Raw genomic sequence first — 90,880 nt, 5'->3', positions numbered from 1 at the left:
GTGTTGGTGTTGGTGTTGGTGTTGGTGTTGGTGTTGGTGTTGGTGTTGGTGTTGGTGTTGGTGTTGGTGTTGGTCAGGATATAAAAAAACAGCGCCATGTTAAACACAAGCGCTGTTTGATGTAATAATTAAGATTTACAGTCTATTATTGACCGTAAATATTTACACGATCACGCAACTCTTTACCTGGCTTGAAGTGGGGAACATATTTACCTTCCAGTTCCACTTTGTCACCTGTTTTTGGGTTACGGCCAACTCGTGGTGCACGGTAGTGAAGAGAAAAACTGCCGAAACCACGGACTTCAATACGCTCACCGCTAGCTAACGTATCAGCCATATGCTCAAGAATTTCCTTTACAGCTTCCTCAACGGTTTTTGCTGAAAGATGAGATTGCTGGCTAGCCAGTCTTTCAATTAACTCAGACTTGGTCATAGTACCTCCCTAAACTACCGCTACAAAGGGGCAACATTACCGTTGCCCCCACTTAATTATTCGCCTTTAGCTGCTTTGAAAGCTTCAGCCATAGCGTTGTTGCCGAATGCTGTATCTTCTTGCTTGTTCACAGCTGCAACAGCGTCTTTCTCATCAGCTTCGTCTTTAGCGCGAACAGACAGGTTGATTACACGGTTTTTACGATCAACACCAGTGTATTTAGCTTCAACATCATCACCAACGTTCAGAACCAGAGTTGCATCTTCAACACGGTCACGTGAAGCTTCTGATGCACGCAGGTAACCTTCAACGCCCAGAGTCAGCTCAACAGTTGCACCTTTAGCATCAACCGCGATAACTTTACCAGTTACGATTGCACCTTTCTTAGTTGCTGCTAAGTAGTTATTGAATGGATCTTCAGCTAACTGTTTAACACCTAAAGAAATACGCTCACGCTCTGCGTCGACTTGCAGAACAACAGCTGCGATTTCGTCACCTTTTTTGTATTCACGAACTGCTTCTTCGCCTGCAACGTTCCAGGAGATGTCAGACAGGTGAACCAGGCCATCGATGCCGCCGTCCAGTCCGATGAAGATACCGAAGTCAGTAATAGACTTGATTTTACCTTCAACGCGGTCGCCTTTGTTGTGAGTTTCTGCAAATTGCTGCCATGGGTTAGATTTGCATTGTTTCAGGCCCAGTGAGATACGACGACGTTCTTCATCGATATCCAGAACCATAACTTCAACAACATCACCAACGTTAACAACTTTAGATGGGTGGATGTTTTTATTAGTCCAATCCATTTCTGAAACGTGAACCAGACCTTCAACGCCTTCTTCGATTTCAACGAAGCAACCGTAGTCAGTTAGGTTAGTAACGCGACCAGTCAGTTTAGTACCTTCTGGGTAACGTTTAGCGATTGCGACCCAAGGATCTTCGCCCAGTTGTTTCAGACCCAGAGAAACACGAGTGCGCTCACGGTCGAATTTCAGAACTTTAACATTGATTTCATCACCAACGTTGACGATTTCGCTTGGGTGTTTAACACGTTTCCAAGCCATGTCAGTGATATGCAGCAGGCCGTCAACACCGCCCAGATCAACGAATGCACCATAGTCAGTAAGGTTCTTAACGATACCTTTAACTTCCATGCCTTCTTGCAGGTTTTCCAACAGTTGATCGCGCTCAGCGCTGCTTTCAGATTCAATTACAGCACGACGAGAAACAACAACGTTGTTGCGTTTCTGATCCAGCTTGATTACTTTGAACTCAAGCTCTTTGCCTTCCAAGTGAGTAGTATCACGAACTGGGCGTACATCTACCAGTGAACCTGGTAAGAACGCACGAATGCCGTTCAGTTCAACAGTGAAACCACCTTTAACTTTACCGTTGATAACACCAGTTACAGTTTCAGCTTCTTCGTAAGCTTTTTCCAGCATCAGCCATGCTTCATGACGTTTCGCTTTCTCACGAGACAGGATAGTTTCACCGAAACCATCTTCTACTGCATCCAGAGCCACATCGATTTCGTCGCCAACTTGGATTTCTAGCTCACCCTGAGCATTTTTGAACTGTTCTACTGGGATAGCAGATTCTGATTTAAGACCTGCGTCAACCAGGACTACGTCTTTGTCGATGGCAACAACAGTACCACGGACGATAGAACCAGGACGAGTTTCAATATTCTGCAGGGATTCTTCAAAGAGTTGAGCAAAAGATTCAGTCATATTAATGATCTTCAAGAGTTTTTAATTAACGTCCACTTAGCTTCCCGCCAAATGGGGTTGTTTCACATACCCGACAACGTTCCATGTCGTAAGGTTAATGCTATGCTAATAAAATAACCAACATAGCGGTAAGTGCGTATATTATCTAATTATAAGCTAAAATAAAGCCTATTATCACGATAATTGTAGAATTTTTTTTGCGTAGGTGCGTGCTTTTTCAATAACTTCCTCAATAGACATACTTGTGGAATCCAGCACTAATGCGTCTTTCGCGGCAACAAGAGGCGCAACGGAACGGTTACGATCACGAAAATCACGCTCCTCTATTTCGCTTAAAAGACGTTCAAAATTAACATCAAAGCCCTTTTCTTGCAACTGCTTCATGCGCCGATGTGCGCGTTCTTCCGCTGAGGCGTCAAGGAAAATTTTCACTGGTGCGTCAGGAAACACAACAGTTCCCATGTCACGACCATCTGCAATTAAACCTGGCATCGTGCGAAATGCGCGCTGACGTCTTAATAATGCTTCTCTAACACGAGGAAATGTCGCGGTTTGTGAGGCTGTATTACCAACAGTTTCTGTTCTGATCTGATTAGAAACGTCTTCCCCTTCTAAGATCACTTTTAATACATTTTCTTCAGGAACAAAACGAACATCTAAATTTGCAGCCAAAGGCACTAATGCATCTTCTGATTGGATATCAACATGATGATGCAGTGCAGCCAATGCCAGTACACGGTAAATTGCACCTGAGTCTAAAAGTTGCCATCCAAAATCATTTGCCAATGCTTGGCAAAGGGTGCCTTTACCTGCTCCGCTAGGTCCATCAACCGTGATTACAGGGGCGATTGCCACCATAAAAAATCTCCTTTCCTGCAAATAGCCTCGGCTACCTACAATTGAATTCAGTGAAGGTATTATACCAATTCATCAATTTTGTGAAATAAGCAGGTTCTGATGATTGCAATAAATTAAGAGAAAGTTGATTTCTATGCGGAATGAAAAAGGTTGATATTTAGACTTTGCTATCAACCCTTTTCATCGGGTGATTAACTTAATCGAGCTAACTGTTCAAAATAGTCGGGGAAAGTTTTTGCTGTACAACCTGGATCTAAGATAGTTACTGCTGTATCTGAGAGTGCAACTAAAGAAAAGCACATCGCAATACGATGGTCATTATACGTTTCAATTTCAGCATGCTGTAATTTTTTCGGCGGTATCACTCGAATATAATCGTGCCCTTCTTCTACTTCTGCACCCACTTTACGTAGCTCAGTTGCCATCGCATATAACCGGTCAGTTTCTTTTACACGCCAATTATAAATATTGCGAATAACCGTTTCACCTTCGGCAAATAATGCAACAGTACCAATTGTCATTGCGGCATCAGGGATAGCATTCATGTCCATGTCAATCCCTGTTAATGTTCCACGTTCACATTCAACAAAATCATCCCCCCAGCGAATGGTTGCACCCATTTTTTCAAGCACGTTTGCAAATTTAGTGTCACCTTGCAAACTGTTACGGCCAATACCTGTGACCCGTACAGTGCCGCCTTTAATCGCCGCTGCCGCTAAGAAATAAGAAGCAGAAGATGCATCACCTTCGACCAAATATTCACCTGGTGATTGATATTGCTGCTGGCCTTTAATGATAAAGTTCTGGTATTGATTATTTTCGACTTCAACACCAAAGGTTTTCATCAACGCTAATGTTATATCAATATACGGCTTAGAGACTAATTCTCCAATAATTGAAATGGTCGTGTCTTGCTCAGATCGAGGGGCTGCCATTAATAACGCAGTTAAAAACTGGCTTGATACTGAGCCATCAACCGAAATTTTCCCACCGACAAAACCACCTTTCAGGCGAATTGGGGGATAATTTTCTTGCTCTAAATATTCAATGACAGCACCACCTTCTCTTAGCGAATCCACTAAGTGACCAATTGGACGCTCTTTCATACGAGGTTCGCCTGTGAGCACAATGTCATTGTGACTCAATGACAAAGCAGCGGTTAGTGGGCGCATTGCTGTTCCCGCATTTCCTAAAAATATTTCTAGCACATCAGGGTGAGATAAATTCCCCCCCAAACCTTCCACTCGACAACGTGTTTTATCTTCAGAAAGTTGATAATTCACACCTAGCAAGCTTAATGCATTCAGCATATGGCGAATATCATCACTGTCTAATAAGTTAGTGAGTGTGGTCGTTCCTTTGGCCATGGCAGCTAATAACAGTGCACGATTTGAGACACTTTTTGACCCTGGCAAGTTGATGGTGCCGTTAATTGAAGAGATAGGTTGTAATGTCAGGGATTGCATAAAAAGCAGTTTCTCCAGTGAAGTTGGCAAGTAAATAAAATTTGACCCTATTTTCTTTTTAATCGAATCGTGAGGGCACAAATAACCGACTGAACATCCTATTTCAGTCGGTAAATCTCATTATTGAGCGTGATGGCGTTCGAAATCAGCCATAAAATCAACCAATGCCTGCACACCATCTAATGGCATCGCATTATAGATAGACGCACGCATACCACCAGCCACTTTATGGCCTTTTAGTGAAAGTAGCCCCTGGTCTTTTGCCTCTTCGATAAATTTGGCATCTAACGCAGGGTTTTGCATTTGGAATGGTATGTTCATCCAAGAACGGTTTTCTACCGCAACGCGGTTGATATAAAACTGGCTATCATCAATCGCATTATAGAGTAACTGTGATTTTTCATAATTGCGTTTTGCCATTTCTTGCAAACCGCCTTGCGCTTTCAGCCATTTGAAAACCATACCCGCTAAATACCACGCAAATGTTGGTGGGGTATTAAACATCGAATCGTGCTTTGCTAATACTGTGTAATCAAATACTGACGGCGTTTGCGGTGATGCTTTACCTAATAAATCTTCACGAATAATGACAATAGTTAGCCCCGCAGGCCCAATATTTTTTTGAGCGCCTGCGTAAATCACGCCATATCGACTAACGTCGATAGGTTTAGAAAGGATGGAAGATGAGTAATCCGCAACGATAATTTTATCTTCGGGGAAATCAGGTTCTTCATGGATTGCTAAGCCACCAATCGTTTCATTAGGACAATAATGTACATAGGCCGCATCATCACTTAAAGGCCACTCGCTCATAGGTTTTAAGCTTGCAACGCCATCTTTTTCTTCTGTAATGTTGATGACGTTCGGCTTGCAGTATTTTTCAGCTTCTTTCGCTGCTGATTCTGACCAATAACCACTAACAATATAATCTGCAGTTGTTTTGCTCCCTAATAAATTCATTGGCAAAGTAGCAAAATGAGCGCGGGCTCCACCATGACAGAATAGTACTTTATAGTTATCTGGAATATTTAATAAGTCACGTAAGTTTTGTTCTGCTTCGGACGCCACTTCAATAAAGTCTTTTCCACGATGGCTGACTTCCATTACCGAAACACCTAAGCCTTTCCAATTACAAAATTCTTGTTCAGCACGACGCATCACTTCGACAGGTAGCATTGCTGGACCTGCACTGAAATTATAAACCTGACTCATTGACCTCACCCTATCTTCAATTATCGTTAGCAAAATTCACACAGATGCTTAAAGTTGTACCATTGTGAGCCTTTAGCTGCAACGGTTATTGTCGCGCGATAATGAAAAGTTATAGGGGAATTTGGGGCAGAATAAAGAAAAGAATTTTGTTAATCTCGTCACACTCTCAACAACCCTAATTTTATGAAGAGATTAACGATAAAAAACAGATAATATCCCGAACTGCTACCGAAAGTAACAATGCGGGATATTCAAACGAAGGGATTGATTAACTGATCACTTTACTCACAATTTCGATTGCTTCCTTTTCAATGAGGCGAAGGTGCTCTTCACCACGGAAACTTTCACAATAAATTTTGTAAGCTTCTTCTGTTCCTGAAGGCCTTGCGGCAAACCAGCCATAATCCGTCATAATTTTTAACCCACCAATGGATGCGCCATTACCTGGAGCCGTCGTTAAGCGCTGGGTAATTTTATCCCCTGCTAACATATCAGCTGCAACCATTTCTGGAGATAATTTACTCAGCTTAGCTTTTTCTTCGTGTGTGGCTTTGGCCTGAATGCGATTATAAATTGGGGCTCCGAATTTCTTGGCCAATTTATTATAACGCTGCTGCGGGTTTTCGCCTGTAACCGCTGTGATTTCAGCTGCTAACAAGCACAGGATAATACCGTCTTTATCTGTTGACCAAGGCGTACCATCGAATTTAAGGAATGATGCACCCGCGCTTTCTTCACCACCAAAACCCAGTTTCCCACTAAATAAGCCATCAACAAACCATTTAAACCCGACAGGCACTTCAACCAGTTCACGACCAATGTCGTTAACAACGCGGTCAATCATCGCACTGGAAACCAGTGTTTTGCCAACAGCGACCTCTTTCCCCCATTGCGGGCGATGTTGAAATAAATAGTCAATCGCAACGGCAAGATAATGATTAGGGTTCATTAGACCATCTGGTGTCACAATGCCGTGTCTGTCATAATCGGGATCATTAGCAAATGCTAAATCAAACTTCTCTTTCATCCCTAATAAGCCCGCCATTGCCCAACTAGATGAGCAATCCATACGGATAACACCATCATGGTCAAGAGGCATAAAACGAAAGGTTTGATCTAATTGGTCATTAACAATCTCGATATCTAGTTGATAATATTCTGCAATTTTTTTCCAATATTCAATGCCTGAGCCGCCTAATGGGTCAACACCTATTTTCAGCCCTGATTTCGCAATTGCCGCCATATCAACAACTTCACCAAGCGCAACCACATAAGGCATGATCAAATCTTGTGCTGTAACGTATTCACTTGCCATTGCAACATCAAAATTTAAACGTTTAACACCAACGAGGTTATCTACCAATAATTGGTTGGCATGTTTTTCAATGACTGATGTTAAATCAGTATCAGCTGGGCCACCATTAGCTGGATTGTATTTGATCCCACCATCTTCTGGTGGATTGTGAGATGGCGTGATGACAATGCCATCCGCTATATCAGTATGAGACTGGTTATAACTTAAAATTGCATGAGAGACCGCAGGTGTTGGCGTAAAGCCGTTATTCTCCTGAACAATCACATGAACTTGATTCGCTGCTAGTACCTCAACCACTGTAATGAACGCCGCTTCAGACAATGCATGTGTATCTTTACCAACATAACAAGGCCCCGTAACACCTTGTTGTTTACGTAAATCTGCAATAGCCTGCGCAATTGCTAATATGTGATTTTCATTGAAATTCTTGCGTAACGAACTACCGCGATGGCCAGAAGTACCAAATTTAACAGCGTGTGAAGCATTTCCTGGCTGAGGCTGCTGCGTATAATATTGAGCGGTTAATTGAGCGACATTGATCAAGTCACTTTGAAACGGAAGCTGCCCTGCACGTTCATGTATTGTCACTTGTTTTCTCCCAAAGCACTGATGCTTGGTTATCAACATCAGTGAAATTCAGTTATTAAATTGTATTACTCACTTTTTCAATCACATTGGCTGGAAATTGCATTTCCTGCATGATGGCATCAACCATACTGCGTTTGCGATTCGTGTTTGTATTCGTTATCACCCAGTAAGGCGTACCTGGGATATGACGAGGTTTAGATTGTTTACCTGCAGCAAGCAATGTTTGCTCATCACCCGCAAAATAAACACGAGTACGACCATGCATGAGCTCAGTTGCGCTGGCAAAACGTTTTGCATCTAAACTGTACAGTGTTGATAAAATCAACATAAAGCGGTCGATAGCTTTGCTTTTTTCAGCATAAGCATCAGACAATAATAATTCTCGAACGACTCTAACTGGATTTTGTGCCACCACAGGTGTACTCGCTGCGGGTTCGACCTTAACCACCGGTTGTGCCTGACTAATCTCTTTAACTGGTACTGGCTGCCCGGATTTGAAATTTAACATACGGCGCAAGATATCCGATGCACTTTCACCGATATGCTGTGTATGGCTCGCAATATAGCGGTAAAGCTCTTCATCAACTTCTATCGTTTTCATTTTTTCCCAGTACTTATTTAACTAAAATTTGCGGTGTGATTATAAGACAGTTTTAAAAAAAACAAAACAATTAAAATTTCAATAACTTAAAGTAAACATTCTGCTAAGTTTGATGATATTTCAGTGTGTTATCGTTCTATCGCTTTAGGTCTTTTTAATCCGTAGTCATATTCAATTTTCTGAATTTAACTTCTTACGCCTGCTATTCTATTGACCTAGCCAATGACCTTAATATTTAAGATGCTTATTCGAATATTTGGATTTTCTTTATAGCCATGACATGATAAGTGTCTCACTTCCCTAATTTTTGATAAGAAAAATATGACTCTGTTACTCAACCATACTATTCATAAACCCGAAAATCCACTGAGCAATAGCCCTGTCGTTCTTATTCATGGATTATTTGGCGACCTCAATAATTTGGGTGTACTTGGTCGCGACCTTCAACACTATTTCGATACTGTTCAAATTGATGTTCGCAACCATGGCGATTCTTTTCGTGCTGAGCAGATGTCTTACCAACAAATGGCACAAGATGTTATTACTCTTATCAAATCATTAGGTTATGAAAGTGCGATTTTAATCGGTCACTCTATGGGTGGTAAAATTGCTATGGCAGCAACTGAAATTGCCCCTGATTTTATTGAAAAAATTGTCGCCATTGATATTGCTCCAGTTGCATACAAAGTGCGCCGTCACGATAAAATTTTTGCAGCACTAGATGCAGTGACCACTGAGCAAGCAAAAAATCGCCAAGATGCCGCTGCTATTATGCGAGACGAAATAAACGAGGAAGGTGTTATCCAGTTTTTACTTAAATCCTTTAAACAAGGGGAATGGAAGTTTAATATTCCTGCACTTAAAGCGAATTATGAAAAAATTATTGGGTGGGAAACCGTGCCAACATGGGATAAACCAGTCTTATTGATCCCCGGCGGTAATTCACCTTATGTACAGGCAGAGTATAAAGATGAGATTGCAAAGCAATTCCCAAACGCAAAGGCATGGGTTGTTGCAGATACAGGGCACTGGGTGCACGCAGAAAAACCCGACCATGTATTAAGAGCTATCCACCGTTTTTTATCTATCCCTCATTAATTCCTTTCTTTATAAAGATATTGAAAAGTAGCACTATATTTCAATATCTTTATCTTAGTCATTCACCATAATAATTTAACTTTGAATAAAAGAATAAGACAAACTTCAATACACAGGTAATATTAAAGCCTGTATTATCTTATTAAATTAAATACAAACTATGGCCATAGTTTAGCTTTGTTTTATATATTCAAAGGAATGATCAATTCAAATAATGAAAAGTATTCATGAACAATCAACTCTATACTTTATTAATATCATTGCCAAATTATCAGGGCAAACCAACACCAATAAACTTGAGGAATTAATACATAAAACCATCAGCTACAGTGAAAAAGTTAAACTAATCAAAAAAAATCATTGTATTAATTGCAAAAAAAAACATCAAAAATCAAAAAATATTTCCAAGCTCACTTGCCCTGTTATTTTATATGATAAACAGGGTGAAGCATTTTTATTAGCTAATAAAAATAATGAACAAGTTCTTATTCAGAAGTTTGGTAACTCCCCACCTGAAATCTGGGACATAACACAACTACAACAACATTGGAGTGGAGACTGGCTGCATGTCAGTCTGAAACAAGGCCAATTTGATATAACATGGTTTCAAGTTGAGTTTATGAAATATAAAGCTATCATTCTTTGGGTTTTATTTTTCTCATTTATTCTCCAAATTTTAGCGTTAGTCTCACCTATTGTAATGCAAGTTATTATGGATAAAGTTTTAATTCATAATAGCTTAATGACTTTAGATGTTTTAATTTTTGGTTTAATCGTTGCGGCATTTATCGAGGTAATATTAAAGGGGCTGCGTGAATATATTTACCATCATACTGTAAATCGTATTGATATGACCCTTGGTCTTAAACTTGTCAATCATTTATTACGGCTCCCGATTCCCTTTTTCAAAAATCGACAAATCGGTGCTATTGTTACTCGAGTCAAAGAATTAGAAACAATACGAGAGTTTTTAACCAGTAGTTTTTTCACATTGTGCGTAGATGTCTTATTTTTATTTGTCTTTATTTATGTGATGAATTTAATCTCTACAACACTCACATTAATATTTTTATGTTCTATCCCTCTTTATCTGGTATTAGCTTGGTGGTTAACCCCTAAAATTGAATCCGCTGCCCAGCAACAATTTGCCAATATTGCCATTAATACCTCTTTCCTAACAGAAAGCATTAATGGTATTGAAACAGCAAAAAGCTTATCAGTTGAACCTAATTTTATCCGCCGTTGGGATCACCAAACCTCTGATATGAGCCAAACTAACTTTGTTTCTGGCCAAATTAGTTCTCGTTCTGAACATTTAGTCATGGTCATTGAGAAGGTCACGAGTGCCATTGTGTTATGGGTTGGCGCTTCTGAAGTATTAGCCTTGCAAATGACAATCGGTCAGTTTATCGCTTTTCATATGATGGTGAGTCACGCCAATCAGCCGCTGGTCAAACTGGTTAAATTATGGGGAGACTATATCCGTACCAATGTTGCCATAGAAAAATTATCACAAATCATAAACTTACCTATCGAACAAAATAATAAAGAAAACACCCCATCCATCAAAGGAAATATTGTTCTTAAAGATATCTCATTTCGTTACCAACCCAACATGCCTTATATCCTTAAAAACTTTAATTTAAATATTAAAGCAGGGGAAACCATCGGGATTGTCGGTACATCAGGCTCAGGGAAAAGTACCCTTGCTCGCCTACTATTACGGCTTTATACACCGGAAAGCGGCGCCGTATATGTTGATAATATGCCTTTATCCACTATCAATTTAAATTCACTCAGACAACAAATCGGCATTGTATTACAAGAAAATTATCTATTTAGCCAATCAGTTTTTCATAACATTGCTCAAACAGCCCCTAACGCGTCAATGGATGAGGTAATTTATGCCGCCAAAATGGCTGGCGCTCATGATTTTATTCTTAAATTACCAATGGGCTATGACACGGTGCTCGCAGAAGGTGGAACTTCGCTTTCTGGAGGGCAAAGACAGCGTATCGCAATTGCTCGCACCTTACTGGCAAACCCTAAAGTCATTATTTTTGATGAAGCAACTAGTGCTTTAGATGATGAGTCCCAAGCGGTTATTCAAGAAAATATGCATGTAATAGCCAAGGGGAGAACCGTGATTACCATCGCTCACCGTTTATCAACCATCCGCCACCACCAGCGGATCATTGTGATGCAAGATGGAAAAATTATTGAGCAAGGTAGCCACCAGCAGCTTATCGAGCAAGGTAATTTTTATAAGCACCTATGGACACTACAACAGTCTCTAAAATAAGGCATGGACGCAACATGAAACATCGATTAGAACGAAACCGTTATAACAGTTTTTTACCTTCGCACTTGGCTATTTTAAAAACACCACCTTCATATTTAGCCATGTATGTCGCGATAAGCATTAGCTTTGGTATTTTTATTGCCGTAGCTTGGTCATATTTTGGCAAGTTAGATATTCAAGCCACCGCACAGGGAAAATTGATTGTTTCTGGCCGTACACAATTAATTCAAGCATTTGAATTAAGTCGCCTACAGCATATTCATGTCGAGGATGGTCAGAGTGTCAAACAAGGCGATCCATTATTAACCGTTAATGTACTCGGTGTTGATCAAGATATTCTGAGCCTAAACTATCAACATAGTTTTCACGTGGCAGAGGCTTTAATTCATCAAGCTTTGTTGTCCCAACAACCCATTGCTAAATTACCGCCGTTTAATCAATTAACAGGCACCGAGCAAAAAAGTGCGTTGGCAAGTTATCAAACTCAACAAGCTGAATTTGAGTCACTCATTAATGAAATTAGCAATGAAATGCAGCTTAATGTTGTTAATCAACAAGCTAGAAGAAATGAGTTGAATTCAATTAATGCATTGATAAGTAATATTAAAAAACGCCTTGATGCACACCATTCATTGACTCAAAAACAGTTGATTAGCCAAAAAGAGTTTTTAGAACAAGAGCGGGAGCTCTTAATTGCAAAAAAAGAAAAAATCACTAAGCAATCTGAGCTGTCTACACTACTCGCTCAGCACCATGCATTAGTCGAAAGGCAAGACAGAATCAAGGCGCAAAAAAAACAAGGATGGGATGATAAATACAAACAAGCGGTGTTTAAACAAGTTTCACTCCAACAAGAGTTATTGAAAAACCAAGAAAGGAACCAATTAGAAGTTATTCGAGCGCCTGTTGATGGTACCGTTCAACAACTTGCCACTTATACCCTTGGCGCCGTACTTCAACCCGCTCAACAACTCATGGTGATCGTGCCAAATAGCCATGTCCAACTCGCCGAAATAAAAATCTTAAATAAAGATATTGGCTTTATTCACGAAGGTTTGAAAGCCGATGTCAAAATTGACGCCTTCCCTTACACCCGTTATGGCACCATTGAAGGTGAACTTATCTCTGTTTCACGCGATAGCACCCAAGACGAAAACCTTGGGTTAGTTTTTCTCGGCCAAATAGGGCTTAACAAAAAAGAACTATTCGTTGACGGTGAAAACATCGAACTCACGCCTGGGCTTTCCATCGTAGCTGAAATAAAAACGAATAAACGCCGAATTATTGATTACCTACTTAGCCCTATTAATGAATATACCTCTAACGCGATGAGAGAAAAATAATCAATGGAACAAATCAATAACCATGGCTTAGATGCTTTAGTTTGGATGGCAAATTATTACCATAAAAATGTCTCTGCTGATCAACTTAGGCATGCGATTGGAATGCAAAACACCTCCCCAACAGATTGGGAGATGCGGGAATGTGCCCATATGTTAGGGTATGAAACAGAACTGGTTGCTTTGCCGTATTCAAAACTCGAACATATTCCCCTCCCCGCACTTGCTTATATAAAGGGAACTTGGCAAGTGTTACATCGAGAAAAAGAGCTTATCCTAATTGACCCTGTAGGTAATCAGCAGCACGCAATTTTAGACGCTGGGGTTGAGCAGCATACTGAACTCGACATTTTGTTATTCAAAGAGCAATTGGAACCTGAACAAAAAAAAGCATTCGGCTTTAGCTGGTTCATTCCCTCTATCATGCGGCAGACGGCTAAATTACGGAATATTTTTATTCTTTCTGCAGTAATTCAACTCTTTGCATTAGTGAGTCCTTTATTATTTCAAAACTTGATTGATAAGGTTTTGGTGGGGCGAAGCCTCTCTAATCTGCATATCATTGCGTTAGCTATCTTTGCGATTGCCATTGCTGAACCTCTGTACGGCTTTATTCGCAATAAAATTTTCAGCCATACCAGTAGCCAGATTAGCGCTGAACTATCTGGGAAAATTTATCGCCATTTAATGGCACTGCCACTCAATTATTTTAAACTACGTCCAACGGGGAAAATTATTGCGCGGATCCGTGAACTCGCACATATCAGGCAGTTTTTAACTGGCTCTACGTTAATGCTGTTTATTGATTTTATCTTTGTGATCTTATTTATCGCCGTCTTATTTTCCTATAGCAGTGTGATGTCTTGGATTTTACTGGGTTCAATGGGGGTATTTTTTATTTTATGGATGGCTTTAGGCCCCATGATCCGCCAACAAACTGAAAAATCCTACCAAGCGGATGAAAATGGGCTGACATTTCTCACCGAAAGTATTACGGGGATTGAAACTATTAAAACCACTGCGACAGAGAAATATTTTAATAACCGTTGGGAAAAAATATTCAGTAAGCAATTACAACAAAACTTCAAAGTCTCTATGCGCAGTGAAATTGCAACACAACTGATGACCCTAGTGAGTAAAATCACCACCGCAATCCTATTGTGGGTCGGTGTTAAAGAGGTTTTAAACGGAGGAATAACCCCTGGTGAATTAGTGGCATTTAATATGCTAAGTGCACATGTGACTCAGCCTGTTCTTCGATTTGCACAAGTTTGGCAGGATTTTCAACATACTATAGTCTCCCTTCGTCGTGTCGGTGATATTCTTGATAAACCAGTAGAAAATGAACGAAAAGGTATTTCAAGTTCTTCCGCTATTCAGGGGCAAATCGAGTTTCAAAATATTCGATTTCGTTATCAGGCCGATACGCCTGAGGTTCTCAATAATCTCTCGTTGTCGGTTAAAGCAGGCGAGTTTATTGGTATTACTGGCCCTTCAGGCTCAGGGAAAAGTACGTTAACTAAGCTCTTACAGCGGCTTTATGTACCACAGCATGGTCAAGTTATTGTAGATGGAATGGATTTAGCTGTCGCAGATACAGTATCACTGCGCCGAAAAATGAGTGTGGTTTTACAAGAAAGTACACTATTTGTTGGAAGTATTGCTGATAACATTCGCTTAAGTGCCCCCCAAGCATCAGATGAAAAAGTGATCCAAGCGGCAAAACTCGCGGGTGCCTATGATTTCATTATGTCTTTACCAGATAACTTCAATTCAGCCTTAGCAGAAAAAGGGTTGAACCTTTCTGGGGGGCAGCGCCAACGAATTGCCTTGGCCCGCGCTTTGCTGACTGAACCAGATATTTTAATTCTTGATGAAGCCACTTCGGCTCTCGATTATGAGTCACGGGATGTGCAAATATTGATTAACGATTTATAGCTAGCAAAGCCGCACTACAAGCCAGCCAGCATTTTTGCGATTTGCTTATTTTTGCCTATTTTTATCGATTCATCTCATTTTTGTGTCACAATTTCGGCACAGCTCGTCACAGTGATTTCCTCTCCTCACAACCCCGCAGAAAATTTCCACAGGGTGTGAGCTCATCTAAAATTAATATTTAATTACATTGGTTGATTCAGTGGATTTAATATCAACATTACTCCCTGCTCTTGAAATTGCATATAATGTCGCTGTAGTCCCTGATTGCTGAGACTCTGCAAAATAACCACTATCAGTATCGCAAGTAAAATAATAAGCTTCTGTTTTATTAAATCCTTGTCCTGATATGCACGCAAGGGTTCCAGCGTAAGGTTTAGTTTTTGTCACTGTCGCTTTCCTACTTACTACATCCCAATGGTATACTTTTGCTCCGAAGGCTGGTGTAGAGTTGCCAGCACCATTGTATTTCAAATGAGAGCCAATGACATACCCGACGCAATTTTCATGATGTGAAATACCGTCATCAGAGTTATTCGAATAGTTACCTCCAATAATCCAACTAACTCCCGCATTATGAAATCCAGCGCCGTCATTGCCCACTGATTTTCCGTTGCAGTTATACAAGACACAATCGTAGTTATTCATACTAAATCCATTTCCAACAACTGCGACGCTTGCATTACAGTCGTACAATTTTGCAATAGGGCCACCGAATTCTGAACTACTATAAGTCGCAGATCTAAAATCAAAGTCATTCACTTTAGCGGCTTTTGCGTTTACTCCCCATATGTTGACGTTGAAAGAACCCTCACTATAAAGCACGGAGTCTGATTCACAGACATACACATAAGCATTCTGATTTGCTTTATTCCAACTGAAATATAACCTTCCACTTTCATGGTCGAAATAGTATGAAAAATCAGTACCCTTAACAGCATCAATACTTGATACGTTTTTCAACTCACGAGTAAAAGCACTTTCAATTGACCGTGGCTGCATCTCAACATAGACAAATGGCTGCTTAGTCCCATTTCTGATTGCGCTGTCTGGGTTTGTTGAAACATCATACAAACAGTAATACGTTGACCTGTTCGAATTTTCTACCTGTACCCATGACCCCGTTTTCATTTCAACGCCGCCAAGTATTGCAGCTCCGTTCGGAGCCCAAATGTCACAGTCGCCTCGGATTATCCACTGTCTTTGACGTAAAGGCTCATAGTAAGTCCCACCATCGACAAACATAAATCTATTAATGACCGCTTTAGCTGATGAGTAATACGCATAGGCTTTACTTAGCGACATTATCTCTGATAAGAAGCTATTACCGCCTCGCATCGATATAGTCAGTAACGAATCTCGTTCAACAGTACTACTTCCTGATACTTGATACTTAACAGAAAAATTACTATCAGAGTCGACGAACTCGCGATATGTTGCTGTCCCCATCCAAGATAACGCTGAATGCGCGACGACTTTCGACCCTAAGTACATATAGGCTTTATCAAAGCTCACATCAGCATCAACGCAGCGCAGAGAAAATCGGCAGTATCTACCCACAGGGACTGATGATTTAGCAAGAGTTACTGTTAGTTCACCATTAGATATTGATGTAGTCACCGAACTTTTTAAATAAGTTGGATTAGTTCCTGATTTATCATCTTGAGCAACAAATACAACACCAACACCAGAAGGATTTTCACTGATTTCTATCGCTTTGGATGATGAAAAACCTTTCAATACAACACTAATATCCTCCGCTACATCACCGACCCTGAATGCTAGCTCCATATATTTCATTTGACTGGATGCACGAAAATCAATGAAACAAACTTTTGGCTGAGGCATGTCTAGTTTAGTAACAACTGGCTTTCTAATTACAGGCGGTTTTGTTGCTATCCGCTGAAATGGGTGAGCTGGTGCATTCCCTAGCGCTCCAATCCCATCCCACACTTCTGGTGTGCCATCATTGTCGAATACAAACCAGTTATCAGAGCTGGAAGTTAGTCCGCTCTCCCATATCTTTCCTTTTTTATAGTTAAGATCTAATTGAGCTGCAATTGCTGGAATGTGAGATATAGATACACTCCTCAATTCCCCTCGCAAACTTGCATCGCCAACGCTAACCCACAGTCCATCAGGGTTATCAGTTGATTTTATACCACCTGTTGATTGCGGAGTTGAACCTGCTGGAACTTGCTTAGGTAAGTCGCCATCCCAACGATAATATTCCCCATCCCCATCTGGTAATTTCCATAACACTGTTTCATTGTATTTTCTAACTTCAGCCCCTTCTTGGAATGATCCAACAGGAGCATATCCAGCGGCTAAAATCGCCTGATTGACATCAATTTTAAATTGCTCAATCAGCTGGTCCACGACCCAATTCATCCCTTCCACTGTTCTGTGACACTTACCAAATCTATCAGTGTATGAATGCTGAAGTGATGTTACGAACTCATCCACTTTCCCAGAATTAAAAAATAAATCATTGATATCACTACTTGGTACATCTTTTAATGTTGGCTTAATTTCTCTCATGCTTATTTTTTTCCAATAAAAAAGCCCTCACTTAGAGGGCTTGTTAGTTAATGATTGCTGTTATGCGTTATAGTCGGATTTTGCGTCGAAATATTCAGTTGCGGTTATTGTGTAGCGTTCGCCACCGAGTGGGCGTTTATCAGTGATGACCCATTTGATGTTTTCGGTTTCTACTGAAGTTGCGATAACGTACCGCGATGGTGACTGCACTCGATATCCGTCATATAAGTTGAACTCGATATCTTCAGGCACATTTGCGATAAAGCCGAATTCGGTATCTTGCCTAGGTTCTGCTTTAAACTTCTGCGTTGTGTAACCCATCGAATCAGTGAGATATACCCACATTTCATCATCAAATTTAATTTTCTCGCTAGTAGTGAATACCTCCCCGCTTCGCTCCGTGATATAACCTGCTTGCTGATTTGAATCGTAAGTATCAGCTATCAGTACCATATCGCTAGGGTACACATTCCCACCGTCAGCAAGAGTCGTTAAGCTGATACTTGTGCGTTGATGAATGAGTCTATTAGCTTCTAGTAGCGCCCTGTCTAGTGCTTGATAGTGATTCCTACAGCCTTGTAAAACTATCTTATTCGGTGTGCGTGATAGTCCTTCAGTGATGCCATTCTCATCAACTTGAAAGCGGATATAGTCTTTCTTATTGCGAACTGGCTCGACATACTCCAACTCAATTCCGTCGTATCCGCTAGGCATCGACATGTCATACGATATCTTCATGTCGTTACCTGTGATGTTAGAACGATTGAAGGTGGTCATTGGGAATTCACTGGACTGCTCGCGGGAGAATGTGAGTACAGCATTATCGAAATAAGCAGTTACTCGCGCGGCATTACAGATAGTTTCGATACGTTGGCCAAGGGAAATATCTTCGTCGTCGAATGTATAATCGAAATATCCTAGGCGCTCATCAGGCAAGCTATCGAAAATTCGATATAGCCCGTCAATGTCGATATTCTTCTCACTTTCTCCAGCAGTAATTAACCAAGTGTGCAGCACTGCATCGGCAAAACTACGCGATGGTCGAGGCGTGTAATCAACTTGCTTTGATACTCGGTCATACGAAATAACCATGCGCGTGGCCAATAAGTTATATTTCCGCTCTCTTGCCCCCGTTGGCGCTTCCGTTGCTCTCACTGACACATTAACAATCGTGTCATTATCAAAAACGACATTCTCACGAACTCTGACAATGTGAGCGTTTTCTAGCTTAAGAATATTATGGTCATTACTGTTGTTTTTTCGTGTAACTTGTATCGCATACCGACCACGACCAGAGCTTAAGTTTACCTTATCTGTTTTGTAGTAAACTCTTGCGCCATTGTTTGCACTTAACACAGTGTTGTAGGCCTGCCTAGTGCCTGCTATTTCATTGTTTTCAGTATCAACCTTCCATATTTCGACATCTGCATTACATCTATCTTCAGCGCCAAACTGAGCCTGAAAATGCACCCACATCTGGTCGCCTTCGACAGGGGCAAAGAATGGACCAACTGTTAAAAACTGATTGTCATACAGAATGAATTTCGTTGTGTTCACTACGGCATTTGGTGGAAGCGTACTTAGGTCGTTACCTGATAGATTTGTAAAGAAGAATTCGTAATACTCGATAGGGTTAATCAACGAGCCGTCATCACTCTCTTTTGCATCAACTAACTGAGCATCGATTTTCACATCTTTGGTTACCGAACCTTGCGGAGTGTCGTAACTCACGTTAACAGTCATTGAGATAGACCGCGGCTTTGTCAGCTCGAAAAAGTATTCAAATTCATCTTGCTTAACGATTTTAATCGCAGCTTCACCACCTTTTATCTCGCCAGATACGACCTCGTTTGCAGTTGCTGTTTGCTGTGGAATATCTTTACTTTCATTAGGCCCCGGTAATTCTTGACCATCGATATCAGGAAACTCAAATCCCTCGTTAATCAGCGGGATAACTTCTTTCGGTTTGTATATCTTGTAGCTTGCCCCTGCCATCGCTGTAAAATCAGATTCGGCAAATCGGATACTTTCAGTTTTATACTCGCCAATACCGATGTTTAGCCATTCAGTTACTGTCTTGAGGTTGTTATTGTACTCAAACATTGACTGCTGAATCAGGTCAGGGAACGCCCTTACTTGCCCGTGTATTTCTGGCCTTGCTTGGTATGCTCGGGCAACGTTTGTTTGCCCTGTTAGCCTGTTATTCGGGCTATCTTTAACATTCGATTCAGCAGCAGAAAATGACGGAGTTTTCGGTGCAAGAAACGAAAAAACTTTTGTAACCAAGTTAAACACTGGATTCAGGATATCGCCGATAACGCCTTTAGGCTGGTCGAACAATTGAATAAAGTGAGTCGGTGTTATCTCAAAATCTAACTCGTCATCTTCTTGCAGCTCACGCCAGTTAACGACAATCACCACATCGGTATGCAACTGCTGATGCACTAGAAAATCGCTATAAAAAAAAGAGCCGACTTTTAAATCGACTCTTTCTTTAGGTGTTCCAGCTATTCGCTGAATTTCAACTGTCGGCATATTTCATAAACTCCAGTTTCGTGAATTTCTTCTCAAGCACAATGAGTCTATCCATTCTTACAGCCCCATTTTCGCCTCGGCTGTGAAATGCATTACCATCAATGATTAATCCGATGTGAGCTGGCTGAGAGCCGCGATAGCCAATGAATATCCCATCATCCACTGGGTGCTCTGTGCGCTGCCAAAATTCGACCTCATTCTCATAGCAAGTTACAAAATCATGGTCCGATTCGTAGCCAGCATCATGATGAATTTCCGTACCTAGTACGTACCTAAAATACAAGACCACCAAGCCCCAGCAGTCACACTCATTCAAAGTGCACGCTCGATTCTTCCACGGCTTGCCAATCATCCGATTAATAAACTCTAATTTCGTCATTAAACCGTCTCCAGCCCTGTGAATTCTTCCATTGTGTAAATGCGCCCAACGTTCTTATTTAGCGGGTTATTCATCGACAGTGTGACAGTGACCGATTCCGCATCGAGTGAGCAGTCTTTCACATACAGCGACCATTCGCTTATCGGATTATCTTTGTCGGCTGAATCAAATAGCCTGAACGTTGCTACTATTGGTGTCATTCTCACGTAAGAGCGCCAGAGTTTAAGTTGTTGCTTAAAATCCTGCGCCATTCGACTGAATTTAACTGAAGCATCAATGATGGGTGTTTTGCTTTGCTGACTTTCAGCGAGTTCGAAGTTACACGGAAGGAAAGTTATTCCACCTAGCACCTTTGGTGTTTCCTGCAAACTAACAAAAAAAACATCATCAAATGATGGGTGTGAAAATTGGATAGTCTCGTAAATAACGCGCATCGGTCGCTGCGCTCGGTACTCTCTTAACTTCATTCATCCACCCTTGCATCGTGGTAGGCGTTCAGTGACGACGATATCGAGCAAGCCCCATTCTTCAGGTAATAACTCGACAATCAGGTCTCCGAACTCATCATCCGTATTGTTCAGTTTTCGGCAAATAATGCTTCCCGTCCACGTCACTACGCCAGCAACTATCGAAGTTTGCACAGGCATTTGAACGAAGTGAACTATTTGTTCCTGTAGCCCACTCCCACCCAAATCAATCTCCATGCGAAACCAACGCTTACCATTATCAAGATAGTTAGGACTTCGCAGCCATTGAGCAAAGCGCCTTTCCTGCTCTCGCCTCAATACCCATCGCACACTCCAAACAGTTTTTAAATCATCCGTAAGAGGCTGGAAAATAGGAGCGCCAACCTGTGGCTGGTCAGTCCTAAATCCCGTGTCGATGGTCATGTTTTTGTCTGCCCTAATCGGCAATGGCATACCGCGAGGGTAATCAATAATTTCGTCCATCGTTACCTCATCCGAGTCTGGTTGTAGCTGTGGTATTTTGAATTATCGAACGATGCATAGGCCCCTTCTCATGCATGTCAGTTAGAAACGCTTGAACTGTCAATGTATCGCCATTTTGTGTTGCTTCGGCTTCAAAGCGGTGATTACCTGATGAATGGTCGTTAAATATAATGCTCACATTGATATTTTTGTTACCGCCCGCCTTATCCGCAGGAATAACTTTCCCTGACTTATTCGGAATGAAAGCCTGTTTACCGTCGTAAGTCTGGAATATCTCCGATTCGCCCGATTCATTAATACGATACGGATTGCCGCCTGATACGTTACCGCCGTAGCGACGACCGCCGAGTAATGACATCGATTGACCAGCTAACATTGACGATTGGAAAGAAGCTAATCCGCTACCTGCTGCCGCGCCGCCAGTTGCAATAGATGCCGCAATTGCCGCTGGCGTCCAAGCTGCCAACGCTGCCGCACCTCCTGCTACTGCTGCCGCTGCGTTCGCTGTCTGTGCTGCAACTCCCATCGTTTTACTGATGATAAAGTTTTTCAGCATTTCAACGCCTACCTGCACGATTGAGTTAACGACGCTGTTTAGAATCGTGTTACCCAATGAGCGCATGGCATCAGCTGCCGACATAGTGCCCGTCATTAACCCTGTCATTACATTGGAAGCATTGCCCGCGAACGAATCAACCGCAGACGCCAGCATTTCGTAGCTTAATGATTGATTCCTCATTAGCTCCCATTGTGCGGCTGTTTGCTGTTGTTGGTACTGATTATCCATCGCTGTAATAAGCGCTCTGTATTGCATATCAGTAGCTTGTTTTGCTGCTGTGAATTGCTCATGCGACATTTGCTGTTTAGCGTAGGAGTTTTCTAGTAACTGCTGCTCTTGATTGTAATACTCTCTCATCAAGGCTAATTTGCGGGTATTTTCATTCTGTAACGCTTGTACAGGGTCAAACTTAGCGCGGTTCTCTGCTACTGGTGTGATGATATTATTGGCTGTGGCCTCTGCGATTTTAGTGGCATATTCAGACGCGATTTCCAACCTACGGCGCTGTGACTCTTCAAAGGAAATATCACCTGCTTTCAGTTGTCTTTCTATCTGTGCCAGTTCATCAGTTCTTGCTTTCTCAGCTGCCGCAATTATATTCGCTTCTAAGGCTGCTCTTCTATCGGCTAATTGCTGCTCAATATTGAATAGCTTTTCTGCTAATTGCTCGGCTTTAGCTATTTGTTCAGGGCTTGCATCACTACCTAGCGCTTGGACTGCGTCAAATTGAGCAAGCTTTAGCGATCCATCTTCATACCCTTTGCTCAGTCTTTCTATGGCCTCGCGTTGTCTTTTGATTGCGTCTGTGGCTTGATCTGCGGCTTTGGCTGATTCTTTATCTGCGCTTACCCCTTCTTTTCTTGCTTGTTCATTATTGTATTTAGCTACTGCTAAGTCCTGTAATTGCTGTATGGCTTGCTTATCAGTAGTTCCAGCATCTTCAGCCATAAATTGTGTTTGCAATCTAACCTTAGCTTCACCATCAACTCTGGATAGGGCTAAATCTCTCTCTAATTGCTTTCTTAAGTTTTCTCCTTTTTCGCCACCGAAATCTAATTTAAGACTTTCTGCATTAAACTTTTGCTTGCTCTTAGTAGCTCTGTCAATACTAAGCCCATATGCTTCCATCGCAGCCTTTGCATTGGGTAGAGCGCTATTTGACTGCCTCGTTAAAAGCCTCTCTCCCGTCAATAACTCTCCATTAAGCTTAGCCATTATAAGAGTCACTGCATTTTGGGTCTTGCTTAACCGATCCTGAGCCGCTTCAAGTTCGATTGCTTTTTCTTTTTGCTGCTCTAGGTTAGCAGCTAGATCTTCTGCTGCTTTTCTTCCTTTTCTGGTTGTTTTTCCGTAATCATTTGCCACTTTATTATTATATTCAACAGATTGACTAACTCTGTCGTAAGCCTTTTGAGCCTCTTCTAAAGATTCCTTTAACTCAGGTATAGCTTCTCTGGCTTTTTTTAACTCATCAGCCATCTGAATCCTATTCATCTGGTCAAACTTAGATGTAAGATTTCCTATCCCATCAGCAAGGTTATTGGCTGATTCTCTAGCCTCCCTAGCCCTTTGACTCCATAAAAAAACAGCGCTTGCTGCGAGAACCGCAACACCAACAGGCCCACCTATTAAGCCTAAAGCTGATTTAGCAGCCATTGACGCGGCAGCCATTTTTCCTTGTGCTGCTGCGTTTGCATATGTTGCCGCGGTATTCTTAATGATATTTTGTGTGGCTAAATACATTGCTCCAGCAAATCTACCCCCCATAATTGCGGCTACAGAAATTAAGACACCAGAAACTACATTCATATTTTCACTAATGGTGATAATTGCTGAGTTAAATACTGAAATTCCAGTTTGAACAGTGGTTGATTCACCAAAGAATTTTGTAAGGTTGTTGCCCGCAGTTTGAATTGATTGAGACATCGTTGCTGTTGTATTGGCAAATTCTTTACCAATGGAGTTGCCTTGTGAAAGTAACCCATTAACAACAACATCGGTTGTTAACTTTCCTTGCGCAGCCATAGCCCTAAGCTCGCCAATCCCAACCCCAAGAGAATCAGCTAAAGCGACCATTAATCGGCTACCTTGCTCAGCAACAGAGTTAAATTCTTCGCCGCGAAGAACGCCAGATGCAATACCTTGTGATAGCTGGATTATAGCGTTTTCAGCCTCTTGTGCTGTGGCTCCAGAAACAACAAACCCTTGGTTTATAATTGTTGTTAGCTTGATTAAATCAGCCGCTGACGTGTTGTATTCTCTTGTACCCCTTTCTAACCTTGCATACAAAGTAGCGGTACCATTCAAACTAGATCTTGTTTTTTGCGATATACCAAAAACTCGCTCAGTTACATCTGCAAGCTTTTCATTTTGTCGTATAGAGTTAGCTAACTTATTACTTAAATCAGTCCAAGCGTCTGCGTAATTGGCAACCGTACTAGCCGATAGTACAGAGCTAACCGCAATTGCAGCCTTTGAGAATGATAGTATTGACTTTTCTGTCGTATTAACTGACTTTGTTGTTTTGTTAAATCCTCTATCTAGTTCATCTAAGCTCTTTTCCGCCTTCTTATTTGAGACCAATAAGGCATCAGTATCAGCCTTGATTATGATTTCAATGTTACCTGCATTAATTGTCATAGCGACCTCTTTAAAAAAAGAAAGCCCATACAAATGTATGAGCCTTTAGCTAAAATAAAAAACCCCGCCAGTTGGCAGGGTTACTTAACTCGATGTTCCATTATTTGTAATTAGTCTGGAGTATATCCATAACTTTTTTAGCCGAATTAAAACCTTCCATGTTAATTTTTCTATCCACCGGCTTTTGTATAGGCCATTTTGTATATCTAATATTAACTTCTTTCTCATCAGACAAATTATCAATAATCAACTTTGCCGTATCTCTTGAGTATATTCCGCTACTTTCCGATTCTATGGGTTTATTTTTATCAATTCTTATGTACGCTAATGTTTCAGGAAAGTGCTCATATCCCACTTGCATTCTATATCCATTGGCGTCCTTTTCTATCGTTAACCCTCTTTGGTGCATTCCACACACAACCTCATCAGTCATCGTATCTTTTTGGCATTTATAAGCCCAGTTATTGTAATAGTCATCAGAAACATCAACTGACCCATTACTGTTATTGTGATACACGTACACCTTTTTCCCATCTACGACTGACTTCTCAACAACTTCAATGATAAAAGCATCATTATCTTCATTTAGCTCGCAAACTAATGTACTTTCATCAAATAATTTATTCACTTTGAAAACAGATTCCGCTATTACCACTTCACCTTTTTTAGGCTTTGAATAAGAGCGATCATTATATTCATTGCATCCTATATCTCTTATTGATTTTTGACCATCAAGCCAAGCAATATCTTTCTTTGCCATAGGTTTTGCATACCCAATAGAAAAAAAAGACAATAACATCACACCAACCAATATTCTTTTCATCTCACTATCCCATCAATTAGTTTCAGTAATGTTAGCTTAGCGAGAGTGCAAATTGAAGCAAACAAAAAACCTGCCGAAGCAGGTCTAGTTACACCTCTCATCCCATATCTTCTGGAAATCGGGCTCTGGCACCATTTCACCTTCAAAGTCGAATAAAGGGATGGAGAATACGCACTCGCCTTCTTGATTCGCTGCAACCTCAACAATAAATCTTTTGTACTTATAAGGCAGGTCATCTTTGAATGTAAACACTTCTCCACAAACATCACCTACAGCCTTGCGGCTCATGCTTTTACCTGCTTGGTAAAAAGTAACATTTCTCATGTCGGCTGCTTTTGGCTGATGCATAAGGTCAATTACAGCTTGTTTAGCGCCGTCAATAATAGTTGGTTTTTTACTGGTGTTAATTGATACACCTATAACAAAAGTTAATAATACCAACAGAAAAATACACAGAACTCGCAAGATTTTAGCATGCACACTAAATTACCAACCGTTAAATCAGATGATTAAAATGTACCCTCAATGCAGAGTTCAGGCAATAAAAAACCCACCGAAGTGGGTGGGTTGTTATGATAGCTTGTATTTGGCAGACTAATTTGGAGCCTCTTCACTATCAGAGCTGTCTTGGTTCTTATTCCCCTTTCTACCTGCGGCAAACACAGCAGCTAATGCCACTAGGTTTCCTGTAATGAGAGTTCCTGCAAACCAATACGCACCATCTTTAGCAAAATAAGTTGCAATAATTAATACGCTTATTGAGAGAAAAAAACCCATCCATTGCCCGCGACTATCTTTTTTTATAGCTCCCTTAAGGGCCGTTTTATGCGTATCATGCCTAAAGCTTTGCTCTTTTTCTGTTAGGCAGAAAATTCTTTCCGCTCCTCCAGGAAGGATTTCTTCATACCTCTGCAAAAAGTCAGGCGGTGGCAAAGGCCCTCTAAAAGACTCTTTTTTCTGAACGATAGCCATGACTCTAGGATTATCCAATATTCTTTCAAGTATTATTGGATTATCAATCACTGTACTTTCTATTTTCGCTATCGCACCATCAACATCTGAGCCCTGATCGGGATTATCATCGTCAATGGTCACAATTTCATCTTTAGGCTTTAAATCCATGAGCTATTTCTTTTCTGTTACGCAATAAGACTCTAGACCAGCAGCAACCTTGGTCATGTCTTTCCCCACATATTCGATATCTTTTTTTAGGCGATCTTGGTCTCGCCCTTGCGCTGCCATTTTTCTGTAATTTGTAGCAGGAGCCAAGTCCATTATGCTCCCCATAGCTATGAGATATCTGCGCATTGTTGCTGTCATGTGACACCTCCGCTTAGTTAAAAACCACAATTCATAGTTTGTGGTTACATCAAATTGCTAAATATACCTTGGAGTATATTAGAATTAAGTTAACTTAACTGCAAGCTCTACTTGTATCTTGAATATCGAGGTGTATAATGCCGCGCCTCGATAATACCTACCATTTATAGTAGGTATTACCACCATAATATCCATCACGGCTGGTAATAAATAATTACCAATAAAAATACCCATAAACACTCAAAAACACTGTATACATATACAATGATACCTACTTGGTACGCATTGATACCTAAAAAACACCTATCTAGAATGAGAGTTTTTGAGGATAGGTGGCATGGAAAGAAAATATAAGCATCCGCAGGTTAACCTCAGATTACCGACTGATTTAAAAGATAGAATTCAAGAATTAGCTGAGTTTAATAATCGGTCAGCCAATCAGGAAATGGTCGCAGCTATCGAATATTGGATACTGCGTAATTCTCATGTTGAAGTTTTAACGATTTCTGATGCGGCTGAGCGCATATTCCAGCTTGAACGAGAGATGGAAGTCGTTAAGGAAAAATTAGGGATTAAGAAGTAGCGGTATCAGGCTCAAAAAATACGACCAGAACACTTAAATCTACATCTCTCTCATATAACCGCTCAAAAAGGTAATCATTCATTGATGATATCTCATCTAGATTTTTGCCTTTAGCGGTTGCTATGATAACTAGACCAACATCCACGTCTTTACTTACATGTATATTAACGTCATCAGTAAGTAATCCATAATGATCACATACTGAAATTAGCACGCTCATACTGTTAGCGACATGGTCAACAGGAATATTAACATGTTGAATATCTGGTGACGGAACAGGCTTCACAGTTGGATTAAAGCTCATTTTACCTTCTTCAAATGTCTTGAATGTCTCTTTCATGCCCTACCTCGCATTATCACGCATAATAATTTTATCAGCCCAATCCATAGCTTCTTCATACCGCTTATTAGATGGGATTTTATCTTTCTCGCTACGGGGAAATTTAGCTTCCATTGCAGCGCGGAAACCTGTCATTGTCATTCCCCATGCTTCCTGTTCGCTGATACCAAGATGAGCTACGGCAAGATAGACATAGACGCGCGGGTCGAACTCATTTGTGAATTTCCCTTGCGGCTCTTCGTCTTCATCGGGCTTTTGGTCTCCCATGATGCCGTGGCGCATTAGGTGACGAGATAGTTTAATAATATCCTCAAGCTCAATATATCCTGCCCGATAACTTAACCAGCCCTTTCTATTGATACTAAGTGAGCCGATTAGATTACTGATACTTTCGTTACAGCACACCTCCATCACCTCCTTGCATGCCATAGCCATTCTTGCAAAACAGACCGGTTCGACTTGCTTAGCGATATCAGGATTGTTTATTTTTGGGAATTTACCGCCATGAATTGTAACGAAAACATCAGTCAATCTTGTTAGTGAGTCCTTCGCTAGTCTTGCCATCGCAGAAAATGAAGGTGTAAAACAATACGCTTTACCATCTACTATTGCTGTAAATTGCCCTACATCCGTTAATACTTGCATGAGACCTCAATAGAGGGGCTTGCGCCCCTTAGATTAAGAAATAGTGACCGTTGCTTGACTTGAAGTAACGCTACCCGCAGAAGTTGAAGTAATGACGCAAGTATATTCCCCTGCATCACCTGCAACCGTTGCCTGTTTGGTAAATGTCGCAGCAGTACCGCCAGAAACATTACTGTTACCTTTCTTCCACTGGTAAGTTAGCGCTGAGCCATCGGTGGATTTAGCTTCCACAGATAAAGTTAGCGTTTGGCCTACAGTTAAAGTCTGGTCTACTGGCTGTTTAGTGATTACGATTTCTTCTGGAATATCACGGATATCGACACCACCTGCGCTATTGGCTTCAATAGACCAAGTCGCTACGTCATCGTGTGGATATTCATCGCTCCAGCTAGTTACTAAAAAACAGCCTTCTGTGATATCTGTAGGGCTAATAATCTTGAACCATACGTAAGGCTGGCCTGATGTAGTTTCAGGGTTGTTAACGTGGCGCTTAAGCTCTTTTTGACCGTACAAAGACTCTTTGCGAGATACGCCATCACCCGAGAACGTGACGTTTTTATACGAAACTAAGCTTTCCTGTGTATTTTGTGGCGACATATCGCCCGTTGCGTCTACCGTTTCCCATTCAGTAGCAGACGACTTTCCGCGCATCATACCAAGGCGACCGTAATCGATTGGTGATGGTTTGTTCTCAGGGCACGCAATTGCATAAAATACAACGACGTCGCGCCCTGTGAATGCACCTGATTCACATGCCATGTTTATTTACTCCGTTATCGTGAGATTATTGTGTTGAAATTGATTTCGAAAAAGGTGCGGTTTTCACTCATAAAGCTTGAGCCACCGCCTATAGGTCGCATCATGGTGATGCAGCCTGATTTGTAATCATCAATCATTGTGTTTCGGATCATCGATGCTAAATCATCAATATCGTCAACATTGGTTTCGTTTCTTGCAGAGATTAGAACTATCCTGTAACTATCATCAATAAACGCCTCTTCAGACCTGCCATCGCTCATATTCTGAATGAGCATAAATCTAACGAGTTGGCTATTCTCAGTTTCGTTCCAGAACCTCTTTTGCAACTTATACCCAGCATTAAAGCCATGTGATTCAAGCCAATCAGCAATAGCTTCGAATACATCGCTTGACTTCATATCTTGTAGCCTCGCTTAATGATTTCCTGTATTTCTGGCGCTGCGTTTTCAAAACCTTTGCGTAAGAAATCAGGCTCTGCGTTAGGGTCCCAATATCGTCCCTTACCAGTACCGCCACCAAATGAAACACCGCTTCGAGTTTTGCCAAAATCCTCTCTTGGTTGACCTTTAAGCTTGCCTTTCATCTGACTAACCGCTGCGGCATAGTTGGCTGAATAACCAACTCTAGCCTCATAACCGCTGGGTATTTTCTGCAATTGGCGATACTGACTGTTGATTAGATTAGATGTGTCGATAGGGGTAATTGCCGCAGCATAAGCCGCACCAGTGATAGATATCTCCTGCATAACTCGGGCGGTTCGTTGGGTAGCAATAAGCTCTAACTCGCTATTGATATTTCCTCTAACTCGCCTGATACCTTTGACCTTTACGCCCATATCACGTCCTTATCTCATAGTCTGGCTCTTCACCGAAAAAGCTCATATCATCTTCTTTTACCGTGATGATAATGTCAGCTCCTGCGACTCTCGGGTCAGATTGAGAAGTGGTATCACCTTTGGCAATGTAGAAACCGCGCTCTGGCCTTTGTACATCTACACCGTTCCGCTTTAACTCAGTGTAGAAAACGTTATTGGTAACAAACTCTTTCCCCATATCGTCTTTCACTACTTCATTGCTAGATTGCCACGTGCAGTCGATAAGATAAGGTATGCCATAGATAATCTCATCACCATATCTTCCACCGCCACGAATGACAGGGTAGATTGTTGCTAGTGCGGTATATGACCAGTTAGCGGTAGCGCTCATCGACCACCTCCGCACATACAGCCGCCTTTAGCAATCCACAGCCCAGCATGAGCTGTTTGAGTTGGGTCAGGTGGAATCAACCCATTAGCGCACCCGTACTTATCTAAGCCACGTAGAAGCGATGTGGCGGCTTTCCATCTATCACCAAAGGATTGATAGCGAAATGACCGTGACGCACCGTTTGGGGCTGATTGTGAGCTGATATACTTATCACCCTGACCAAGCGCCATGAGCGCAAGCAAATACATCTGAATCAATAGTGCGGTTGCCGATGAGTAATGCTTATCAAGGCATTCCTGAATACTACCGACCTGCTCAATCAATGCGTCGAGAATAAAATCAGGCAACTCTATTCCCTGCCCCGTCAGGTATTCTTTGGCTTGCTCTTTTGTGATCATGATTACCTCACAAAGCAAAGCCCCCTTTCGAGGGCATAAAAAAACCGCTTTCGCGGCTATTCTTCTTTGTCTTTCTTCGACTTGGCTTTCTGTGTGGCTGGGACTAATTCAGCAGCCTCAATTGATAACTTCCGAACATTTGGTTTCAGTGCGGGGTGAAGGTTTTCAATATCAACAACCCCACCTTTTTCGACACCATACCAAGGGATAATAACTTCATACTTAGCCATTTTTTCTCCTTAGCTCAGTTTCGCACCATAAACCACGCCAGACTTACCTTCACCATCACGAGTGATTTGCAGGCCTGCAGCGCTCATGATTTGGAAGTTGTAGTTATCCTGTGGCATAAAACGAGGCTTAGGAACAACCCCAGTCGCCATGCCGACTAATGGAGTTACTACATCTTTGCGGCGCTGATACGCGATGAACTCAGTTCCTTTAAGCGCATAAGTTGGGCGAATTTCTTTCACGCCAGCATATGGCAACAAGGTATCGATAATGCGACCATTTACCACACTGTTACCTGCACCAGCACCAACAGAAACAACCACAGGCTTGATTAAGTTACCCCATGCTTCATAACTTACCCACATAACATCGTAAGCGTCTACTTTGTTATTGTAAGCAGTCTGACCAAACGCACCATTGAAACCGAAGAACGCTAACAGTGCTGGCAAATCAGCTGTAGTTAAGTCGATATCTGCACCTGAAGTGCCTAAATCAATCTTCGCTGTGTTGCGGTGGTTCTTCATGCCTTGGCCTTTGTAACCATCAACGCTGATTTTGTCGTCACCATTCAGGAAGTAATTAACAATCTTCTTGTTGAATTGGCGCATCTTCGCGGTTTGAGAATCTAACACTAAGTCGATACCAACAGTGCTTAAGCCTGCTGCGTGACGCCAGTTAACACCATAACCTGCGGTGAATACTGGAATTGGGTCACCGTCTGAACCATATTCAGTGTGGTCATGTGAGTATGGCGCTTGACCATCGATACTGATTGACACATCGTCAGCAATATCACCAACCACATTATATAACTTAGCGGTTTTACCAATCGGCAACACAGTTTGCAGGCCCATTAAATCATTAACGATTTCCATGCCTGTTTCTTGGTCGCGGAGTTGGATAATGTTACGGTCAATCTCAGCCCAAAATTCACGAGTGAAGCCGCCAACTTGGTTTGCCGCTAACGTTTCACCGTCCATCACGTTCTGATACTGGTTAATCATCAGATTATGCTGCGTGTTGTAAATATTACGTGTCGCCCACAATCCTTCCCACTGACGTTGCAATCGGCTATTTGTTGCTAAAGTTTCAGCAGTATAAAACATAGTTTTTCCTTTTAATTATGCAGCGGCAACAGTGCCAACACGGAAGCGAACTCGAATGAAATCCGCGCTAGACAGAGTTACTTCATCTTGGCTGTAGCCAATAACCGAGTCGGTATCAGCAGTTGCCAAAGCACCTTGACCATTCACACCTAATTTAATCGGCGAGTCTTTTTTGTAAGTGCCAGCTGGAACCAATAAAGCAAGCTCTCGACCTTCTTCCACATACTCACCGACGGCAGAGTCACCAGCTGGAATAGCATCACGAATTGTCAGGCCTTGGTGATATGCAGGATTGGTGATGTAGATGCGACCTGTTAATGCTGTAGCTTGTGCAAACTCATCATTTGCATCAATAACCACGAAAGTACCGGGCAACACATTCGCCTTTGCTGCGCGAGTTTCTGTAATTGATTTGCCGTCAAGATTTACACGGCGGTAACGACTAGTAGCCATTATTGAGCTCCTTTAAAGTATTCCGCTGGGTTTGGTGCGCCAACTTGCTCTTGCTGTGTGCCTGAGTTGCCAGCTAATGACGCTGCTTCACCGAGTTGCTTGTGCATATCGATTAACGCCTGACCTTGCAGTGAATTTGCAACCACTTCGCCATATTTAGCCGCTACTTCTTTGCGCATTTCTGTTTCTTCAGCGCGTTGGTTAGCGGTTAGCGTATCTTTTAACTGGTCTTGGTTGGCCTGCAAGGTATCAATTTTCGATGTAATACCTTCCAATGCCTTTGTTACATTCGCAGCAATTTGATTGCCAATTTCTGAATAAAGCTCTGTTTTTTCTTCTTGAGTTAAAGGCATGTCGCCCTCCGTGCTATTGTTGATTGCAGGGCTTGCCTGCGGTTTACTGAATACCGATTTAAGTTTATTTGTTACCACTTTGACCCATGACTCTTGGCGCTCCACTTCTTCTCCTTGAGTATCAAATGTGATAACGCCATCTTCGTTAGTGTAGGAATGCAATTTAGCCGTGCCGTTATCTACCATGATGACTGCGTGTGTATCAGTGAAATCAGATACCCATACATATTCGTCACCAGTAGCAAACTGCTTGCGAGCCGCCATTGTTAACTTGTGTTCTTTCTCGCGATAGGTTTCGCCAGTAAGCGCGCCGTTGTTGATTTGCATTTCGGTTGCTTGGTCAGCGTTGACCATCATTCCAACGCCTTGAGTCGGTGTTGCTGCGCCAGATTCATGAAGTAATATTGCGTCATGATCCATGCTGTGGATTTTTGCAATCCAGTTATAGCCTTGTGCTTTCTGCTCCTCGTTAGCTTCAAGTTGCTCCAAGAAAACAGCCACACTGGTATGAATTGGCTCTGAGCTTTCTCCGCTTTCCAGCGCTTCTACCCTTGCCAATACTTCGCGACCACCTTCAGATTCTTTAGCTTTGTTTACATCAATCCATTTTTCGACATAGATTCGATTGCCGACTTTAGCAACATTACGATTCCATGCCCCTACATGCCCCTGATTGATACCCTCAGCCGACAAAGCTGATACAAACTCACCATTTACCGTTGGGTGACCAAGTGGCGCGAGAGTGCCTTCTAGGCCTCTGTAGTGGGCATCGATTTCTGTGCTTGGATATAAGCCACCATTCATGATGACGTTTGCTGGCAGCGTGTAACTCGGGATGATGATGTGCTCACGACCGTTATAAGTTTCACGCCTGATTGATGCGCTATTAACTTTGGTCGTGACGTTTACTTGAATCGGCATCGTTATTCCTCCGCCCATTGGTAACCACGTTCTCTCATGGCTTCTTTTTCCTCTTTCAGTTTATTGAGCAACGTATCGTTGTAGGGCCTACCTTCTTTGTCGGTCAGAATCGTCACCGTCGAGCACTTGCAGTTAATTGAGTTCCCATCTACAGCCCACCAATCGCGCTGCTCGTCAGTAGTGAATATTTTTCCGTGACGTGATGCATGATTAGGTCGTGTTGTTGGGCTTAGTGCAGATATGTGGACCTGCCGAGTTTCAAGGTTAAGAACTTCACTGGCCTCATCAGCTTCATCCATTCTCGCTCTGCGTAATGCCGTTGTGATTTCCGTTCTGGCCACTCGATTAGCACGACGAATTTCGATACCTGATTGCTCATTCAGATTTCTAGCTACCTCACGAGGATTTAGCCCTCTCGCTATGCCATCGGTAAGAATGCGCGCCATATCTGCTTTGACTTGCGCAGACAGCCCTTTCATTTCCTCAAACACACGAGCGCGAACTAATGCCATGCGAAGTTGATAAGGCTCACTAAGCAATATCGTTGCCACGCTTTGTTGCGTTGCTGCATATGCTGTCGATTGCTGCGCTAGGTTTGCATATTCCTGCGCCGTTCCTCTCTCATATGCTGTACTCACGTACTCATTGAAAAAGAAGTTATTGAATTCACCACCATGCAATAACACTTCATCGACCATGAGCTCACCGTCTCTCAATATGATTGACAGATAATTAGGGTCTAGGTCGAATTGGTATTTTTTATTAACTACAGGTTCGGATGGGATTCTATTGAGTAGCTGTATGTAGCCTTGTGATACTTTTTTGATGCGCTTTGCAAAGGCTTTCATTGCTCCGCGCTCTAATTTATCAACCGCTGTCGGATCGGCTTTCGTTCCTGCTCTTATTGCGGTTCGTATCTTCTGGATTTTCATCGAGTTCACCTAGGGGAGGCTTACCATCATTTTCATAATCAGGCCCTGCCGCTGTTCTAATTTCCTCAACAGTAAATACAGGCTCACCGATTGCTAGTGATGCCTGATTAATACGACTCATCTTCTCTGCACTATCGAGCTTCTCAGTGGCTGATTGCTCGTTCAGGTCATCCCAAATAACCGTTTTCTCTGGCACAGACTCTAGAACCTTGATTCGTGTTAAGTGGTCAATAAAATCCTCTATTTCGAATGAAAGCTCGCTCTCCCTTCGTGACTGACAGCGTGAATTAAAATACTTCTGGTCTTCGGTGCTGGCTCTTTCACCTGTTTGCATGCCGACGAGTATTTTTGATGGAATATCTAAAGCAGCTGCCGCTGTCTGTAAGTTAACGTTATATGTTGGTGTCGGGTCAGCAACTGGGCTAACCAACGGGGTAGCCGTAGCACCTTGTGTAACTAAAGTGACATCGTTACCCCTGTTAACTTCTCTTGTGGCCTCATTGAATTTCTCTTGAAGCTCTTTAACGCTTACCCCGTACATCGCGGCTAAATTGTTAAAGTCGATAGTTTCTGCAAAGTTAATATTTAACTGTCTGGCGGCATTCTTGAGGAATGACTCACCAGAACCGCCCTCGACTTTTTCAAGGCTTACAAATGCGTTGTAGGCTGGCTCAAGGAAACCAATGGCATCAATGGAGTAATCACCAAGAATGAAAACGCGATCAGGATGAATTTTCAGGTTTCTAGTTCCGCCGTTAGGTAGTGACTCTGTGTATTGCCACATCTTGGGCTGACCATAATTCGGTGAGTTAATATCAGTAACCCACTCGGCAGGCTTAATGGCATTTTCCCATGCTGGCGTTGCCTTCTTTAGAAGCTTTGAGCTTTTGACTGGCTCATGCCATTTCCCACCATCGTTGATGTGCAATATCAGTCCTGCATATCTACAAGCAAGGCGGCGCTTATCCGCCTCTTTAAATTCTTTCCATATTCGCTTGTTGATAGCTCTTTTAAATGATTTTTCCCATTTAGTCTCCTCCTTGGACTTGTCAGCCTTATCCCCCTCAATAGCTTGAGGTGCTGTTTTCCAACATGTACCTGTTAACTTTGTTACTGCTCCATGAGCAATTCCGCCACGACGAAATAACTTATATAAGTCATCAGATGTCAGAGTTTGTTTAAATCCGTACTCGCACCACGCTGATTCGCGCTTGGCGTCAATCCCCATAGTCGGATTAAGCAAGGCCATACGAGCACGAGATATCGCGTCATTCATCGCATGATTGACGGCTAATTGTAATTTGTCGGTCATGTATTACCTCAGTAACCGTTTGGGGATCATCATTCCGATTGATACTGGCTCACTCAGCTCAGTCAATGCATAAACTGTGGCATCCATTCTGTCGGGTGACTTCTTGGCTGTTTGCGGCACGTATTCCATCATCTGGTTTTCCAGTGTGAATAAGTTACCTCTGTGTCCAACCCTGCCCTGTGCATATAAGGCTGATATTGGCTCAGCTCTGGCAAACTTGCCCTTACTGGCATGGATGCGAATAATACGGCCTTTGAAACCTGCATTCTTCAGGGTATCTTCAGCCATATCACCGCCTTGGTTGGTTTCAATGACTATCGCGTCAGCCTTATGATGCTCATAAGCCCATATTGCTTTAGTTGCCCAACCATTCGGGGAGTATTTACCGCTGTAATCGCCATCGACTGTGAATTGTCGCTTTTCGCCGCCGCCGTATGCGCTAGCCACTGCAATTCCACTTTCATCACTCTCATCTGAGTTTGTCGCTTGCGGGTCAATAGCTACTACCGTTCGAGCTAATGGTTCTATGATATTCAGGTCACGAGCCGCATTAATCATTTGCTCATTCCACAGCGCCCCTTCCTCATTAAATCTGCGAGGTCGTTGCATATACTGCGCTTCAAATGTTCTACGGTGCGACTCTAAAGCCGTTCGGTGTGATTCATTGTGTTTGAATTCCCACAGCCAGCCATTATCAAGACCATGTTCAATAGGTATGGCGTGAGTGTTTTCAGGGAATAACTCTTGATACGATTGTGAATTATCAATGACTACGGGTAAGTAAAGGTGATGCCATTTCTCACCAGAGCCACCACGCAACAGGTAGCCGCTCAAATCGTGGTAATGAATGCGCTGCATTATCACAATCATCGGCGTGGTTTCGATAGCCAATCGTGATTTGATTGTTTCGTTAAAACGATTATTCACACCGTCACGAACAGTCTCACTGTAAGCATCATCTGGCTTAACTGGGTCATCGATAACCAATGCGCCCTGCCATCCTGATTCCATGTGACCTGCTCGAAATCCTGTTACCTGACCTGCGGCTGATGAAGCATACACACCACCGCCAAACTCATTCCACCACATAGCCTTACTATCAGCATCATCCCGTAAAGTCATTGGCCACATAGATTGAAACGCTTGTGACTTAACCATGCTGCGAGTTGTCGATGAGTTAAGTAATGCCAAGTTATGTGAGTATGAGAGGTGCATGAAACGGGCGCGGTTATTTATCGCCATCCCTCGTCCCATCATGTTAATGGTTGCGAGTTCTGTTTTTGTATAACCTGGGGGAACATTGATTATTAGCCGTGTGATTTCGCCGCTAATAACTCTATCAAGAGCATTCTGTATTGCATGGTGGTGAGGTGCGACAATCATTTTGCCGCCAGTACGTTGCTTGAAGAAGTATCGAGAGAAGTACAATCCGTCAGTCTCACACATCTTTGCTCTAATCAGGTCATCAGCAATCGTCATTTTCCATCACCCTTTTAATATCGTCAGGTGACATTGAAACAACCTGAACAGCGCCGCCATCCCTGCCTGTTAGTTCAACTATCTGCTTATCTAACCCAGTGAGTTTAGCCTTACCCATTGTAGCAGCAACGGCTGCGGACGATTGTGGGGTTTCGGCTGACAAAGCGGCCTTTCTAGCCTCTTCTAGCTCTTCTAACAAACTAGCCACCGTTACATCATGCTTATCCCTGTGCTCTTGCTGAAGCTCAGCAATCCTCACCGTAATCTCACCGTTGTTTAACAGTTCATAGGCTTTGGAGTTGATAGATGTAGCTTTCATCTTTCCAGTGGCATACGCAGTTCGGTATGCCTCCGAAGCATTACCTTTGTTCTCTATGTATGCCTGACAGAAAGCCTCTTGCTTTAGTGTCAGTGCCATATTCATATCCTCATAACAAATTAAAAAGCCCACCATGATGAGCTTTGTGATTGGTTATTCTGCTACTTCAACCACAGGCACATATTCAACGCTGCTAATCTCGTCGGGTGAGATGTATATCCATGCTCCGTTCGACTGAGCAATTGCGATTAGCCCATTCGTCACTCGAGGCTCTTTAGTTGTCATCATGCCTTCGTATGTAGTTCCGTCTTTCTTTGTTGCGATTACTGTGTATTTCTTCATATTTCACCCAATAAAAAACCCGCACTTGGCGGGTCGCTATCTAAACAGGAAATATAGAACTGGTATCAATAATGCAACAGAACATATCCTGTACCAGATTATCTTTGCTGTTATTTCTTTCTTTATCTTCTTTGCTTGCGCTCCATCACTAGACTCTTTAATTTCATTTTTGTGAGCTTCTAATGCTTCATTTTTTACTTGCTCACTTTTTTCTAACATCTTATGGCTCCCTATTGCCATCTTCACAACTACAATCAATATCACTATTGGTATGGCAAGTAGAGCCATAACATCGAACCATGAAATCATTAGTTACCTCCTATTGGAGGAATGCTAACACTAACTAAATGTAATAAATAACACATATTTGACTTATGCTTAAAAAAGGCCGCATTAGCGACCTATTGAATTTGATTTGAGAACTCCATTTCCGCGAAGTCTTCAAGCAAGCCAGATATTTTATGTATTGCATCATCGGTTAGCTCTTCATTCATACACCAAGAAACTAGCACTGTAGGATCTGGTAGGTATTCTCTTTTCAGCATATTGAAGAACAGCATGCTTAATTCGAGGTCACTTTTATAATCTTCCCGATAGTATGATTTTAAGAAGTTAGCCAGCGACTCAACACTAAACTTAATATCTCCTAGCGATGAACGAAAAACAGGCCGCTTATGCATGGCGACCTGTCTAATCAAAAATAACTCGCTGACGACCAGTGAAAAGATTTCTACTTGCTTATTGCAATCTTGCTGCATGCTGCTCTCCATGCGCTGAAGGATAAAGCAATTGCATTTGCCCTTTAACATCAAAAGCAGCCATACATCGAGCATCAAAGTCTTTGTAATCAACAGAACTATTAGCAATATTTGTTACTGCCACCATTTGCTGTTCTACCGCATGCAAGGCATCACCTTTCAGGTACTGATGGATTTTCTCTCTATTGCCCTTATTTTCTTTGACTGATTCATAAACATAATCAGGCAATGCAACGCCATAAATCCATTTAGCCGTGATACCAGCGAACAATAATGGACAACCGCCAACATGACCAAAATAAGGAGTCCCTGACATCTTTGATAGCGCTCTGTAATAGGGTTCTTGAAATCGCTTTTCCCATTCAGTAGCCTCTTTATATGTTAGTAACCCAATAACCTGATCTTCGGTCAATGTCATACTCTGTGACATCAACATGTTTTTAATGTGCCGGTCACAAGCGCGAGCAAATTTAGGGGATAACCATCTTGCGAACTCAATTACTAATTCAGGATGGATCCAAGTACCGCCATGTCGTCCTTTTTCTACTCGAACTAAAAGGGGAGAAATCTCCTCTTTAGAATTATACGCTTCAATATCAAGCTCTTTTCCTACCTCATAGATATACTCTTTAGTTGATGAGACCCTTAACCAGTCTTTGGTTAGTTTTCCAAAGTGCCTAGCTGCTGCTGTGGCATTAACCCAACAATCGCCATTAAACGGGATCAGAGTTTCGTCATACTTCATAGGTATGATTTTAATCATTGCATATTTCCTATAGAAAGGGAGCCTGTTAGCACAGAAAAGCCGCCCCAAGAGAGCTTGCCAGCTATAACGGCAGTTCTCAGGCTCACTTTCTGTAGACTCTTGGTGTTTTAGATGTGCGTGCTATGCACAGGGTGAAATGCGTACTACTGATTACAAAACTTGAATAAATGTAACTTTCTTTTAACTTTACTTTCGTAACGTAACATTGAGAGGGGTATGGTTATTACATCGCTAAGTTATTACCTTCATAAATATTCCTACCCTTTAAGCCCCAGCTTCGGGGCTATTTTTTTGCATTAAAAAGCCCCCTAATTGGAGGCTCGTTGTTCATTTAATCCGATATCAGTTGAAAATATTTAGAAATAACTTTGCATACTTTGAAATACCTACTATGTTTAAAGTGATATTCAATTGTATAAGCAACATCTTTAGCCTACCGCTGTGTAGGCTTTTTTTATTTCATCACCTGTCGTTGTTGTTCAATTTCCCGTATTGCTTTCTTGGCTATCTCTAAATAAGCACTTTTAATCAGTTCAGAGTAGGTCATCGTAAACACTCAGTTCTAATGTAATCTTGAATTATTTCTAGCCGCTTCAATCTCTCGAATGGCTTTCTTATCTAAATTGCACTTTGCAATTGAATTCATCGCATCTACTAGCAATTGCGGCATATCGCCCCAATCTACTTTTTCTGGGATATCAGGCTGAGGGCAATCAGCGGTTAGTTGCGCTGGTATCGGCACTGGCTGAACGGGAATCAATACCTCTTTTGTATTTCCGCAACTCACTAACAACATCATCGGGCACAGCAGTATTAGCGCACTCATTGTCTTTGAGCACTGTTTTGATAACAGTCTTAACTTTGACATGTTCTGAGTCCTCTAATTGCTTTGCTTTTATGTTATCGAGTGATACTTGATAGTGAAGAGTTATTGCTGATTGGGTTACTTTATTTAGTAGTTGGCTTGCAGATAACTGGCTAGTGAGTGATTCATTTTTACTCTCTAGTTTATCTATACGTGATAAAGCAAGAAAAATTATGATTGAAAAAACAATAACAATCACCACCATTACTTTATCTTTCCAATTCACAATAAGCTCCACGCTTTATCGAACGTAGCCTCACCATATGGCTGATAACCTAACTCAACGCTGACAATGGCTTTTGCTAATGCAATCCCTGTCTTTTTATCGCTGGTATCGATTTTATCCAGAACAGCTACGCCGATATCATCAGCAGCCCTTCGGATATAGCCAGTTGTATTATTCTCAACTGGCGGCGCGTACTTGTTAATAATTGCCGCTACAGAATTCAGTCCATATTTACGCTGGTAAGTCTGCAGTAATTTATAGATAGCTCGAATACCATACTCAGCAGATTGAAACCGACAGAAGCGAGATTCAATGCTTGGGTCGTGAGGTAATTGCCCCTGCCATTTGTTAGCGGGGTTATAATCAATATTGCCTGGGTTATTGTTCCGTTCACCGCGTGCTATTTTTCTAGTCATTATTCACCCCCGCCTTACCTTTAATCATTTTGCTCAGCGTTTCTACGCCCCAGTAACCAATCAGTACGCTAGTGAAATAAGCAAATTCAGGGTTCATACCCATAGCTGCTAGTAAGTCTTTAGCGAACCATCCGAAGAATGCACACAGCGCACCATCTAACAGGGTCTTTTTCCAGCCACCGCCGTTATACATGCCACGCAGTATTGCAACAGTTCCAGCCAGACCAGCCGCCGCCGCTTGCTCTTTTGCTGAAGATAACCAACTAAGTAGATGATCCAGCCAATCAGGAGTGTTATTCATACATTTCATACTCACCCCCTACGTTGGAGGAATTTAGTTAATAGATAGCCGCACACAGACGCTCAGTGAAAGTGAGTGATAGTAGTGATTCTGTGGCGGCGTATACGAAAAAAGCCGCACTAGGCGACTTATTGAATGTGAACTTGTAAGGATTACTTACAGGTTGAATTAGCTGTGGAGGCAGGAGCCAATCCCTGCAATCTCGGTATTCGATGCGCTCTACCGCATTCCCAAGTTTCCTATTCCCGAGCATCAGGCTATTACTGGTGCTAACTGGCTTTAGCATTCTCCACAATGGTTAAGATGCGGCCTCCATGCTAAGCAAGGGTGATGTTACTCACCAAGACGCACCTTACCATTATAGAGAAGCCCCACCGAAGTGAGGCTCTATAAGCTGCTGACGTTGTTGTCACTCTTATCACAATATCAGCTATTTTACGATCGTAAAGCAATTTAATGAATTATCTCTACATATTTATCCATTTCCAAAGTGACATCCAACCACATCAACATTCCATCAATTTGCCCCTCTGCTTTCTGTAATTTTTTACCGATGTGAGTGTCAGAGCATTTGTGCTTTTTAGCCAGCTGAATGAATGTCATACCAAACAGATAATAATCGAGTATCAGGTCATGCATTTCGCTATCTTTTTTATTTAGCTTAGCTATGCACTCAGAGATGATCATTGCATCATCTTCACAACACTGGTCTCGTGACTTCACCTTACTTGGAATTAAACTACTGAATCCAGCCGCCACAGAGTACCATTGCACTGACTCTGTATTATCCGCTGCCCAAGCCCCCCACCGCTCTAACACTTGTTGAATATCGCGCATTGTTCACCTCGTGTTAATTTGCGAGCTTTTGCAGTCAGCTTCGGGTTTAATGTATTCAGCATTTGAAACGGCACTATCTAATTCTTTGGCGAGACTGGAAGTGCCATTCACTCTTGTTTTATATATTGTCATTAGGCGACCATTGATAACTACATGACCTTCAGCGTTAACATCTTTCGAGTATTTTTTTACCGTCGCTCGATAGCATCCTAGATATCTAGAAACTTCTGCCATATTTCCATACGTTTTGATGAGTAATTCTGGAATGGTTGTTATCTCAGCCAGCATCTTTCAGCTCCTTTAGTTTCTTCCTAAAAACCTCTTTGATGGTTTTGCATTCATCAACAGTCCACTTGTGGCGCTCATGATCACACTCGATAGACTCAACGGCTTGATGCCCTATTCGATTAATAAGCTCTACGCGATACGGAACTAGATTCCCAGACTTGTGCTGATTACAAACAACACATTGCCGATGGATATTGCGCTCATCGAATCTCAGTTGTGGAGCCGCAGCGGTAGTCCGATAATGACCGGCATCCCACTGAGCAGATTGAAACGTTCCGCATGATATGCATGGCAAATCACGGTCTCTTTCTCTGATATATGCGTTGACGGCTTGTTGTGCTTGTTTAATCCAATAACTGCGGGGTTTTACTGCTAACTTGCGGGCTTTGAGTTTATCGCGGGCTTTTACTTCTTTTTGCTTCTGTTCTTTCTTGAGTTTGGCTTCTAGTTTTTCTCTCTCCTTACTTCGTCGCTTGATTGCTAATTCTGCTCCATGTTCTGGGCTACACCACTCTATATTTTCGTACTTGGGATGAAACCACTCTCTACATATTTTACAGCGCCGTCGCCTTTGGTTAGCCATACATAAACCCCATCGCTAAAGTAACAATCGAAAAGAATAGAATTACGTGTCGGGTTCTAATCTTAGATGGCTTATCTAGCCCTAAATATCGTTTTACCCATTCAGGGTTTTCTTTAAGTGCTTTGCGTAATGATTCCTTGCTCACTTTCTCGCCCTCCGCTTCTTGGCTGCTCGGTTTATCTTTGCGTGACCTGTGATGCGCTTAGTTGATGTGGGGTAACTGTACCAACTGCGACTATGGTTGATAGCCCATAAGGCGTTCTGTGATGCTAGTGACGCCATAGCGATTGCCATTTTTGATATGATGTTCATCTCTCTTGCTGCTCCTTGAGTTTCTGTTTGTCACCTATACGTTGCGCCCACTCCAGCTCTCTCTTTGCGTCATCAGTGAATTTCACGCCATTTTGTGAACCGAACCAGTGAGCACATTCGATAACATCAGCTATCTGCTTTACTCGCATTTTGCTAGTACGTTCACCGAAGTAGACAATACCGCCGCCTAACCCGACAGCCGACCGTTGAGTACCACCATTGACCTGTTTATTCAGTACGGTGATTAAGTCCTTCCAATCCTCTTTATCGTACCGCTGGCCATGCCACATAACCTGCTCAGACAAATCAGTAAGAGTTGCCCACATGCGGTCATTTTGTGCTTTGGTTCGTTTAGGTTCGGAGAGTTTGACTTCGTATGGCTTGGCTGAATCTATTGGTAGGTTTTGTATTACTTCGATGACGTTCTGTCTGATGTTTTTACTACTGAGATAGTATGTCTTTAGTGACATTTAACCTCCTGCTCATTTTCCCTGTGACACGTTGTTGAAGTTTCTGCAATTACAGTTAGGGCATACTAAAACAACACAGTCATTTTTCTGTATTTTCTTAAGCTCTTTTAGTTCTGATACTTTGCGACAACGGCGACACTTTAATTTATCACTCACTGTTAGCTCTCCTGTTCCATGCTGCTATGGCTGATTGACGGCTCGTGTCGGTCACTTCAATTAATCCTTTAACCTTGCAGTCATGAACAACTGTTACCAAATACGGCTTGGTTTTATCGACCTGAAACCTGATAAACTCTGGTATCTCTCCGCATTCAGGGCATTTCTTGAGTTCATTCATCATTCACCCTCTGGCATTGGTGGGAGAGGCATCCAGAATTCGAAATCGTCGTAAAATACTGAATTGCTTCCATCTGCATTACTTATATAAACAACCGGACTCTCGTCTAAGTCACCCGCTTCATACTCACCTACATACATAACGCCTTCACTTACGAACAAAATAAAATCGCCATTCTCTGGTTGCTTACTGCTATGTTTAACCCAATTAGTTACCTGCATTCTGACCTCCAGATTTTCTGAATATTAGGTTTTTCCTGATATATGACGTAGCGGCACTCCAAGCTCGATATCGCTTATCAATTTCTTCATGCTTGTAAACAGTGCCGCCAAGCATGTTTTTATTGCGTTGCATGACCATATACTCAACCGTGTGCCCCATTTCTTTCGCGCACCATTCTTCAAACTCTGTTGGATTAGTTCCCTGCATTAGATGCCTCCCCTTAACTTGTTAAGTTCCAGCCTAAACAACTTTTTAGCTACTCTCATGCAGCGATAAGGCTTGAAAAAGTGTCGGTTATAATCTTTCGTTTGCTTGATGTATTTGCGCTTTCTTCTGGTCGCTTCGTCAGTGTAAGCCCAGTTCAGCTCTGTTAACGTTGTTCCTTTCATCACTCAATCCTTTAATTTAATGCTCTACATTCAAACCCGACTGAAACATTGAAATGAGTCTCTGCCTCAAAAACAAAACCAATTGCATTTTTACCCCAGTTTAATTTTCGTGTTTTCCTTTCCATTTCATTCGCTTTGCGTCTTGCTGTTGCTAAATCAACTGAGACTTGGTTGAAATTTTCATCAAGAAATGGAGCGCTATTAACAAAAAGTGGCTTGCGTTCTTTCATCAAAGCCTCAGTTTCAGTTTCTAGCCTAGGAAAATCATCCAAATTCAAACTAACTTCCCATCCATGAAGCGCCTGTCTTTTGGTGACTTTTATTTTCTGCTCCAAGCGTGTTTTTTCGTTGTAGTGAAGAAGTTGATAGGTTTTGACTTTCTTGTCGTCATCCTTTTGGTATGCGACGAGCTCCATTTTTGTTTGCCGCGTTTTCATCTAGAAGTCCTCTTGTTGGTCGCACTTGCAACCTCTGTTATCAATGCCCCAAGGAAATAAAGTATCTAGCTCAGTAAACCAACTTTTGCATTTGTCACAATAAAACACTTCCCACGGCATTCCGTGCTCAGAAAGCCATTCAGTAACTTTTGGGGTGATTTGTATTGGTGGGATGCAAGAAACATCGAAGTTTTTAATTTCCAGTTCTCGCTGTAGTGATTCTATTTCTAATCGTTGGTTTGATATTTTAATTCTTGAGATAACCCTTTCGGTTTTTAGCTCCCTGTTTTCATCAGTTAGCTGCTTGCACTTGGTGAATAAATTTTCTTTTTCCATCTCATCTAGAAGTCCTTATGATTTGGTGTGTTAGGCTGCTTGCTTACGTGATCGGTAACTATCCCAGGTGAAAGCCAATGTACAACCGCCACCGTCACTCATACGGTCAATGACCCGTTCGCCGATGAACGCGCCTAGTTCTTCCCTGGTTTGGTTACTGATTAGAATGGTTGGTTTCATTCGCTCATACCTGGTGTTGATGATTTCAAACAAGATCAGCTTTTCAGCTTCAGACCCGAATTGAACGCCTACTTCGTCGATTATCAGCAAATCAGGGTTGGTATAAATTCGAATAACATCTGACTCCGTTTCGGTCGCGTTTTTACTCCAGGTTGATTTGAACTTTCTGGCAATCCGTAATGCGGTTGTGAATAGTGCGGAATCCTGGTGTTGCTCAATCACGTGTCGGGCAATAGCCAGGGCTAGATGATTTTTACCAGTTCCAGGCTTGCCACACATAACCAAACCGCCACCCTGCCGTAGTCTATCCGTCCACTTGTTTGCATACGCCTTGCAAACACTTAGGTTTCTAGCTGCATCCTGGTTAACTGGCTCGTAATTATCCAGGGTGCATGGAATAAAACGTTCAGGGATATTTAGTTCAGCCAGGAGCTTTTCGATAAGGCGCTTTTTGCCACGCTCGTCACTTTGCTGCTTTTCAGCCCTTAATTTTTCTAGCTCTTCAAGCAGGCATTTAGGGCATGGTGATGGTCTGGATGCGAGTTTTAATCCACTTGTGCTTACTCGCTTTCTAGCCTGGTATGCTCCATGAGTTTCACATTCAATATCCAGGTAATGAATTTCTGTGTTTGGTATTTCAGCAGGTTGTTTATCAATCTCTGCCAGGTGCTTTTCGATTTCTTGAATTCTTTCTGTCAGGTTCATAATTTAATTCACCCATGTTGGCATATCCGTTTGTCCATAATCCTTGGATCCAAAGTTCTCACTGGCTACTCGCTTGTTAGGCGTCCAGGTAGGTTTGGCGTTTTTGTTCTGGTAGTTCAGCTTCGCGCTTGCTGTGCTAAACCAGTTCTTAGGTTTGTCCTTCTCGAACTCCAGGTCTAAACGTGTTAACTCTGCAACCAGGTCGATATTTGGAAATAATCCATTCCAGGTATCGAAGTCTTTTTGATTGAGTCGAATAACCTGTCCCTCGAATGCATATTTTTTTGCTATCGGTTGAACATTGTCTGACGATTTTTTTTCATCACCAGGACAAGCCGTTTTTTCGGCTTGGGTGTTATAGGGAATCAGGTTAAGGGAATCAGGAATCAGGTTAAGGGAATCAGCAGGGATAGTTTGATTCTCTTCTTGTTCTTGTACTGTACTTGTATAGTGCTTTTCTGGTGCTTCTTTAATATCAGTAGGTTGCGTGACTTGTTCTGGTATTTCACTAGCCGCTTCTTTCATGTGAGGGTTCTGGTGTTTCTTCCAGTTATTAATCTGGATAAACTCATTCCCATCTACTGCATATCTAGTGATAAAGTTTTTGCCATGTAATTGAGCGAGTAATTTGTCACAATCCGCATCGTCATAAGGCAAAACCATAGCTTTAATTTTGCGTGGTTTATCTTCTAGTCGACCTTCACGATCGGCAACTGTCCATAAGCCTACAAAAAGAATACGAGCCAATGGCTCGCACTCTGCTAAATCATCATTAGTGAAAAAGCCTGGCTTAATATTTCTTGCTCTGGCCATTAGAAAGGTACCTCCGTTATTTTTGCTAAATCAGGGTATTTCTTTTCCCATTCTTCCCGCTGCTGACCAATGTAGCTCTGGATCAACAAGGCCGAGCCATTGGTAAAGTAAAGGGAATGTGACTCGCTGAATTTTTTCTGGCAGAGATGCGCAGCAAGCCTTATCAATCTCTCTGCGGTAGCCAACTTGTTTCCAAGAACACTGATACCTATAGAATCAAATAATTCGTCAAGTCTTAGCTCGTTCAATGACTCTGTGCATATAATGTCAAAGGTATCCGCTAAATCCTCAACCTTGTCTCCAGTTAAGGCGAGGCAAACCTCTGAGCATATCTCTGTGATATCTTCCAGGTCGCACTTAAAGAACTCTCTAGATTCGTTTATTCTGAAGTTCGATAAGTGCTTATGAATAAAAGCTTCATTTTCTGCTGGAGAGTCAGAATAGAAAGAAGCTTCTATTCGGAATTTATCTGGAACGCCTGTAGCTGATGAAAGCTCTTTAGCTCTGTTTTCAGGTGATGTAGTTGTCATTCCCACTTTATATATGCCAGGCATATACTCATTACTAAGAACATAAACCCAACCTTCAGTTCTGAAGCTATCGGGTAGATCAGCTGTTTTATGAATATCTCTACAAACATCCATCTCACCCAGGTGTCCTATACCCATTATTCTCGACCTCCATATCGATTTGTTGTGTAATTAATATTCATGTATAATTACTCCCGTGAATGATTTACTAATGCGCCTCGATTGCTCCAACAATTGGGGCGTTTTCTTTTGTTCTCATCAAAGAAAGCTCTCCGATTTGCTTCCACAAAAAGCGATATTCCTCTTCTGATATTTTTCTCTCACCTTCCAGCACAAAATCTTTAATCCCCGAAGCTGCAAGCGTTTCGCATAGCTCAGGAAATTTGTCAGTTCTGCGTAGAATTGTTGAGTCATGCACACCTAATGTTTTTGCCACTACAGACTGAGACTTAGCTCTCAATGCTTGTAATGCCGTAGCGATTAGATGATTTGATACGAATTGATTGAAGTTTTTGCGTGTTGTTGCGTAGTCCATAATTTAATATTCCATATTATTGATACAGTTAGTCCGTTGCTCACGATCCTGTGAGTTAAGTTTTCTCCCGTTTGCAAGGAGAGCGGATAAGATGTTAAAGAACGAGTAAATCTATGCTGCTTTAGGCGGAAAAATGTCATCGATAGTGACGTTAATCCCATTATTGTTAAAAAAGCTAACTAGCTGTCTGCATACTTCAAGGTCTGCTTTACGTCTGCCATTTTCATAATGGCTAATGTTTCCTTTTGTGCAGCCTAGCTCTTTAGCTAAATCTGTCTGTGTAAGCCCAAGCTTTTTTCTATATCGGCTTATGTAATTCATCTGAACCTCCTTATTGTTCATTACGAGAGTATACATAAAGTATCCGTAATTTCAATATAAAAGTATACATATTGTCTGTCTACATTTATGTATACATATCGTATTATTGGGTTATGAAAATGAAATGGTATGAACTAGCCAAGTCCCTTATGAAAGATAAGGGCATTACATACGATCATCTGGCTGAGCATTTTTCAGTATCGAAAGGTGCCGTTGGGCATTGGATGACAGGTAAGAGGGAGCCAGCATTTAGCGAAATAGCTGGGATACTTGCATATATTGGCATCAACAATCCTACAATAAATCAAGATGGCACTATCAGTGTTGATGAAGATTCTATCTGTAGAACTGAGCCGACATACCTTTACCCTTTGCTCTCGAAGGTGCAAGCCGGTTCATTTACCGAAAATAGCAATTCATACACAGAGAGTGATGCCATTGCATGGATACCAACAGCCAAAAAAGCAAGCGATAGCGCATTTTGGTTGGAGGTTGAAGGTCACTCAATGACAGCCAAGCAAGGTGGACGCCCAAGCTTCCCTGAAGGAATGCTGATACTTGTTGATCCAGAGCAAGATGTTGAGTTTGGCGATTTTTGCGTTGCTCGTTTACTAAATGACGAGTTTACATTTAAGAAGCTTATCCGCGAAGGTCTAGATGAGTACTTAGCCCCATTAAATGACGACTATAAGCTGATCCCAATTAATGGCAACTGCCAGATTATCGGAAAGGTGGTTAAGTCTCAGTGGCCTGACGACACATTCTAAGGATGAAAATGAGATTCTTACATTGGGCTCGAAATAACAAAGTTAAGTTTTTGGTTTCGATGGTTGTCGCTTTTGAGAGTGTTAACTATCTAGTGGCCTGACGACACGTTTTAGGGTGTGATATTTTTTATAGGGATAGCAAATGATACCAAAACCAATAGCAGACGAACTTCAAGATGAGCTTACCTCTTTCATTTCTGAAGGCGTTATAATGGATAGGTTCACTCTAAAAAAATACTTAGACAAGGCCGCAGATATTCCAGAATATGACATAAGGCATATGATTAATGGGCTTTCTTATGCAGCAAGCGGTTTGTTTGATAAAGCAAACGAATCATTTAGAGTTGCCTTGCAATCAAATAATTCTAGGGTTCAGAGAAATTATTTTGCTTACCTAAATACAACAAAGCAGGTAAAGAAATACATTGAAGAATCATATAAGATAATCGGCAGGATAACGGCTCCAGTTATACATATTGTTTCTGTGAATTCTGCAATTTTTTTTGGTGATGTTGAGGCTGCAAAGTCTGAGCTTGACGCTCTGTTAAAAAGCAGGCCATTGCAGAATTTCAATTATGAACATATAATCAGCCAATATGATTACTTCTCACACAATTTTGGTGACTTTATGTCCATTGGGAAAATGACGAAAAATGATTTCGAATGGATGAATAGCCAAATACTAGAAGTATGTGAAAAGCTAAAGGCTATTCCACTATCCACCCAACACTACATAGATAAAGAATGCAATGAAATTGCATTCATAACAACTATAGCCACTAAAGACCCTGAGCTTTTAGCTAATCTAGATTTTGAACTAGCCATGATGATTTCTGAGAATGACTCTTTTTTGGAGAGGGGCATTACAGGATGGTTTAAACCACATAGTGGAGTTGGGGTGGCATCATTATGAGTATAAAACCGTCTGATTTTCTTGATTTTGCTGAAAGCGTTTTAATTAATAATAACGAGATAAGCAATAGAAATGCTGTATCTCGATCTTATTACTCACTGTATCACTCGGTTTGCTCCGAGCTTAAGCACTGTCCTCCAACGTCACATAGCGGGGTTATTTCTTACTTAAGAAGTAGAAATGAAAACAAAAGTGAAGATTTAGATCAATCCACCATGCTTAAACTCGCAGCTCTTTTAGAGCAAACTAAAAAACAAAGAGTTGTTGCTGATTATGATTTAGAGCACAACATTGACGAAACAGATGCCAAATCAACTATAATTTTAGTAAAAAAAGGCTTATCCCTATTCTAAATTAAAAAATCATTTATACCCAGCCCTCCCCGCGAGGGCTTTTTTGTGCCCTATCCACCCATCAAATCTATAGCTATCCCGTATATCACAATTGACTGCTTATTCCGTTCACTTTCTCTTTGTTCTTTTAGTATTGCAGATATGCGCTCACCAGTAATGTTATGCTTTGATTCGTTCAGCAGCATTACAGCTCTGCCAACCACTTGACATACACGCATGTAGATTACATCTTGCTCAGTATCCATAATATTACCTCAGTGTGTTTTATACACAGTAACACCTCGGATTAGGTATACCCACATAAGATTTGTATGTTTTTGCCTACTTAACATCTTTGTCCAGAAAATCAATAGCATCATTCAACACTGTTATGTACTTAGCATCATCTGTTGCTGATATTCTTTCAGCCAACTCATTTTTTAATGTCGATTTAAATACAATCATATTGCCAGTAAGCAACTTAACAGTTGCATGACCTATCTCACACATAATGTTATTCAAGCTATTTGCTGCCATGCTCTGCATCTCCATTTAATCTGCTCAAAAATGAGATAAATTCACACGATTTTATCTACGCATAACCTGAATCATAGCAATTGCTTCATTAAGAATGGATTTTCTTACAGAGTTCATTTCACCCATGCTTTCACATACAACCCATCAAATATCCCGTATCCATCAACTTTGCTGCCTATCGATATCAACTCAACCGTCATTATGCCTATCTCAGATAAAATCAATCTCGTTCTATCATTATATGTATTCATAAGTCCCCCAATGTGTGTTTTTTAGACAGTACTGTGTAAGTTTCGTTCTATTTAGTGTGATTTCCCTCGCAAGATAAATTATTTTTGAAAATAAATTACCTGAAAATACAAATAGTTGACACCATTATGCAAACAAAGTCTACAATTTGTATTTACAATCATCTACGAATCGTATGCATTTAACTCCATCGAAGGCAAGCAACATGAAATATACGCCTTATGCTCTTTAATAATTTAGCTTCCTCCTTGCAAACGGGAGGCCAAAGTGAAGTTAGCTTTGGGATCGGTGAATGCGCAGGCTGATGCGCTACAGCCAGCGGTCAGCACCTAGCTTAGGGCTAGGATGGGTAGCCGCCGAGTAGGAGCTCAGCACCTACCACCAATCACCAAAGTTAACTAACTGAGGATTTTATTATGAACTCAAGACAGCGTTACAAATTACGCAGGAAAGAGAAGCGCATGGAACAGCGCAAAGAAGAATCACGGAAGGTTAATTCATTCGATGTTATGGCGCAGATAATCGTTGAGTTGAAGAAGCTCAAACCAGCACTAGACACACGCAAGCAACCACGGCTACGCAAGCCAATTATGAGTGATGGAAGTGTTACGGCACGTTAAATAGGAGATAGAAAATGAAATTTGAAGACCTACCAGAAAACATACAGATAATTGCAGCATCAACATTATCTGAAATCATGAAAGCAAGCTGTATATCTAAAGAGCTAGCAGAAGATTTAGCCAGCTCTGTAAAGAGAGCATTTATTGCCCTGTACGAAAGTAATTAAGACTCACTTAGCTTTTTAAAGTGATTACTCAGCGCCGTAAAGGTGTGAATAAGAGCGTTTTCATTATTCTGAATACCAGCACCAAAAGCAGGCCCTGTCTTTCCAGCTCTAATCATTTCAATTAAAAGCTGCTGAGCAGCCTGTTCAGGGTTTTTCTTTGGATCAATCACATCTGACATAAAACATTCCTTATTTTGACTGTGGAATAACCAATATATCAATTTTCCTTGACTGTGGAAAGGAAGGAAACCACCTCGCCTGACGTGGTTAAAAGCAGGCACAGTTAACTAATTACAGTCCATTCTGTGGGCTGTGGTGAGGTAGCTTTTTTGACAGCACGACAATAAGCCAAAGGCGATAAATCGGTCTCGCCATAGATGTAAGTACCGTTTGAATCGGAGGATTTATGTAACAAGAAAATCGGATAGACCGCAGCCGCATATCGGCAAAGGTTAGGTAGTGACTAACCCCTGAATAGCATGATCGCTAGCCTGTGTAGCGACGGGTCAAGGTTCCTATATTACAAATAGCTCTGGTAAAGCAGCGTACAAGCCAAATACGCACCAGTTATTAGCGGCGATTGAGCGGCATGAACTCAAGGGCATGAGCGCGTCCACTGCGAGAGTGTGGATTATCAATAGGTTGGTGAGTTGATTAATAGATAGGAGATAGAGATGGATATTACGATTTTGTGCTCATCTGCTGATTGCAGTTCAGGGGTTGGAATAATGGAGGTAAAGGTCATCGATGTGGCTGATATTTCAATTCCAGAAGAATACCAAAATGAAGTGCTCAGAACCGCTATTAGTGAAGAAAATATAATTAAATACCTTAAAAGTCAGGGTTATTTAGTTACTTGTTAATAACGGAGGGAGTATGACAATAACACTGAAAATATATAAAAACTCGCCAGAGCACAGGGAGTACATGAACGCAAGATTCCCGAAAGATAGACGTCACCATTCTTGCTCAAATGAAACCTTCGAATTCAAAGGTCATCGCTGGAAATACCAAGTAACCAGTTTCGATGATAACGGCGACTATGATTTGCTGTGGCGTCCAGATGGTAAAGAACCTGAGTTGATGGCAAGTGATGCGACTATCAGAGATTATTTCGCGAAAGCGGCTATGCAATCATTAATTACGCATTTTGATTATGGATGCATTGGATTCGATGAGCGTTACATGAATGAGTTTGCCAAAGAAGCATATCAAATAGCAGATGCAATGTTAAAGGCTAGGGGGTGATATATGGGAAAAATGACATTCGTAGTTGAGTATGAGGATGGCAAGGAGCCGCTTTTAAAAGAAAGTGTGGAAGCATTTGGTGGAAAATTACTTTTAGTTAGCTTCAATGATTACAGAGATGGGAAACTAACACAGAGTGAAGTTAGTGCAATAAATCACGCAATGGACTTCAGTAAGTTAAAGGATACATGCAAATACTTTGAAGTGAACTATGACGTAGTTGTAGCTAAGCTTTAGGTGGTGGTGATATGGAATTTAGAGGAACGCCAGCGCCTTGGCTTATTGAAGAGCGCGACATCAAAGGAAAATGGGATGATAAGTATTTTGATATCCAAACTATGGAGATAGATAGTTGTGAATATATGTATTTACTTGATTCAACAGTTGTTGGATATGAACAATCACTAGCCAACGCCCATCTAATCGCAGCAGCACCAGAGTTATTAGAGGCTTTGATTGAGCTAACGGAAAGCGCAAAAGAGGCTATTGATGGCCTAGGTGACTTATCGGACGCAATAGACACAGCCAAAGCAGCAATCGCAAAAGCCCTCGGTCAGCAGTAACCCACCACTTAATCATTCATATCGCTATTAATAGTGAGGAATACGCACATAAGGAACATAGGAAATGGCAAATGAATTAGTCGTAATTGAGAAATCTAAGGCGCTTGATGTTTTTAAATCATCAAATAGCGTCGAAGATATTATTAGCAAAATTGAGAGCGAGGTTAACTCATTTGTTAATGATGTTAATACTGACAAGGGTCGAAAAGAAATCAAGTCTCTCGCGTACAGGGTTGCGCAGTCGAAAACTTATCTCGATGGGCTTGGAAAAGACTTAGTCGCAGAGCTGAAGGAAATCCCTAAGCTTATAGATGCCAACCGAAAGACAGTGCGCGACCGACTTGACGCTCTACGCGATAAAGTTCGCCAGCCACTTACCGAATGGGAGGCTGAGCAAGATAGAATAAAAGCAGAACAGCAAATGTTAGCGTGGCACGAAGAAGCGCTAGAAATGAATGCGGCATTCGATAAGGCACTTGCTGAGCGTATCGAGTCAGACCATGAAATCGCCCTGCTCATGAATGAGAAATTCGACCGTGATTTAGCAGAGGCTAAAGCGGAAGCAGAACGCCAACGTATTGCACACGAAGAAGAACTGAAGAAACAAGCAGCAGAGCAAGCAAGGTTAGAAGCCGAACGAAAAGCACAGCAAGAAATCGAAGCAGCAGCACAGCGCGAACGTGAAGCAAAAGAGGCACAAGAGCGTGCAGAGCGTGAAAAGCAGGAAGCTATTCAACGTGCAGAGCAAGAAGCGAAAGAAGCTAAGGAAAAGGCCGAGCGTGATGCTAAAGAAGCTCAGGAGAGAGCCGAACGCGAGAAACAATTAGCTATCGAAGCTGAGCGCAAAAGAGCCCTTGAAGCTGAGCAATCGCGATTAGCAGAAGAAGAACGCAAGCGTAAGGAAGATGCGAAGCGTCAAGAAGATAAAGAACATCGTCGTGTATTTAATCAAGAGGCATTGAAAGCCTTAGTCAGTAACGGATTTGATGAAAAATTAGCGACTGAATTTATTAAGTTAGTTGCAAGTAACCAAATCCCCCACATGACAATGAATTACTAATTCCCACCGCACCAACACCAGAACCTAAATAACAATCGCTATCAATCGATAAGTGAGGGATTTCTTATGCCAAAAATTAACGAATTAAAACGTCAGGAACTCAGCTATCGACTGAATAGCGAGAGCTTCAAGGATGAAGTTAAAAGCAAAATTAAGTGGGATTGGATAGCTTTCATTATCTCCTTAATTGCTTTCATGGCGCTGATACCGAGGTGGATATGACATTGCACATAAATACAAAAGGTTATTACCCATCAATAACGTTTGATAAAGACTTCAGGTTATCAATTGAAAATCATGAAGTACAAAAAATAGAGGGAGATACGGATGCTCTCTTTACTACAATGGATGCACCGATTGAGGAGATAGTTGATTTCCTCTTAAAGCATGAATGGACTGATGCGCTTATGGAAGAGTACATCACCAGAGGGAAAGGGAGCCTAATATTTTCGGCGGTGGCCAAGTTAAGTAAGGACGCAGCATGAGAATTTCAGAGTATGAAAATTTCGTCACTATTCCAGACCGTGAGCACATAGCAAATCAGGATGATGAGCTAATAAATGCTACCACTGAATTAATTTGGAACGCCCTTCCCTCTTCAGTCAAAAGGAAAATGACTGAGCAAGAATCAGATGAAGCATGGAACGCTTGGTTTGAGCTAGCCAAAAGCGAAAGGAGGCTATTGTGAGTGCAGCAGTTCAAAAGGTATATGAAATTATTAACCCGCTTAAAACGGAATTTGAGCAGGTATGCAGCGAGCCAAGCATAGCATTTAAAAGGGAGTCTGAATTTGCTATGCAGATATTTGCTAATAATGATTTTTTGGCGAATGTCGCAGTGAATAACGTTGTTTCAGTTCGAAGTGCTGTAATGAACATTGCGGCTATTGGCATTAGCTTAAACCCAGCGCAAAAACTAGCTTACTTAGTACCTCGTGATAAGAAAGTATGCCTAGATATTAGTTACATGGGATTAATGCATATAGCCCAGCAGTCAGGGGCTATTAAGTGGTGTCAATCAAGCATTGTACGCCAGAATGATAATTTCCAACTCACCTCAATAGATACCGCACCTCGCCATGAATACAACGCCTTTGCCACACAAGAGCAAAGAGGCGAAATAGTCGGCGCTTACACAGTAGTCAAAACAGAAGATGGCGACTACTTAACTCATACAATGGCTATTGCAGATATCTATGCAATACGTGATAGGTCATCCGCTTGGAAAGCTTGGATATCCAAAAAGGCAAAATGCCCTTGGGTTACAGATGAAGAGCAAATGATTCTGAAAACTGTTGTTAAACAAGCCGCTAAATACTGGCCTCGCAGAGAACGACTAGACCAAGCCATTGACTACGTTAATACCGAAGCTGGCGAAGGCATCGACTTTAAAAACGAACAGTCACAGCCTCGTGATGTAACTCCCGCAAGTGAACAGCAAATGGAAGATATCACAGACCTAATGATTAAGGTTAATGGTGATTGGAGCGACGCATTCATGGCGTTCATTAGCAAACGATTTAAGCGACCAATATCACATCCGACTGAGATAACCGCTTTTGAGGCTAATGACATTATCGACATGCTAAGGAAAAAGGCTGAAGGAAAATGATTAGCGATGACATCATTCTAAGCAAAACAGGCATCGATTTAACAAAAGTAGAGCAAGGAAGCGAAGAGTGGTTGTCAATCAGGTTAGGTGTTGTGACTGCCTCTGAGGCATGGAAAGTCATTTCCAAGCCAAGGTCAGGCACTAAATGGTCAGACACAAAGAAAACATATTTAAACACCCTTATTGGTGAAGTTTGCACGGGAGTTTACAAGGAAGTATCAGCAAGGACGCTTGAATGGGGTAAGACCTACGAATTAGAAGCAAGGATGACATTCGAGTTTTACACTGGGTTAACGGCAAAGGAAGTGCCAATAATATTCAAAGACGAGCAACTACGGATAGCTTGCTCTCCAGATGGCATTTGCAGTGATGGCTCAGGATTAGAGCTTAAATGCCCGAATAACACGGACGTATTTATCGACTTAGCATTGAACGGAATCGATGCAATGAAAAAGGAATATGTGGCTCAAGTTCAATATTCCATGTGGGTTACAGGTAAGGACATCTGGCACTTTGCAAATTTTGACCCACGAATGCCAGCAGGGAAAGAAATTGCATATTTCCCTGTTGAGCGGGACGAAAACATGATGAAAGAATTCGACGAATTAGTCCCAGAGTTCATTGAAGTAATGGATCAGGGTTTAAATAAATTAGGTATTCAATTTGGCAATCAGTGGGGTAAGCCATGCTAAACGAAGTAAATATTATTGGTCATCTTGGTAATGACCCTGAAATTAGATACCAACCTAGCGGTGACGCTATCGCAACTATGTCTATCGGATGCTCAGAGCGTTGGAAAGACAAGAAAACGGGCGAGCAAAAAGAAAAAACTGAATGGATACGTGTTGTTGTGTTCGGGAAACTAGCTGAAAACGTTGGTGAGTATCTTAAAAAAGGCTCGCTAGTTTTTGTAAAAGGAAAATTCAGAACTAGAAAATGGCAAGACCAGTCAGGACAAGATAGATATTCGACTGAGGTCACTGTGGGCATGGATGGCATCGTGAAGTTTCTAGACAAGAAACCACAGTCACAACAAACACAGCAACAAGGTAGATGGGTGCAGCCTCAGCAACCACCACAGCAAAACTTTGAGCCACCACAGGACTTTGAAGATATCCCTTTCTGACCCTTCCCTATGTGATTTAACCAAAGGAGAAAACCTATGGCTTGGTGCGATAGCCCATACAAGGACAGAGAATCAACAGAAGAGCAAAAGGAAGATTGCTCATACTGTGCTTATTGCGATGTAGAACTACTAAATGACGATGAAATTTTTGTTGGTGGCGATACTGTTTATTGCTGCGAGCAGTGTTTCATCGATAGCCAATAACCAAAGGATATATTTGCAAGGATGCAAACAGGAGATAGATATATGGTGATGCACATTAAAATTAATGAGCATGATGTGATAGAGGTTGGTAAATATCCAGATTGCCTAGAAATAGGATTTATTGATGAACGCTGTAATTGTGGCGATGGTTCATGTGAAGCCAAAGTTCACGGAGGTGAGTATGTGAACATCCCAACTAAGCAAGTGCCAGAATTAATTCGTGAGCTGGTAAAGCTATATCCAGATTGGGATAAGGAATATTTTAACTCGCAGGGATGCAATGATGAGGAGTGAGTATGAAGGTTGAACAATCTCAAGTGACTAAACTGGTGATAACAGGTATAGAGCGTCACGACCCCATTCATGTTTATCTTGAAGATTACGGTGATAACAAAAATGGCAGAGTTACTATTAGCGAAAGTGGCGATTCATGGTCTTGTTTTTGGGGTTCTATGGGCGGCTCACTAGTTGAGTTTATTCATAGGATTAATAATCACTACTGGATAGGTAAACTAGACTCTAATTTAAACTCTGAGATAGATGATGATAACGATGCAAATGCTGAATATGCTAAAAAGCAAGTTATCGAACTGCGCAAAGATGATGAAATAGACCAATACGAAGCAAGGGAGTATTGGGATTTAATTGAATCATCCGATGATGTTAAGAGTGATTGTTGCAATTGCTATATAGGAAGTAAGTTACTTAGTTTGTTTGGTGATGATGCTTGGTATAACGATTGGCCTTCTATTCCCAACCCTAAATATCTAAGAATGGAATCACGATTAAATGCTGTTCGCGAGGCATTAAAACAAATAAGTGTGAGTTAAGTAGGCGTTTTGACAGTGGATTAGTCACAGGGATGTGAGTATGATTCCTGCTTTAATTTTTGTTAAGGATAATGCAAATGAGCGAAATCTCACGCCTAGCCACAACTGATAAAGACATTGTAGATATGTGGTCAGTGATAATTAAAATAGTTTATACACTTATCGCTGGAGCTATTGGTGGTGCGTGTACTTTTTGGTGGAACAGAAAAAAGTATCTTTTAGCTAAACAGAAATTAGAGCATGAAATAGAATCATCAAGAGCTAAAATTGAAGCTGATAAGAAATTACTTCGCCAGCAAATGATAACAAATAATATTGCTCCGATGAGGCAGGCTTGGATTAATAATGTTAGGTCTCAAATATCAGAAATAATTGCAACATCTGATTTTACAAGAACTTATCTACATGATTTTAAATCTGATGATAAAATGTTCGAAGATGAACGAGAAAGACTTAAGCTAGTAGTGGAGCACGGTAGCAATGCAATAAGAGCATTACACAATATTAAATTACTCCTACCAATTAATGAATCTGATTATTCATTACTGATTGGCGACCTAAAGGAATTAAGTGAGAACATAATTAGTAATTCATTAAATAAAACTGATAGAGATAATTTGGTTGATAAAATAACTAATGATTCCAGAAAATTATTGAAAAAAGAATGGGAAGTAACCAAATCACTCAAGGAAATAGAATAATAACTCACCCTGCACTAGCGGGGTTTTTTATGTCTAAAATTCAGAGTAACAATTAATGCAAATAATCGGATATGTATTACTCATGCTAATACAGGGTTCTGCTGTGCCTGTATCTGAGCAAATATACACACAGAAAGAATGCGAGAGCCGTGCCATGCAGATAATGCAGGTGCGGGATGTTGAGATTAAATGTGGGGAGGTGATTCGTGAGTAAATATAACATAGGATTTGAAGTGTATTATATTGGATACGTTTCATTCATAAAATACCCAGCGTTAAGACACAATAAATGTAAATGGAAAGTTGCAGCAAGAGTAATTGATACTTACACGGGTAAATCTCTAATAGATTATTGCAATATCGAGTATACAGTAAAGCCAAATAAGCGAGACCTTCGAAAATTAAGAGCTGAGATAATGTGGGAAGTTAGAAGCTTTATTAGAAATAATGTTGAATTTGCAACCCCTCAAGACATTACAAGATAACGGTCAAAGATTGAATATGAAATTTAAAGTCGGCGATAAGGTTAGAGTACACCCTCTCGATGAAGACGGAACTGTTTATTTAGTTGACGATAACTCGACTGTATTACCTTATTTAATTGAAGACGAGGACGGTCAAACCTCATGGTGGCCTGAAGAAGATTTGGAGTTAATCAATGAATAAACCAGTAAGTGAATTAAATCCGAATGACATAATTAAGCTTGGTGATAACTGGTTTCGTTGTTGTTACTTTTATTATTCTGACCGTGAAACATCTATAGACCTACAACGCGAACGTGACCAGATTAACCCTTATTGCGACAGTACGTGCATCAAGATATCAATTAACAAAGATGTAGGTATTAAATTTGAAGTGAAGGATTCGGAGAGCAACAATGGAAATTAAATTAGGTAGATATGTAATAACATCTGACAAGTATCAATTCATTCTTAATGAAATTAAAACGATAAAAGAAGGTGAAAACGCAGGAAAAGAAACAATGGTTACTGTTAGCTATCATCCAAAAATGGAAATGCTAATTAAAAAGTTATTTATGCTTGAAGTTAAATCTGATGATATTAAGTCGCTGCAAGATATGAATGACAAAATAAATCAGCTCAGCACTAGCCTATCAGGTCAAATATCGGAATTAATTAAATAGCATATTAAACGGAGCGGATAATGAAACTCATCATTCGCGGTGAAGTCACGCCCACTGAAAGGATTGCTATTAATGCGGCATTGGAAGCCCACAAAAAGAATCACAATCGAACTGGAATAATCGTTAATCACAAAATAAAGATAGGAAAGAATATCTACCCTGTCGAAATTCAAAACTGTCAAAAGTCTTATATGGTAACAATGAGAAATAAAAGGCAGAGGATATGAATGAACAGATATTAGAAAACGGACGCCGAAAGATAGCAAGGGAATGCCGTGACAAATTAAAGCAACTCAAAAAACTCAGCGACAAACAAAGCACAGCAATACTCAAAGATTATCTTCCGAAATTCCAATTAACACTCAGCGAAAAGCACAAGAAATTCCCACCGATTATGTGGTTGACTTATTACGTCAACTCTATCGATAAGGAGATTAATAGTGGATGACTCTCTTTATACAATAAAAGAATACGCATCGATGATCCGACTGTCATCTTCAACGGTATACCGAAACCCTGCAAGATATTACATGTTCAGGGTCGGTAGCTCATGGAGAGCAAACAAGGAAAGCCTAAAAAAGTTTGAACAGGCGCAGTTTAACGACAATAATGTCTATCGGCTGGCTTTGGTCGGTAGTAAGAGGAAAACCAAATGCCAATATACAAAAGAGGCAGCAAGTATTGGGTCGATGTATCCACCCCAACTGGCGAGAGAATTAGACGCTCTACTGGCACCTCAGACAAAATAAAAGCACAAGAATATCATGACAAACTGAAGCATGACCTGTGGCAGCAGGATAAGCTTGAGAAGCAACCAGATCGGATATTTGAAGATGCAATTATTTTGGCACTTAAGGATGCCAAGGGGCAATCAAGTTTTAAAACTAAGCAGGCTTACTCTAAGTATTTTATCGCTATTCTTGGTGGAAGAAAGCTATCATCAATCACTAGTGATGATATTGCTAACTCAATCCCCGATTATAGCCCGATGACAAAGAGTAAGCTAACAAGCGCAACTAAGAATCGGTACCGTTCTTTCATTCTTAGAGCTCTATCACTGGCACACAAAATGGGCTGGATAACTAGGGCATCTTATATTCCAAGAATGAAAGAGCCCACCGTAAGGGTTCGATGGTTAGAAAAGTGGGAGGCCGAACTTCTGTTATCTAATATTAAAGTTAAGTGGATGAGGGATTTTGTTTCCATTGCTATTTTAACAGGCATGAGAAAAAGCGAGATATTATCGCTTAAATGGAAAAGTGTAGACCTAGTTAGAAGAGTTGCTCATGTAACGGCTGATAACGCAAAGTCAGGACGTGCTAGGCCAGTGCCGCTAAATGATGTAGCCATTGAAATTCTAAATGGAATTGAAAAAGATGGTGATTATGTTTTTTCAAACGACGGAAAACGAAGAAGCTGTCACTATCGCGAGTGCTACTATCAAGCGCTAGCTGATTCTGGCATAACTGATTTCACTTTTCATGACCTCAGGCACACGTGGGCAAGTTGGCACGCACAAAGCGGAACTCCGCTCATGGTACTTAAAGAAATGGGCGGATGGGAGACATTGGAAATGGTTCAGAAATACGCACACTTTAGCGGTCAACATTTAACCAAATATAGTGAGCATGTCACAATTTCGACACAGTCGAAGAATGAAGCCAGTCAAAAGCCACATCTAACACTTTTAACTGGCTGATGTACAACGATTAATTTTACACATCCAAAATTACAAGCCACTTCAACTTTAGATTATGAGTCAGAAGCTGCAATTATGGCAAATATGCATTTAATTGCCCAAGGCAGAACAGTTATTAGCATCGCACATCGGCTAAACACAATTATGCATGCTGATAAAATTTGTGTTATTCAACAAGGGAAAGTTATTGAAATGGATACGCATAAAAACCTCCTTGCATCGAATGGGCTTTATGCGCGTTTATGGCAACAGCAAACACAATAAAATGCCTAAAAAAGCATCACTTAGATAGCAAGTGGTGCTTTTTTCCTAAAAGCGTACTTTTTTTAACCTATCAGGCTCACTCGCTTACCTCCAAGCTATAGCACTGCGTGATGAGCTAGGGTATCATGGCGCGCTGAATTATTGGCACACCCTTTTAGCAATTATAGACATGGCAAAAGAACAAACTGATCGTACAACTCTGGATTTGTTCGCTGAGGAACGAAGGCCTGGGCGACCTAAGACAAGCCCGCTATCACGGGATGAACAACTAAGGATAAACAAACGCAACCAACTAAAACGCGATAAAGTGAAGGGGTTGCGTCGAGTTGAACTTAAACTAAATGAAGAAGCTGTTACTGTGCTCAATCAGTTAGCTGAAGAAAAAAATATAAGCCGCAGTGAATTAATAGAAGAAATCTTGATGTCACAACTTCAGCACGTTGATGAGACAATACTCAAGTAACGCTCTCTTAGTAAATCACACAAATTTGACAGACTTATAAAAGTTTTTTCGCCAGAATAAGGCATAAAATTCTATTTATTTTCGTTCTAAATGAGTTCTAGAAGTTGAGAAATTCCTTCTTTCTCTCTTAGAAAAACAAGAGGTTAATCAGTTTATGGCAGTCATCGGTATTTTCTTCGGAAGTGATACAGGTAACACAGAAAATATTGCCAAAATGATCCAAGAAAGATTAGGCAAAGATGTAGCAGAAGTTCATGATATTGCTAAGTGCAGCAAAGAAGACATTGAGGCTTTTGACATTCTACTTCTTGGTATTCCAACTTGGTATTACGGCGAAGCACAATGTGATTGGGATGACTTTTTCCCAACATTAGAAGAAATTGATTTTGACGGTAAGCTTGTCGCGCTCTTTGGTTGTGGAGATCAAGAAGACTACGCAGAATATTTTTGTGATGCGATGGGCACCATTCGCGATATCATCGAGCCACGAGGTGCGGTGATTGTTGGGCACTGGCCTACTGAAGGTTACCACTTCGAAGTTTCTAAAGGTATGGCGGATGACAACCACTTTATCGGCTTAGCGATTGACGAAGATCGCCAACCTGAATTAACAGATGAACGAGTGGATGCATGGGTCAAACAAATCTCTGAAGAAATGTCATTAGCTGAAATTCTCGGCTAGTCGATTAAAAATATGTGTTGCTGATAGATTGAATCATTTTCCGCTCAAAATGTACCACCTCAGAGCATCATTCAGTCTAAAATAATCGATTAAATATCCTTATTGGATAGACTTATAAGAGATTATCAAAATAATGAGACAATGCATGGTTTCTATTTTTATTTTCCATGCCTATAATTGTAAATCAGTTTAGAAGACAACTGGTTTTATGTTAAAAATGTCTCATTATTGTTAAATTTATGATTTAAGATACAGGACAAACCCGCATGACAGACAACAATAAAGCATTGAAAAATGCTGGACTCAAAGTCACTCTTCCAAGACTTAAGATTTTGGAAGTACTTCAGGAGCCTGAGTGCCACCACGTCAGTGCGGAAGATCTCTATAAAAAGCTGATCGACATGGGCGAAGAGATCGGGCTAGCGACTGTATACCGTGTATTGAACCAATTTGATGATGCAGGTATCGTTACACGCCATAATTTCGAGGGTGGAAAATCTGTATTCGAATTAACTCAGCAACATCACCATGACCACCTAATTTGTTTAGATTGTGGTAAAGTGATTGAGTTTACTGACGAGTCGATTGAAACCCGCCAAAAAAATATCGCTGCTCGCCATGGTATTAAACTGTCTAACCACAGCTTATACTTATATGGCCACTGTGCTGATGGTGATTGCCGCGATAACGCTGACGCACACGAAGCAAAAGAGTAATAAATTAATCGCCATCGTAACTTGATGGTGACCCATTCTTCAAAAGCCTGATGCTATCGTTATCAGGCTTTTTTATTGCATCAATTCACCGATAAATTAACCTTTTCCAGTTAGAATACCCATAATTTATCTTATTCACTTTATATTTATCACTAAAATATGTCATTAAGGTGAAATATTGAAGTGTTCTATAATAAGTTGCAATTCACTTCAAATCCTTTATATTGTTTGTCGGATAAATTCATCTCTCTATTTTAAAATATTTACAATGGTATCATAGTGATGCATAACGTCATTTAAAACATACATTGCATCTGTTTTTTATATCACTGTCATATGATTTATCTAATTAATGTCTAAAATAAGTTCAACATATTACGACCAAAATTTTGGCTTGCTTTTAATTTAATAAGCAAGATTAGTGTAATAAAAAAGTTAAATTACAATTATATGATGTAATTCATATATTTTTAGCTAGACTTATTTGGATTACTCTCGTACTTCGTAAGAGATTAACTGATGAAAAAAACATATCTTTTTATTAACACTAGTTTTTTCTTCTGGTTTCTTACTTTAATAGGATGGTTTTTTCGTCATACTGCCATCACCTTATTTTCATTTGTATTATCAATTCTGTTCTTGATCTTATACTTCAATCAAAAAAAGGTAAGTAAAATGTTCACCAAAAGACAAAACAAACAAGCTCTAGAAGAAACAACTACAATTCGTGAACCTGATATTATTTCTAAGATAGAAGAACAAGTTACGATATCAACCCCAACGCTTAGTGAAGAAAAATCGAATACAATTATCTCAAGGGATGTTATGTTTGAAGGCAACATAACATCTAACGAGCAAGTGCATATTTACGGCAAAGTGGTTGGCAATATTACAGGGAAAGATAATACTGTAAAAGTTATGCTCAACGGCCAAGTGACGGGTAATATTACTTGTAAAGAATTGATTATTAATGGCCAAGTTGAGGGTGAGTGCGTCTCTGAGTCCATTAGTATCGAAAATAATGGCGAAGTCCATGGAACAATTCACTACAGCAGTTTATCGATTAAAAAAGGCGGCATCCTTTCAGGACAAGCTAAAGTCAAAAATAGTGTTTCTCATATGGATAAAGTCACAAAATTAAAAGATAAAATAAAACATGATACGCCTATCACTAATAATGAAGATGATAAAGGAATTGCTTCGTTATAATCATTTGTTTTTCTGTACTAGGATAATGACTACATATTAAAAATAAGGTGGATCTATCCCCACCTTATTTTTAAATTTCAAACTTTAAATATAAGTATATTTTCTTATTCTATTTAATAGTTTGATATTGCATATATATGCTATGTGTATTTTTAGTTGGTTACCATTATAGATATTACAATGGTAACCGCTATTTACTTAACTCATTAAAAAACCGTAAATGGCATCATTACCATAAATTTAATATCTTTTTCATCTTGGAAGATATTTCCATAACCACCACCATAACTAGGGATATCGGTATGATTATCATATTTGGTGAAGTGTAACTTAAAGAGAGTGTCTTTTGCTCGGCCTGTTTGAACGGTATATAATATATCAAAATTCCACGCACTTTCTTTTAAACGCACATCTTGGGCATATTGGGAGTTAGTACTTGGTTTTGCGTCCCAACCATAAATATAGGATGTCCCCACTTTCCAACCCGCAAGATCCCAGTTTTTAAGATCATACATCACACCAGCATATAACGCTTTTTCATTGTTGGCGTTCCAGTCTGAACGACCATCCCACCAAATATCCATACGTCCATTCGATGTCGCCCAACCAGGAGTCATACGTTGCAAAAAGTAGCCTTGATTACCTTCTGCTTTAACATAGGTTCCTTCAACTTTAAAATCAAACTCCTCATAGGTATACCCTAATGTCATCGCTTGCAACCATGCTAATCCATCATAAACATCATTAACACCGCCATCAGAAACCTTGTCTTTTGAACCATAGAATTGATATGAGAGACGTAAATCGCGTTCAGCCACAGGCAGGGCATATGAAACTTTAGCAAAATACTGATCCATATAATCTTTTGCCTGGCCATAAGCCCCTTCTAACACTAAATTGTTTTTAAAATCATATTTAAACCCAATTGAGTGCAAATAACTGATCCCTGTTTTACCATCCGCTTCACGGAAATCATACATTGAACGGTACCACGGTGCTTTATAACGGTCTGCCCACATATAAGACATGCTCAACTCACCGTTTTGTTCAAAATCAAACACACCACCAACTTCTAAACCACGATAAGTCCCAGGCATATAACTCCAGTGCGAAGCTAATAAGGTCTGACCCGTTGGCTGAATATATCCCCCTCTCCCCCAGAAAGGGCCATATTTTAATTTTGCAGCCGCTTTATAAAATGTCACCCCACTGCGATCGCCTGTCCATTTTTCATCCCAGCGTGATTTAGCGTCACTAAAACCGATTTCATTGGGGGCAGCAGGCCCACTGTTAGATAACTCGATGGCAGTAAAACCCGCTAAATCCAAACCAATAACATCTTGAAAATAGCCCGATGAAAAGTCTAGGCTAGCATTAAATGTAGAGTGCTTCAGATTATCTGCATATTTTTTATATTTATCGCTATTTGGGTCTAAATCCTTACGGGAACGATCCCTTTGCCAGTAATAAAGCCCACCAGTGAGTTTTGAATCTTCGAAAAACTGTTCAGCGTGAGTGATAGGTTGATACGCGATAGGTAACATCGCGATTGCGATTTTTAAGACGAGCAACTTCCTGCCAGTATTGACATGTTTATTAACCATTCTTGTATTCCTCTAATATTTTTTATGTTTTATTATTCGGCCGAAATACGATTTAACTTTCCATTTAAATCCAAATATTCACAACAACTTATGTTGCTTGTGATGTAATTAGCCTATTTTTTGCGACGCGAATTATCAACACTGATACTGGCTTTGTTGCCAAAATATGATCAACGGCACATTAATTTTTATTAATAGTCACCATCACAGATGATGACCCATGATTTAAAAATATATAACAGTTTGATAAATATAATAAATAAATAGATATTAGAGAGAGGGTTAAACTTAAGAACACGTGGATAAATTGCCTTGATATGATGCAAACACGCCAAATTAAGTGCTATTGCTTGCGTTCTATCACCACATTGACTTAATTTTGTGAGAAAGGTAAATGAAATAAGGTCTTTTAAATTCGTTTTATTGTTTTAACTTAATCATTTGAATAAATTGATAGTAATTATTCTTTATCATTTTTCGATTTTTCTGCATTAATATTCTCAATAATACGATAGCATTATTGAGAATAATTCCCCTGTTTTCATCTGCTACTATGAAATTTCCATTTCAACAAGAAGCGTACAAAAATGAATATTGATTTAACAGGAAAACGCGCCTTAATTAGTGCATCAACCGCGGGTATCGGCTTTGCGATAGCAAAAGGGCTTGCAAGTAGCGGTGCAGAAGTATTGATTAACGGTCGTAATAAGAAAAGTGTTGATGATGCGGTATCCCGTCTACAAAAAGAGCTTCCTAGCGCTAAAGTATCCCCAGCCGTCGCTGATGTGAGCCACCCTGAGGGGCTCAACCTGCTACTCAGTGAAATCAAAGAGATCGATATTTTAGTCAACAATGCTGGCATTTATGGTGCTGAGGACTTTTACACAACCGACGATGCCACTTGGGATAATTACTGGCAAACCAATGTGATGTCTGCAGTACGTTTATCTCGAGCCCTATTGCCTGCAATGGTTGAAAAAGGCTGGGGGCGAGTTGTCTTTATTTCATCTGAATCTGCACGCAATATTCCTGCGGATATGATCCACTATGGTGTCACAAAAACAGCAATGCTCTCCCTTTCACGAGGACTTGCTAAATATGTTGCTGGTACTGGTGTGACAGTCAATAGTGTTCTCCCTGGCCCGACCCTTTCTGATGGTTTTGCCAATTTGATGGAAGACGAAGCAGCGAGAACAGGTAAGTCAATCGAAGCACTCGCTAACGAATTTGTCGTTGCGCACAGACCAAGTTCAGTTATTCGACGTGTAGCGTCTGTGGAAGAAGTGGCAAATATGGTGGTTTATACATGTTCGAAACAAGCCTCTGCAACCTCTGGAGCGGCATTACGCGTTGATGGCGGAGTCATTGACGATATTATTTAATCATCGGTAAGCTTATTACCTAATGTATTGATTATCGAGTAGCAAGACAATTAACGGGGGGCAAAAACCTGCACCCCGCTACCTTAACTTTCACACTTAATATTTTTCAAATAACATTTGAATTTTTTGTGGGTCTTTAGTTTCAGTCAACGCTAGCTGCAATAATACGCGTGCTTTTTGTGGATTTAACCTTTCAGATGCCACGAAGCCATATAGATTATCATCGACCTCTGCATTACGTGTGGTATAGCCTGTTGGAACACGGCTAGCACGTACTACAACCACATCCTCTTTTGCCGCTTTTGCTAGTGCATCAAATACCGTTTTGTACATGTTGCCGTTACCAACCCCTGCACTAACAATACCTTCGGCCCCTTCTTCTCTTAGAGCTTTAACAGGTGCTGCGGAAGCATTCGCATAGTTATAAACAATACCAACTGCAGGTAATTTATCGAGTTTACTCACATCAAACGCAGCGTTATTTTCCCGTGGCTGAGGAGCTTGGAAATACGTCACTTTGCCATCGTGGATAAACCCTTCGGCACCTGCGTTAACCGCATCAAATGCCTGGACTTCTGTGGTGCTCATCTTCATCACATTTCGGCCTTGAACCACCTTGTCATTCATTGCCATTAGCACGCCACGGTCACCAGCTGACTTATCCGTTGCAAGCACCACCGCGTTATACAAATTTAGCGGCCCATCAGCTCCCAGTGCTGTTGATGGGCGCATTGCACCGACCAACACAATTGGTTTCTTACAATAGGTTGTTAAATCAAGAAAAAAGGCCGTTTCTTCTAGTGTGTCCGTTCCGTGAGTGATCACAAAGCCATCGGTTTTATCGCAGTCTTGGTTGATTTTTTTCGCCAACGTCAACCAAACTTGGTCATTCATATCTTGCGAACCGATATTCACCAATTGTTCGCCGCTTAAATTAGCAATTTTCTTGGTTTCTGGAACTGCATTAATTAACGCATCAATCCCCACTTTACCCGCTTGATAACTAGAAGAAGTTGCTGAATCCCCACCCCCAGCAATGGTTCCCCCCGTTGCTAATACCGTAATATTCGGTAAAGCGACGGCAGATACGGTAAACAGTGAAACCAGTGTTGCGAGCAGCGCTTTATTTCTGTTTTTCATCCTATTTTCCTTTCATTAATAAACTTCAGTTATTATGTGGGTTTATGCTAAATTTATTGTGATCTATACCCCAAATAATTCGAGTTGCAGGTAGGCGACAAGCGAAGATAAACGGGGAGCATAGATAAACTATGTGACTCGGCTAGCTAAGCGTAGTCAACACCGCTGCAAGTTGAAGGATTTCGGGTATATATAATTATTTTAGGAGAAATAATAAATATTAAGATGATTTGTCTATTAATGAATAAAAAGCGTGAGGTTGCGACAAAAATCCGTATCATAGCCCGTTTGACACACTCTATTCACAAGTGACTGACAATGAGCCAAACATTTATTCCCGGCAAAGACGCCGCTCTTGAAGACTCCATTGATGCATTCCAGACCAAATTAAAAAAATTGGGGTTTGATATTGAAGAAGCGTCATGGTTAAACCCTGTACCAAACGTTTGGTCAGTACATATTCGCGATAAAGAGTGCCCTCTTTGCTTTACCAATGGTAAAGGTGCGAGCAAAAAAGCCGCTTTAGCTTCTGCCCTTGGCGAGTATTTCGAACGTTTATCGACTAACTACTTCTTCGCTGACTTCTACTTAGGTAAATCCATTTCAGAAGGTGATTTTGTTCACTACCCAAATGAAAAATGGTTCCCACTAACAGAAGATGACAGCCTACCAGAAGGGCTTTTAGACAATCGTTTGATTAAATTCTATGACCCTGATGAGGCATTAGCCGCAAGCCAACTCATTGACCTACAATCTGGCAACGAAGAACGCGGTATTTGTGCGCTACCTTTTACACGCCAATCTGATGACAAAACTGTCTATATTCCAATGAATATCGTTGGGAACTTATACGTTTCTAACGGTATGTCTGCGGGTAATACAGCTAACGAAGCGCGTGTTCAAGGGCTTTCAGAAGTGTTTGAACGCTTCGTAAAAAATAAAATTATTGCAGAAAGCATCAGCTTGCCAACTATTCCAACAGAAGTGATGGCTCGTTACCCAAGCGTGGTGGAAGCAATTGATACCCTTGAAAAAGAAGGCTTCCCCATTTTCTGCTACGACGCGTCATTAGGTGGAAAATACCCCGTCATTTGCGTGGTGTTGTTTAACCCACAAAACGGCACTTGCTTCGCCTCATTTGGCGCACACCCTGACTTTGGTGTTGCCCTTGAGCGTACCGTTACTGAATTATTACAAGGCCGCGGCTTAAAAGACTTAGATGTGTTTAACGCACCAACCTTTGATGATGAAGAAGTGGCTGAGCACACCAACCTTGAAACACACTTTATTGATTCAAGTGGCTTAATTAGCTGGGATCTGTTTAAAGACGATGCGGATTATGAATTTGCAGATTGGAGCTTCAAAGGTACGACGCAGGAAGAATTTGCGACGCTTATCCGTATTTTCAATACGTTAGATGCCGAGGTTTACATCGCAGATTATAACCATTTAGGCGTTTATGCGTGCCGTATTTTAGTGCCAGGTATGTCAGATATTTACCCTGTTGAAGATTTACATATTGCGAATAATGCAATGGGCGCTTATTTACGCAATACGATTATCAACCTGCCTGATAGCCAATGGGAAAAGCAAGACTACCTTGCCCTGATTGAGCAGTTGGATGATGACGGTTTAGACGATTTCACCCGTGTACGTGAATTGCTTGGTTTAGCGGTCGGTAAAGATAATGGTTGGAGCAACCTGCGTATCGGTGAATTAAAATCAATGTTAGCCCTTGCGGGTGGTGACCTTGAACAAGCTTTAGCATGGGTTGAGTGGACACAAGACTTTAACAGTTCAGTGTTCACGCCAGAACGTGCGAACTATTATCGTTGCTTGCAAACGCTATTGTTATTATCGCAAGAAGAAGAAAGAAACCCTGCGCAATACTACAATGCATTTGTCCGTATGTATGGGCAAGAAGCGGTCGATGCAGCCTCTGCTGCAATTGCAGGAGAGTCTTGCTTCTATGGCTTGTGGTCAATCGATGATGAGCTAAAAGCACTGCCAGCTCATCAAGCACTACTTGCGGCTTATGAAAAACTGCAAAAAGCCAAACGCGCTAACGCGTAATTAAATCACAGGTTGGCGGGGAGCCTTCCCCATCAACCTGTTATCATGTTATTGATGTAGATAAATCATAAATCCAACGAACGCTTCCACAATAAGAAATCAAATTGTTCTAAGCGATCCGCTTTCACCTGATATTCTCCACTCGCCGTTTCGATGACCCGTTCAAATAGCCCTTTACTGATCGTCGGCAATGGAACCCCATCAATGATTGGACCGCAGTCATAGTCGATCATGTCGGACAAACGTTCTGCTATTGCGCTATTAGTCGAAATTTTTAGTACGGGCACAATTGGGTTACCCGTTGGCGTACCTAGCCCCGTCGAAAAAATAACCACATTGCAACCTGCGGCGACAAGGCCTGTTACCGCATCCACATCATTCCCCGGCGTACAAACCAGTGACAATCCGCTCTCTGGCATGGGTTCTGCATAATCACACACTGCACTTATGGGTGAAGTGCCGCCTTTTTTTGCCGCACCTGTAGATTTAATCGCATCGGTAATTAAGCCATCCGCAATATTTCCAGGGCTTGGGTTATCCGCGATGGTGGTGTTAAAGAAATTCGCCGTTTTTTCATAGCGTTCCATCAATTCGAGAAATTTCTTTTTGTCATCGAAAGATACGCAGCGTTTCACCATATCCCCTTCTGCACCACATAATTCGGGAAACTCCGCCAAACCAGATGCGCCACCTAACGTGACTAACCAATCTGAAACAAGCCCCATTGCAGGATTACCTGAAATCCCTGAAAAACCATCAGAAGCACCACATTTTACACCCAATTTTAGGTGGGATAATGGCACATCAACCCTCGATTGTGGCTTAACCGCTTTCATGCACTCATAAGTTTGTTTGAGCGCAGTTTGCATCATTTCTTCTTCGCTATCCCACTCTTGTTGACGAAAATACAGTGCAGGCTTATCAAAGTTTGGGTTACGTGCAGCCAGTGATTCTTTAAACATTTTGCGCTGCGCTTTTTCACATCCTAAGCTAAATACCGTAATACCAATCACATTAGGGTGGTCTGCATAAGCTGCTAACACATCACACATGGTTTTACTGTCCGAGGTTGCACCGCCGCAGCCACTGGTGACAGTAATGCACCGAACGCCTTCAATATGCGGGAACAGCTTTGGTTTTGCTGTCGGCGTTTGCGTTCCTGCAGTTAAGTCTAGTGCAAAGCTTTTTAAGCTATTATTGGTGTAGCCTAATGCATCATTTAAAGCATCGGTTAATTTCGTCACATTGCGGTTTTCGCAAAAAACTAACGGGAAAATTAGCCAGTAATTTGCTGTTCCTACACGCCCATCTCCTCGTACATATCCTTGAAAAGTTCGTTTTTTATAAGCAGAAACATCAGGTGCTTTCCATTCGTACAGTGAATCATTTTCTAAGGAAACAGGAGCTGCATAATGGCGAATATTGTTCACCGTAATGGCTTCGCCTTTTGCAATGGGTTGCGTCGCTTTACCTACTGCGGTGCCATACATCGATACCACACCATCGATGGGTAACGCTTCTAAGGCAAATTTGTGTTTAGCCTTCACGTCAGTGACTAAGGTAATTTCTTCATTGCCCCAATGGTAAACTTCCCCAGCGTGCAAGTCTTTTAAGGCAACAATCAGGTTGTCGCTTTCATCAATTCGTAAAATCTTTTGCATGTCACACCTTCCAATTGTTGCCATTAATTCGATGACAAAACTTTATGACCATTTTTATGAGAGTTCTTTTTAAGGAGCGCAATTAACACAGCACAACCCACAGTTATCACTGACAATGTCATGATCCCCGCTGTATTGCTGTTCATTACTTTATCCACTTCAACGCGGATGATAGGTGCAAGGAATGAACAAAATGCCCCCATAGTGGTACAAAAACCAATCCCCGCTGCTAATGCAGGACCACTGAGTAACTGAGGCGGAAACGTCCAGAAGACAGGTTGAACCGATAAGAAGCCCACCGCGCTTAAACATAGTGCTGCAATAGCAAAAACTGGGCTGGCAAATGCAGATAACGCTAAGCCCACCGCCGCAGCTAACATGCACAAAACAGATATTTCCACACGCTTTGTTGGATGGCGGTCGGCAAAGCGCGGAATATAATAGACACCAAAGGCTGAGCAAGCCCATGGAATAGCTGCCACTAACGATTGTTTGAATCCTAAGCTTTCCCCCATTAATGAAGCCACTTGGGAAGGCAAAAAGAACATCAGGCCATACACGGATATTTGGATGGTGCCGTAAATCAATGCAAGGTGCCACACCTTGGCATTTTTGAGCGCTGAAAGCACAGAGGTAGTTTCTGTTTTTGCATTTTCTTTGGCAAGTTGCTCCGTTAATGCCTTTTTCTCTTCGTCGGTTAAAAAACGCGCTTTTTCAGGGCTATCATCCAGATAAAAGAAGGCAAAAATACCAATAACAACCGCAGGCAAGCCTTCGATAACAAACATCCAGAACCAACCTGGACGGCCTAACCAGCCATGCAACTCTAATAATGCACCAGAAAGTGGAGAACCTAGCGTCAAGGCTAATGGCACTCCTAAAACAAATATACCAATCACTGATCCGCGGACATTATTAGGAAAATAGATTGATGCTAATAATAGAATTCCTGGATAGAAACCTGCTTCCCCTAGCCCTAATAAGAAGCGCAAAATAATAAATTGGGTTTCATTGGTGACAAAGCCTGTCATCGCGGAGAGTACGCCCCAAATGATTGTGGTGATACTCAACCATTTTTGGGCGCCTATTTTATTTAAAATTAAGTTTGCGGGGATACCAAATAATGCATAGGCCGCAAAGAAAATCCCTGCCCCAAACGCAAATGCAGAGTCCGATAACCCGATATCTAACTGCATAGCATCTTTAGCAAAACCAACATTCACCCGATCAATAAATGCAACGAAATACAAAATAAACATCAGGGGTACTAAACGTTTCCACGATTTTTTAATCGCAGAGTTTAAAACAGGATTGTTATAAGCTTGTGTTGTCGCCATGATATTTTTCCCTGTCGGTAAGATGTTCTATTGTGTTGTTATAGGAAAGATCAGAGCGGTGAATCAGCCAGTGCTAATAATTGCTGAAGTTGCTCTGTCTGTACACTGTTCAATCCAATAAATGGTGAGCTACAACGGTCTGAGTTAATCACTCCTTTCAGTTGCAACGCTTTTTTAAACGTTGGAATAAAGGGAGCATTCACCCCGTAAATCGCCATCAGTTGGTCAACACGTTGTTGATGTTTAGCGACGAGCGCTAAATCGCTTTTTGCAAAGGCGTTCATCCATGAAGCAAAAAACTGCGGAATAATATTTGAAAGGCCACCAATACAACCGTTTCCACCTGATAACACGACATGCGCAAAGTTGTTGTCGTAACCTGCATAGACTTCAAAGTGTGGAATACGGGATTTCACAACATCAATGACTTGTGCTGTATGATTAGTGTCGGGAATGGTATCTTTCAGGCCAATAATATGAGGGTATTTATCTGCTAAGCGTAAACACACTTCAGGTGATACAGAGTATCCCGTACGCTCAGGAAAGTTATAAATAAATATTTTTGCTGAGGTTTTTTCTGCTATTGTGCTGTAAAAGCGAAATACACCCTCGTCATCTAACGGAAAATAATAGGGGCTGATTATCATTACCCCATCGACCCCTTGCTCATTCGCATAATTGGCAAGTTCAATCGATTCATTGACATCTAACCGACTTGCTCCTGCATAGACCTTCATATCCCTTTTGGGGTAATTGCCACAAAGGTCAATCAAGGTTTTCGAACTGTTCATATCGAGTGCAAAAAACTCCCCCGTACTGCCCATCGTGACAAAACCCGAGACTTTTGTGCTAAGCGAATCATAAACTTGTCGATTTTGTTCAATATCAACGCGGCCTTTGTCATCAAAAATAGTGACAACAGGGGTGATATAGCGACTTTCCATACGTGATAGCTCCATTTGGTTATTGTTCATATATACAAACCTTATTCATAAATAAAAACAACATTAAATAACCACGAAAAATGGATTGAGTCAAATTTGAACAAAGTTAAAATAAAAACACCTTAATCAGTTGATTAAAAAGAAATAAATAAGAAGTTACTGATTATATTAAAAACAAGAAGGTCATTTTTTATTGGTAAATTTTGAACAGGATCACGACTTTTGCTGTCAACAGCGCAATGTCATTCGATAGATTTAGAAAAGAAATGGGTTTTTGCTAGTGATTTACATAGCTCAGTTTTGAACCTAGAATAGCGGCACAATTAATCAGGGAGGTGATTTAATGTCTACAGGACACATGCCGACAATTCGTGTTTTAGAGGTGCTTCAAGTATTGGCTGCAGAAAATACGGGGCTATCTTTAACGCAACTTTCTGATAAGACTGGAATTCTGAAAGGGACTATTTACCCCATTCTAAAAACATTGGTTGAGCACCGTTATATTAATTACGATGATAACAGCCAGCTTTACTATCTTGGTATCGCTTGTTCCATTCTTTCTCGCGTTTTCTTCGAAAAATCGTATTGGCTGAAAATGATCCATCGCGAGATGGGGCTTATTGTCGAACAATGTAATGAAGTTTGCCAAATGGGTATCTTAGATGGTGCTGATGTCCTGTATATTGATAAAGTACAATCTGCACAAAAAGTTCAGTTAGTCTCCAGTATTGGCACTCGCTTACCAGCTATCTATTCTGCGCTAGGTAAGGCAATGATTGTTAACTACAGTGACGAACAAATTTCCCAACTTTACCCTGCAGGTTTCACCCCGCTGACACAATACAGTGTTCATACTTTGCCACAATTACGTACGCAACTAAACGCAGTAAAAGAAAATGGATATGCCATTGATAATAAAGAAATTAATGAAGAAACCATTTGTTATGCTGTCGCATTGCGCCAACGAAACAAAATTATTGCCGCTATCAGTGTGTCTATCCCCACCTTCCGCAGTAACGATGAAAAAACAGCCCAAGTCATCGAAACGCTGTTAACCAGCCGCGAACGCATCGAACAAGAACTTAACACGCTAGATAATATTGAATTTTATAAATAATAAAAATTCAATATTGGCATATATAGTCTAAAATGATCTGGAACAACAATTTTTGTATGCCGTATCATTTTGTTGATTGTTAGCAAAATATGACAATTTGGCGGAAATTTAACAGATGGTTTTTGAGGTTTATATCAATAAATTTAGCGCTAAATTTAGACATAAGTTAAATACCTTAGCAAAGGGATCATATTGCACTTAAATAATTAACATTTATATGTATATTTTCACTTTCTATATCACTAAAAATGCTCTTTATAAAAATTTTTAATAAAATTTAAAAAATATTTATTTCTTAAATTTCAATTGGTTAATCTTGATTTTAACATAAAATTAACCATTTAGACGGTATTCTTGCGAGTGTTCATGATCCATATCAAATTTATCACTTATCCCCTTTGTTACTATTATTGCGTGCTATAATTAATCAACTTTGTAAGAGAGTGTTGGTATGAAAGCTGACAACCCTTTTAATTTATTGCCACCTGCTGTAATGGCGCAAGTCGCGGATGATGCTGGCTTTTATAAAGCGAACAAACATCCTGCAATTACTTACTTGTCAGCATTCACTGCCGGTATTTTTATTTCTATTGCTTTTGTTTTCTATATTACTGCAACAACTGGGGCTGCCGATGCACCATACGGCTTTACCAAACTGATTGGTGGGATTTGTTTCTCACTCGGTTTAATGTTAGTCGTTGTTTGTGGTGCCGACCTTTTCACTTCCACTGTCTTAACTATCGTTTCTAAAGCCACAGGTAAAATTACCTGGGGACAAATGTTCCGCAATTGGTTCAATGTATACATTGGCAACTTAATTGGCGCGCTGTTCTTTGTGGCTACCATTTGGTTTGCGGGGCAATACACTGCGGCTAATGGCCAATGGGGATTAAATGTCTTACAAACCAGTAGCCATAAATTGCACCACACCTTTATTGAGGCTGTTGCACTCGGAATTTTAGCAAACTTAATGGTTTGTCTGGCGGTTTGGATGAGTTATGCAGGTCGCAGTTTAACCGATAAACTGGTGGTATTAGTTCTCCCTGTTGCGATGTTCGTCGCCAGTGGGTTTGAGCATAGCATCGCCAACATGTTTATGATCCCATTGGGCATCATGATTAAAGAATTCGCTCCTGCTGAATATTGGACACAAATCAATATGGCACCAGAGCAGTTTTCACACTTAACGATTGGAAATTTTATTACAGATAACTTAATTCCAGTCACTATCGGAAATATTATTGGCGGCGCACTTTTAGTCGGCCTCATTTATTGGTTTATGCATTTACGTGGTGGCCAGAAACATTAATCGCCACTGACACACACGAAAAGATTTATTAAGATCCCTAAAAGATCCACTGTTAAAAGGTAAAAGTATCATGTCCGAATTAAATGAAAAATTCGCTTTAGCATGGCAAGGTTTTAACCAAGGTGACTGGCAGAAAAACGTCAACGTACGTGACTTCATCCAGAAAAACTACACTCCATATGAAGGTGATGAATCTTTCTTAGCAGGCTCTACCCCAGCAACTGACTCGCTGTGGGATAAAGTTATGGAAGGGATCAAAATCGAAAACCGCACGCATGCACCCGTTGATTTTGATACAGATGTCGCTTCAACCATCACTTCCCATGATGCAGGTTACATTACTAAAGAATTAGAAAAAGTCGTTGGTTTACAAACTGATGCTCCTCTGAAACGTGGTCTTATCCCGTTCGGTGGTATCAAAATGGTTGAAGGCTCATGCAAAGCTTACGACCGTACTTTAGATCCAGAAATCAAAAAAATCTTCACTGAATACCGTAAAACTCACAACCAAGGTGTTTTCGACGTTTACACGCCAGACATCTTAAAATGCCGTAAATCAGGTATCTTAACTGGTCTGCCTGATGCATATGGTCGTGGTCGTATCATCGGTGACTACCGTCGTGTTGCGCTGTACGGTATTGATTTCCTGATGAAAGACAAATTTAACCAATTCACCTCTTTGCAAGAAAGATTAGAAAAAGGTGAAGACCTACAGATGACTATCCAACTGCGCGAAGAAATTGCTGAACAGCATCGTGCACTGGGTCAAATGAAAGAAATGGCTGCAAAATACGGTTACGATATTTCTGCACCAGCAACAAACGCGCAAGAAGCAGTACAGTGGACTTACTTCGGTTACTTAGCCGCAGTTAAATCACAAAACGGTGCTGCAATGTCATTTGGTCGTGTTTCTACCTTCTTAGACGTGTATATCCAACGTGACTTAGAAGCTGGTAAAATCACCGAACAACAAGCGCAAGAATTAATTGACCATTTAGTCATGAAACTGCGTATGGTACGTTTCTTACGTACTCCTGAATACGATGAGCTGTTCTCTGGCGACCCAATCTGGGCAACTGAATCATTAGCAGGTATGGGCCTTGATGGTCGTACTCTAGTAACGAAAAGCACATTCCGTTTCCTGAACACACTGTATACCATGGGCCCATCTCCTGAGCCAAACATGACTATCCTGTGGTCAGAAAAACTGCCAATGAATTTCAAAAAATTCGCAGCAAAAGTGTCTATCGATACCTCATCAGTTCAGTATGAAAATGATGACCTAATGCGTCCAGACTTCGACAACGATGACTATGCAATCGCATGTTGCGTCAGCCCAATGATTGTTGGTAAACAAATGCAGTTCTTTGGTGCGCGTGCAAACTTAGCGAAAACCATGCTGTATACCATCAACGGTGGTGTTGATGAAAAACTGAAAATGCAAGTAGGTCCTAAACATACACCAATCATGGACGAAGTCCTTGATTTCGATACTGTGATGAACCAAATGGACCACTTCATGGACTGGTTGGCAACTCAGTACGTCACTGCACTGAACTGCATCCACTTCATGCACGACAAATACAGCTATGAAGCTTCGCTGATGGCTCTGCATGACCGTGATGTTTATCGCACCATGGCTTGTGGTATCGCGGGGCTGTCTGTTGCTGCTGACTCACTGTCTGCAATCAAATATGCGAAAGTTAAACCAATTCGTGACGAAGACGGTATTGCTATCGACTTCGAAATCGAAGGTGAATACCCACAATTTGGTAACAACGATTCACGTGTTGATGACATCGCGTGTGACTTAGTTGAACGTTTCATGAAGAAAATTCAGAAACTGCCTACCTACCGTAATGCGGTACCAACTCAGTCAATCCTGACCATCACCTCTAACGTTGTGTATGGTAAGAAAACAGGTAATACACCAGATGGCCGTCGTGCTGGTGCACCATTTGGACCAGGTGCAAACCCAATGCACGGTCGTGACCAAAAAGGTGCAGTAGCTTCACTGACTTCTGTTGCTAAACTACCATTTGCTTACGCGAAAGATGGTATTTCTTATACTTTCTCTATCGTACCAAATGCGTTAGGTAAAGATGACGATGTGCGTAAAACTAACTTAGCGGGTCTGATGGATGGTTACTTCCACCACGAAGCGTCTATTGAAGGCGGTCAGCACTTGAACGTTAACGTCATGAACCGTGAAATGCTGTTAGACGCAATGGAAAACCCAGAGAAATATCCGCAGCTGACTATCCGTGTATCAGGTTATGCAGTGCGTTTTAACTCACTGACTAAAGAACAACAGCAAGACGTTATTACTCGTACTTTTACAAGTTCAATGTAATAATTAGCTCATTAAAATAAAGTAAATTAAAGACCCCGCTTTATGGGGTCTTTTTATCTATACTGTCAGTTAAAGACTACAAATCACTATTTCATGCATAAAGTCTTAGAAGTATGACGGATATTTTGGAGTACCTGCTATGTCTGCCGAAATTATTACAACAACCGATATCACTAAAACAGAATCGCCAGCAACGTTAGGCCGTATTCATTCATTTGAATCTTGCGGCACTGTTGATGGCCCTGGCATTCGTTTTATTGTCTTTTTCCAAGGCTGCTTAATGCGCTGCTTGTATTGCCACAACCGCGATACTTGGGATACCCACGGCGGCAACATTGTCACCGTCGATGAATTAATGAAAGAGGCGGTCACCTATCGTCACTTTATGAATGCAACGGGCGGCGGTGTCACCGCTTCAGGTGGTGAGGCTATTTTACAAGCAGAGTTTGTCCGTGATTGGTTCCGTGCCTGTAAGAAAGAGAATATCCATACTTGTTTGGACACTAACGGTTTTGTTCGTCGCTATGATCCTGTTATTGATGAACTGATGGATGTCACTGACTTGGTGATGTTAGATTTAAAACAAATCAACGATGATATTCACCAAAAGTTAGTCGGTGTCTCCAATCACCGAACGTTAGAATTCGCACAATATTTAGCTAAACGTAATCAAAAAACGTGGGTGCGTTATGTTGTTGTACCAGGCTGGAGTGATGATGATCATTCAGTACATCTGCTCGGCGAATTTACGAAAAACATGGGTAATATCGAAAAAATCGAATTATTGCCTTACCATGAACTTGGTAAACACAAATGGGAAACCATGGGTGAAGAATACAAGCTTGATGGAGTTAAACCACCATCAAAAGAAGTGATGGAACGTGTCAAAAGCATTCTTGAAAGCCATGGGCACAAAGTCATGTACTAAATAAGAAGAGGCTCAACATTGAGCCTCTTCTTTATTTGCCATTATTCCTATTTAAATAAAGGCAAATGGCCAATAAGCTGAGTCACCGCCTTTTTATTTCCCACCAGCCCAATACCCGCTAACTGAATATTTTTATATTCATGCTCTGACAACTTTTGCTGGTACTCACCATAAGTGCGACACGATTGCGCCAATAGACTAAAAGGAATGATATAAATTTCACTTTCTTTTAATGCAGCTTCTTCTATGTCTTTAATATACTGCTCTGGTGATTTTAAAATCGGTAAAGGGGCATAAATCACCCCTGGATAATGAATATTATCTGCACTGTTTAAATCTTGCCCCACCATATTGTTTACTTTATTTCCTAAGCTCACACCAATCACACTGGCGGCATTCATTGCAAGCCCGTTAGATAAATCCTGATTAACCACGATAGCGCAGCGATGCTCAGCTGGATTAAATATCATTTATGTCCCCTACTGTTTTTAATTGTGTTCAATTTCCCGATAATTATGGCATTTAAAGAAAGAAATAGGCTTTCTAACTCAGCTATGGCAAGCTTATTATTCGGTAATTTTTTTCTCTATTTGATCAATAATAGGTAGGAATATTCATTTATGGCAATTGATAAGACAGAAACAAAAATTCTTTCACTGCTGCAAGAGGATGCTCGGATCACCAACCATGAACTGGCTGAAAAAGTAGGCATGTCCGCCTCACCCTGCTGGCGGAGAGTTAAAAAACTTGAAGAAGATAATATTATTCAAGGTTATCGCGCTATTCTAAACCGCAAAAAAATTGGCCTTGGTGTTATGGTGTTTGTACGTGTGATTATTGATAGTGACAGCGAGGCAGAAGCACAAAAATTTGAACAGGAAGTCAGCGAGCTTGAGAACGTTGTCGCCTGTTATAGCATTGGTGGTGATACTGACTTTTTACTACAAGTGGTTTCTCATGATTTAGATTCTTACGCTGATTTTGCCATGTCAGTTATTCGCAGATTGCCAGGCATTAAAGAAATGCAAAGTATGTTTGTATTAAAAGAAATCAAGCCACTCGATGCATACCCTATATCTATTTTTGAATAACTTACCGACGCTTACCTTATTCTTCATAATGGTTATTAGTTATATTTTATTCCACACAATAACCATTTTTCATAAAAAACCATCCTAGTTAAAGTTAAAATAACCCTATATTTAACCAAAAAACACCAAACTAAACAGTCTATAAATTCAATATCAAATGAGTAATGACCTTATTACCCTAAAAAATGTTGTATTAAGAAAAAGTTAATCAAAAATACCTTACCAGAATAGTCTGCTTTATAATGTATTCACTTATCTGCATACTACTGCCGATAAAGTAAAAGAGTGCATATAAACTCACAAACTTTTTATAATAATTATTGCTAATTCACTACGACAAATAGGTTCCTTTTTTATCATGAACAATGAAAACTTCAGTGCAGATAACAACCCTGCACCTAACACTAACGCTCAAACTCAAGTTGATACTTTTGTTTTTCACGCTGAACCTCGCGCTGTTGATGCGGGTGAAGGTGTTAACTGGATCAGCCAATCATGGTCTCTGGTTAAAGAAAAATTGGGTATGTGGATCTTAATCAATATCGTATTGTTTGCATTGATTCTGATTATCTCCATGATCCCATTCTTAAACTTACTGATCACCTTTATTACTCCAATCTTTGTTGGCGGTATTATTGCTATCAGTGAAAATCAGCGTAAAACTGGACAAGCAGAAATCGGTTTACTGTTTGCGGGTTTCCAAAACAAATTCGGTGCACTGTTTGCGGTTGGCGCCATTAACTTTGCAGCAAACTTAGTCGGTATGATCATCGCTTTCATCATTGGCGGTTCTGCGATGTTTGGTTTATTAATGGAAAGCAACCAATACGGATCACCATCTGATGCGGCTATTTTAGCGTCCTCAGGTTCATTCTTCTTTGCTATTATCGTGATGGCTGTCGCTGGTTTAGTGGGTACCGCATTAACTTGGTTTGCCCCTGCTTTGGTTATGAACCACGATTTCACTGTTGGTGCTGCAATTTCAGCTAGCCTACAAGCAGTTAAGAAAAATATCCTGCCAGGCATCCTATTCTTTATCGTTCTGTCTATCTTAATGATTATTTCTGTGATCCCATTAGGCTTAGGTTTATTAGTTTCTATGCCAATTATGTATGTTTGCTATTACAGCAGCTACCGTAGCCTGTTTTTCTCACAAGTTAAATAAGCCAATAAACATGATGATTTAAAGTCATCATTTTTAGAGGGGAAGCACTTGCTTTCCCTCTTTACTATCAGCCTCTAATTCACTTATATTCCTTGAATTAAACGAATAACTTCCCTTTATAAATTGGAGTGCTACCCCGTGCATTTTGATATTACCGATTTAAAACTGTGCGTAAATGTCGCCAATGCAGGAAGTATTACTCATGGGGCAAAGTTGACCTATATTACGTTGCAATCCGCCAGTGAACGGATACGCGGCTTAGAAAATGAATTAGGCGTTAATCTATTTACCCGCTCAGCGAAAGGTGTTGCATTATCCGATGCCGGTTATGCATTTATTGAACATGCAAAAATCATCTTACAGCAAATTGAATTGATGCAAGATAAAATGCAGCAATACAGCCGTGGCTTACGCGGGCATATCAATATCCTATGCAATACTTCAGCACAGATGGAATTTTTGCCGTCTCGTCTTCATGCTTATTTACGCCAACAACCAAATATGTCTGTTTCAGTAAAAGACATGCCAAGTGCGAATATTGTGACTTCAATTAAAAATAAAGTTGCAGATGTCGGTATTATTGCTGATTCTGTCGACTTGGCAGGGCTTGATACTCGTCCATGTAGCTCAGATGAATTAGTGGTATTTGTTCATAAAGATAGCTTATGGGCTAACCAAAAGCGTGTTTCATTTGCGGACATTATTGGTGCTGAGTTTATTGGCTTAACAGAAGATAACCCGTTACAAACCCATATTGATGATAATGCTAAACAGCAAGGCCAACGGCTTCATTACCGTGTACATATGCCTACTTTAGACGCTGTAATGCAAGGGGTTAACCAAGGTATTGGTATTGCTATCATTCCGCGACAAGCCGCACTGCGCTCTGGCCCCTCCGATACCCAAATATTGCAACTGGCTGAGAATTGGGCGCAGCGAAAATTAGTGATTTGTGCACGCGACTTCAGCCTATTACCTGATTACACCAATGAATTTATTGATTTTCTAATTAACTGGCAACCATGATCACCCATTGTTTTGCCATATAAATCCCCAGCCCAATTAAACCGATAAAAAAACAACGCCGAAATAGCTTTTCACTAATAACCCGCCGAAAATATTGTCCAAGATACATCCCCACAATAGCGGGTATTAAGGCAAAGAAAGATAGCCCCCAATCAATATCATTTTGCTGGTGGTCTATGGATAATTTGATTGCCAGTGCCACTGTTGATGCTGTAAACGCTAGCCCTAGCGCCTGAATAAGTTCATCTTTATTTAATTTCAGTGTTTGCAAATAAGGTACCGCAGGGATAACAAATACCCCCGTTGCTGCCGTGATCACCCCAGTAAAGTAACCTATCGTTGGGGAAAGCCATATTTCATGTTTCTCGAACGATGGCATTTTTTTAGCCATTATTCCCCATCCCCCATAGATAATCAGTACAACACCCAATGCAGGTAATGTCCAAGTGGATGATGATGTTAATGAAGGTAAAAAACTCAACCATGTTCCAAGCAACACCCCAATCACAAAACCACTGAGTCGTTTCGCTAACGCCATAAACTGTGGCCCAATCAATAATTGCCATATATTGGTGACCAAAGAAGGAATAATCAGCAAACTAGCTGCCACTGCGGGCTCCATTACGGTACTTAATAATCCCATTGCAATCGTTGGTAGCCCTAAGCCGATCACGCCTTTTATAACCCCTGCCAATAGAAAAACACCAATGACTATTTCCACCTATTCGACTCCAATAAACTCAATTTACCGTTAGACTAACGACCTTCGCCGAAGAGCGCTATTTGGAAAATACTGAGGCGGGATCAGGTAAAATCTGAGAGGGGTTTTCATTAGAAATCGCGAAACTGAGTCATAAAAAAAACCGCCACTGTTACCAGCCGCGGTTTATTTATAAAAGGCGTAACCGAAATTAACCGATATACTCTAGCCCTTTCATATATGGACGTAATACTTCAGGCACTTCAATACGGCCATCTGCTAATTGGTAGTTTTCTAAAATTGCGACCAATGTACGACCCACTGCTAAACCTGAGCCATTCAATGTATGAACGAGTTGAGTTTTCTTATCGCTCTTACCACGGAAGCGTGCTTGCATACGACGCGCTTGGAAATCCCACATGTTTGAACAAGAAGAGATTTCACGGTAAGTATTTTGCGCTGGCAACCATACTTCTAAATCGTAAGTTTTACGTGAACCAAAACCGATATCACCAGTACATAAAATCACTTTACGGTAAGGTAGGTTCAGTAATTGCAGCACTTTTTCAGCGTGACCTGTTAACTCTTCCAGTGCATCCATCGATTTTTCAGGATGAACAATTTGCACTAACTCAACTTTGTCAAACTGGTGCATACGGATAAGACCACGGGTATCACGGCCATAAGAGCCCGCTTCTGAACGGAAGCATGGTGTGTGAGCAGTCATTTTCAGAGGAAGTTTATCCTCATCTAAAATTTCATCACGAACCAAGTTAGTCACAGGTACTTCAGCAGTTGGGATCAACGCATAAGTGCTGCTATCTGCTTCTTCTTCCAGTGGTTTAGTGTGGAATAAGTCCTCACCAAATTTTGGCAATTGACCTGTACCATACAGCGTATCATGGTTAACCAAATACGGAACATACAGTTCTTGATAGCCATGTTGCTCAGTATGTAAATCCAACATAAACTGTGCTAACGCACGGTGCATGCGGGCAATTTGCCCTTTCATCACAACAAAACGCGCACCTGTTAGCTTAACCGCTGCAGGGAAATCTAACCCCCCTGTTAATTCACCAAGGCTAACGTGATCGCGAACGTCAAAATCATACTGGCGAGGCTCGCCCCAACGTGCAACTTCGACGTTGTCAGAGTCATCTCTGCCATCTGGTACTTGGTCATCTGGAATATTCGGGATACTTAAAGCAATATCACGGATTTCTTGTTGCAGCTTGTCTAACTCTGCTTTCGCAGCATCCAATTTTTCGCCTAATTGGTTAACTTCCAGACGTAATGGCTCAATATCTTCACCACGAGCTTTAGCCGCACCGATAGTTTTCGATCGCGAGTTACGGTCTGCTTGCAGGGTTTCAGTTTCAACTTGTAAAACTTTGCGGCGTTCTTCTAATTCACGCAGCTTTTCCACATCAAGGGTAAAACCCCTGCGAGCCAGTTTTTCAGCAACCGCGTCTAGCTCCGTACGCAGTAAATTGGGATCGAGCATGCTTATCCTGTGAGTATTGTGAGTAATAGATAATACTTTTGATGATGCATTCTAGCATCATCAATAAAGTAAAGTATTTCGCTATATAACCTTACCGCATTGCCCAGTTTAGCGGTAGCGTTTTGTGGTACTAATTTGATCCTGTTGGGCTAACCAGTCTAATTTTTCAGCAAACTTGCTTTCCAAGCCACGTTTTGTTGGGTAGTAATAACGGCTTGCTTGCATTGGTTCAGGGAAATAATTCTCACCCGCAGCGTAGGCATTTGGCTCATCATGGGCATAACGGTATTCTTGGCCTGCTCCCATCTCTTTTAAGAGCTTTGTTGGTGCATTGCGTAAGTGATTAGGCACATCATAATCAGGCTGCATTTGTGCGTCTTTAATTGCAGCCTTATATGCCGTATAAACCGCATTACTTTTAGGAGCACAGGCTAAATAAACAATTGCTTGAGCAATAGCACGTTCACCTTCTGCTGGCCCGACTCGTGTAAAGCAGTCCCAAGCAGAAACTGCCACTTGCATCGCGCGGGGATCTGCATTCCCGACATCTTCGGAAGCAATCGCTAACAAACGACGAGCCACATACAGCGGGTCGCCCCCTGCCGTAATGATCCTTGCATACCAATACAATGCCGCATCTGGTGCTGATCCACGAACTGACTTATGCAATGCAGAGATCAGATCATAAAAACGGTCACCTTTGTTATCAAACCGCGCGGTACGTTCACCACTCACTTCTTTGAGTAACTCTGCCGTTAAAATTCGCTGGCCTTGGCTATCGGCTTCAGCCATATCCGCCATCATTTCAAGTAAATTTAGCGAGCGCCTTGCATCCCCATTAACGAGCTGAGCTATCATCTTGCGTGTACTATCGGGTAACACAATATTTTGCCCACCAAGCCCACGGGACGTATCTGCTAGCGCTTGTAATAACACTTGCTCAATATCGTCCTCTTCTAAGGACTTGAGCAAATAGACTCTTGCACGGGATAACAATGCTGAATTTAATTCAAATGAAGGGTTTTCAGTCGTCGCACCAATAAAGGTGATCGTGCCATCTTCAATATGCGGTAAAAAGGCATCCTGTTGACTTTTATTAAAACGATGAACTTCATCCACAAACAGAATCGTTCTACGCCCAGCACTGCGGTTTTGGCGCGCTTTTTCGATGGACTCACGGATTTCTTTAATACCTGAAGTCACCGCAGATATACGTTCAATATCCGCTTGAGCATAGTGACCGATAATTTCTGCCAGTGTCGTTTTGCCTGTTCCTGGTGGCCCCCATAAAATCATAGAATGCAGATGCCCAGCCTTGATTGCTCGCGGCAATGGTTTTCCTTCCGCCAGCAGATGCCGTTGACCAATGTATTGCTCAAGGGTTTCGGGCCGCATACGCGCCGCTAAAGGTTGAAATTCATTCTGCGAAAAATCGAGAGACAGGTTACCCACAATATCCTCTTTATTGCCGCTTAAAAGCAAATAACTGACTCGCTAACCACCAGCAGAAAATACTAATGGTTAACGATAATAACGGGTTTAAGGCTTATTTAGCACTTGAACGTTGATCGTCTAACGTTACGCCTTTCGGCACTGTAAACTTAAACTTACTGGCATCAACACGGCCATTTTTTTGCTGTTTTAGCTGATAAGCACTGGTTTGCCCATCTTGCTCAATCGCAGAAAATTTCTCAATAGTCCCTTCTGGGGAAACCGTAATTGAGAATTTTTTCAACGTGCCATTGGTTTGCTTAGGTTTAAGATCAAAAGTATTACCTTGCTGAATGATTGAGTATTGTTTCCAATCTTTCGGGTCATTACGCGTGATCAATAAAAATGGGGTATCCTGCGTTGCATCCGCTAAGTTCGTCACAGTCACTTGCTCAACAAATGGGTTATAAAACCATAAATTCTTGCCATCAGAAACTAACACGCTTTCGTCGGGAGAAGTCATGTTCCAGTTAAATAAGTTAGGGCGCTCTAACCATAAATCGCCGACGCCTTCTTGAACAAGATCGCCCTCAGGGCTAGTGACCTTTTGTGAAAAACTGGCTTGGAAACTATTGACCTTATTTAGTCGTGCCTGAAGATCTTGACTCGCATCGGCCAACACTTGGCCGATATGTAAACTGAAGGCTAATGCACCTAACAACATCATTTTTTTCATCGAACAAAGACCTTAGTATGATTACCTTAAGAGGCGTGATGACGTTATACACCCCTCAAATTAAACCCGCAATTAGCACCTTAAATTATTAATTTGCTACCCACTTTTAATGCCCCATTGATGGCGGCGCAAGCACTTCTCGGTTCCCGTTATGACCCTGTTCACTAACAATGCCTTGGAGCTCCATTTGCTCAACAATTCGCGCGGCACGGTTATAACCAATACGGAATTGACGTTGAACGCCTGAAATGGAGACACGTTGTTTGTCAACAACAAATTCAACAGCTTGGTCAAATAGTGGGTCAAGTTCTTCACCACCACCATCATAACCACCACCTTCACTATCATCACTACACGTTGTGATGCTATCAATATATTGCGGCTTACCACGCGCTTTCCAATCATTTACCACTGCATGGACTTCTTGGTCACGAACAAAAGCACCGTGTACACGCATTGGGATTGATGAGTTAGGTGGTAAATAAAGCATATCCCCCATCCCCAATAACGACTCTGCACCACCTTGGTCGAGGATGGTACGCGAGTCAATTTTGCTCGATACCGTAAAGGCAATACGTGTTGGAATGTTGGCTTTAATTAACCCAGTAATGATATCAACTGAAGGACGCTGAGTCGCGAGAACCAAGTGGATACCTGCGGCACGGGCTTTTTGAGCCAGCCTTGCGATCAGCTCTTCCACTTTTTTCCCTGCAGTCATCATCAAGTCTGCGAACTCATCCACCATAACGACGATGTAAGGTTCTTTTTTCAGCATTGGATGTTCCGTTTCCATGCTGTCCCCTGGTTTCCAGAATGGATCAGGGATCGGACGCTGCATATCCGCCGCAGCTTTAATTTTTTCGTTGTAACCAGCTAAATTACGAACCCCCAGCGCAGACATCAGTTTATAACGGCGTTCCATCTCATTGACACACCAACGCAGTGCATTCGCAGCGTCTTTCATGTCTGTGACAACCTCTGTCAATAAATGAGGAATACCTTCATAAATAGAAAGTTCCAACATTTTTGGGTCGATCATAATAAAGCGCACATCTTCAGGTTTCGCTTTATACAAGATACTGAGAATCATCGCATTGACCCCAACCGATTTACCTGAACCTGTCGTACCCGCCACTAATAAGTGTGGCATTTTAGCTAAATCCGCGACAACAGGATCACCCTCAATATCTTTACCAAGAACAATCGTCAGTGGCGATGGATTTTTTCTAAAATCATCGCAATCTAATACTTCACTTAAATAAACGGTTTGGCGCTTTTCATTTGGTAGTTCAAGCCCAACATACGGTTTCCCTGGTATCACTTCAACAACTCGTACAGCAACCGTAGACAATGAACGCGCAAGGTCACGGGATAGTGTCGAAATACGCGCAGCTTTAACACCAGGCGCTAAATCAAGCTCAAAGCGGGTGATAACTGGCCCAGGAGAAAAACCGACAACCTCCGCTTTCACTCGGTAATCATTTAACCGTGCTTCAATCAGCCTTGCCGTTTGCTCTAATTTAAACATATCCACTGGCTCTTCTTGCTCTGGTGGACTTGCCAATAAATCAAGAGAAGGCATCGGCGTTGTTGGTTTTGGTAGTGGTTGATCATTACGCACCAAGAACGGGTGGAATAAGCTATCT

General features: G+C 41.2%; 114 protein-coding genes and 1 pseudogene. 44 read left to right on the top strand and 71 right to left on the bottom strand.

All coding sequences use genetic code 11. The features are described from left to right. Positions 1 to 145 precede the first annotated feature (145 nt). From ihfB to seqA, 7 genes are all read right to left on the bottom strand, one after another. Positions 146 to 433: an integration host factor subunit beta gene (ihfB, locus tag PSF27_RS01280; protein ID WP_006813582.1), complete on the bottom strand. Its 288-nt coding sequence runs from the start codon at positions 431 to 433 to the stop codon at positions 146 to 148. A gap of 56 nt (positions 434 to 489) precedes the next feature. Continuing rightward, complete coding sequence (gene rpsA / locus PSF27_RS01275; protein WP_004909559.1) at positions 490 to 2,163, bottom strand: 30S ribosomal protein S1; 1,674 nt, start codon at positions 2,161 to 2,163, stop codon at positions 490 to 492. Positions 2,164 to 2,337: 174 nt separating this feature from the next. Beyond that, positions 2,338 to 3,021, bottom strand: a complete 684-nt coding sequence (cmk, locus tag PSF27_RS01270) for a (d)CMP kinase (RefSeq protein ID WP_047756742.1) — start codon at positions 3,019 to 3,021, stop codon at positions 2,338 to 2,340. A gap of 191 nt (positions 3,022 to 3,212) precedes the next feature. Beyond that, positions 3,213 to 4,487 (bottom strand): 3-phosphoshikimate 1-carboxyvinyltransferase, encoded by a 1,275-nt coding sequence (gene aroA / locus PSF27_RS01265; protein WP_206086640.1) that lies wholly within the window; start codon positions 4,485 to 4,487, stop codon positions 3,213 to 3,215. Positions 4,488 to 4,607: 120 nt separating this feature from the next. Continuing rightward, a complete protein-coding gene (serC, locus tag PSF27_RS01260; RefSeq protein ID WP_272680729.1) occupies positions 4,608 to 5,699 on the bottom strand; it encodes a 3-phosphoserine/phosphohydroxythreonine transaminase in 1,092 nt (363 codons plus the stop codon). Positions 5,700 to 5,967: 268 nt separating this feature from the next. Next, positions 5,968 to 7,602 (bottom strand): phosphoglucomutase (alpha-D-glucose-1,6-bisphosphate-dependent), encoded by a 1,635-nt coding sequence (gene pgm / locus PSF27_RS01255; protein ID WP_206086638.1) that lies wholly within the window; start codon positions 7,600 to 7,602, stop codon positions 5,968 to 5,970. A gap of 55 nt (positions 7,603 to 7,657) precedes the next feature. Next, positions 7,658 to 8,203 carry a replication initiation negative regulator SeqA gene (gene seqA / locus PSF27_RS01250; RefSeq protein ID WP_206086637.1) on the bottom strand — a complete coding sequence of 182 codons (546 nt, stop codon included), beginning with the start codon at positions 8,201 to 8,203 and terminating at the stop codon, positions 7,658 to 7,660. Between the two features lie 321 nt (positions 8,204 to 8,524). Between seqA and ybfF the strand changes: the two genes are divergently transcribed. From ybfF to PSF27_RS01230, 4 genes are all read left to right on the top strand, one after another. Beyond that, positions 8,525 to 9,301, top strand: coding sequence for an esterase (gene ybfF, locus PSF27_RS01245; RefSeq protein ID WP_272538761.1), 777 nt, complete (start codon positions 8,525 to 8,527; stop codon positions 9,299 to 9,301). A 214-nt stretch (positions 9,302 to 9,515) separates the two neighbouring features. Next, positions 9,516 to 11,603: a peptidase domain-containing ABC transporter gene (locus PSF27_RS01240; protein ID WP_272680728.1), complete on the top strand. Its 2,088-nt coding sequence runs from the start codon at positions 9,516 to 9,518 to the stop codon at positions 11,601 to 11,603. Between the two features lie 14 nt (positions 11,604 to 11,617). Continuing rightward, the gene (locus PSF27_RS01235) at positions 11,618 to 12,946 is read left to right on the top strand and encodes an HlyD family type I secretion periplasmic adaptor subunit (RefSeq protein WP_272680727.1); all 1,329 of its coding nucleotides are present in this window, start codon (positions 11,618 to 11,620) and stop codon (positions 12,944 to 12,946) included. A 3-nt stretch (positions 12,947 to 12,949) separates the two neighbouring features. Next, on the top strand, positions 12,950 to 14,881 hold the full coding sequence (locus tag PSF27_RS01230) for a type I secretion system permease/ATPase (RefSeq protein ID WP_272680726.1): 1,932 nt from the start codon (positions 12,950 to 12,952) through the stop codon (positions 14,879 to 14,881). Between the two features lie 171 nt (positions 14,882 to 15,052). Here the strand turns inward: PSF27_RS01230 and PSF27_RS01225 are convergent, their stop codons facing one another. From PSF27_RS01225 to PSF27_RS01180, 10 genes are all read right to left on the bottom strand, one after another. Continuing rightward, the gene (locus PSF27_RS01225; RefSeq protein WP_272680725.1) at positions 15,053 to 17,419 is read right to left on the bottom strand and encodes a hypothetical protein; all 2,367 of its coding nucleotides are present in this window, start codon (positions 17,417 to 17,419) and stop codon (positions 15,053 to 15,055) included. 60 nt (positions 17,420 to 17,479) lie between these two features. Continuing rightward, positions 17,480 to 19,954, bottom strand: coding sequence for a host specificity factor TipJ family phage tail protein (locus PSF27_RS01220; RefSeq protein WP_272680724.1), 2,475 nt, complete (start codon positions 19,952 to 19,954; stop codon positions 17,480 to 17,482). Beyond that, positions 19,941 to 20,333, bottom strand: a complete 393-nt coding sequence (locus PSF27_RS01215; protein ID WP_036979310.1) for an NlpC/P60 family protein — start codon at positions 20,331 to 20,333, stop codon at positions 19,941 to 19,943. The genes PSF27_RS01220 and PSF27_RS01215 overlap by 14 nt, the downstream gene beginning before the upstream one ends. Beyond that, on the bottom strand, positions 20,333 to 20,800 hold the full coding sequence (locus PSF27_RS01210; protein ID WP_140180739.1) for a DUF1833 family protein: 468 nt from the start codon (positions 20,798 to 20,800) through the stop codon (positions 20,333 to 20,335). Before PSF27_RS01210 ends, PSF27_RS01215 begins: the two co-directional genes overlap by 1 nt. Beyond that, complete coding sequence (locus tag PSF27_RS01205) at positions 20,801 to 21,283, bottom strand: hypothetical protein (RefSeq protein ID WP_272680723.1); 483 nt, start codon at positions 21,281 to 21,283, stop codon at positions 20,801 to 20,803. Between the two features lie 7 nt (positions 21,284 to 21,290). Further along, positions 21,291 to 24,482 carry a tape measure protein gene (locus tag PSF27_RS01200; protein WP_272680722.1) on the bottom strand — a complete coding sequence of 1,064 codons (3,192 nt, stop codon included), beginning with the start codon at positions 24,480 to 24,482 and terminating at the stop codon, positions 21,291 to 21,293. Positions 24,483 to 24,582: 100 nt separating this feature from the next. Further along, positions 24,583 to 25,305 carry a hypothetical protein gene (locus PSF27_RS01195; protein WP_272680721.1) on the bottom strand — a complete coding sequence of 241 codons (723 nt, stop codon included), beginning with the start codon at positions 25,303 to 25,305 and terminating at the stop codon, positions 24,583 to 24,585. Between the two features lie 84 nt (positions 25,306 to 25,389). After that, on the bottom strand, positions 25,390 to 25,785 hold the full coding sequence (locus PSF27_RS01190) for a hypothetical protein (protein WP_272680720.1): 396 nt from the start codon (positions 25,783 to 25,785) through the stop codon (positions 25,390 to 25,392). Between the two features lie 114 nt (positions 25,786 to 25,899). After that, positions 25,900 to 26,427, bottom strand: a complete 528-nt coding sequence (locus tag PSF27_RS01185) for a DUF2335 domain-containing protein (RefSeq protein WP_096864246.1) — start codon at positions 26,425 to 26,427, stop codon at positions 25,900 to 25,902. Positions 26,428 to 26,430: 3 nt separating this feature from the next. After that, on the bottom strand, positions 26,431 to 26,580 hold the full coding sequence (locus PSF27_RS01180; protein WP_171831162.1) for a hypothetical protein: 150 nt from the start codon (positions 26,578 to 26,580) through the stop codon (positions 26,431 to 26,433). A 382-nt stretch (positions 26,581 to 26,962) separates the two neighbouring features. Between PSF27_RS01180 and PSF27_RS01175 the strand changes: the two genes are divergently transcribed. Further along, the gene (locus PSF27_RS01175) at positions 26,963 to 27,208 is read left to right on the top strand and encodes an Arc family DNA-binding protein (protein ID WP_006661960.1); all 246 of its coding nucleotides are present in this window, start codon (positions 26,963 to 26,965) and stop codon (positions 27,206 to 27,208) included. Here the strand turns inward: PSF27_RS01175 and PSF27_RS01170 are convergent. From PSF27_RS01170 to PSF27_RS00990, 39 genes are all read right to left on the bottom strand, one after another. Continuing rightward, on the bottom strand, positions 27,198 to 27,548 hold the full coding sequence (locus tag PSF27_RS01170; protein ID WP_272680719.1) for a hypothetical protein: 351 nt from the start codon (positions 27,546 to 27,548) through the stop codon (positions 27,198 to 27,200). The two genes, PSF27_RS01175 and PSF27_RS01170, sit on opposite strands and share 11 nt — an antisense overlap. A 3-nt stretch (positions 27,549 to 27,551) precedes the next feature. Continuing rightward, positions 27,552 to 28,193 (bottom strand): DUF6246 family protein, encoded by a 642-nt coding sequence (locus PSF27_RS01165; RefSeq protein ID WP_272680718.1) that lies wholly within the window; start codon positions 28,191 to 28,193, stop codon positions 27,552 to 27,554. Between the two features lie 33 nt (positions 28,194 to 28,226). After that, positions 28,227 to 28,952: a phage tail tube protein gene (locus tag PSF27_RS01160; RefSeq protein ID WP_272680717.1), complete on the bottom strand. Its 726-nt coding sequence runs from the start codon at positions 28,950 to 28,952 to the stop codon at positions 28,227 to 28,229. 14 nt (positions 28,953 to 28,966) lie between these two features. After that, the gene (locus PSF27_RS20965) at positions 28,967 to 29,350 is read right to left on the bottom strand and encodes a phage tail termination protein (RefSeq protein ID WP_272680716.1); all 384 of its coding nucleotides are present in this window, start codon (positions 29,348 to 29,350) and stop codon (positions 28,967 to 28,969) included. Continuing rightward, positions 29,347 to 29,787, bottom strand: a complete 441-nt coding sequence (locus tag PSF27_RS01150) for a hypothetical protein (RefSeq protein ID WP_094963020.1) — start codon at positions 29,785 to 29,787, stop codon at positions 29,347 to 29,349. Before PSF27_RS01150 ends, PSF27_RS20965 begins: the two co-directional genes overlap by 4 nt. A gap of 1 nt (position 29,788) precedes the next feature. Then, positions 29,789 to 30,157: a hypothetical protein gene (locus PSF27_RS01145; RefSeq protein WP_272680715.1), complete on the bottom strand. Its 369-nt coding sequence runs from the start codon at positions 30,155 to 30,157 to the stop codon at positions 29,789 to 29,791. Further along, on the bottom strand, positions 30,154 to 30,555 hold the full coding sequence (locus tag PSF27_RS01140; RefSeq protein ID WP_272680714.1) for a DUF7370 family protein: 402 nt from the start codon (positions 30,553 to 30,555) through the stop codon (positions 30,154 to 30,156). Before PSF27_RS01140 ends, PSF27_RS01145 begins: the two co-directional genes overlap by 4 nt. 56 nt (positions 30,556 to 30,611) lie before the next feature. Next, a complete protein-coding gene (locus PSF27_RS01135) occupies positions 30,612 to 30,785 on the bottom strand; it encodes a glycoprotein (protein ID WP_272680713.1) in 174 nt (57 codons plus the stop codon). 9 nt (positions 30,786 to 30,794) lie between these two features. Continuing rightward, the gene (locus PSF27_RS01130; RefSeq protein WP_272680712.1) at positions 30,795 to 31,889 is read right to left on the bottom strand and encodes a major capsid protein; all 1,095 of its coding nucleotides are present in this window, start codon (positions 31,887 to 31,889) and stop codon (positions 30,795 to 30,797) included. Between the two features lie 15 nt (positions 31,890 to 31,904). Next, positions 31,905 to 32,342, bottom strand: coding sequence for a gp53 minor capsid family protein (locus PSF27_RS01125; RefSeq protein ID WP_272680711.1), 438 nt, complete (start codon positions 32,340 to 32,342; stop codon positions 31,905 to 31,907). Then, a complete protein-coding gene (locus tag PSF27_RS01120) occupies positions 32,342 to 33,616 on the bottom strand; it encodes a hypothetical protein (protein ID WP_272680710.1) in 1,275 nt (424 codons plus the stop codon). Before PSF27_RS01120 ends, PSF27_RS01125 begins: the two co-directional genes overlap by 1 nt. A 2-nt stretch (positions 33,617 to 33,618) precedes the next feature. Beyond that, the gene (locus PSF27_RS01115) at positions 33,619 to 34,548 is read right to left on the bottom strand and encodes a phage minor head protein (RefSeq protein WP_272680709.1); all 930 of its coding nucleotides are present in this window, start codon (positions 34,546 to 34,548) and stop codon (positions 33,619 to 33,621) included. Next, complete coding sequence (locus PSF27_RS01110) at positions 34,484 to 35,860, bottom strand: anti-CBASS protein Acb1 family protein (protein WP_272680708.1); 1,377 nt, start codon at positions 35,858 to 35,860, stop codon at positions 34,484 to 34,486. Before PSF27_RS01110 ends, PSF27_RS01115 begins: the two co-directional genes overlap by 65 nt. Positions 35,861 to 35,863: 3 nt before the next feature. Further along, positions 35,864 to 37,339, bottom strand: a complete 1,476-nt coding sequence (locus PSF27_RS01105; RefSeq protein WP_272680707.1) for a phage terminase large subunit family protein — start codon at positions 37,337 to 37,339, stop codon at positions 35,864 to 35,866. Beyond that, positions 37,326 to 37,757 carry a terminase small subunit gene (locus PSF27_RS01100; protein WP_272680706.1) on the bottom strand — a complete coding sequence of 144 codons (432 nt, stop codon included), beginning with the start codon at positions 37,755 to 37,757 and terminating at the stop codon, positions 37,326 to 37,328. The genes PSF27_RS01105 and PSF27_RS01100 overlap by 14 nt, the downstream gene beginning before the upstream one ends. A 54-nt stretch (positions 37,758 to 37,811) precedes the next feature. After that, positions 37,812 to 37,946, bottom strand: coding sequence for a hypothetical protein (locus tag PSF27_RS01095; RefSeq protein ID WP_268243984.1), 135 nt, complete (start codon positions 37,944 to 37,946; stop codon positions 37,812 to 37,814). Between the two features lie 90 nt (positions 37,947 to 38,036). After that, a complete protein-coding gene (locus tag PSF27_RS01090; RefSeq protein ID WP_006659518.1) occupies positions 38,037 to 38,309 on the bottom strand; it encodes a hypothetical protein in 273 nt (90 codons plus the stop codon). Between the two features lie 92 nt (positions 38,310 to 38,401). Beyond that, positions 38,402 to 38,758, bottom strand: coding sequence for a hypothetical protein (locus PSF27_RS01085; protein ID WP_006659517.1), 357 nt, complete (start codon positions 38,756 to 38,758; stop codon positions 38,402 to 38,404). Next, on the bottom strand, positions 38,739 to 39,521 hold the full coding sequence (locus PSF27_RS01080; RefSeq protein WP_272680705.1) for a KilA-N domain-containing protein: 783 nt from the start codon (positions 39,519 to 39,521) through the stop codon (positions 38,739 to 38,741). Before PSF27_RS01080 ends, PSF27_RS01085 begins: the two co-directional genes overlap by 20 nt. 565 nt (positions 39,522 to 40,086) lie before the next feature. Then, positions 40,087 to 40,320 carry an Rz1-like lysis system protein LysC gene (lysC, locus tag PSF27_RS21185; RefSeq protein WP_442958936.1) on the bottom strand — a complete coding sequence of 78 codons (234 nt, stop codon included), beginning with the start codon at positions 40,318 to 40,320 and terminating at the stop codon, positions 40,087 to 40,089. After that, positions 40,238 to 40,615, bottom strand: a complete 378-nt coding sequence (locus PSF27_RS20960; protein ID WP_272680704.1) for a hypothetical protein — start codon at positions 40,613 to 40,615, stop codon at positions 40,238 to 40,240. The genes lysC and PSF27_RS20960 overlap by 83 nt, the downstream gene beginning before the upstream one ends. After that, entirely contained in the window at positions 40,612 to 41,031 is a 420-nt protein-coding gene (locus PSF27_RS01070; RefSeq protein WP_272680703.1) for a structural protein, read from the bottom strand. The genes PSF27_RS20960 and PSF27_RS01070 overlap by 4 nt, the downstream gene beginning before the upstream one ends. Next, a complete protein-coding gene (locus PSF27_RS01065; RefSeq protein ID WP_048606449.1) occupies positions 41,024 to 41,341 on the bottom strand; it encodes a phage holin, lambda family in 318 nt (105 codons plus the stop codon). Before PSF27_RS01065 ends, PSF27_RS01070 begins: the two co-directional genes overlap by 8 nt. 444 nt (positions 41,342 to 41,785) lie before the next feature. Next, positions 41,786 to 42,169: an antiterminator Q family protein gene (locus PSF27_RS01060; RefSeq protein WP_272680702.1), complete on the bottom strand. Its 384-nt coding sequence runs from the start codon at positions 42,167 to 42,169 to the stop codon at positions 41,786 to 41,788. Between the two features lie 3 nt (positions 42,170 to 42,172). Then, positions 42,173 to 42,457 (bottom strand): hypothetical protein, encoded by a 285-nt coding sequence (locus tag PSF27_RS01055; RefSeq protein WP_272680701.1) that lies wholly within the window; start codon positions 42,455 to 42,457, stop codon positions 42,173 to 42,175. Continuing rightward, entirely contained in the window at positions 42,447 to 43,040 is a 594-nt protein-coding gene (locus PSF27_RS01050; RefSeq protein ID WP_272680700.1) for a recombination protein NinG, read from the bottom strand. The genes PSF27_RS01055 and PSF27_RS01050 overlap by 11 nt, the downstream gene beginning before the upstream one ends. Next, positions 43,033 to 43,185: a hypothetical protein gene (locus PSF27_RS01045; protein ID WP_272680699.1), complete on the bottom strand. Its 153-nt coding sequence runs from the start codon at positions 43,183 to 43,185 to the stop codon at positions 43,033 to 43,035. Before PSF27_RS01045 ends, PSF27_RS01050 begins: the two co-directional genes overlap by 8 nt. A 163-nt stretch (positions 43,186 to 43,348) precedes the next feature. Further along, positions 43,349 to 43,822: a recombination protein NinB gene (locus tag PSF27_RS01040; RefSeq protein WP_272680698.1), complete on the bottom strand. Its 474-nt coding sequence runs from the start codon at positions 43,820 to 43,822 to the stop codon at positions 43,349 to 43,351. A gap of 148 nt (positions 43,823 to 43,970) precedes the next feature. After that, positions 43,971 to 44,159, bottom strand: a complete 189-nt coding sequence (locus tag PSF27_RS21180; protein WP_442958935.1) for a Lar family restriction alleviation protein — start codon at positions 44,157 to 44,159, stop codon at positions 43,971 to 43,973. Further along, the gene (locus PSF27_RS20955) at positions 44,159 to 44,380 is read right to left on the bottom strand and encodes a hypothetical protein (protein ID WP_272680697.1); all 222 of its coding nucleotides are present in this window, start codon (positions 44,378 to 44,380) and stop codon (positions 44,159 to 44,161) included. The genes PSF27_RS21180 and PSF27_RS20955 overlap by 1 nt, the downstream gene beginning before the upstream one ends. Continuing rightward, a complete protein-coding gene (locus tag PSF27_RS01030) occupies positions 44,367 to 44,588 on the bottom strand; it encodes a hypothetical protein (protein ID WP_272680696.1) in 222 nt (73 codons plus the stop codon). The genes PSF27_RS20955 and PSF27_RS01030 overlap by 14 nt, the downstream gene beginning before the upstream one ends. Further along, a complete protein-coding gene (locus PSF27_RS01025; protein ID WP_272680695.1) occupies positions 44,588 to 44,770 on the bottom strand; it encodes a hypothetical protein in 183 nt (60 codons plus the stop codon). Before PSF27_RS01025 ends, PSF27_RS01030 begins: the two co-directional genes overlap by 1 nt. A gap of 11 nt (positions 44,771 to 44,781) precedes the next feature. Beyond that, positions 44,782 to 45,207, bottom strand: coding sequence for a hypothetical protein (locus PSF27_RS01020; RefSeq protein ID WP_272680694.1), 426 nt, complete (start codon positions 45,205 to 45,207; stop codon positions 44,782 to 44,784). After that, the gene (locus PSF27_RS01015; RefSeq protein ID WP_272680693.1) at positions 45,208 to 45,543 is read right to left on the bottom strand and encodes a hypothetical protein; all 336 of its coding nucleotides are present in this window, start codon (positions 45,541 to 45,543) and stop codon (positions 45,208 to 45,210) included. Positions 45,544 to 45,573: 30 nt separating this feature from the next. Continuing rightward, a complete protein-coding gene (locus tag PSF27_RS01010; RefSeq protein ID WP_144141449.1) occupies positions 45,574 to 46,428 on the bottom strand; it encodes an ATP-binding protein in 855 nt (284 codons plus the stop codon). A 3-nt stretch (positions 46,429 to 46,431) separates the two neighbouring features. Next, positions 46,432 to 47,241, bottom strand: coding sequence for a hypothetical protein (locus PSF27_RS01005; RefSeq protein ID WP_272680692.1), 810 nt, complete (start codon positions 47,239 to 47,241; stop codon positions 46,432 to 46,434). Further along, positions 47,241 to 47,909, bottom strand: a complete 669-nt coding sequence (locus PSF27_RS01000) for a GIY-YIG nuclease family protein (protein WP_272680691.1) — start codon at positions 47,907 to 47,909, stop codon at positions 47,241 to 47,243. The genes PSF27_RS01005 and PSF27_RS01000 overlap by 1 nt, the downstream gene beginning before the upstream one ends. 70 nt (positions 47,910 to 47,979) lie before the next feature. After that, positions 47,980 to 48,306: a hypothetical protein gene (locus tag PSF27_RS00995; RefSeq protein ID WP_211885063.1), complete on the bottom strand. Its 327-nt coding sequence runs from the start codon at positions 48,304 to 48,306 to the stop codon at positions 47,980 to 47,982. A 111-nt stretch (positions 48,307 to 48,417) separates the two neighbouring features. Next, positions 48,418 to 48,648, bottom strand: a complete 231-nt coding sequence (locus PSF27_RS00990) for a helix-turn-helix transcriptional regulator (protein WP_316927703.1) — start codon at positions 48,646 to 48,648, stop codon at positions 48,418 to 48,420. A gap of 98 nt (positions 48,649 to 48,746) precedes the next feature. On the opposite strand from PSF27_RS00990, the gene PSF27_RS00985 reads away from it, so the two are divergent. The 3 genes from PSF27_RS00985 (at position 48,747) to PSF27_RS00975 (ending at position 50,660) form a co-directional block, all read left to right on the top strand. Next, complete coding sequence (locus PSF27_RS00985; protein WP_272680690.1) at positions 48,747 to 49,394, top strand: LexA family protein; 648 nt, start codon at positions 48,747 to 48,749, stop codon at positions 49,392 to 49,394. 142 nt (positions 49,395 to 49,536) lie between these two features. Beyond that, complete coding sequence (locus PSF27_RS00980; protein WP_166687324.1) at positions 49,537 to 50,307, top strand: hypothetical protein; 771 nt, start codon at positions 49,537 to 49,539, stop codon at positions 50,305 to 50,307. After that, positions 50,304 to 50,660, top strand: a complete 357-nt coding sequence (locus PSF27_RS00975; RefSeq protein WP_272680689.1) for a hypothetical protein — start codon at positions 50,304 to 50,306, stop codon at positions 50,658 to 50,660. Before PSF27_RS00980 ends, PSF27_RS00975 begins: the two co-directional genes overlap by 4 nt. Before the next feature lie 50 nt (positions 50,661 to 50,710). Here PSF27_RS00975 and PSF27_RS00970 read toward each other — a convergent pair whose 3' ends face one another. From PSF27_RS00970 to PSF27_RS00960, 3 genes are all read right to left on the bottom strand, one after another. Further along, positions 50,711 to 50,905 (bottom strand): hypothetical protein, encoded by a 195-nt coding sequence (locus tag PSF27_RS00970; protein WP_272680688.1) that lies wholly within the window; start codon positions 50,903 to 50,905, stop codon positions 50,711 to 50,713. 76 nt (positions 50,906 to 50,981) lie between these two features. Continuing rightward, positions 50,982 to 51,176, bottom strand: coding sequence for a hypothetical protein (locus PSF27_RS00965; RefSeq protein WP_272680687.1), 195 nt, complete (start codon positions 51,174 to 51,176; stop codon positions 50,982 to 50,984). A 113-nt stretch (positions 51,177 to 51,289) separates the two neighbouring features. Then, on the bottom strand, positions 51,290 to 51,427 hold the full coding sequence (locus PSF27_RS00960) for a hypothetical protein (RefSeq protein ID WP_272680686.1): 138 nt from the start codon (positions 51,425 to 51,427) through the stop codon (positions 51,290 to 51,292). A gap of 414 nt (positions 51,428 to 51,841) precedes the next feature. Here PSF27_RS00960 and PSF27_RS00955 point away from each other — a divergent pair, with 414 nt between their 5' ends. Together PSF27_RS00955 and PSF27_RS00950 are read left to right on the top strand one after the other, a co-directional pair. Then, positions 51,842 to 52,045 carry a hypothetical protein gene (locus PSF27_RS00955; RefSeq protein ID WP_272680685.1) on the top strand — a complete coding sequence of 68 codons (204 nt, stop codon included), beginning with the start codon at positions 51,842 to 51,844 and terminating at the stop codon, positions 52,043 to 52,045. A gap of 14 nt (positions 52,046 to 52,059) precedes the next feature. Further along, positions 52,060 to 52,212, top strand: a complete 153-nt coding sequence (locus tag PSF27_RS00950; protein WP_161787559.1) for a hypothetical protein — start codon at positions 52,060 to 52,062, stop codon at positions 52,210 to 52,212. Here the strand turns inward: PSF27_RS00950 and PSF27_RS00945 are convergent. Next, positions 52,209 to 52,391, bottom strand: a complete 183-nt coding sequence (locus PSF27_RS00945) for a hypothetical protein (RefSeq protein ID WP_136134176.1) — start codon at positions 52,389 to 52,391, stop codon at positions 52,209 to 52,211. The two genes, PSF27_RS00950 and PSF27_RS00945, sit on opposite strands and share 4 nt — an antisense overlap. Before the next feature lie 495 nt (positions 52,392 to 52,886). On the opposite strand from PSF27_RS00945, the gene PSF27_RS00940 reads away from it, so the two are divergent. The 25 genes and pseudogenes from PSF27_RS00940 (at position 52,887) to PSF27_RS00820 (ending at position 65,733) form a co-directional block, all read left to right on the top strand. Then, positions 52,887 to 53,075, top strand: a complete 189-nt coding sequence (locus PSF27_RS00940) for a hypothetical protein (RefSeq protein WP_088206662.1) — start codon at positions 52,887 to 52,889, stop codon at positions 53,073 to 53,075. Between the two features lie 64 nt (positions 53,076 to 53,139). Then, positions 53,140 to 53,460, top strand: coding sequence for a hypothetical protein (locus PSF27_RS20950; RefSeq protein WP_272680684.1), 321 nt, complete (start codon positions 53,140 to 53,142; stop codon positions 53,458 to 53,460). A gap of 3 nt (positions 53,461 to 53,463) precedes the next feature. Next, positions 53,464 to 53,697 carry a hypothetical protein gene (locus tag PSF27_RS20945; protein ID WP_221078513.1) on the top strand — a complete coding sequence of 78 codons (234 nt, stop codon included), beginning with the start codon at positions 53,464 to 53,466 and terminating at the stop codon, positions 53,695 to 53,697. Positions 53,698 to 53,708: 11 nt separating this feature from the next. Next, positions 53,709 to 54,023 (top strand): hypothetical protein, encoded by a 315-nt coding sequence (locus PSF27_RS00925; RefSeq protein ID WP_272680683.1) that lies wholly within the window; start codon positions 53,709 to 53,711, stop codon positions 54,021 to 54,023. 64 nt (positions 54,024 to 54,087) lie between these two features. Beyond that, entirely contained in the window at positions 54,088 to 55,083 is a 996-nt protein-coding gene (locus PSF27_RS00920; RefSeq protein WP_272680682.1) for a cell envelope biogenesis protein TolA, read from the top strand. A 218-nt stretch (positions 55,084 to 55,301) separates the two neighbouring features. Next, a complete protein-coding gene (locus tag PSF27_RS00915) occupies positions 55,302 to 55,568 on the top strand; it encodes a hypothetical protein (protein ID WP_272680681.1) in 267 nt (88 codons plus the stop codon). Further along, positions 55,565 to 55,771 (top strand): hypothetical protein, encoded by a 207-nt coding sequence (locus tag PSF27_RS20940; RefSeq protein WP_272680680.1) that lies wholly within the window; start codon positions 55,565 to 55,567, stop codon positions 55,769 to 55,771. The genes PSF27_RS00915 and PSF27_RS20940 overlap by 4 nt, the downstream gene beginning before the upstream one ends. Continuing rightward, positions 55,768 to 56,694 (top strand): recombinase RecT, encoded by a 927-nt coding sequence (locus tag PSF27_RS00905; protein ID WP_272680679.1) that lies wholly within the window; start codon positions 55,768 to 55,770, stop codon positions 56,692 to 56,694. The genes PSF27_RS20940 and PSF27_RS00905 overlap by 4 nt, the downstream gene beginning before the upstream one ends. Continuing rightward, positions 56,694 to 57,386 (top strand): lambda exonuclease family protein, encoded by a 693-nt coding sequence (locus PSF27_RS00900; RefSeq protein WP_272680731.1) that lies wholly within the window; start codon positions 56,694 to 56,696, stop codon positions 57,384 to 57,386. Before PSF27_RS00905 ends, PSF27_RS00900 begins: the two co-directional genes overlap by 1 nt. Continuing rightward, complete coding sequence (ssb, locus tag PSF27_RS00895) at positions 57,380 to 57,820, top strand: single-stranded DNA-binding protein (protein WP_272680678.1); 441 nt, start codon at positions 57,380 to 57,382, stop codon at positions 57,818 to 57,820. The genes PSF27_RS00900 and ssb overlap by 7 nt, the downstream gene beginning before the upstream one ends. Positions 57,821 to 57,856: 36 nt before the next feature. Beyond that, entirely contained in the window at positions 57,857 to 58,024 is a 168-nt protein-coding gene (locus tag PSF27_RS20935) for a hypothetical protein (RefSeq protein ID WP_272680677.1), read from the top strand. 42 nt (positions 58,025 to 58,066) lie between these two features. Continuing rightward, complete coding sequence (locus PSF27_RS00885) at positions 58,067 to 58,318, top strand: hypothetical protein (RefSeq protein ID WP_272680676.1); 252 nt, start codon at positions 58,067 to 58,069, stop codon at positions 58,316 to 58,318. Between the two features lie 2 nt (positions 58,319 to 58,320). After that, entirely contained in the window at positions 58,321 to 58,854 is a 534-nt protein-coding gene (locus PSF27_RS00880; RefSeq protein ID WP_272680675.1) for a hypothetical protein, read from the top strand. Between the two features lie 77 nt (positions 58,855 to 58,931). After that, positions 58,932 to 59,555 carry a hypothetical protein gene (locus PSF27_RS00875; protein WP_272680674.1) on the top strand — a complete coding sequence of 208 codons (624 nt, stop codon included), beginning with the start codon at positions 58,932 to 58,934 and terminating at the stop codon, positions 59,553 to 59,555. Positions 59,556 to 59,761: 206 nt separating this feature from the next. Next, positions 59,762 to 60,040, top strand: coding sequence for a hypothetical protein (locus PSF27_RS00870; RefSeq protein ID WP_272680673.1), 279 nt, complete (start codon positions 59,762 to 59,764; stop codon positions 60,038 to 60,040). Positions 60,041 to 60,056: 16 nt separating this feature from the next. After that, positions 60,057 to 60,221, top strand: a complete 165-nt coding sequence (locus PSF27_RS00865) for a hypothetical protein (RefSeq protein ID WP_272680672.1) — start codon at positions 60,057 to 60,059, stop codon at positions 60,219 to 60,221. Between the two features lie 212 nt (positions 60,222 to 60,433). Beyond that, positions 60,434 to 60,700, top strand: coding sequence for a DUF5405 family protein (locus tag PSF27_RS00860; RefSeq protein WP_272680671.1), 267 nt, complete (start codon positions 60,434 to 60,436; stop codon positions 60,698 to 60,700). Positions 60,701 to 60,720: 20 nt separating this feature from the next. After that, positions 60,721 to 60,927, top strand: a complete 207-nt coding sequence (locus PSF27_RS00855; protein WP_210848370.1) for a DUF4060 family protein — start codon at positions 60,721 to 60,723, stop codon at positions 60,925 to 60,927. Further along, complete coding sequence (locus PSF27_RS00850; RefSeq protein WP_248467891.1) at positions 60,924 to 61,148, top strand: hypothetical protein; 225 nt, start codon at positions 60,924 to 60,926, stop codon at positions 61,146 to 61,148. Before PSF27_RS00855 ends, PSF27_RS00850 begins: the two co-directional genes overlap by 4 nt. Positions 61,149 to 61,352: 204 nt before the next feature. Next, a complete protein-coding gene (locus PSF27_RS00845; RefSeq protein ID WP_210848369.1) occupies positions 61,353 to 62,399 on the top strand; it encodes a tyrosine-type recombinase/integrase in 1,047 nt (348 codons plus the stop codon). 33 nt (positions 62,400 to 62,432) lie between these two features. Continuing rightward, positions 62,433 to 62,663, top strand: a pseudogene (locus PSF27_RS20930) (type I secretion system permease/ATPase); the annotation flags it as partial. Positions 62,664 to 62,832: 169 nt separating this feature from the next. Next, entirely contained in the window at positions 62,833 to 63,126 is a 294-nt protein-coding gene (gene ybfE / locus PSF27_RS00835) for a LexA regulated protein (RefSeq protein WP_206085467.1), read from the top strand. 154 nt (positions 63,127 to 63,280) lie between these two features. Continuing rightward, complete coding sequence (fldA, locus tag PSF27_RS00830) at positions 63,281 to 63,808, top strand: flavodoxin FldA (protein WP_206085466.1); 528 nt, start codon at positions 63,281 to 63,283, stop codon at positions 63,806 to 63,808. 266 nt (positions 63,809 to 64,074) lie between these two features. Further along, complete coding sequence (gene fur, locus PSF27_RS00825) at positions 64,075 to 64,524, top strand: ferric iron uptake transcriptional regulator (protein WP_004256285.1); 450 nt, start codon at positions 64,075 to 64,077, stop codon at positions 64,522 to 64,524. Between the two features lie 675 nt (positions 64,525 to 65,199). Next, positions 65,200 to 65,733 carry a bactofilin family protein gene (locus PSF27_RS00820; protein ID WP_241016871.1) on the top strand — a complete coding sequence of 178 codons (534 nt, stop codon included), beginning with the start codon at positions 65,200 to 65,202 and terminating at the stop codon, positions 65,731 to 65,733. 206 nt (positions 65,734 to 65,939) lie between these two features. Here the strand turns inward: PSF27_RS00820 and chiP are convergent, their stop codons facing one another. Further along, complete coding sequence (gene chiP / locus PSF27_RS00815) at positions 65,940 to 67,337, bottom strand: chitoporin ChiP (protein ID WP_442958934.1); 1,398 nt, start codon at positions 67,335 to 67,337, stop codon at positions 65,940 to 65,942. Between the two features lie 587 nt (positions 67,338 to 67,924). Between chiP and PSF27_RS00810 the strand changes: the two genes are divergently transcribed. Further along, a complete protein-coding gene (locus PSF27_RS00810; RefSeq protein WP_206085463.1) occupies positions 67,925 to 68,719 on the top strand; it encodes an SDR family NAD(P)-dependent oxidoreductase in 795 nt (264 codons plus the stop codon). A gap of 96 nt (positions 68,720 to 68,815) precedes the next feature. Here PSF27_RS00810 and ansB read toward each other — a convergent pair whose 3' ends face one another. Continuing rightward, on the bottom strand, positions 68,816 to 69,859 hold the full coding sequence (gene ansB, locus PSF27_RS00805; RefSeq protein WP_206088380.1) for an L-asparaginase 2: 1,044 nt from the start codon (positions 69,857 to 69,859) through the stop codon (positions 68,816 to 68,818). Positions 69,860 to 70,177: 318 nt separating this feature from the next. On the opposite strand from ansB, the gene ycaO reads away from it, so the two are divergent. Beyond that, positions 70,178 to 71,932, top strand: a complete 1,755-nt coding sequence (gene ycaO / locus PSF27_RS00800; protein WP_206085461.1) for a 30S ribosomal protein S12 methylthiotransferase accessory factor YcaO — start codon at positions 70,178 to 70,180, stop codon at positions 71,930 to 71,932. Between the two features lie 65 nt (positions 71,933 to 71,997). Here ycaO and PSF27_RS00795 read toward each other — a convergent pair whose 3' ends face one another. From PSF27_RS00795 to PSF27_RS00785, 3 genes are read right to left on the bottom strand one after another with little or no spacing between them, the layout of a single operon-like run. Then, positions 71,998 to 73,593: a UxaA family hydrolase gene (locus PSF27_RS00795; RefSeq protein WP_272538766.1), complete on the bottom strand. Its 1,596-nt coding sequence runs from the start codon at positions 73,591 to 73,593 to the stop codon at positions 71,998 to 72,000. A 23-nt stretch (positions 73,594 to 73,616) separates the two neighbouring features. Beyond that, positions 73,617 to 74,930: an MFS transporter gene (locus PSF27_RS00790; RefSeq protein ID WP_206085459.1), complete on the bottom strand. Its 1,314-nt coding sequence runs from the start codon at positions 74,928 to 74,930 to the stop codon at positions 73,617 to 73,619. A 50-nt stretch (positions 74,931 to 74,980) separates the two neighbouring features. Continuing rightward, the gene (locus PSF27_RS00785; protein ID WP_206085481.1) at positions 74,981 to 75,874 is read right to left on the bottom strand and encodes a dihydrodipicolinate synthase family protein; all 894 of its coding nucleotides are present in this window, start codon (positions 75,872 to 75,874) and stop codon (positions 74,981 to 74,983) included. A gap of 343 nt (positions 75,875 to 76,217) precedes the next feature. On the opposite strand from PSF27_RS00785, the gene PSF27_RS00780 reads away from it, so the two are divergent. From PSF27_RS00780 to pflA, 4 genes are all read left to right on the top strand, one after another. Then, positions 76,218 to 76,991 carry an IclR family transcriptional regulator gene (locus tag PSF27_RS00780; RefSeq protein WP_206085458.1) on the top strand — a complete coding sequence of 258 codons (774 nt, stop codon included), beginning with the start codon at positions 76,218 to 76,220 and terminating at the stop codon, positions 76,989 to 76,991. Between the two features lie 451 nt (positions 76,992 to 77,442). Further along, complete coding sequence (focA, locus tag PSF27_RS00775; RefSeq protein WP_272680670.1) at positions 77,443 to 78,300, top strand: formate transporter FocA; 858 nt, start codon at positions 77,443 to 77,445, stop codon at positions 78,298 to 78,300. Between the two features lie 70 nt (positions 78,301 to 78,370). Further along, positions 78,371 to 80,653: a formate C-acetyltransferase gene (pflB, locus tag PSF27_RS00770; protein ID WP_272680669.1), complete on the top strand. Its 2,283-nt coding sequence runs from the start codon at positions 78,371 to 78,373 to the stop codon at positions 80,651 to 80,653. Positions 80,654 to 80,792: 139 nt separating this feature from the next. Further along, positions 80,793 to 81,581, top strand: coding sequence for a pyruvate formate lyase 1-activating protein (pflA, locus tag PSF27_RS00765; protein WP_272680668.1), 789 nt, complete (start codon positions 80,793 to 80,795; stop codon positions 81,579 to 81,581). A 47-nt stretch (positions 81,582 to 81,628) separates the two neighbouring features. Here pflA and PSF27_RS00760 read toward each other — a convergent pair whose 3' ends face one another. After that, the gene (locus PSF27_RS00760; RefSeq protein ID WP_206085454.1) at positions 81,629 to 82,051 is read right to left on the bottom strand and encodes a DUF2000 domain-containing protein; all 423 of its coding nucleotides are present in this window, start codon (positions 82,049 to 82,051) and stop codon (positions 81,629 to 81,631) included. Positions 82,052 to 82,201: 150 nt separating this feature from the next. On the opposite strand from PSF27_RS00760, the gene PSF27_RS00755 reads away from it, so the two are divergent. The 3 genes from PSF27_RS00755 (at position 82,202) to PSF27_RS00745 (ending at position 84,863) form a co-directional block, all read left to right on the top strand. Next, positions 82,202 to 82,672 (top strand): Lrp/AsnC family transcriptional regulator, encoded by a 471-nt coding sequence (locus PSF27_RS00755; protein WP_206085453.1) that lies wholly within the window; start codon positions 82,202 to 82,204, stop codon positions 82,670 to 82,672. A gap of 358 nt (positions 82,673 to 83,030) precedes the next feature. Continuing rightward, positions 83,031 to 83,837: a BPSS1780 family membrane protein gene (locus tag PSF27_RS00750; RefSeq protein ID WP_206085452.1), complete on the top strand. Its 807-nt coding sequence runs from the start codon at positions 83,031 to 83,033 to the stop codon at positions 83,835 to 83,837. A gap of 138 nt (positions 83,838 to 83,975) precedes the next feature. Further along, positions 83,976 to 84,863, top strand: a complete 888-nt coding sequence (locus tag PSF27_RS00745; RefSeq protein ID WP_272680667.1) for a LysR substrate-binding domain-containing protein — start codon at positions 83,976 to 83,978, stop codon at positions 84,861 to 84,863. Here the strand turns inward: PSF27_RS00745 and PSF27_RS00740 are convergent. The 5 genes from PSF27_RS00740 to PSF27_RS00720 form a co-directional block, all read right to left on the bottom strand. Continuing rightward, positions 84,847 to 85,584 carry a sulfite exporter TauE/SafE family protein gene (locus PSF27_RS00740; protein WP_206085450.1) on the bottom strand — a complete coding sequence of 246 codons (738 nt, stop codon included), beginning with the start codon at positions 85,582 to 85,584 and terminating at the stop codon, positions 84,847 to 84,849. The genes PSF27_RS00745 and PSF27_RS00740 overlap by 17 nt on opposite strands. Positions 85,585 to 85,774: 190 nt before the next feature. Beyond that, on the bottom strand, positions 85,775 to 87,067 hold the full coding sequence (gene serS, locus PSF27_RS00735) for a serine--tRNA ligase (protein WP_206085449.1): 1,293 nt from the start codon (positions 87,065 to 87,067) through the stop codon (positions 85,775 to 85,777). A 108-nt stretch (positions 87,068 to 87,175) separates the two neighbouring features. Continuing rightward, positions 87,176 to 88,519: a replication-associated recombination protein A gene (locus PSF27_RS00730; RefSeq protein WP_206085448.1), complete on the bottom strand. Its 1,344-nt coding sequence runs from the start codon at positions 88,517 to 88,519 to the stop codon at positions 87,176 to 87,178. Between the two features lie 94 nt (positions 88,520 to 88,613). Continuing rightward, positions 88,614 to 89,234 (bottom strand): outer membrane lipoprotein chaperone LolA, encoded by a 621-nt coding sequence (gene lolA / locus PSF27_RS00725; protein WP_272680666.1) that lies wholly within the window; start codon positions 89,232 to 89,234, stop codon positions 88,614 to 88,616. 106 nt (positions 89,235 to 89,340) lie between these two features. Beyond that, positions 89,341 to 90,880 (bottom strand): DNA translocase FtsK (locus tag PSF27_RS00720; RefSeq protein ID WP_272538770.1); only part of this gene is annotated, 1,540 nt, incomplete at its 5' end.

It is taken from the genome of Providencia sp. PROV129, from assembly GCF_028482245.1.
Taxonomy (GTDB): Bacteria; Pseudomonadota; Gammaproteobacteria; order Enterobacterales; family Enterobacteriaceae; genus Providencia; species Providencia vermicola.
Note: the sequence above shows the minus strand (reverse complement) of the source record. Positions and strands in the feature narration are given on the sequence as shown.

Coding starts and splice junctions, on each gene's coding strand:
- PSF27_RS00790 (WP_206085459.1), bottom strand. CDS start 74,930: ATGGCGACAACACAAGCTTATAACAATCCTGTTTTAAACTCTGCGATT.
- PSF27_RS00780 (WP_206085458.1), top strand. CDS start 76,218: ATGTCTACAGGACACATGCCGACAATTCGTGTTTTAGAGGTGCTTCAA.
- PSF27_RS01055 (WP_272680701.1), bottom strand. CDS start 42,457: ATGCTGGCTGAGATAACAACCATTCCAGAATTACTCATCAAAACGTAT.
- PSF27_RS01215 (WP_036979310.1), bottom strand. CDS start 20,333: ATGACGAAATTAGAGTTTATTAATCGGATGATTGGCAAGCCGTGGAAG.
- serC (WP_272680729.1), bottom strand. CDS start 5,699: ATGAGTCAGGTTTATAATTTCAGTGCAGGTCCAGCAATGCTACCTGTC.
- PSF27_RS01195 (WP_272680721.1), bottom strand. CDS start 25,305: ATGAAAAGAATATTGGTTGGTGTGATGTTATTGTCTTTTTTTTCTATT.
- PSF27_RS00980 (WP_166687324.1), top strand. CDS start 49,537: ATGATACCAAAACCAATAGCAGACGAACTTCAAGATGAGCTTACCTCT.
- PSF27_RS21180 (WP_442958935.1), bottom strand. CDS start 44,159: ATGAATGAACTCAAGAAATGCCCTGAATGCGGAGAGATACCAGAGTTT.
- PSF27_RS20945 (WP_221078513.1), top strand. CDS start 53,464: ATGGGAAAAATGACATTCGTAGTTGAGTATGAGGATGGCAAGGAGCCG.
- PSF27_RS00755 (WP_206085453.1), top strand. CDS start 82,202: ATGGCAATTGATAAGACAGAAACAAAAATTCTTTCACTGCTGCAAGAG.
- PSF27_RS00965 (WP_272680687.1), bottom strand. CDS start 51,176: ATGGCAGCAAATAGCTTGAATAACATTATGTGTGAGATAGGTCATGCA.
- PSF27_RS01120 (WP_272680710.1), bottom strand. CDS start 33,616: ATGCCGATTCAAGTAAACGTCACGACCAAAGTTAATAGCGCATCAATC.
- PSF27_RS01100 (WP_272680706.1), bottom strand. CDS start 37,757: ATGGCACTGACACTAAAGCAAGAGGCTTTCTGTCAGGCATACATAGAG.
- PSF27_RS00785 (WP_206085481.1), bottom strand. CDS start 75,874: ATGGAAAGTCGCTATATCACCCCTGTTGTCACTATTTTTGATGACAAA.
- lolA (WP_272680666.1), bottom strand. CDS start 89,234: ATGAAAAAAATGATGTTGTTAGGTGCATTAGCCTTCAGTTTACATATC.
- rpsA (WP_004909559.1), bottom strand. CDS start 2,163: ATGACTGAATCTTTTGCTCAACTCTTTGAAGAATCCCTGCAGAATATT.
- PSF27_RS01105 (WP_272680707.1), bottom strand. CDS start 37,339: ATGACGATTGCTGATGACCTGATTAGAGCAAAGATGTGTGAGACTGAC.
- PSF27_RS01130 (WP_272680712.1), bottom strand. CDS start 31,889: ATGTTTTATACTGCTGAAACTTTAGCAACAAATAGCCGATTGCAACGT.
- fur (WP_004256285.1), top strand. CDS start 64,075: ATGACAGACAACAATAAAGCATTGAAAAATGCTGGACTCAAAGTCACT.
- PSF27_RS00990 (WP_316927703.1), bottom strand. CDS start 48,648: ATGAACAATAAGGAGGTTCAGATGAATTACATAAGCCGATATAGAAAA.
- PSF27_RS00920 (WP_272680682.1), top strand. CDS start 54,088: ATGGCAAATGAATTAGTCGTAATTGAGAAATCTAAGGCGCTTGATGTT.
- PSF27_RS01240 (WP_272680728.1), top strand. CDS start 9,516: ATGAAAAGTATTCATGAACAATCAACTCTATACTTTATTAATATCATT.
- PSF27_RS00820 (WP_241016871.1), top strand. CDS start 65,200: ATGTTCACCAAAAGACAAAACAAACAAGCTCTAGAAGAAACAACTACA.
- ybfF (WP_272538761.1), top strand. CDS start 8,525: ATGACTCTGTTACTCAACCATACTATTCATAAACCCGAAAATCCACTG.
- PSF27_RS00750 (WP_206085452.1), top strand. CDS start 83,031: ATGAACAATGAAAACTTCAGTGCAGATAACAACCCTGCACCTAACACT.
- PSF27_RS01160 (WP_272680717.1), bottom strand. CDS start 28,952: ATGGCATGTGAATCAGGTGCATTCACAGGGCGCGACGTCGTTGTATTT.
- PSF27_RS00860 (WP_272680671.1), top strand. CDS start 60,434: ATGGAAATTAAATTAGGTAGATATGTAATAACATCTGACAAGTATCAA.
- PSF27_RS00945 (WP_136134176.1), bottom strand. CDS start 52,391: ATGTCAGATGTGATTGATCCAAAGAAAAACCCTGAACAGGCTGCTCAG.
- PSF27_RS20955 (WP_272680697.1), bottom strand. CDS start 44,380: ATGCAGGTAACTAATTGGGTTAAACATAGCAGTAAGCAACCAGAGAAT.
- PSF27_RS00950 (WP_161787559.1), top strand. CDS start 52,060: ATGAAATTTGAAGACCTACCAGAAAACATACAGATAATTGCAGCATCA.
- PSF27_RS01020 (WP_272680694.1), bottom strand. CDS start 45,207: ATGAAAACGCGGCAAACAAAAATGGAGCTCGTCGCATACCAAAAGGAT.
- PSF27_RS01205 (WP_272680723.1), bottom strand. CDS start 21,283: ATGGACGAAATTATTGATTACCCTCGCGGTATGCCATTGCCGATTAGG.
- PSF27_RS00880 (WP_272680675.1), top strand. CDS start 58,321: ATGAAGGTTGAACAATCTCAAGTGACTAAACTGGTGATAACAGGTATA.
- PSF27_RS00850 (WP_248467891.1), top strand. CDS start 60,924: ATGAATGAACAGATATTAGAAAACGGACGCCGAAAGATAGCAAGGGAA.
- PSF27_RS01090 (WP_006659518.1), bottom strand. CDS start 38,309: ATGATTTCATGGTTCGATGTTATGGCTCTACTTGCCATACCAATAGTG.
- ihfB (WP_006813582.1), bottom strand. CDS start 433: ATGACCAAGTCTGAGTTAATTGAAAGACTGGCTAGCCAGCAATCTCAT.
- PSF27_RS00875 (WP_272680674.1), top strand. CDS start 58,932: ATGAGCGAAATCTCACGCCTAGCCACAACTGATAAAGACATTGTAGAT.
- PSF27_RS01030 (WP_272680696.1), bottom strand. CDS start 44,588: ATGCAGGGAACTAATCCAACAGAGTTTGAAGAATGGTGCGCGAAAGAA.
- PSF27_RS00885 (WP_272680676.1), top strand. CDS start 58,067: ATGGTGATGCACATTAAAATTAATGAGCATGATGTGATAGAGGTTGGT.
- PSF27_RS01230 (WP_272680726.1), top strand. CDS start 12,950: ATGGAACAAATCAATAACCATGGCTTAGATGCTTTAGTTTGGATGGCA.
- PSF27_RS01210 (WP_140180739.1), bottom strand. CDS start 20,800: ATGAAGTTAAGAGAGTACCGAGCGCAGCGACCGATGCGCGTTATTTAC.
- ssb (WP_272680678.1), top strand. CDS start 57,380: ATGCTAAACGAAGTAAATATTATTGGTCATCTTGGTAATGACCCTGAA.
- PSF27_RS00795 (WP_272538766.1), bottom strand. CDS start 73,593: ATGCAAAAGATTTTACGAATTGATGAAAGCGACAACCTGATTGTTGCC.
- PSF27_RS00915 (WP_272680681.1), top strand. CDS start 55,302: ATGACATTGCACATAAATACAAAAGGTTATTACCCATCAATAACGTTT.
- ycaO (WP_206085461.1), top strand. CDS start 70,178: ATGAGCCAAACATTTATTCCCGGCAAAGACGCCGCTCTTGAAGACTCC.
- PSF27_RS00970 (WP_272680688.1), bottom strand. CDS start 50,905: ATGGATACTGAGCAAGATGTAATCTACATGCGTGTATGTCAAGTGGTT.
- PSF27_RS01085 (WP_006659517.1), bottom strand. CDS start 38,758: ATGCAGCAAGATTGCAATAAGCAAGTAGAAATCTTTTCACTGGTCGTC.
- PSF27_RS01135 (WP_272680713.1), bottom strand. CDS start 30,785: ATGGCTAAGTATGAAGTTATTATCCCTTGGTATGGTGTCGAAAAAGGT.
- PSF27_RS01080 (WP_272680705.1), bottom strand. CDS start 39,521: ATGATTAAAATCATACCTATGAAGTATGACGAAACTCTGATCCCGTTT.
- PSF27_RS01060 (WP_272680702.1), bottom strand. CDS start 42,169: ATGCGCGATATTCAACAAGTGTTAGAGCGGTGGGGGGCTTGGGCAGCG.
- PSF27_RS01175 (WP_006661960.1), top strand. CDS start 26,963: ATGGAAAGAAAATATAAGCATCCGCAGGTTAACCTCAGATTACCGACT.
- PSF27_RS00760 (WP_206085454.1), bottom strand. CDS start 82,051: ATGATATTTAATCCAGCTGAGCATCGCTGCGCTATCGTGGTTAATCAG.
- PSF27_RS01140 (WP_272680714.1), bottom strand. CDS start 30,555: ATGATCACAAAAGAGCAAGCCAAAGAATACCTGACGGGGCAGGGAATA.
- PSF27_RS01010 (WP_144141449.1), bottom strand. CDS start 46,428: ATGAACCTGACAGAAAGAATTCAAGAAATCGAAAAGCACCTGGCAGAG.
- PSF27_RS00960 (WP_272680686.1), bottom strand. CDS start 51,427: ATGAATACATATAATGATAGAACGAGATTGATTTTATCTGAGATAGGC.
- PSF27_RS01110 (WP_272680708.1), bottom strand. CDS start 35,860: ATGACCGACAAATTACAATTAGCCGTCAATCATGCGATGAATGACGCG.
- PSF27_RS20965 (WP_272680716.1), bottom strand. CDS start 29,350: ATGAAGTCAAGCGATGTATTCGAAGCTATTGCTGATTGGCTTGAATCA.
- PSF27_RS01070 (WP_272680703.1), bottom strand. CDS start 41,031: ATGACTAGAAAAATAGCACGCGGTGAACGGAACAATAACCCAGGCAAT.
- PSF27_RS00985 (WP_272680690.1), top strand. CDS start 48,747: ATGAAATGGTATGAACTAGCCAAGTCCCTTATGAAAGATAAGGGCATT.
- ansB (WP_206088380.1), bottom strand. CDS start 69,859: ATGAAAAACAGAAATAAAGCGCTGCTCGCAACACTGGTTTCACTGTTT.
- PSF27_RS01170 (WP_272680719.1), bottom strand. CDS start 27,548: ATGAAAGAGACATTCAAGACATTTGAAGAAGGTAAAATGAGCTTTAAT.
- lysC (WP_442958936.1), bottom strand. CDS start 40,320: ATGTTGTTAGTGAGTTGCGGAAATACAAAAGAGGTATTGATTCCCGTT.
- PSF27_RS01235 (WP_272680727.1), top strand. CDS start 11,618: ATGAAACATCGATTAGAACGAAACCGTTATAACAGTTTTTTACCTTCG.
- PSF27_RS00940 (WP_088206662.1), top strand. CDS start 52,887: ATGGATATTACGATTTTGTGCTCATCTGCTGATTGCAGTTCAGGGGTT.
- aroA (WP_206086640.1), bottom strand. CDS start 4,487: ATGCAATCCCTGACATTACAACCTATCTCTTCAATTAACGGCACCATC.
- PSF27_RS20940 (WP_272680680.1), top strand. CDS start 55,565: ATGAGAATTTCAGAGTATGAAAATTTCGTCACTATTCCAGACCGTGAG.
- PSF27_RS20950 (WP_272680684.1), top strand. CDS start 53,140: ATGAACGCAAGATTCCCGAAAGATAGACGTCACCATTCTTGCTCAAAT.
- PSF27_RS01185 (WP_096864246.1), bottom strand. CDS start 26,427: ATGGATTTAAAGCCTAAAGATGAAATTGTGACCATTGACGATGATAAT.
- PSF27_RS01040 (WP_272680698.1), bottom strand. CDS start 43,822: ATGTCACTAAAGACATACTATCTCAGTAGTAAAAACATCAGACAGAAC.
- PSF27_RS01165 (WP_272680718.1), bottom strand. CDS start 28,193: ATGCAAGTATTAACGGATGTAGGGCAATTTACAGCAATAGTAGATGGT.
- PSF27_RS00975 (WP_272680689.1), top strand. CDS start 50,304: ATGAGTATAAAACCGTCTGATTTTCTTGATTTTGCTGAAAGCGTTTTA.
- chiP (WP_442958934.1), bottom strand. CDS start 67,337: ATGGTTAATAAACATGTCAATACTGGCAGGAAGTTGCTCGTCTTAAAA.
- PSF27_RS01115 (WP_272680709.1), bottom strand. CDS start 34,548: ATGAAAATCCAGAAGATACGAACCGCAATAAGAGCAGGAACGAAAGCC.
- pflB (WP_272680669.1), top strand. CDS start 78,371: ATGTCCGAATTAAATGAAAAATTCGCTTTAGCATGGCAAGGTTTTAAC.
- PSF27_RS01200 (WP_272680722.1), bottom strand. CDS start 24,482: ATGACAATTAATGCAGGTAACATTGAAATCATAATCAAGGCTGATACT.
- PSF27_RS00810 (WP_206085463.1), top strand. CDS start 67,925: ATGAATATTGATTTAACAGGAAAACGCGCCTTAATTAGTGCATCAACC.
- serS (WP_206085449.1), bottom strand. CDS start 87,067: ATGCTCGATCCCAATTTACTGCGTACGGAGCTAGACGCGGTTGCTGAA.
- PSF27_RS01015 (WP_272680693.1), bottom strand. CDS start 45,543: ATGGAAAAAGAAAATTTATTCACCAAGTGCAAGCAGCTAACTGATGAA.
- PSF27_RS00925 (WP_272680683.1), top strand. CDS start 53,709: ATGGAATTTAGAGGAACGCCAGCGCCTTGGCTTATTGAAGAGCGCGAC.
- PSF27_RS01220 (WP_272680724.1), bottom strand. CDS start 19,954: ATGCCGACAGTTGAAATTCAGCGAATAGCTGGAACACCTAAAGAAAGA.
- PSF27_RS00855 (WP_210848370.1), top strand. CDS start 60,721: ATGAAACTCATCATTCGCGGTGAAGTCACGCCCACTGAAAGGATTGCT.
- PSF27_RS20935 (WP_272680677.1), top strand. CDS start 57,857: ATGGCTTGGTGCGATAGCCCATACAAGGACAGAGAATCAACAGAAGAG.
- fldA (WP_206085466.1), top strand. CDS start 63,281: ATGGCAGTCATCGGTATTTTCTTCGGAAGTGATACAGGTAACACAGAA.
- pflA (WP_272680668.1), top strand. CDS start 80,793: ATGTCTGCCGAAATTATTACAACAACCGATATCACTAAAACAGAATCG.
- PSF27_RS01095 (WP_268243984.1), bottom strand. CDS start 37,946: ATGATGACAACTAAAGAGCCTCGAGTGACGAATGGGCTAATCGCAATT.
- PSF27_RS01050 (WP_272680700.1), bottom strand. CDS start 43,040: ATGGCTAACCAAAGGCGACGGCGCTGTAAAATATGTAGAGAGTGGTTT.
- PSF27_RS00955 (WP_272680685.1), top strand. CDS start 51,842: ATGAACTCAAGACAGCGTTACAAATTACGCAGGAAAGAGAAGCGCATG.
- PSF27_RS00845 (WP_210848369.1), top strand. CDS start 61,353: ATGCCAATATACAAAAGAGGCAGCAAGTATTGGGTCGATGTATCCACC.
- PSF27_RS01065 (WP_048606449.1), bottom strand. CDS start 41,341: ATGAAATGTATGAATAACACTCCTGATTGGCTGGATCATCTACTTAGT.
- PSF27_RS00865 (WP_272680672.1), top strand. CDS start 60,057: ATGAAATTTAAAGTCGGCGATAAGGTTAGAGTACACCCTCTCGATGAA.
- PSF27_RS01150 (WP_094963020.1), bottom strand. CDS start 29,787: ATGGGCGTAAAGGTCAAAGGTATCAGGCGAGTTAGAGGAAATATCAAT.
- PSF27_RS01125 (WP_272680711.1), bottom strand. CDS start 32,342: ATGGCTACTAGTCGTTACCGCCGTGTAAATCTTGACGGCAAATCAATT.
- focA (WP_272680670.1), top strand. CDS start 77,443: ATGAAAGCTGACAACCCTTTTAATTTATTGCCACCTGCTGTAATGGCG.
- cmk (WP_047756742.1), bottom strand. CDS start 3,021: ATGGTGGCAATCGCCCCTGTAATCACGGTTGATGGACCTAGCGGAGCA.
- PSF27_RS01025 (WP_272680695.1), bottom strand. CDS start 44,770: ATGAAAGGAACAACGTTAACAGAGCTGAACTGGGCTTACACTGACGAA.
- PSF27_RS00995 (WP_211885063.1), bottom strand. CDS start 48,306: ATGGACTACGCAACAACACGCAAAAACTTCAATCAATTCGTATCAAAT.
- PSF27_RS01225 (WP_272680725.1), bottom strand. CDS start 17,419: ATGAGAGAAATTAAGCCAACATTAAAAGATGTACCAAGTAGTGATATC.
- seqA (WP_206086637.1), bottom strand. CDS start 8,203: ATGAAAACGATAGAAGTTGATGAAGAGCTTTACCGCTATATTGCGAGC.
- PSF27_RS01180 (WP_171831162.1), bottom strand. CDS start 26,580: ATGGACTTGGCTCCTGCTACAAATTACAGAAAAATGGCAGCGCAAGGG.
- PSF27_RS01005 (WP_272680692.1), bottom strand. CDS start 47,241: ATGGCCAGAGCAAGAAATATTAAGCCAGGCTTTTTCACTAATGATGAT.
- PSF27_RS01145 (WP_272680715.1), bottom strand. CDS start 30,157: ATGAGCGCTACCGCTAACTGGTCATATACCGCACTAGCAACAATCTAC.
- PSF27_RS01000 (WP_272680691.1), bottom strand. CDS start 47,909: ATGGGTATAGGACACCTGGGTGAGATGGATGTTTGTAGAGATATTCAT.
- ybfE (WP_206085467.1), top strand. CDS start 62,833: ATGGCAAAAGAACAAACTGATCGTACAACTCTGGATTTGTTCGCTGAG.